Raw genomic sequence first — 113,203 nt, forward strand, 5'->3', positions numbered from 1 at the left:
TTGCCGCCTTGCCCGCCTATCGAGCCCCACCATTCCGGCCTTAAGGAGCCCTGTCATGAGATCGCATTCGAGTTCGCCACGTTTCGTGCCGACGCTCGTCTTGCGTCCGGCTGACAGCAATCCATTGAGGCCCGAAGGCCATGGCCCGTTCCATGATCCAGCGCCGGCAGGAGGCCGCGCGCGAAAGAACTGAAGCCTACGACGCCACGCTGAAGCGCGTTGTCCGCGCCGCGCGTCCGGCTCCCGATTTCAACAAGGCGCTCGCCGAGGCGAGGGGCGGTTTCGCCGGCGAGGCGATCCGCGACCCCGCCGCCTGGCGTCCGCGCATGAAGTCGCGCGATCCGGCGCGGCTGCGGCTTGCCGCCGCGCGTCATCTTTATGCCCGTTATCCGGTCTCCAGCGCGCTCGAGCGGATATGGATCGATGCCGACAGGCTCGACGTCGACGAGGTGCGGCTGCGCAAGAGCTGGTATGTGATCGCCGCGCGCGGCGGCTCGCTCTACAAGCAGGCCGCCGGCCGGTGGCTGACCCGCAAGGAGGTGCACCGGTTTCTCAATCCGCCGGGCGATCTTTCCTTCGAGGCCGCGTTCTGGCAGGCGGTGGCGCGCAGCTATACCGACGATCTCGGCCTGGCGCTCAGCATCGCCCGTTCCAAGATCGCCCATACGCCGCGCCGCCAGTTCGCCTTCTGGCGCGAGGCGGCGCAGTTTTTCTGCGCCAACCCGGCACCGCGCGCGCTGGTCGACGACCTTGTCGACTATCTGGGTGCCTGCCGTGGTCGCGACCGCCGCTACAGCCTCAAGGGCCGCACGCTTACCGCGCTCGAGCGACAGATGCACGACTGGCACCGCGACCTGGCGACGATCGCCCGCATCGAGGCCGCACGCCGCCGGGCAGGGCGGGCGGCGGCGCGCGCCGGCATGGCCGCGCCCGCGGGTGGACGCTGGGCCGGGTCCGCGCTCGCCGACTGGTCGTGGCAGCCCTCGGCGAAGGAGCCGCGCGCGCGGCGCGAGGAATATTGCGTGCGCCAGCTGCGCTCGGCATCCGAGCTGGTGGCCGAGACCCGCGCCATGCGCCATTGCGTGTCGACCTATGCGGCCAAATGCATCGCTGGTACGGCCACGATCTGGTCGCTTACCCGGCGCGTGCCGGGCAAGGTCGAGCGGCTTTTGACCATCGAGCTTGACCGCCAGGACCGGGCCGTGCAGGTGCGCGGTTTCGCCAACCGGCCGCCCCTGCCCGACGAGCAGAAGGTGCTTATACGCTGGGCCAAGGCGCGCGGCGTGGTGGTGACGTGAAGCCCTGTCGCGACCTGCTGTCGGCCTGGCCCTTTAAGGTCGGATACCGAAGCCGCAGCTCATTCTCCGGTGCGACGTCGAGAATCAGGAGTTCTCCGGTGGCCCGGCCGATTGCGTGGCGTGGCTATTCGGTCGTGACGCCGTCGAAATGCTCTTCATCCGCCGCCGCCTGCGCCTTGGTCGCGTGCACGGTCCCTTCGCGGTGCTCCGGCGGTCCGTAGACCGTGTAGAGGCGCAGCGGTTCGTTGCCGGTGCATTTGACATTGTGGCGGGCGCCGGCCGGCACGATGAAGGCATAGTCCGCTTTCACCGGGGAGCGATTGCCGTCGATCCAGGCTTCGCCTTCGCCCTGCTCGACGCGGAAGAACTGGTCTCGATCGTCATGGATTTCCTCGCCGATGTCGTCGCCCGGCTGAATGGACATCAAAACGAGTTGCAGGTTGTTGCCCGTGTAGAGCACGCGCCGGAAATCCATATTCTCCTCGGTCAGCTTTTCGATGTCGTCCACAAAGCCACGCATCTCGTCTCTCCTGCTCGTCAATCGTGCCGTATTGCTGCAGGCTGGATAGCAAAACAGCATCCGGCCCGTATTGACCTCCGTCAAGTCGCGGTCTCGCACGCCCGAAATGCGGCGCCAACGCTTCGGACCGGAGTTCACCACGTGCCGAACAACACCAGCTGGAATGCCCAGAGCGCGACGATGGCGAGGACAACGGTGGTTCCAACCGCATCGCCCGAGGCGTTCTCCGTGGCATCCGGTATCAGTTCCGAAAACACCATCCAGATCATGGCGCCGGCCGCGATGCCCAGGCCAATCGGCAGGAAGGGTTCGAACGACTGCACAAACAGGAAGGCCGGCACGGCCATCAGCGGTTGGGGCAGGCTGGTGAAAATGCTCCACAGCGAAGCCTTCCAGACGGCCGTGCCGCGCGGGATCAGCACCAGGCAGATGGCGAGCCCCTCGGGGATGTTGTGGATCGCGATCGCGGTTGTGATAAAGGCGCCGAGTTCGGGCGTGCCGGCGAAGGAGACGCCGACCCCGATGCCTTCGGCAAAGGAGTGCGCCGTCATCACGCCCAGAATGAGAAGTGCCCGTGTCGCGCTCTTGCCGTGCAGGTCGGCGATGTCGGCGGTGTCGCGCCGCCGTAACAGCCGATTGGCCGCGAGGATGGCGGCAAGACCGAGCAGGATGCCGATAAGAACCCGGTCGAGGGCGATGTCCGCGCCTTCGTCGATCAGATTGTAACTTGCCCCCAGCATCAGCCCGGCCGCCACGGCATTGGCGATGCTGAGCCGCCATCGGTCGATGCGTTTCACGAAAACGAAGGGCAGGGCGCCCAAGCCGGTCGCCACCGCCGTCGTCATTGCCGCGAGGAAAACGAGAACGACATTGGCGTCCATGGTCATCTTTCGATCCGCGTTCCGTCATTGCCGCCCGCGCGGGTGTGCGGCCGGCTCCGGCAAACTTGTCGGGCACGTGGTCCCCCTGCGGGAATTCGGCGACCGGAAACCGGAGACGGCCAGCGCTCTGCCGCGTCAGCCGCTCTCCGCCATCATCTCGCGGCCGATCAGCCATCGCCTGATCTCGCTGGTTCCCGCACCGATCTCGTAAAGCTTGGCGTCGCGCAACAGCCGTCCGGTCGGATAGTCGTTGATATAGCCGTTGCCGCCGAGGATCTGGATGGCGTCGAGCGCGCACTGGGTCGCCTTTTCGGCGGAAAACAGCACGCAGCCGGCCGAATCCTTGCGTGTCGTCTCGCCCCGGTCGCAGGCCGCCGCCACCGCGTAGACATAGGCCCGGCTGGCGTTGAGCGCGGCGTAGATGTCGGCGAGCTTGGCCTGGACGAGCTGGAACTCGCCGATTTTCTGGCCGAACTGCTTGCGTTCGTGGCAATAGGGCACGGCCACGTCGAGGCAGGCGGCCATGATGCCGACCGGCCCGGCCGCCAGCACCACGCGTTCGTAGTCGAGGCCGGACATCAGCACCTCGACGCCCTTGCCCTCCTCGTGCAGCACGTTTTCGAACGGCACCTCGACATTGTCGAACACCAGTTCGCCGGTGTTGGAGCCGCGCATGCCGAGCTTGTCGAGCTTCTGCGCGACCGAGAATCCCTTCATGGTGTTTTCCACGATGAAGGCGGTGATGCCGCGCGAATGCCGCTCGGGATCGGTCTTGGCGTAAACCACCATCGTGTCGGCGTCGGGCCCGTTGGTGATCCACATCTTGGTGCCGGTCAACACGTAGCGGTCGTTCTTCTTTTCCGCCCTGAGCCGCATCGACACGACATCCGAGCCGGCGCCCGATTCCGACATCGCCAGCGCGCCGACCTTGTCGCCCGCGCACAGGCCGGGCAGATAGGCCGCCTTCTGCGCGGCCGTGCCCCAGCGCCTGATCTGGTTGACGCACAGATTGGAATGGGCGCCGTAGGAAAGCCCGACCGAAGCCGAGGCGCGCGAAATCTCCTCGATCGCCACCACATGGGCGAGATAGCCCATGCCCGATCCGCCGTGCTCGGGATCGGCAGTGATGCCGAGCAGCCCCAGTTCGCCGAGCTCCTTCCACAACCCGGCGGGGAATTCGTTGCTCGCGTCGATCTCGGCGGCGATCGGCGCGATCCTGTCCTGGGCGAAGCGGCGCACCATGTCGCGCAGCGCCTCGATCTCCTCACCCAGTCCGAACTGCATCATGTGCGTGTACATCGTGTTCCTCCGCAAGCCCGGTCGCTGCGACCAGGCGCATTGTCATGGTGTGGTATTTGTCGGCGACCTCGCGCACCGACAGCCTTTCGTCGGGACGGAACCAGACGATTACGCCGGTGATCATCTGAATGATCGCCATCGCCGTCAGCGCCGGGTCGTCGACGGTAAACGCACCGGTCGCCGCACCGGCGCGCAGGATTCCGCGCAATTCCTTTTCGTAGGTCGCGCGCAACCGCAGCACCGCCGTCAGCCGCTCGGGCGCAAGGCTTCTCAGCTCCATATTGGAGACATGGGTGGCGTGCCGGCGCGCGACATGAAAGACGATATGATTGCGCACGAATGCGGCAAGCCGCGCGGCGCTGTCGGCCGGACCGGGATCGGCTGCTCTCCAGGCTGCGATCAACTCCTCCATGTGCTCGCGCATCAGCGTGAACAACAATTCTTCCTTGGTCGGAAAATAGCGGTAGAGAGCGGCGGCCTGAACGCCGACTTCGGCCGCCAGCCGGCGCATCGAGACCGCCTCATAGCCATGGCGCGCGATCAGGTTAACGGCCGCGCCGCGGATCGCCGCCTCCGTCTTCTCCCCGTCCGAGCCGATTGTGCGCGCCATTGCGTTCCTCCCGGTCGGAATAATAAAACGAACGTTCAATTAATTCAAGGAAGCCGTTGTTGACCGTGACGGACCCAGGGAATGTGCGACGAGGGCCGGCCGGTCGGGTGTTCGCGCCTTGCGGTCTTGGACGCCGGGCTCGGCGTGCCGAGGGCCGGTCCGGTCCCGCACGAGGCTTGACATTCCCGCTGCCCTACACCAAGTCTCGAAGCATGTATTGGACCGAGCTGCCCGTAATAAGCCTTCACAGGGTGTGTCCTATCGCGGGACACTGACCCCCGGCCTGGTCGCGTCGCGCCCCGGCTGCGGGGGCACAGGCAGGTTTCCCCGCTGGGCGGGTCGAGGCAAGCCACACAGGCGACACTTCATTTCTCAAAACAAACCGGAGCGCCGCGCATCATTTTTTGCATCGGCGGCGCCAGATTTACGAGGAAGTCCAGGAATGGCTCCCGAAACCAAGAAAAAGCGCAAGCCGGCGATTGCCATGACCCGGTCCGACCACGAGCGGCTCTCGCGGCTGGCGGAAGGTTTTGCGGAGCGGAATCCCGCCGTCGCCGACCAACTCTTCGCCGAGCTCGACCGCGCGCGCACCGTGGACGATTCAAAACTGGCCGCCGATGTGGTGCGCATGGGCTCGCGTCTGCGCTTCACCAGCGATGTCGGCGAGGATCGCACGGTCACGCTGGTGTTTCCCGGCGAGGCGGATATCGCCGAGGGCAAGGTCTCCGTGCTGACGCCGATCGGCGTTGCGCTGATCGGCCTTGCGGCCGGTCAGTCGATCGACTGGACCGCCCGCGACGGCCGCATTCATCGCCTGACCGTCGAAAGCGTGGACAATACCGGCGGCGTGGTGTCCACGCCCGGGCCGGTGCATGCAGCGGGCCCCGCCTCATGAGCGGGGCCAGGCCTTTCTGTCGCCTCACGCTGTTCGGAGGCTGTCTCCTCGCAGGATCGTAGCCCCTGTGCCGCCCACCAGCGGCCAGGGGATTCTCCATTGTCGTCAAACCGCAACCGCTCCCCGGGCGGAGCGCTGGAGAACTGCGATGTCTGAGCACAGCTGCATCCTCACCACCAAGGACCATACGATCCTCGAAGTCATGTTCGAGCGCTGCCTGGGTCAGGACGATCCGATGGCGGCGCTGCTGAAAGAAAAGCTCGACACGGCGCGTGTCGTCTTCGGCGACGACGTTCCCGCCACCGTGGCGACCCTCAACAGCCGGATCACGTTCAGCGTCGACGGCCGCGAGCCCGATACAAGGGTGATCTCGCATGATCGCATGCAGTCGCCGGTCGGTCTTTTCCTTCCGCTGACCTCGCCGCGCGGGCTGGCGCTGATCGGTCTCGGCGAAGGCCAGCTTTTCCGGTTCGCCGGACAGGACGGCGTTCACGAGACGATCGTCCTGGAAAGCGTGCTCTATCAGCCCGAGGCCGCGCGGCGCGAGAAGGAAGCGCTGACGCGCATGGCGCCGCCTGTGCATAGCCGGCCGACGCTCACGTTGATCCAGGGCAGCGCCCGAACCTCGGGCCGCCCGGCTTCGGTCGGTCCCGGCGGGTTCGACGATCCAGGCCCCTCCGCCGCCTGAAAGGACCATCCGGCTTTCGCGGTTTCCGGTCATCGGCGACGGGCCCGGCCAAGCCGCAGCCCCGGGGCACCGTCCGCCGGGCAGCGCCACCCCATTCAAACCACCGGAGAACGAGAATCATGAGAGTGCTGGTCCTCGGCGGAGGCGTCATCGGCGTGACCACCGCCTACTATCTGGCCCGGTCCGGACACGAGGTTGAACTCGTCGAACGCGGCGATGGGCCGGGCAAGGAGACCAGCTTCGCCAATGCCGGTCAGATATCGCCGGGCTACGCCTCGCCCTGGGCGGCCCCGGGCGTGCCGCTGAAGGCGTTGAAATGGCTTGCAATGCGGCACGGGCCGCTGGTGGTGCGTCCGGGTCTGGACCCGGCCCGCTGGATATGGCTCTTGAAGATGCTGCGCAACTGCACCGCGGACCGGTATGCGCGCAACAAGGCCCGCATGGTGCCGCTTGCCGAATACAGCCGCGACTGCCTGAAGCAGCTGCGTGCCGAGACCGGCATTGCCTATGACGAGCGCAGCCGCGGCACGCTGCAACTTTTCCGCACCCAAAAACAGTTCGACGGCATTGCCCGCGACGTCGAGGTGCTGCGCCAGTTCGACGTCGCCTACGAGGCGCTCGACCGCAAGGGTTGCGTGGCGGCCGAACCGGGACTGGCCGGCGCCAGGACCGATTTCGTCGGCGGTCTGCGGCTGCCCGGCGATGAGACCGGCGACTGCCATCTTTTTACCACCCTGCTGGCGCAGGCCGCCGCCGCGCACGGCGTGACGTTTTCCTACGACACCGACGTGCAGGCGCTGATAAACGACGGCCGCGCGATGACGGGCGTTGTGACGTCGCGCGGTTTCCGCGAGGCCGATGCCTATGTGGTGGCGCTCGGCAGTCACAGCCCGGCGCTGCTCGGCCCGCTGGGGCTAAAACTGCCGGTCTATCCGGTCAAGGGCTATTCGCTCACCATGCCGGTCGCCGAGGAAGACGCTGCCCCGGTCTCGACCGTGATGGACGAGACCTACAAGACCGCGATCACCCGTTTGGGCACGCGCATTCGCGTCGGTGGAACGGCCGAGATCGCCGGCTTCGACCTCGGCCCCAGGCCAAGCCGCCGGGCCGCGCTCGAGCACTCCTTCAATCAATTGTTTCCAGCGGGCGGCGATACCGCAAAGGCCACGTTCTGGTGCGGGTTGCGTCCGATGACGCCGGACGGTCCGCCCGTGGTCGGCACGACCCCGGTGGGGAGGCTTTATCTCAACACCGGCCACGGCACGCTGGGCTGGACCATGGCCTGCGGCTCGGCGCGGGTTCTGGCCGATTTGATCGGCTGCAGGACGCCCGAGGTCGATGCCGGCGATCTGAACCTGGCGCGCTACGGCTGACCCGGCCGCCCGCCGTTCAGCCGGCGGCGGCCGCCGCGAGCGCCCCGGGCAATTCGGCTGCGAAAAGCGCCAGTTCGGCCCCGGGCCCGGTCGAGACGCGGATGCAGCGGTCGAGGCCGGGCGCCATCGGTTTGCGCACGAAGATGCCGGCGCCAAGCAGCGCGTCCATCACCTTTTGCGCATAGGCGCCGTCGCGTCCGCAATCGATGGTGACGAAATTGGTCGCCGAGGGCAGGGCGGCAAGCCCGTTTTCCGCGGCGATCGCCGCGATCCGGTCGCGCCCGGCGGCGACCTTGCCGACGATGGTCTCCAGCCAAGCCTGGTCGGCAAGAGCCGCGAGTGCGGCCGCCTGCGCCATGCGGTTGACCCCGAAATGGTTGCGCACCTTGTCGAAGGCGCGGATCTGTTCGCGTTCGCCGATCGCGTAGCCGCAGCGCAGGCCGGCCAGCCCATAGGCCTTGGAGAAGGTACGCAAGCGCAGCACGTTGGGCCGTTCGACGTCGAGCGGCGGCAGCGCCCCGGCCGGCGCTGTCTCGCCATAGGCCTCGTCGAGAACCAGCATTGTGTGTTCCGGCAGCGCCTCGATGAAGCGTGTCACCGCCTCCGCGTCCCACCACGTGCCCATCGGATTGTCTGGATTGGCGAGATAACACAGGCTGGCTTTTTCGCGTCGCGCCGCCTCGGCCAGGCCGTCGAGATCCTCGTGGTCGTTGCGGTACGGCACGGTGACGAGCCGTGCGCCGAAACCGGCGACATGATAGTTGAAGGTCGGGTAGGCGCCGAGCGAAGTCACCACGGTGGCGCCGGGCGCGGCGAACAGGCGCACGACCAGGCCGAGCAGCCCGTCAATGCCTTCGCCGACCGCGATCGTGTCGGGCGCCACGCCGAGCTGTGTCGCGAGCGCCTGTTTGAGGTCGAAATTTTCCGGGTCGCAATAGCGCCAGGCCAAACCGGCCGCCCGCGCCATCGCATCGATCACGGACGGGGCCGGGCCGAACCCGCTCTCATTGGCGCCGAGACGGGCACGGAACGGCGCGCCGCGCGCGCGCTCCTGCGTTTCGGGCCCGACGAAGGGCACGGTGGCGGGCAACGACTGGGCAAGCGGGGTGAGGGCGGGGCGAAAACTCATGGGTGCGGGAAATCCGGATAGCGATGGGGAGCGCAATATAGTCGGATTTGGCGCCGGCAGGAACAGCGTCGTCGATTGGCCAACGGCGGCGCGGCACGAAAACGGCCCGGCGCGAAGGCCGGGCCGAAAAGCGGTCCGTTACAGAGGTCGAGTTCGATCAGAAGCTGCGCTTGAACGACAGGAAGCCGCCGACCGAGCCGTCGCGGGTGTCGATCTTGTCGTAGGTCACCTCGGAGCGAACCTCGAAATTGTCGATCGGCTCCCACACCATTGACAGTTCGGCGACATAACCGTTCAGCCCGGTGCTGACGCTGGAATTGCCGGCATAGAAATCGTTGAAATATTCAAAGCCGACCGAACCGCCGACCGTCGACGTGAACTGGTGGTAGTAGGAGGCGAGCGCGGCCCATTCGGCATTGCCCATGCCGCCCGAGATCGCGCCATAGGAGCTGCCGGTGCCGTAGACGTGGTCGCCATCGGCGTAATAGCCGACCAGGCGGAACGAGGAACCGGTGGTGTTGGGCACGTTGAGCTGCAGGCCGATCGACGCGCCGAAGCCGTCGAAGGACTCGTCATAACCGACCCGGCCCCAGACACCGCCCCAGCCCTGCTCGTACGACAGCACGCCGACGACGTCGGGCATGTACCCCTCGCCGGAAAGCGTGTCGTCTTCCAGCGAGATGACGCCGAACAGTCCGCCCGCGGTCGAGAAGTTGTACTGGATCAGGTGGCGCTGCTGGTCGCCGTACCACAAGGCGCCGTCGGAATGCGTGCCGGTGGTGTCGACGCCCGAAATCGTGTCGGCCCAGGCCGATTCGGTGTAACCCATGCGCAGGCCGCCGAGGCTGATCCAGGCCTGGTCGACGCTGACCGCGCCGTCGCTCGGCACGCCCCAGCTCGACTGCAGCCGCAGATAGCTGCGCAGCATGCCCCATTCGGTGTCCTGGCGGGCGTCGATATTCACCCGGGCGCGGGTTTGCTTGTTCCAGCCGTCAGGCGCGTATCCGTTGAAGTTCGGCGTATCGGTCAGCCCGTCGTCGCTGGTCGCGCCGACCCGGTAGCGCACGTAACCCGAGATGCGCAGGCAGGTTTCGGTGCCGGGGATGTAGAAGAACCCGGCGCCGAAAGCGTCGCAGACCCGTACATATTCCACCGGCTCCGGCTCGGCGATGACCACGGCGTCGGCCGCCATGGCGGCGGGCGCAAAGGCCAGCACCGCCGTTGTTCCGACAAGCAACTTATTGATCTTCATGTCATTCTCCAATGGTGAGCGGGCCCTGGGATGCCCGCCCGAAAGGCGTTTGATACGTCCGGCGCCTGAGCGAAGACGTTCGGCAATCGAATCGTAATGTTATAACAAATTATGACTCGATTGATCAGCAATAAGCAGATTGTTGCCGGGTTGGCCAGAGCGAAATTGCGTCGCAGCCGAGCTTTCCGCGCCGCTGACCGGACGCGGGCGGACAATCGTCCAACTATGTGACATCTGTGCTACAGAACCTGGGCGGTGGCCGTCACAGCGCGCGCGCGATCCGGGCCAGCATCGCGGCTTCGCGCCGTGTGGCGGGATCGTGGCTCGGCTGCGGCCGCGAGGACAGTTTGGCCAGCACCACCCGGCGCTGCGGATCGATCCACAGCCATTGCTCGTGGATGCCGATCGCGGCCAGGCTGCCATGATCGTCGCCGACCGAATACCAGCACGAGCGGTAGCGCCCCTGTGCGAACAGGTCGACGAAATCGCCGTCCGCCCAGGCGCTCCGGCTGCCGCTTGTACGCAGGTCCGAAATCCAGTCCGCCGGCACCACCTGGCGGCCCTTGGCGACCCCGCCGTCGAGCACGAGCTGGCCGATCCGGGCCAGGTCGCGCGCCGTCATCGCGATGCCGCCGGCCGCCCGCGCCGTTCCGATCCGGTCGACGGTGACAAGGGCCTCGCCCGTGGCCCCCATCGGCCGCCACAGCCTGTCGCGCAAAAAGGCATGGTAGCGCTGGCCGGCCGCGCGCTCGACGACCAGGCCGAGCATGTCGCTCACCGGCGAGGCGTAGCGAAAGCGCCGGCCATGGGGTCCGTCGGCGCGCGGCAGCGCGGCAAGCACCTGCGGCAGGGTTTGCGCCGCGTCGGGATCGTGCTCGGGGTTCCACAACATGGCGCGGCGATAGCGGTCGAAGGCGCTGTGCCGGTCGAGATAGTTTTCCTCGAAATCGAGACTGACGGTCATGTCGAGCAGGTGGCGCACCCTGGCGTCTGCAAACGCCGAACCGGGCTCGACCGCGACATGGTCGGTAACCGGTTGGTCGGGATCGAGCACTCCGTCGCCGACCGCGATGCCGGCGAGCAGGCCGGTGACGGATTTGGAGATCGAAAACACGATATGGGCGCGGGCGGGGTCGCAATGGGTCGCGTGCCATTCGGCGACCAGCGCCCCGTCGCGCATCACCACGAAGGCGTCGCCATGCGAGGCTTCCAGATGGGCCGTGGCACTGATTTTGCCGCCGTCGTCCGCCTCGATCGTCAGCGCGTCGAGCAGGCCGGACCCCGGGCCGGGCGCCGGTTTGCCGGCTGGCGCGCTGATCTGCGCGCACGGCACCAATTCGCCGACATTCTGGAACGCCCAGGTGCTGGCGGGATATGTGCGCCAGTTGCCGAGATGGATCCGGTCGCGGGCAGGGGGCAGGGACATGGGGCGCGGTCCGATGGTCGAGTTCGCACCCCATTAGGCGCCGGCGGCCGCCCATGCAAGCTGCGCGTTCCTGCCGCGTTCAGGCGGGTCGTGACGCCGGCGCGGCGAGCGTTTTCGCAGGGATTTCTGGCCGAACGCCCGCGCAAGTGCCTCAACAGTCGTTGCAGCGCTCGTGTTCCAGCACCTTGACGCAGGAATCCAGATCGTGCGTGGCGAGATGGGCGTAGCGCATCGTCATCTGCAGGGTCTGGTGGCCGAGCCACATCTGCACCCGGCGAATGTCGATGCCGCCGCGCACCAGGCGCGAGGCGCAGGTATGGCGCAGAATATGTGGCACCACGTCCTTGTCGGCGCCGAGCCCGACGCTGGCCTTGGCCTCGTTCCAGATCGCCCGGTAGCGCACCTGGGTCAGCGTCGCGAACGGGCCGTTGGCGATCCCGCGCTGGCGCTCGATCGCGTTTTTGGCCCGTCGGGTCAGCGGCACGGTGCGATAGCGGCCGGACTTGGTGACCCAGAAGGTGACGCGGCCCGAATCGATATCGTTCCAGATCAGGCCGAGCGCCTCGCCGAGGCGGCAGCCCGTATCGACCAGAAAGACGGAAAGCCGGTAGGCGTCGCCGCTGCGCGCCTTGATGGCGGCAAACAGGCGTGCCTCTTCCTGTTGTTCCAGGAAGCGGATCCGCCCGGCTCTTTCCTTTTGCCGCCGGAACTCCGGCAGGCTGTGAATCTTACCCATCTTATGCGCCTTGCGCAGCAATTTGCTCAGGGCCGCCATCTTGCGGTTGATGGTGGCGTTGCTGTTGCCGCGCTCGCGCAGGGCTCCGATCAGGTCGTCGAGCATGTCCTGGGTGAAGACGCAAAACCCCTTTCCAAGCAGGATTTCGTCGAGTTCCCCGATGAAAGCGGCGACATTGGTCTTGTGCCGTCCATCTTCCCAGATGACATCGCCGAAGCGCGCGTAAAGCTCGGCCAGGGAATGTTCCGAAACCGGGTGAATCCCGCCACGCCAGTCGAAGGAATAGATCGTGGCGTAGCCGTTGGCCGGTCTTTCCTGGCCTTTGCCGGCAAAGGAAAATCCGGCGGCGGTATTCATCTCTTTTCCCGAAATTTCTAAATTAGGATGTTTTGAATATGGTTCTTTTTCATCCTCAGGCAACGGGATTGCTCTCTTTTTATGAATTTCGCCCGGTTATGGTAAACTTCCCGCAAGGCGCTCCAACAACCTTGCTTGGATATTTGGAGTTGCTTTTCGACCTCCAGTATTTCCGCTGGCGCGGCGGGGGCTGATGAAAAATGGCCCGGCTTCGCAGCCGGGCCATCCGCGATTGCGGCCTGTTAGAAGTAGCGCGTGAAGCGCAGATAGCCCGAAACCGTGCCGTCCGGGTCGAAGGCGGACGATCCGCCAAACGCGGGAACCGTGCCAATATCGTCATAGTGGATCTCGGTGCGGACTTCGAAATCCGAAACCGGCATCCATACCAGCGACAACTCCGCTCCCCAGGCATCGATGCCCGTGCTCACGGACGAGCCTGGGAAATAGAGGTCGGCAAAATACTGCGCCGCCACCGAAACGCCGAGGGTTGACGAGAACTGATGGTTATAGGACGCCAGGATCGACCATTCCGGTTGGACGCCGAGAGCGCTGCCGGGACCGTAGCTATTGTCGCTGTCGGCGTAGAAGCCGAGAATGCGCAGCGACGAGCCGGGCATGTTCGGCACGTTGATCTGAGCGCCGAGCTGGACCGCCCAGCCGTCTGCCGTCGCCGAGGGCACTGCATAACCGGCAAACGCCGGCAGACCGGCGACGTTGCGGCCGCCGCGGCTCTCGTCATAGGCGACCTTGGCCCAGACGGCGCCCCAGCCCTGCGAGATGCCGATCTTGGCGACGACGTCGGGCATGTAGCCTTGACCGGACAGCGTGTCGTCTTCGAGCGAGATCGCGCCGAAGAAACCGTTGCCGCCGTCGAAGCGGTAACCGATCAGGTGACGCTGCTGATAGCCGTAATACATGCCGTGCCAGGAATGCGAGCCGTAGTTGGACGGTCCGCCGTTCTTGGAGTCGGCCCAGAAAGACTCGGAGTAACCCATCATCAGGCCGCCGAGCTCGATGTAAGCCTGATCGACGGAGAGCGGGCCGTCCTCTGGTGTGCCCCAGGTCGATTGCAGACGGATGCGGCTGCGCAGGGAGCCCCACTCGGTTTCCTGACGCGCATCGATGTTCACGCGGGCACGGGTCAACTTGTACCAGCCTTCGTCGCCGTCATCGTTGCGCCCGAAAGCGCCTGGCGTATCCGTGCCGCCAATGGTCGCTCCCTTAGGCGGGTCAGTTAGGCCCGTCTTGGCGTTGAGCACATAGTCGGTCTCGGGCGTGATCTTGAGCGGGCTTGCATCCGAACCTGTCCCGACCTGGTACCAGACGTAGCCCGAAATGCGCAGGCAGGTCTCGGTGCCGGGAATGTAGAAGAAGCCCGCGCCGTATGCGTCGCACACGCGCACATATTCGACGGGTTCCGGCTCGGCGATGACGACGGCGTCGGCAGCGCGTGCACCGGAGACCGCGGCCAGGGCCGCGGCGGAGCCAAGAAGCAGGCTCTTGATTTTCATTTCTGACCTCCAGTCAAGAGCCGGAGGCATGGAAGAAAAATGGTTTTAGATCAGAAGGTTTTCTATATTTCCGGTTTGGCTGAAATACCGGCGTCAGCCGTGCCGTGTCCGGGCGCCGCCGTCGGCTCGGCGCAGTCACCTGCCTATCGAAGCTGTAAACGAGGCGGGGAGGCAAAATGGCGGAGAGGATGGGATTCGAACCCACGAGGCCCTTTTGGGGCCTACTCCCTTAGCAGGGGAGCGCCTTCGACCACTCGGCCACCTCTCCGCGGCTCTCGCCGGCCCGTGAGATAGAGAAAACCGCGCCATCAATCAACACGCATGCGTCCGGGCGGTGCAAAAAAGAACATCGGCGCCCGTGGCGTCGGCCTGACGACGCGCCGCGTGTGTGCGCAACACATAAGGACAGCCATAGCCCGCCTGTCGATTCGGTCTTGAAGCTCGACGATTCGGCGCGCATTTGCGGGCTTTGTCGGGTCGCCAATTGCCGAAAATGCACAAATCCGCGTTTACGCCCCGTTAGGAATTGCCGCATTCTCGCCCGGCCGGGGACAAAAACGTGGCTTTTGTGCAACATCCCCTTCCGAACGGTCCTGCAGAACCCGCGTCGAGGCCATATCCGTGTTGAACCGGCAGGCCGGCTGAGTATGGTGAGCCTCGGAGAAGGGGCGTGACACGCATCTTTTTCATGTTTGGGGATCGGGCAGAGTTTGCTGTCCTTCAGCCAGAATAGCCCAAACCCACTTTTAAACTTTGACTGGAGGTCAGAAATGAAAATCAAGAGCCTTCTTCTTGGCTCCGCCGCGGCCCTGGCCGCGGTCTCCGGTGCACGCGCTGCCGACGCCGTCGTCATCGCCGAGCCGGAACCCGTCGAATATGTGCGCGTGTGCGACGCATACGGCGCGGGCTTCTTCTACATTCCCGGCACCGAGACCTGCCTGCGCATCTCGGGCTACGTCTGGTACCAGGTTGCAGCCAACGGTTACCGCGATGCGTCGTCGGCCGTCAGCGGCGGCGACACCACGCCTTATGCCGGCGGCACCGCCGGTGAGGGCTGGTACAAGTCGACCCGTGCCCGCGTGAACATCGATGCGCGTCAGGAGACCGAGTGGGGCTCCCTGCGCAGCCGCATCCGTCTGCAGTCGACCTGGGGCTTCCAGGGTGACGGCCCGACCACTGTCGACCAGGCTTACATCGAGCTCGGCGGCCTGATGATGGGTTACTCCGAATCGTTCTGGGCCGACTCCAAGAACGGCGGACCGTCCAACTATGGCTCGCACTCCTGGGGTGGCATGTATTACGGCTACCAGCAGCGTCACCTGATCGGTTACCGCTTCGACGGCGGCAACGGCTTCTTCGGCGCCATCTCGCTCGAAGACGACACGCTGTCCGGCGAAGGCTACATGCCCGACGTCGTTGCCAAGATCGGCATCTCGCAGGGCTGGGGCGCTGTCTGGGTGAAGGTCGCCTACGACGAGAGCTTCGACGGCACGATCCCGACCCTTTCGGGCCTGGCTCCGTTCGCCGGCACCAACAGCGGCGGCTTCGGCGCTCAGCTTGGCGCGCAGATCAACATCCCGAACATGCCGGGCTCCTCGCTCCGCGCGTTCGTGTTCTACGCTGACGGCGCGCATGCCTACAATGTCGGCTCGCCGAGCGTGATCTTTGGCCCCACCGGCGAAAGCTACTACGGTGGTGCTGAGTGGAGCGTGCTGGTTTCCTACAACCATCAGTTCTCCTCGACCCTCGGCGCCTCGGTGGCGTTCCAGTGGTGGAACGACCTGTACTACGCGGGTTCGGATCTGCTCTCCGGTGCTGATGCCTGGGGTGCTGAGTTCTCGCTGGTGTGGATGCCGGTTTCGGACTTTGAAGTCCGCGCCGAGATTCATTACGACGACGTTGGTGCCTTCAGCTTCCCGGCCACCCCGGCTCCGCTGGATCCGGACGGTACGGTTTCGGGCTACCTGCGCTTCACGCGCTACTTCTAATCGGCTGATCAGCTGATTTGAGGAAAACCCGGCGGGCGACCGCCGGGTTTTTCGCGTTTTGGTCGAAGGTTCGGCGGTGGTCGGGCATGTCCGGGGCGCCGGTCTGTCGGGCGACGGAGCACCGGCATAAATACGCAGGCGCGACCGACGGGCGGGATTGTGCGAGATCCCCAGATGCAGGACCCCCCGTCGCCTGCCTCGCCCGACCTCGGTCTTTCACGCCCTCAACCTGCGCGGCTGGCGGCGCGAACACCGCATCGCTCCGCATTCCAGGCAAGATCATGAAACCGCGGCGATCAGACGGACCCGTTTGAAGAGGCCTGCTCCAGGAGTGTCGCCGTCCGGCATCGTTTGAACAAGACAAGCGGACGCCGGGTTTTCGGCGAGAATGGCCCCGGACGGCATGCCGGATCGCGTCTGGCGATGAACCCGAACGCGGCTCCCGAACTAGCGGCGGTCGGCCTTTGCCAGAAAGGCGCCGATACGTCGTGGCAAGTCGCCGGTTTCAAGCAACGGCGCATGGCCTTGCCCGGCCACGGTGATCGTTTCGAGGTCGGGATGGCGATCCGCCATCTCACTCAGCGTAGCGGCGGAAAGCAGTTTCGAATTGGCGCCGCGAATGGCAAGCACCGGAATTGCACCGAGCCCGGCGAATTGCGGCCACAGTTCCGGCAACGGCCGATTGAGGTCGACACCGGTCACTGTTTTCAACAGTGCGGGATCGTAGGCCGGCACCGGCGGCTCGCTGTCTTCGACATAAAGCGCGTCGACCATGCGCGCCCAATCCTGGTCCGACAGAGCCTCGAACGAGGCGCCGGCCGCCGCCCGCTGGATGGCGATTGCGTCGGCGCGCGTCTTGGGCCGCGGCGCGCGTTCCAGATAGGCGCGAATCTGCGCCAGACCCGCCCCGTCGATGCGCGGTCCGATATCGTTGAGGATCGCCGCTTTCAATAGGCCGGGACGCAGCGCCGCGAGCGCATGGATAATGAGCCCGCCGCGCGAGGTGCCGACGAAAGCGCCGTGCCCGATGCCGGCCGCCACCAGGCCGGCGATAATGTCGTCTGCTTCCACCAGCACGTCGTAGCGGCGCCAGTCCTTGTCCCACGCCGACAGGCCGCGGCCGCGATAGTCGAAGGCGATGATGGTGCGGGCGCGGCCGGTTTCGCGCGTCAAGGCGAGGGCGAGCGCGTGGAAATCGCGCGCATTGCGCGTCAATCCCGGCAGACAGATCAACGGCAGGCCGTCTCCATCGCCCGGATAAAGCCGCGCATGAAGCCGCAACCCGTCCGAAGCGGTGAAGAAAAAGCTCCGATACGCGACGTCCTGCTGCACGAATGGCTCCTCTGGCTCCGGCACCGTATTTGGGCGGGGATGGATCGACAGGCCGTTTCGCCGGCTTGGCGTCGCGATCCATCTCTTCGTTGAAACGCGGTCTTTTTCGCAAAAGGCCGAGGCGCAGGTGCCCGATCACGCTCTACCGGCCGCCGTCCGCAAGGTCAAACGCGCGGCCGGTTCGCGGCCGCGCGCACAAAACGCGGTTGCCGACCGTCCCTGTCCGGCGCGGCTTAGCGTCCCCTTATCAGATCTCTTTCGATATCAACGCGGCCGGTCAACTGCATCTTGTAGACCTGATAATTCTCCATCACGCGCTGCACATAGTTGCGGGTTTCGGTGTAGGGGATGCGCTCGATCCAGTCGATCACGGTCTCGATGTCGGCGCCGCGCGGGTCGCCATAGCGCTCCGCCCATTCGGCGGCGCGGCGCGGCCCGGCATTGTAACCGGCGAAGGTCAGCACGTAGGACCCGTCGAACCGCGCGAGCTGCTCGTCGAGAAAGGCCGCGCCCAGCGTGGCGTTGTAGCCGGCGTCGCTGGTCAGCCGCGCCGCCGAATAGGCAAGTCCGGTCTTGCGCGCCATGTCCTTGGCGGTGCCGGGCAAAAGCTGCAGCAAGCCGCGCGCGCCGGCGCCCGAGATGGCGGCCACGTTGAATTCGCTTTCCTGGCGCGCCACCGCGTAGGCAAGGGCCTTGCCGGCCTCCGCGACGTCGGCGGAAGGCGGGATAGCCCCAAGCGGATAGGCGAGCGCGCCTGTATCGATGCCGCGCGCGGCGGCGATCTTGCTGATCTTCAGGGCCAGGAAATGATTGCCGCGGCCTTGCGCCCTGGCCGCCAGCAGCGCGATTTCGCCCGGGCTCGTCAACTCGCCGGCCAGGCCGCGATACAAGACATCCGCGCGCCAGCCATGGCCGGCGCGTTCCAGCCTGTCGATCGCCGCCACGATCTCGCGACCCGCAAAACGGTCGCGGTCGGCCTCGGTCGGCTCCGGATAACCGGCCGCGATCGTGTTTTGGCCGAGCCGCGCAGCGGCGAGCTGGCCGTAAAACGCAGTGCCGTAGGCAGCGGCGCGCCGAAATTCCTGCTCCGCTTCGCCCGGGCCGCCGGCCTCGGCCGCGCGACCGAGCCAGTAGTGCGCCCGCGCCAGCGAAATCGGCCCTGACGAAACCGCCGCGATACGGGCGAAATGGGCTGCGGCCCGTTTGGCGTCGCCGAGCCCGCTGAGCGCGTACCAGCCGGCGTGAAACTCGGCATCGGCGATCGCGGCCGCGCTTTCGGCGGCATGGTTGGCGGCGACCCGGTAGGCGCGCTCGGTTTCGCCGCTATCCAGCAATTCCCGTGACAACACCCGGCGCTCGACCCACCAGGCGTCGGGATCGATCCCCCGCTCGCCCTCGCGCGGCGCATCGGCGAGTGTGTCCGCGGCCTCGACGAACCGGCCCTGTCGCCTGAGAAACTTTGCTTTGGCATGATAATAGCCGGCACTGCGTTGGATTTCCGGCACGGCCTCCAGCAAGGCTCCGGCATTGTCGCGGTTGCGGATCACCGCTCCCCAGGCGGCGACCAGCGCCTCGGCGCCGGCCCTGGCGGCCACGCGCTCGGCGGAGCGGATGCGGTCTTCGTACAGCATGCGTTCGGCGCGGTAGCGGTGGTCTTCGGCCGGCAAGACCGACCCGAAAGCTCGCAGGAAGGCGGCTTCCTGACGGGCGTCGAGCTTGGTGCGGCGCCAGAACGGCGCCAGCAGGGTGCGGGCCTCCTGCGCGCGGCCGAGCGCCAGCAGCGCCTTGCCGAACACCATCGTTCCTTCGAAAGTTTGCGGCGGCGCGGCGGAAAAGGCGTTCGCCACGACCTGCGGCTCGGCGTTTGCCTCGGCGAGAGCGCGTTCGGCGTTGCGGCGCGGCGTTTCCAACCCGGGCCAATCGGGCAGGGCCTCGGCGGTCGTGGCGCTCTCGTCGCCGGCAAGCGCGATCGCCCAGGTGAGGATCTTGCGGTCGAGCGCGCCGGCCGGCAGCGCGTCGCGCCGCGTCTGCGCACCGTCGACATCGCCGCTGGAAAGGGCCTCGAGACCATCTTTGAGTCGGGCAAGGCTATTGCTGTCGGCCGCCGAGTGGCCGTCGGAAACAATTTCCCGCGACACGACCGATCCCGTCGTCAAGTGCGGGTCGACATCGGTGGCGGGGTCGGGCGCGTCCACGAAGGCCACGACCAGCAGTGCCGGCAGCGTGCTCAACAGTAGCACCGACCCGATCCTGGCTGCCGTCGTTCTCGCCTTCATTGCTGTTGTCCGCCTTTCAAGGAGCCCGTATCCGTCTGCAGGTTGCCGGCATTGTGGATCATGTCGGTGAAAACGGCGTAAACGGCGGGTTAACGCGCCGTCTGTGCTCCATACCGCGCGAATCTTGTCGGGTGCTCATGGCAAGACTATGGTGCGCGGCCGCGCAATCGGTTATTGAGCGCAGCGGGGCTGGCCCGACCGTGTCCCCATTCGTCAGGATTTTGGGAAGAGAACATGTTCAGAGGCTCGCTAACCGCGCTCGTTACCCCCTTTGCGTCCGACGGGAGTTTCGACGAGAAAGCGTTTCGTGCCTTTGTCGAGTGGCAGATCGCGGAAGGCAGCAACGGCCTGGTCCCGGTCGGTACGACTGGTGAATCGCCCACGCTCACCCATGACGAGCACCGTCAGGTGATCAAGGTCTGCGTCGAGGTCGCTGGCGGCCGCGTGCCTGTGATTGCCGGTGCCGGCTCCAACAACACCGCCGAGGCCGTCGGCCTGGTCGAATACGCCGAAAGCGTGGGTGCCGATGGCGTGCTGGTCGTGACGCCTTATTATAACAAGCCGAACCAGCGCGGGCTTTATGAGCATTTCGCCGCCGTCGCGCGCGCGACCAAGCTGCCGGTTTTCATCTACAATATCCCGCCGCGCTCGGTGATCGATATGCTGCCGGAAACCATGGGCCGGCTGGCGCGGGATTTTGCCAATATCGCCGGCGTCAAGGACGCGACCGGCAAGGTCGAGCGCGTGAGCGAGCAGCGCGCCACCTGCGGCGCCGACTTCATCCAGCTTTCGGGCGAGGACGCCTCGGCGCTCGGTTTCAACGCCCATGGCGGAGTGGGCTGCATTTCCGTCACCTCCAATGTCGCGCCGCGCCTGTGCGCGGAGTTCCAGGAAGCCGCGCTGAACGGCGACCGCGAACGGGCGATCGACCTGCAGGACCGGCTGATGCCGCTGCACCGGGCACTGTTCATCGAACCCAACCCGGCCGGCGCAAAATACGCGCTGTCGCGTCTCGGCCGCATCGGGGACGGCGTGCGCCTGCCGATGATGACGGTCGAAACCGCCACGGCTGAACGCATCGACGCGGCGATGAAACATGCCGGGCTGACAAACTGACGCGCGCCGCGCGTTGAGCGAATGATGGCCCAGGACAAGAAATCGAACAACAAAACGGTTGCCGAAAACCGCAAGGCCCGCTTCTCCTACGAAGTGCTGGACACGGTCGAGGCCGGCCTGGTTCTGACCGGCACCGAGGTCAAGTCGCTGCGCGAGGGGCATGCCAATATCGCCGAATCCTACGCCTCGTCCGAGGGCGGCGAGATCTGGCTGATCAATTCGCACGTGCCGGAATATCTGCAGGGCAACCGCTTCAATCATGAGCCGCGCCGGCGCCGCAAACTGTTGCTCAACAAGCGTGAGATGGCCAGGCTCGCCCAAGCCGTCGAGCGTGAGGGCATGACGATGGTGCCGCTGAAAATCTATTTCAACGAGCGCGGCCGCGCCAAGCTGTTGCTGGCGATCGCGCGCGGCAAGAAACTGCACGACAAGCGCGAGACGTCCAAGGAGCGCGACTGGAACCGCGAAAAGGCGCGCCTGCTGAAAGAGCGTGGCTGAGCGGCGATCTCGACCCCATGTAGGGCCGGTGCTTATTCGGCGGCTTGTCGCCGCTTGCGCAGATGCTCCGCGACCTTTGCGAACACGTCGACGAACATCTGTTCCGTCAGCCGGCCGGTATTGGTGTTGTAGCGCGAGCAGTGATAGCTCGAAAACAGCCGGAACCGGCCGGTGTCGAACGCCGCGCCATGGGCGAACGGCGCATCCTTGATCTTCAGGCCGAGCGCGCGCACCGTCGATTGATGCGCGATCGACCCCAGGGTGAGGATGGCCTCGAGCCGGGGCAGGGCGTCGATGGTCGGTACCAGGAACTGGCGGCAGGTGTTGATCTCGGCCCCGACCGGCTTGTTTTCGGGCGGCACGCAGCGCACCGCATTGGTGATCGCGGTCTCCACCAGTTCCAGACTGTCGTCGGGGCGCGCCTCGAACATGCCGCGCGCCAGCCCGAACCGTTTCAGCGTGGCGTAGAGCAGGTCGCCGGCATAGTCGCCGGTGAAGGGGCGACCGGTGCGGTTGGCGCCGCGCAGTCCCGGCGCCAGCCCGACGATCAGCAGGCGTACGGTTTCAGCACCTTGCGGCGGCAGGAAGGTTGGCACCGGCGCATTGTGCCAACCAGGCTCGCGCGCGCGCCAATCAGCAAGAAAGCCGTGAAGGCGTGGGCACAGCGCGCAGTCGCGGGGCGGTTCGACCGCTCGCACGGGGTCCGACATGGTGGCTGGCTTCAATCGTCGTCGTCCTGGTGGTCGTCGTCATTGTCCTCGTCGACATTTTCGACGCGGCGCGCCGGGCGCTCGCTGGGATCGCGGCCGACATCGCCCTTCAGCGTCATCAAATCGACGAAGTAATCGGCCTGCCGGCGCAAATCGTCCGAGATCATCGGTGGCTGCGAGGCCATGGTGGAGACCACGCTGACCTTGCGGCCGCGCCGCTGCAGCGCCTCGACAAGGGTACGGAAGTCGCCGTCGCCGGAAAAGATCACGTAATGGTCGACGACATCGGCGAGCTCGAGCGCGTCGATGGCCAGCTCGATATCCATATTGCCCTTGATCTTGCGCCGCCCGCTGGAATCGGTGAATTCCTTGGCCGGTTTGGTGACCACCTTGTAGCCATTATAGTCGAGCCAGTCGATCAGCGGCCTTATCGACGAGTATTCCTGATCTTCCACCAGCGCGGTGTAGTAATAGGCGCGCAGCAGATAGCCGCGTTTGTGAAAGCTGGCGAGCAGCTTGCGATAGTCGATGTCGAAGCCGAGCGCGCGCGACGTCGCGTAGAGGTTTGCGCCGTCTATGAACAGCGCGATCTTTTCGCGTGGATCGAACATGGCAAAGTCCTTTGTCGGTAACGGACAGGTCGAGCAATGGTCGCGACGTGCAAAATTCGGCGTCGGGCGGCAATACGGATAGAATTGCCATAAAACGATCCAAAGGGAAACAGCGCCGTATCCGATCGCGAAACGATGGCGCTGCCTACCCTGAGCCGTTGCGTCGCGCGCAGCGTCGGCGCCGTAGCCGCCTGAACCAAACGCCGGCGCCGTTCTGCTAGATTATCGACATGACCTGCCCGGCGCTTATCAGGTCGGCATATTTCTGGCCGATGTCGAACAGATTGGCCGCGTGCGGCTCCAGCGCCCGGTCGCCGACGCAGTCCGACACCACGACCGAACGGATGTTGTTGCTCATCGCGTCGATTGCGCTGGCGCGTACGCAGCCGCTGGTGGTGCAGCCTGCCATGATGAGGGAATCGATACCGCGATAGGCAAGCTGCGCCGCCAGCGTGGTGTCGAAGAAGGCTGAGGCCTGGGTCTTGCGGATGACCAGTTCGCCCGCCCGTGGCGCGAGTTCGTCGACCACCTGGCTCGCCGCGGCAGTTTCGGTGAGTTCGCGCAGCCGCGGCACCTTTTCGCACCACAAGCCGGCATCGCTGCCGTCCTGGGCATAGACGATGCGGGTGAAGATGACCGGCAGCCCGCGCGCCCTTGCATGGGCGAGCAGCGGAACGGTCGCCTTGACGGCGGCGTCGATATTGCCGCCGCCGAGGATTTCGGGATCGTTGAAGCCGTTGACGAAGTCGATGACGAGCAGGGCCGGCCTGTCGCCGAGGCCGGTCGACTGGCCGAAGCTCTGCCGCGCGTAAATGTCGGTGTTGGTCATGGTTGCGTTGTCCTGGCTTCCGGATCAGGTCGAGATCATCTTCTTCTCGATGCCGACGCCCTTTTCCATGGCGCGCTGATATTCGAGCGGCACGGTCGCCGAATCCTGCAGCGCAATGCCGGTCGAATCGAAGATGGTGATCTCGTCGTCGGACGTCCTTCCCGCCTTGCGTCCGGTGACCACCTCGCCGATTTCGCCGGCGATGTCGGCCTCGGTGATCAGGCCTTCGGAAAGCGGCATGTTGATCTCGCCGTCGGTGCGGCACTGGCGGATATCGTCGACGAAGATCCGCGCTTTGGTCAGCAGCGTGCCCTCCAGTTCCTGGTCGCCGGCCTTGTCTGCGCCGACCGCGGCGATATGGGTGCCGGGCGACACCCAATCGGCCTTGATGATCGGCGTACGCGCAGGCGTCAGCGTGACGATCACGTCGGCCCCGCGCACGACCTCTTCCGGATCGGTGGAGGTGCGGATCGTGAAACCGTCATATTTGGGCTGCTGTTCGCGTACGAACCGGTCCAGCGTCGCCTGGCTGCGGCTCCACACCCGCACCTCCGACCAGTCGAACACCTCGTTGCAGGTGGCAAGCGCGCCTTCGGCCATATGGCCGGCGCCGACGATCGCAAGCGTCTTGGAGTCCGGGCGCGCCATCCATTTGGCCGACACCGCGCCGGCCGAGCCGGTGCGCATCACCGTATGGTAGGAGCCGTCGACGATCGCCAGCGGAAAACCGGTTTCCGGCTCTGTGTAGATCAGGATCGAAAACACCGTCGGCAGATTGTAGCGCTCGCGGTTCTGCTCGCGGATCGACACCCATTTGCAGGCGGCCGCGTGCGGTTCCTCGATATAGGACGGCATCGCCTCCCATTCGCCGGCGAACCGGTCGAGCACGATATGGCCCTTGGGGTCCATGTAGAAGCGGCCTTCGCCATGCATACGATAGGCCTGTTCCACGCATTGATTGTATTCGGCCGGGCTCAAAAGCCCGATCATCTCGCTGCGGCCCAAAATCAGCGTCTTGCGGTTGGCCCAGTTTTCCATCTTCGTCTCCACGATGGTCACGATGTCACTCATGATCGCCGATGGGGCCGAAGCATCCGCGTCCGCTCCAATCAGGTCGCAAACGCGCCGCCGCGTCAATGGGCGTCGCGCTTTTTGCCCTCCGCGGGCGCGGCCCGGACGGTGTCGAGCGCGCAGTCGATGAACCGCCGCACGCTGGCTGCGCGGTCGATGCGACGCCGCACGAGCACCGTTTCAATGTGAAAGGCGGGATCGGCGATCGGCCGCGACACGATTGTCGTGCCGATCAGTCCTGTGACCACGGCCTACGAGATCACCGACCGCGACGCCCCCTTCACCGATATGGGGCTGTGGCACTGCAAGATCCCGATTGAGGTGGTGGCGATGACCGACACGGATTTGTGGGCGATCGACTCGCGCATCGCCCCGGTCGACGGCGAACACACTTTGCTCAAGAAGCGCGCCAGCGCCTTCCACGGCACGCCGCTCGCCGGTATTTTGCGGGCGGCGGGCGTCGACACCATCCTGGTCACCGGCGTCACGGCCACGGCTTGCGTGCGCACCACCATCTGCGACGGACTGGCGGAGGGGTTCCGCACCATCGCCGTGCGCGACTGCATCGGCGACCGCGTGCCCGGCGCGGTGGCATGGAACCTCTACGACATCGACGCCAAGTTCGCCGACGTCCATTCCGCCGACGAATGCGTGGCCTATCTCGAAACCGTCAATGGTGCGCGCGCGGCCGCCGAATAGATTGGGCTGCGCTGCGTCTGCCTCACACGATGCTGCGGTAATTCGCGCCGACGCGCTGGCTGGTTTCCACGAAACGCTTCATGGCCGCCGTCAGATTGGAGCGTCGCCAGGCGAGGTGGGTTTCCACCTCGGTCGGGGTGTCGGTGGCGATCGGGCGCACCGTCAGCACCTCCGGGCCGCAAAAGCTCGGCATGCCGCAAAACACGGTGATGCCGACGCCGGCGGTGACCAGACCGAGAATGCCGGTGAGGCTCGAGGCCTCCTGGCCGACCGTCAGCACCTGACCGTGATTCTGGAACATATCGACGACGATCCGCCGGAATGTCGGCCACTCGGCATTGGTGCCAAGGATCAGCGCCTCGCAGGCGAGGTCGGCGACGGTCAGCGCGTCCTTGGCGGCCAGGGGATGGCCGGGCGGCAGGAGTGCGACCAGCGAATGGCGCGCGACCGCGCGCGACTCGATCTCCGAACTCAAAAACGAGCCCTCGATGAAACCCAGATCGATTTCATCCTGCAGGATCCGGTCGCGCTGGACCGGCGAGGTCAGGTAGGTGAGTTCGAGGCGCACCTCGGGATTCTCGAGTCGGAATTCGCGGGCGATTTTCGGCACCAGAGAGTGGCCGGTAATCGTCGTGTAGCCGATGCGCAGGATCGCCTTTGTGCCGGAGGCAAGCAGCCGCACCGTACTTTCGGCAACGTCCAGGCGGTCGAGGACGTCCTGGGCCTCCTCCAGCAGATAGCGCCCCGTTTCCGTCAGCATCACCTTGCGGGTCGTGCGTTCCAGAAGCTTCACGCCAAGCCGGTCTTCCAGTTCCTGAACCATCCGGCTGACGGCTGGTTGCGCCATGCCCAAACGTTCCGCGGCACGGTGAAAATTCAGCTCTTCGGCCACGGCCACAAACGTGGACAGGTGCTTCAGGTCATAATGCACTTTGATAACGCCACCGTATCAATCATTGCAAAATCATTATTTAACATGAGGATTTCCAATGTCTACTATCCGATCAATCAACAAGAGAGCGGCCCTCAAGGCCGCCAGGGCGAACAGATGAATGGGGGCGTTTTTTCCAAAATGCCGAGAATCCGTGCCATGTCGGGCGCCGCGGAATGCGCGGTGCTCTGCCGCCGAGGCGGCGACAAGCCGTCTACGCAATCGGGTCGCGTGCGAGCGACATCGCGCTTGGTAGGTCGATCAGTCCGGCTGCGCGTGAGTGTCGGGAGACGGCAGTCATGATCCGCGTCGGTGTCGACGTCGGTGGGACCTTTACCGACATCATTTTGGAGCGCATCGGCGCCGATGGCGAGCAGTCGGTCGAGGTGACCAAGGTTTCGAGCACGCCGCACGACCAGTCCGAAGGCGTCGTGCAAGGCATTTTGAACGTTTGCAAGCTCGCCGGCGTCGAGCCGGGTGCCATCGATGCGGTGTTCCACGGCACGACCGTCGCCACCAATATCGTCATCGAACGCGGCGGCGCCAGGGTCGGCATGATCACCACCCGCGGGTTCCGCGACATCATGCATATGGGCCGCCATAAGCGCCCGCACAATTTCTCGCTCCAGTTCGACGTGCTGTGGCAGTCCAAACCCCTCGTCAAGCGGCGCGACCGTCTCGTTGTGACCGAGCGCATCCTCCCGCCCGACGGTCGCATCGAGGTGCCGCTTGCCGAGGACGAGGTCAGGCAAGCGGCCGAGCTCTTCGCCAAGCGCGGCATGGACGCCGTCATTATCGGCTTCCTGTTCTCCTTCCTCAACGACGAGCACGAGCAGCGCGCCAAGGAGATCGTGAGTTCCGTTCTGCCGGACACCTATGTGTGCTGCTCTTCTGAAGTCGTCAACTCGATCCGCGAATACGAGCGCTTCTCCTCCACGGCGATGAATGCCTATATCGGGCCCAAGACTTCGGCCTATCTGCGCAAGCTGGAAGGGCGTTTGCGCGCGGCCGGGGTTGGCGGCATCATCCGCATCATGCAGTCGAACGGCGGCATCACCACGGTCGAGAAATCGAGCGAATTGCCGATCGGCCTTTTGATGTCTGGGCCGGCGGGCGGTGTCATCGGCGGGCGCTGGACGGGCGACAATTGCGGCAAGTCCAACATCATCACCATCGATATCGGCGGCACGTCGGCCGATATCGGCGTCATCCAGGACGGCGACCTGCGGATCAAGAACCCGCGCGACACCGAAGTGGGGCTGCTGCCCGTCCTGGTTCCGATGATCGACATCGACGCGATCGGCGCCGGCGGCGGCTCGATCGCCTATCTCGATCCGGGCGGAGCGTTCCGCGTCGGGCCGCGCTCGGCCGGCGCCGTGCCGGGGCCGGCCTGCTACGGCAAGGGCGGCACCGAGCCGACGGTCACCGACGCGCAGGTCGTGCTGGGGCGGCTCGATCCCGAACAGTTTCTCGGCGGCGACATCAAGATCGACGCCGCGCTGTCTGAAACCGCGATCCGCGATCACATCGCAGAGCCGCTCGGTCTGTCGCTCGACGATGCCGCGCTCGGCATTCTGAAAATCGTCAACAACAACATGGCCCTCGCCATCAACGCCAATTCGATGGCCAAGGGTGTCGATCCGCGCAATTTCACCTTGATGGGGTTCGGCGGCGCCGGTCCGCTGCACGCCGTCTCGCTCGCCGAGGCGATCCACGCCAAGGACATCATTTCCCCGGTTCAGCCGGGCATCACCGCGGCGACCGGACTGCTGGTCACCGATCTGCAGTATGAATACACCCATCCGCTGCTGATGGTGCTCGACAACGCCAGCGATGCCGATTTCAAGACCGTCAACGATGCGTTGGACGGCCTGATGGACCAGGCGCACCGGCAACTCGACGCCGACGGCATTCCGCGCGAGGCGAGGCGTTTTCAGCGTATCGCCGAGTGCCGCTATGTCGGCCAGGGCTTTGAGCTGCGCGCCGCGATGCCCGACGGCACGGTCGATGCCGGCAATGCCAGGACGATCATCGACAGCTTCTACGACGAGCACAAGAAGATCTACGGCCACGCCTTTCGCGACCAGGCCTGCGAATTGATCACCTTGCGGCTGGTGGCGACCGTCGCGGTCGAGACGCTGGCCCTGCCGGAACTCAGCCATGGCGGCCGCGAAAACCCAGACGAGGCGCGTCTCTACAGCCGGCGCACCGTGTTCGACGACGGCCAGGCGCACGACACGCCGCGCTACCAGCGCGAGAAGCTGCGCGCCGACGACCGGGTCTCGGGGCCGGCCGTCGTGATCCAGCATAATTCCACCACCATCGTGCCGCCGGGTTATGTTGCCCAGGTCATGCGCTTCGGCGACATTCTGATCGGCCGGAACTGAGGAGGCAGGGATGACGCAAGAAGTCGATCCGATCACGCTCCAGGTTATTGGCGGCGCGCTGCACTCGATCGCCGATCAGATGGGCACGGTTCTCTACCGGATGAGTTATTCCTCCATCATCCGCGAAAGCCAGGATCTTGGCGCCGGGCTGTTCGACCGCGACTACAACACGCTGTGCGAATCCGATTCCACGCCGATGCATATCGGCTCTTTGCCGGGCTATCTGCGCGGCATCGAGAAATCGATCCCGCTCGACCAGTGGCAGCCCGGCGACGTGGTGATCCACAACCATCCCTATTTCGGCGCCAGCCATTCGCCCGACATCGCCATTGTGATGCCCGTCTTCTTCGAGGACGAACTGGTCGGCTTCTCCGCCAACACCGCCCATCACATCGACATCGGGGCGGCCACGCCCGGCCTGATCATGGACATTCCCGACGTCTATGCCGAAGGCATGCTGCTCAACGGCATCAAGCTGTTCGAGGCCGGCAAGCGCAACGACACGATGTGGAAATATATCCGCGACAACACCCGCGTGCCGAGCCAGGTGATGAACGATCTGGAGGCCCAGATCGCTTCGGCGGAACTCGGCGTGGCGCGATTCCAGCAATTGATGGAAAAATACGGCAGGGCGACCGTGCTGCGGGCCACGCGTCAGCTGATGGACTATACCGAAAACATGCTGCGGCGCGAGATCGCCAAGATCCCGGACGGCGAGTATGTCGCGGAAGGGTTTTTGGACGATGACGGCCGCAACCGCGGCGTCACCCTGCCGCTCAAGGTGACCGTGCGGGTTGCCGGCGACGCGGTCGAGGTCGATCTGACCGGCTCGTCGGCCCAGGTGCCGACGGCCTACAACGTTCCCTTCGAGGGCTCGACCAAGGTCGCCTGCTTCTTTGCCTTCCGCGCCTTGCTGCTCGATACCTACACCCATTCGGAATATATTCCTCAAAACGAGGGCTCGTTCCGTCCGGTCAAGGTGACCGCGCCGCTGGGCTCGATCTTCAACCCGATTGCGCCGGCAGCGGCCGAAGCACGCTTCGCCCAGATCCAGCGCATCGTCGACCTGATCATCAAGGCGCTGGCGCCGGTGCTGCCGGACAAATGCACGGCGGGCAACGCGGCGGTTTTGTCGTTTGCGGCCTATTCCGGCGTGCGCGAGAGCGGCGACTACTGGGTCTTCCTCGAGGTCAACGAGGCGGCGATGGGCGGGCGTCCGCAATCGGACGGCCCCGACACCATCGAAGAATTGATGCGCAACACGCGCAACAATCCGCTCGAGGATCTGGGCATGCACCTGCCGCTGATCTGCGACCGTTACGAAATCCGCGACGATGCAGCACCCGGCGCGGGCAAGTTCCGCGGCGGCGCCGGCGTGGTCAAATCGCAGCGTTTCCTCAGCCCCGGCTACATGACGCACGAGGCCGACCGCCATGAGGACGTTCCCTGGGGTGTGTTCGGCGGCAAGCCAGGCGCCGGCGGCAGGGTCGAGATTCGCAACGTCCACACAGGCGAGGTCAGCCAGGAACCGGCGAAATTCTCCGGAAAACTGACCCGGACCGGCGACGTGGTATCCTATTTCTCGCCCTGCGGCGGCGGATACGGTGATCCGCTCGAGCGCGACCCGGACAAGGTCCTCGACGACGTGCTGGACGGGTTCATCACCCGCAAACACGCGCGCGACGATTACGGCGTGGTGCTGGAAGAGGTTGACGATGGCTACGGTTGGAAGCTTGACTTGAACGAAACCCGTAAGCTGCGGGCGCGGATGAGCGCGCGGTAACCGGGTCTGGATGCGGCATGAGGCCCTGGTGAAAGGAGCGGAAAAACACATCGCATTCATGGGGCGGCGATGAGGGCTGCGTAAGCAGCGACGACGGCGGCGAAGCGACAAAAACACGGCCAATGCAAGGCTTCGCCCGTCATGCGCCATGGGAATGGCGCTGAGTATGTTTCATACTGACGAATGGGAGTAGGAAATGAAAAAATCAGCGAAAACGATCGGTAGAGGCCGCGTGTCGCGGCGCACGATCCTCAAAGGTGGCGCCGCTGTTGCCGGCACGACGCTGGTCACCGGCTTTCCGACGGTCTGGGCACAGAACCTCAAGGACATCACGATCAATCATACCGGCATGTCCTATTCGACCCTGCCGGACATCGCCCGCCAGGCGAGCAAGGATCTCGGTTTCAAGGTGGAGATGTCGGTCGTCGACCATCCCGGCCTGATCAACCGCATGATCAACGACCCCAAGTCGATCGACGTGGCCGACATGGAGATCTGGCAGACCAAGATCGCGGTTCCGCAGGGCGTCATCCAGGGCGTTGAGATCAGCAAGGTCAAGAACTGGGATCAACTCACCCCGCTCTACACGACGGGCGTGTTCAACGGAAAAGAGGTGTCGCGCGAAGGCGACGCCCCGATCGAGTACATCTATCTCGACGCGGTCGACGCCAAGGCTTTCGCCAGCGGCCAGACCGAATTCGCGACCTTCGTGCCGGGCGTCTACAATGCCGACACGCTTGGTATTCGTCCCGATCTGGTGGGACGCGAGATAACCTCCTGGGCCGACCTGATCTCGCCCGACTTCAAGGGCAAGGCGGCGATCCAGAATATCCCGACCAACGGCATCATGGACGCCATGATGGCGCTCGAGGGCGCCGGCGAAGTGACCTATGGCGACAAGGGCAACCCAACCCAGGACGAGATCCAAAAGACGATCGCGCGGCTGATCGAGCTGAAGCGAGGCGGCCACTGGCGCGCCCTGTGGAATACGTTCGACGAATCGGTCAATCTGATGGCCGGGGGCGAGGTGGTGATCCAGTCGATGTGGTCGCCCGCCGTCACCGCGGTCCAGACCCAGAACGTGCCCTGCGTCTACCAGCCGCTCAAGGAAGGCTATCGAGGCTGGGGCAATGGGCTGGCGATGATGGCTCACCTCGACGGCCTCAGGCGCGATGCAGCCTATGAATACATGACCTGGTACAATTCCGGCTGGGTCGGCGGTTTCATCGCCAAGCAGGGCTATTACAGCTCCAATCCGGAGACCGCCAAAGCGGCGCTCACCGAAAACGAGCGCGGTTTCTTCTACGAGGGCAAGGCGGCCACGGCCGACATCACCAGCCCGACCGGCCAGAAGACCAACTCGGCCGGCGACGTGCGCGACGGCGGTTCCTACGAGGACCGCTTCTCCAGCGTTGCCGTTTGGAACAACCTCATGGACGAGGCGGAGTTCCTCTATTCCAAGTGGAACGAGTTCAGCGCCGCCTGACGGCTGAACAAACCGGACGGCGGCTCAGGCCGCCGTCCGCCCCCGACATGCGGACACCTTGAAAGATGAACAGCAGATCCTCGGCCCTTCCCTATATTCAGGTTTCGCCGCTGGCGCTCGTCCTGATCCTCTTTTTCACCATCCCGGTCGCGCTGGTGCTCGTGGTGAGCTTCTTTCGTTACCAGATGCTGGTCGGCATCGTTCCCGATTTCACCTTCAAGAATTATGCCGATATCCTGACCAACCAGACCAATTGGCTGCTCTACTGGTCGACGCTCAAATTCGCCATCATCGTGCTGGCGATCACCGGCTTCATCGGTTTCTGGATTTCCTATTTCCTGGTCTTCCATATCCGCAGCCTTGTGGTCGCGATCGCGCTGTTCCTGGTGTGCACGGTGCCGTTCTGGACCTCCAACATCATCCGCATGATTTCATGGCGTCCGGTGCTCGGGCGCGAGGGCCTGGTCAACCAGGCCCTGGTCGGCAGCGGTCTGACGGACCAGCCGGTCGAATGGCTGCTATATTCGGACTTCGCCGTGGTGGTCGCCTATGTGCATCTTTTCACGCTGTTCATGATCGTGCCGATCTTCAATTCCATGGCGCGCATCGACAAGTCGCTGCTCGAGGCGGCGCTGGATGCCGGCGCCAGCCGCTGGGGCGTGATCTGGAACGTCGTACTGCCCTTGTCCAAGACCGGCATCGCGCTTGGCACGCTGTTCGTGGTGACCCTGGTGATGGGCGATTTCTCGGTGGTCACCGTAATGAGCGGCGGCCTGTCGGGGTCGGCGGCGTCGGCGATCTTCAACGACCTGCAGTTCCTCAACTATCCGCGGGCCGCCGCCAACGCGGTCATCCTGTTGATCGTCGTTCTTCTGATCGCCTCCGCCATCTTCCGCCTGGTCGATGTGCGCAAGGAACTCGTGAGGTAAAGCGATGCCATCCTCCCTGGACCGCAGACCCTGGACATTTTACGTCCTCGCCCTGCTGATGCTGTTGTTCGTGCTGTTCCTGTACGGGCCGATGATTTCCGTGCTGGTGTTGTCCTTTCAGGGGCCGTCGGCGTCGCTCAATTTCCCGCTGCGCGATCCCTCGCTGATCTGGTTCGACGAATTGTTCAACCCGACGCGCGTCGGCGACGTGCCGGGTGCGTTCTCCCGCTCGCTGCCGCTGGCCCTGGTGGTCATGGTGCTCACCGTGCTGATCTCGGTGACGGCGGGTTTCGGCTTCCGCCGTCGTTTTCGCGGCTCGGGCGCGCTGTTTTACATGGCGATCGCCAGCCTGATCATTCCCGGCCTGGTGCTGTCGATTGGCATTCTGGTCACCGCCCAGTTCCTCGGCCTGTCGGCGAGCTGGTACGGTACGGCGCTGGGCGCCCACCTGACATGGACGCTGCCGTTCGGCCTGCTGATCATGTTCGCGATCCTCGGGCGGCTGAGCCCGTCTTACGAGGAAGCCGCGTTCGACCTCGGCGCCAGCCGCTGGCAGTCGATCAAGGACGTTGTGGTGCCGATCGTGTTTCCCGGCATGATCGCGGTCGCGCTGTTCGGCTTCACGCTGTCTTACGACGAATTCCCGCGCAGCTGGCTGACAGTCGGCACCAAAAACACCCTGCCGCTGGAGATCTGGACGATGACAACCAACGTCACCTCGCCGGCGCTCTACGCACTGGGCACGGTGACGACGGTGATCTCGTTCTTCGTGATCGCCGTGGCCCTGGGCTCGATCATCCTCATTCAACGCAGACGGTCGAAATAGATGAACTTCACACCCGTTACAGCCCCGTCCGGCGCCTCGGCGACCGATACGACGAATTCCGGCGAGATCCGCCTGGTCGGTCTGACCAAGAAATTCGGCGACACCCATGCGGTCAAGGACATCAACCTGACCATTCCGCACGGATCCTATTGTTGCCTTCTCGGCCCCTCGGGCTGCGGCAAGACGACGATCCTGCGCATGATCGCCGGTCACGAGACCCCGACATCGGGTGAGATCACCATCGGCGACACCTCGGTGGTCGGTCTGCCGCCGGTGCAGCGCGGCACGGCGATGATGTTCCAGAGCTACGCGCTGTTTCCGCATCTGAGCATTCGCGACAACGTCGCCTTCTATCTGAAGATGCGCGGTGTGGGGAAGGACGAACGCCGCAGGCGCGCCGACGAGATGCTCGAACGCGTCCAGCTCGCGCATCTGCGCGACCGCATGCCCGCGCAGCTCTCGGGCGGCCAGCAGCAGCGCGTCGCCCTGGCGCGTTCGCTGATCACCAATCCGCGCGTGCTGCTTCTCGACGAACCGCTGTCGGCGCTCGACGAGTTTCTGCGCCTGCAGATGCGCGTGGAGCTCAAGACGCTACAGGCCGAACTCGGCATCACCTTCGTGCACGTCACCCACACCCAGCCCGAGGCGATCGCCCTTGCCGACATGGTGGTGGTGATGGATACCGGCCGCATCGATCAGGCCGCCAGTGCCCGCGAAATCTACAACAGCCCCGCCACGCCCTATGTGGCCCGTTTCATGGGCGCGCAAAACGTGCTCACCGGCAAGGTTGAGGGCGTCGAGGGCGGCATCGCCCGGCTGAAAAGCGCGCGCGGCGAGACGTTCGAGATTCCCCGGCAGTCTGTCGTGCCGGCGGTAGGCGAGGAGATGTCCTTTTCCGTGCGCCGCGACTACATCGCCATTCGCAAGCGCACCGACGCCGACGCCCAGGCGGCGGCCAATGCCGTTTTCGGCACGGTCGATTCCATCGAATATCAGGGTAACTTCGTGAAGGTGAGCCTGCAGGTTCCGGGCATGGACACGTTTGTCGCCAACGTTCCAGACCACGACTATTTCGTCGAGCCGATCGGACCCGGCGACGCGGTGGCGGCGCAATGGGACAAGCAACACGCGCATGTGCTCGACCGGGTCGATACCGGCGTGCCGGAGCCTTACGCGGCCCACTGACGGGCGGCGCGGCATTCAGATGCAAAACGTGACGAATACGGAAGGATAAGAACCGACTGAACAGCTGATCCAATCCGCAGAACCGCTTGGCGGTGTCATCCGACACGATGTGTCGCGCCTTTCGGCGTGCCGCACGGGATGGTCTTTGTCCGAAAACGGGCGCTTCGCCGCACCGCAAGGGCAAATTCCCGACACGCCGGGCGGGGAATGCATCGGCCGCATTGCGTCGCAGACGGCGCGATGAATGCGCGCGGGCGGGCAGCAATGTTGTGACCCTATCTCACCACGTGCGGCTTGAGAAGCCCCGGCGGGTGACGACCGCGAAGGAGCGAAACAGTGAAAGAGATCGAGGCGATTGCCCGTCGCACGGCCGGCGAGATCGGGTTGGCCTATCGCAACGGCGAGACCGACCCGGTCGCCATGACGGACTATTTTCTGGAGCGCATCGAGAATGCGAAGGCCGACCGCATCTTCATTGCGGTCATGCATGAACGGGCGCGCAAGGAAGCCCGCGCGGCGGCCGGGCGTTTTCGCGAGGGGCGGCCGCTGTCGCCGCTCGACGGGGTGCCGATCGCCTGGAAGGACCTTTTCGACACGGCCGGCGCCGCAACCACGGCAGGTTCGGCGCTCTATCGCGACTCGGCGCCCAAACGGCGCGACGCGTTTTGCGTCGCCAATGCGGTGGCGGCGGGCATGGTGACGCTCGGCAAGCTCAATTTGACGGAATTCGCCTATTCCGGGCTTGGCCTCAACCCTCATTACGGCACGCCCATCAATCCCAACGACCGCCGGGTCGCCCGTTCGCCCGGCGGGTCGTCCTCGGGGTCGGGGGCGGCAGTCGCGGCCGGGCTGGTGCCGTGTTCGATCGGGACCGACACGGGCGGTTCGGTGCGCATTCCTGCCTCGCTCAACGGGGCCGTGGGGTTGAAGACCAGCGAAGGACGGATCGACAAGACCGGCATGGTGCCGCTTTCCCGGACGCTCGATACGATCGGGCCGCTCGGCCGCAGCGTGGCCGACTGCGTTATGCTCGACATGGTCTTGCGCGGCGCGCCGGCGACGGAAGCCCGGCGCGCGGATCTGTCCGCGACCCGCTTCGTCGCCGCCACGAACATCGTTCTGGACGAGGCCGAGCAGGCGGTTTTGGATAATTACGAAGCCGCGATCGCACGACTGGAAAAGGCTGGCGCCTCGGTGGAACGACGCCCCGTCGAGGCGCTGGAGATGGCCAGCCGCATGACGGCAAGCCACGGCTCGCTGGCGGCGGCCGAAGCCTATCACGAATATCACCAACTGGTGGACGGACCCGACGGCGGCAGGATCGACCGCCGGGTAACCCACCGCATCCTGCAGGGCAAGGCGATGTCGGCCCACGATCTGCAGTCGCTGCAGTCGGAGCGCGCCGCGGCGATCGCGCATATCGAAGCGGAGCTGGAGGATGCGTTCTTGTTGATGCCGACGACGGCGACGACGGCGCCGGAAGTCGCGCCGCTGGAGGCCGACGACGAGCTCTTTCACCGTGTCAATCTGCGCACGCTGCGCAACACCATGTTCGGCAACATTCTGCGTCTGTGCGGTCTTGCATTGCCGACCGGGCGCGACGGCGACGGGCTTCCGACCAGCATCCTGATTTCGGGACTTCACGGCCACGACGTGCGGCTGATGAGCGCCGGGCTGGAGATCGAGCGGCTGTTGGGCGGCCTGTTCGAGCCGACATGGATGCGTAGCTGACAACGACGAGGCGGCAAGGACAGGGACGATGAGCGGACAAAAACCAAGATCGGAAAAGTTCGAGCGTGGGCTGAAAACCAGGCGCGCCGTGCTGGGCGCGGACTATGTGGATACGTCGCTCGAACAGGCCGACGAGTTCAACTGGGCCATGCAGCAGCTCACGACCGAATGGTGCTGGGACGAGATCTGGAACCGGCCCGGCATCGAACGGCGCGACCGCAGCATTCTCAACCTTGGCATGACGGCGGCGCTCAACCGGCCGCAGGAGTTCAAGCTGCATCTGCGCGGGGCGCTCAACAACGGTCTCACCAAGGACGAACTGAAGGAGATTTTCCTGCAGATCGGCGTCTATTGTGGTGTGCCGGCGGCGCTCGACTGCTTCCGCATCGCCAGGGACGTGTTCAAGGAGCTGGACGTGTGACGGCGACGGTGTCTGGCGATACGGGCCCTGTAGCCTTCATCGGGCTCGGCATGATGGGCCGGCCGATGGCCGCGCGCCTGGTCGCGGCCGGCTTCGATGTGCGTGGCGTGGATGTAAACGCGGAGGCCCGTCAGGCGCTCGCCGCCGCCGGGGCCCGTGTGTTCGAGAAGGCGCGCACGGCGGTCGCGGGCTGCGACATCGTCGTGACTATGTTGCCCGACGGGGAGGTGGTGCGCGACGTGCTGATGGGCGCGGGCGGCGTGGCGGGATGCCTCAAAGAAGGAACCCTCGTCGTCGACATGAGCTCGTCGGCGCCGATGGGCACGCGTCTGCTCGGCGCCGGCCTGTTGGAGAAGGGTATCGCGCTTGTGGATGCGCCGGTGTCGGGCGGGGTGGCCCGGGCGCGCGACGGATCGCTGTGCATCATGGCCGGCGGCCGCGAGGCCGATGTCGTGCGCGCCCGGCCGCTGCTCGACGCCATGGGCACGACGGTCATCCATGCCGGGCCGCTCGGCTCAGGCCACGCCGCCAAGGCGCTCAACAATTACGTGTCGGCGGCCGGCCTGGCCGCGGCCTGCGAGGCGACGCTGATCGGCGAGGCTTTCGGCGTCGATCCCGGCACGTTGGTCGACATTCTCAACGCCTCGACCGGCCGCAACAATTCCACCGAAGTGAAGCTGAAGCCGCACATCCTTTCGGGCAGCTTCGCCTCCGGTTTCGCCATGGCCCTGATGGCCAAGGACCTTCATACCGCCAGCGATCTGGCGACAGAGCTGGGCATGACCGCATGCGGGGCCGAGCAGGCGGCTGCCCTGTGGTCGGCTGCCCTGGCCGATCTCGGCCAGGGTGCCGACCACACCTTGATCCACGCATTTTTGAAGAAGCGGGCGCGTGCCCGCAAACCCGTGTGAGGCGGCGGGCCGCCGAACGAAGGAGACGCATCATGGCAAGACTGATCAACACCGCCTCGGCCCAGATGGGGCCGATCAGCCGTTCGGAGACCCGCCGCGACACGGTGCGCCGGCTGATCGAGATGATGCGCGAGGCCAAGGCGCGCGGCGCCGAGCTGGTGGTGTTTCCCGAACTCGCCTTCACCACCTTCTTTCCGCGCTGGCTGATCGAGGACGAGGCCGAACTCGACAGTTTCTACGAGACCGAGATGCCGGGCCCGGAGACCGCGCCGCTCTTCGAGGAGGCCAAGAAACTCGGCATCGGCTTTAATGTCGGTTATGCCGAACTCGTCCACGAGGACGGCAAGAAGCGCCGCTTCAACACCGCGATCCTGGCCGATCCCAGGGGCGAGATCGTCGGCAAATACCGCAAGGTGCATCTGCCCGGCCACGACGCGCCGCAGCCCGGCCGCACCCACCAGCATCTGGAAAAGCGCTATTTCGAGCCCGGCAATCTCGGCTTCGGGGTCTGGCGCGCCTATGGCGGTGTGATGGGCATGTGCATCTGCAACGACCGCCGCTGGCCCGAAACCTATCGTGTCATGGGCCTGCAGGGGGTGGAGATGGTCGTGCTCGGCTACAACACGCCCTACGACCACACCCAGCACCCCGACATCGACAGCCTGACGCAGTTCCACAACCATCTGTCGATGCAGGCCGGCGCCTATCAGAACGCGACCTGGGTGGTGGGCACGGCCAAATGCGGCGTCGAGGAAGGTTCCAACATGGTCGGCCAGAGCGTGATCGTCTCTCCGTCCGGCGAGATCGTCGCCATGGCCTCGACCATCGGCGACGAGGTCATAACCGCGCGCTGCGATCTCGATATCGGCAAGCGCTATCGCGAGACGATCTTCGATTTCGCGCGCCATCGCGAGCCGGACGCCTATCGGCTGATCGTCGAGCGCAAGGGCGCGGTGCCGCCGCCGATGTGACGAAGAAGACGCCGGCGCGGTCGTCGCGCCGGCTTGACGGACTGTGAACCAGGCAAGGAGGACACGATGTCGACCGTGATCAAGGGTGGAACCGTGGTGGCTGCCGACCGCAGCTACGAGGCCGATATATTGATCGAGGGCGAGACCATCGCCGCGATCGGGGACAATCTCGCCGGTGACAAGGTCATCGACGCCGAGGGCGCCTACATCATGCCGGGCGGCATCGATCCCCATACCCATCTGGAAATGCCCTTCATGGGCACCACCACCGCCGAGACCTGGGAAAGCGGCACCTTCGCCGCCTTGTCGGGCGGCACCACCATGGTGGTCGATTTCGTCATTCCCGGCGAGGACGGCATGGTAAAGGCGCTTGACGCCTGGGAGGAGCGCGCCGCGCGCCAGGCTTCGTCCGACTATTCCTTCCATGTCGCGGTGACCGGCTGGTCGAAGCAGATTTTCGACGATATGGCCGCCGTGGTCGGGCGCGGCGTCAACACGTTCAAGCATTTCATGGCCTATAAGGGCGCGCTGATGGTCAACGACGACGAGATGTTCGCCTCGTTCAGCCGTTGCGCCGCGCTCGGCGCCCTGCCGCTGGTGCACGCCGAGAATGGCGACCTGGTCGCCGCCCTGCAGCAGAAATGCCTCGAAATGGGGATTGCCGGACCCGAGGCGCATGCCTATTCGCGCCCGCCCGAGGTCGAGGGCGAGGCGACCAACCGCGCCATCATGATCGCCGATGCCGCCGGCGTGCCGGTCTATATCGTCCACACCTCCTGCGAGCAGGCGCACGAGGCGATCCGCCGCGCGCGTCAGAAGGGCATGCGCGTCTATGGCGAGCCGCTCATCCAGCATCTTTTGCTCGACGAGAGCGAATACGCCAATGCCGACTGGAACCACGCCGCGCGGCGGGTGATGAGCCCGCCCTTCCGCGACAGGCAGCACCAGGAATCGCTGTGGGCGGGGTTGTCGGCCGGCTCGCTGCAGGTGGTCGCCACCGACCATTGCGCCTTCACCACCGAACAGAAGCAGTTCGGACGCACCGATTTCACCAAGATTCCGAACGGCACCGGCGGGCTGGAAGACCGGCTGTCGCTGTTGTGGACGCATGGGGTGGAGACCGGTCGGCTGACCATGAACGAGTTCGTCGCCGTCACCTCCACCAATATCGCCCAGATACTCAACGTCTACCCGCGCAAGGGGGCGGTCATGGTCGGCGCCGACGCCGACATCGTGGTCTGGGATCCGAAGAAATCGAAGACGATCACCGCAGCGACCCAGAAATCGATCATCGACTATAACGTCTTCGAGGGGCACGAGGTGCGCGGCATGCCGCGCTACACGCTGTCGCGCGGCGAGGTGGTGTGGGGCGAGGAGGGATCCAACGAGCCGCGGCCGGGTCGTGGCCGCTTTGTCGAACGTCCGCCGTTTTCCGCCGTCAACCGGGCGCTGTCGACCTGGAAGGAACTGACCGCGCCGCGCGCCGTGCAGCGGTCGGCCGAGCATATGCCGATCGGGGTTTGAGCCGTTTGGTTGGCGATACAGGATTCGGATCAATTGATATCAAATTATATATCAATTGATCCGGGGTGCGAGCTAACGCTATAAAATGGAAGGAGAATTGCCAATATCGTAGCGCTTCTATAGCATCCCGGAAGATCCTCGACCAAGCCGGCCCCGTACGGGAGCGGCGCGACATCGGCTTCGGGACCGGGACCCGGCGGTGTCATCGATCGCGCGCACCGTCTTGGCGGGCGCCGCGCGGAAGAAAAGTGCGGTTTTCACCTGGAAGGAGGACTCGAAATGGCAAAAAAAGAGATTTTCTGTTCGTTCGGCACCGATATCGACTCGGTGGCCGGGTGGATCGGCTCCTATGGCGGCGGGGATTCCCCGTCCGATATCCAGCGCGGCGTGTTCGCTTCCGAGGTCGGTGTGCCGCGGCTGTTGCGGCTGTTCAAGAAATACGACCTGCGCACCAGCTTCTTCATTCCGGGTCACTCGCTGGAGACCTTTCCCGACCAGTGCCGGCAGATCGTCGACGAGGGTCATGAGATCGGCGCCCACGGCTATACGCACGAAAATCCGGTCGCCATGACGCCGACCCAGGAGGAGGCGGTGCTGGCCAGGTCGGTCGAACTGATCGAGAAGATGAGCGGCAAGGCGCCGCGCGGCTACGTCGCGCCGTGGTGGGAAATGTCGAACAGCACCGCCGCCTTGTTGCAGAAATACGGCTTCAACTACGACCACAGCCAGGGCTATCGCGATTTCCAGCCGTTTTATGCCCGTGTCGGCGACAAATGGACTTTGATCGACTACTCCAAGAAGGCGGAGGAGTGGATGAAACCGCTCGAGCACGGCAAGGAGATCGACCTGGTCGAGATCGGTGCCAACTGGTATGTCGACGACCTGCCGCCGATGATGTTCATCAAGAAGTCGCCCAACAGCCACGGCTTCGTGAACCCGCGCGACATCGAGGAATTGTGGCGCGACCAGTTCGACTGGGTCTATCGCGAGATGGATTACGCCGCATTCTGCTTTACCATCCATCCCGACGTCAGCGGCCGCCCGCAGGTGCTTTTGATGCTCGAAAGGCTGATCGACTATATTAACGGCCATGACGGCGTGCGCTGGGTGCCGTTCGAGGAGATTGCCGAGGATTTCCGCACGCGTTATCCGTTCGAGGGCAAACAGCGGCCGCCCGTCATCTGATCGGTTGGACAGCGGCGGGCGGCGTTTGGCGCCGTCCGCCGCGATCGAAGGAGCGACAAAATGTGTGCCAATTGCGGTTTTCCGTCCGTCCCGGGGCACTGGACCGAGGCCGGCGCCTCGACGCCGACCGACCGCTTGCGGGCGCGTTTCCGCCGGGCCCAATTGCTGCAATCCGTGCTGCCGGCGTTCGGCTTGAGCGTACATGACGACGGTGCCACGCCCGGCGTCACGCTGTCCGATCGCACCGGCCGGCACGAGATGGTCGGCGACGTCAACGAAGTATGGCAGGCGGCCGAACGCATGAGCGGACACGTCATCGATCCGCTCGACCCGCGTTTCCTCGCCGAAGCGTGTGACGCGGAGGGGCGCGAGGACACATGAGCGAGGCCCGCGACGGGCGCATGCGGCTGACCGTGCTCGGCGGGTTTCTCGGCTCGGGCAAGACGACCTGGCTGCGCCACCAGTTGCATCACGGGCAGATGAAGGACGCGCTGGTGATCGTCAACGAGGCGGCCGAGGTACCGGTCGACGATGCGCTGCTGGCGCGGTCGGCCGAATTGCGGGTGCTGGCGGGCGGCTGTGCCTGCTGCGACGGGCGCGAGGCGCTGGTCACGCTATTACGCGCCATCTGCGACGCGCGCGTCGGCGGCGACGACGCGCTGGCCTCGCTCGACCGTGTTGTGCTTGAAACCAGCGGGCTGGCCGATCCAGGCCCGATCGTCGACACGATCCGCACCGATCCGGTCCTGATCCACCATCTGATGGTCGACGAGATCATCATCGCCATCGATGCGCTTTACGGGCTCGACCAGATGCGCAACGAGCCGCTGACCCTGCGTCAGATCGAGACCGCCGACCGGCTGCTGGTGACCAAGGTCGACGCCGCCGCCGGGCCCGATCTCGCCCGGCTCGTCGCCACTCTGCACGCGCTCAATCCCGGCGCGGCGATAGCGGGGGCGGCCATGGGCAGCGGCGCCGGCCTGCCCGACCATGCCGGCATCGAACCGGTCGCGATCCCGCCGGCCCAAGGCGAGGGCGCGGCCGCCCCGATCGCCGCCACGCGGCTCGACCTTTCCGAGGCCACCGACTGGCCGGCCTTTTCGATCTGGCTGAGCGCGCTGCTTCACGCGCGCGGCGACGACATCATGCGGGTCAAGGGCGTGGTGCGCACGCCGGCCGGACGGCTGCTTCTGCAGAGCGTGCGCAAGGTCGTCCAGCAGCCGGAAATCGTGCCCGAAACCGGCGCGAAGCCGCCCGGCGACGACAATTCCGTGGTGGTGATCGGCCGCGGCTTTCGGGCCGAGGATTTGCGCAAATCTCTGGCCTATTTTACCGGCGAGCGGCGCTGAACGGCTGGAGGTGTCATGCGGCGCGGGCGCCGGACACCAGGTGTTCGACCAGCGCATGGCCGAAGGCCGGCAACTCGTCGAGCTTCTGCACGCAGATCTTGAGTTCGCGGACCGCCCAGCGGTTGGAAAGCGGCACGACCGCAATGGCGTGGTTGTGCTTGAGCCGGTTCGCCACCGAGCCGGGCAGCATGCCGATGCCGACGCCGGCCTCGACCATGCGGCATAGCGATTCGAAGCTGGACACCCGGATGCGGATGTCTGGCGCGACGCCCATTTCGGCAAAGATGTTCTCCATGAAGCCGTGTATGGCGCTGCCGCGCTGCAGTGAAACCAGGCTGAGTGCGGCCACCTCGGCGAAATCAACCATGTCTGCGCCGGCGAGCGCGTGGCCGGCGGGAACGGCAAGCACCAGCGTGTCTTTCTGATAGGCAAGCACGTCGAGTCCGTCGGTGCGCACGGTCCCGGCCAGGATGCCGATATCGGCGCTGCCGTCGGCAACGGCGCGGGCGATTTCCGGGCTGAGCCGCTCCTCGAGGTCTATATCGACATGCGGGTGGGCGGCCAGGAAGGAGCCGAGCGCGGCCGGCAGGATCTCGGTCATCGCGGTCGTGTTGGCGAATACGCGCACCCGTCCCCGCAGACCGCGCGAGAACGCCTGCAGGTCACCGTGCAGCCGTTCGAGGTCGCGGAAAACCCGTCGTGCATGCGTCAGCAGCGCCTCTCCGGCCGGGGTCAGGCTGACCCCCTGGCTGGTGCGCACCAACAGCGCCGCGCCGAGCGCTTCTTCCAGGTTCTTGACCCGCATCGAGGCCGCGCCGACCGACAGATGCGCGCGTTCGGCGCCTTTGGTCAGGCTGCCGGCTTCCGCGATGCTGACGAAAAGTCGCAGATCCACGAGGTCGTAACGAAGGCCGGACATCGAGCCTTTTCTCCGGGAGCGTTTGCCTGTGCTGAAGGCGTGCTTCCTGAATAACGAATTGCGCGAGGGGGCGCTACATGCAGGATGAGATGGGCCGGCCGCACCCCGTCGGCCGTGAAGGAGCGCGCCCATGCACGAGCAACTGGACGAGACACCGAGCGCCCGGCTGGCCGCCTTTGCCGCCGGGTTGCGTTATGAGGATATTCCGCAGCCGGTGGTGGAGCGCGCCGTCGATCTGTTCGTCGACTGGGCCGGTTCCGCGCTCGCGGGCAAGGGCGTGCGCCCGGTCGAGATCGTCGCCGCCTTCGCCGCGCGCATGGGGCCGGCGGACGGGCCGAGCGAACTGCTTGCAAGCCGCGGCTCCAGCTCGCCGCTGTTTGCCGCGCTGGTCAACGGCGCCGCCTCGCACGTGGCCGAGCAGGACGATGTCCACAACGGCTCGGTCTTCCATCCGGCCGCGGTGGTTTTCCCCGCAGCGCTCGCCGTCGCCCAGGCCAACCGCGCCTCGGGCCGCGATTTCATCGCCGCCGTGGTGGCCGGTTACGAAGCCGGCATCCGGATCGGCGAATTTCTCGGCCGTTCGCACTACCGTATCTTCCATACCACCGGCACCGCCGGCGCGCTGGCCGCCGCGGCGGCCGCCGGCCGGTTGCTGGGACTAAAGCCTGCCGCCATGCTCGACGCGTTCGGCTCGGCCGGCACGCAGGCCGCGGGCCTTTGGGAATTCCTGCGCGACGCGGCCGATTTAAAGCCGCTGCACACCGGCAAGGCGGCCGCCAACGGGCTGATCGCCGCCTATCTCGCCGCCGATGGCTTCACCGGCGCCAAACGCATACTGGAAGGCGCGCAGGGCATGGGCGCCGGCATGTCGAGCGACGCCGACCCGGCAAGGCTGACCGACCGGCTGGGCGTACGCTGGGCGCTGGCCGAAACCTCGTTCAAGTTCCATGCCTCCTGCCGCCACACCCATCCGGCCGCCGACGCGCTGTTGAAGGCCATGCAGGACAACGATCTCACGATCGACGACATCGGCAGCGTCACGGCGCTGGTCCACCAGGCCGCCATCGACGTGCTCGGGCCGGTGACGACGCCGGCCAGCGTGCACCAGGCGAAATTTTCCATGGGCACCACGCTCGGCCTGATCGCCGCCCATGGCCGCGCGGGCATGAGCGAGTTCCAGGACGGGTTCGACAGTCCCGAGATCGCCGCCTTCCGCGCGTGCGTCGTCATGCGGCTGGACGACGAGGTCAATGCGGCCTATCCGGCGCGCTGGATCGGCAAGGTCGCGCTGGAGACGCGCGACGGCCGCCATATCGAGGCCAGGGTCGACGATCCCAAGGGCGATCCCGGCAACACGCTCAGCCGTGAGGAGATCGACGCCAAGGTGCGAGGACTCGCCGCCTTCAGCCGGGCCGCCGACGCCGCCGAGATGGACGTGGTGCTGCCGCGCCTGTGGACGATCGAACGCGCCAACCATATCGGCGCGCTGATGCCCGCGCGCGGTGCCGGCCTCTCCTGAACACGGCCCCGCCGACACAGATCAACCAGACCAAAATCGGAAAATTTCATGACCATCAAGGATCTTCCGGAAGGCGAGGATATTGCGCAGATCAGGCAAAGCGTCAGAAGGCTGTGCGCGGACTTCGCTCCCGACTACTGGCGCCGGCTCGACCGCGACAGCGCCTATCCGAGCGACTTCGTCAAGGCATTGTCCGATGCCGGTTATCTGTCCGTGCTCATCCCGGAGGAATATGGCGGCTCCGGCCTGCCGCTGTCGGCCGCGGCCGCGATCCTGGAAGAGGTCCAGCGCGCCGGCGCCAACGGCGCGGCCTGCCACGCGCAGATGTACATCATGGGGGCGTTGCTGCGGCACGGCAGCGAGGCGCAGAAACAGAAATATCTGCCCGGCATCGCCGCCGGCGAATTGCGGCTGCAGGCTTTCGGGGTCACCGAGCCGACCAGCGGCACCGACACCACGTCCATCAAGACCTTCGCCCGGCGCGAGGGCGACCATTATGTCGTCAACGGACAGAAAGTGTGGACCTCGCGCGCCGAGCATTCCGACCTGATGCTGCTACTGGCGCGTACGACGCCGAAGGAGGAGGCAGAAAAGCGCACCGCCGGCATGTCGGTGTTCATCGTCGACATGCGTGACGCGTTGAAGGACGGCATGACGATCAAGCCGATCCGCACGATGATGAACCATGCCACCACCGAGGTGTTTTTCGCTTCCGTGCGCGTGCCGGCCGACAACCTGATCGGCGAGGAGGGCAGGGGTTTTCGCTACATCCTGTCGGGCATGAACGCCGAGCGCATCCTGATCGCGGCCGAGTGTATCGGCGACGCCAAATGGTTCATCGACAAGGCGAGCGCCTATGCCGGCGAACGGCGGGTTTTCGGCCGTCCGATCGGCCAGAACCAGGGCGTGCAGTTCCCGATCGCACGCGCCTATGCGCAGATGCGCGCGGCCGAACTGATGGTCCACCAGGCAGCCAGCCTGTTCGAGGCCGGCGAGGACTGCGGCGAACAGGCCAACATGGCCAAGATGCTGGCGGCCGAGGCCTCCTGGGCGGCGGCGGAAGCCTGCGTGCAGACCCATGGCGGATTCGGTTTCGCCGAGGAATACGACGTCGAGCGCAAGTTCCGCGAAACCCGGCTCTACCAGGTTGCGCCGATCTCAACCAATCTGATCCTGAGCTATCTGTCCGAGCACGTGCTCGGCCTGCCGCGCTCCTATTGAGGAAAGCCATGCTGCCGCTTGAAGGTCTTTTGGTCGTCTCCATCGAACAGGCCGTCGCCGCGCCGACCTGCACGCTGCGGCTGGCCGATGCCGGCGCCAGGGTTATCAAGATCGAGCGCGCGGAAGGCGAGACGGCGCGCCATTACGACAAGGCCGTTCACGGCACCAGCGCCTATTTCGCCTGGCTGAACCGGGGCAAGGAAAGCACCGTGCTCGATATCAAGCACGATGACGACCGGGCGCTGGTCGAGCGCATGGTGGCGCGCGCCGACGTCTTCGTGCAGAACCTGGCGCCGGGTGCCGCCGCCCGCCTGGGTCTCGCGGCCGCCGACGTGGTCGCGCGCTATCCCCGCCTGATCGCCGTCGACATTGTCGGCTATCGCCAGGACAGTCCCGCGCGCGCCATGCGCGCCTACGACATGCTGATCCAGGCCGAGAGCGGCGTCTGCGCGGTCACCGGCACGCCCGACACGCCGGTCAAGGTCGGCGTGTCGATCGCCGACGTCATGACCGGCATGAACGCCCATGCCGCGATTCTGGAGGCGCTGGTCGGCCGGGCCGCGACCGGACGCGGCGCGGCCATCGAGATCGCCATGTTCGACACCATGGCCGACATGATGAGCGTGCCTTTGCTGCATCACGACTATGGCGGCAAGCCGACGCCGCGCACCGGGCTCGCCCACGCCGCGATCTATCCCTATTGCTCGGTCGCCTGCAGCGACGGCGAGATTGTGATCGTGGTGCAGAACCCGGGCGAATGGCGCCGCCTGTGCGAAGGCGTTTTCGAGCGGCCGGATCTGGTCGACGATCCGCTTTACCACGACAATCCGAGCCGGGTCGAAAACCGCGAACGGCTGGGTGGGATCATGGCCGAAATCTTCGGCCGCATGAGCCGGGCGGAGGCGATCGTCAGGCTCGAGGCCAACCGGCTCGCCTGGTCGAACGTCTCCACGGTGGCCGACCTTTCCGGCCACGCGGCTCTGCGGCGCATCCCCATCGAGACGCCGGGTGGCGTCTTCGACGGGGTCGCCTCGCCGTTGCGCCGCGCCGTCAAGGGCGGGCCCGTGCCGGCGCTGGGCGCCCACACCGACGCCGTGCGGCGCGAATTCGCCGAGGCGTCGTCATGAGCGCGGTCGACATCGACGATCTCAAGCGCTGGATCGGACGCGAGCAGCAGGCAAGCGACATCGTCACGCCGGGCCTGGCCGAACGTTTCGAGGCCACGCTCGGCCGCTCGGCCTATCGCGCCGCCGCCGCCCCACTCGCCATCCATTGGTGCCTGGCGCCGCCGGCCGTGCCGCCCGGCGAATTGGGTCCGGACGGCCATCCCGCGCGCGGCGGCTTCCTGCCGCCCGTGCCGCTGCCGCGCCGGATGTGGGCCGGCGGCGCGCTTTCCTTTCATGCGCCGCTTCCGATCGGGGCCGAGGTGAGGAGGGTTTCGCGCATCGCCGACATCGTTCACAAGACCGGCCGCAGCGGCGAACTGGTCTTCGTGACGGTCGAGCACGATTTCGACTGCGACGGCCGCACCGTCATTAGCGAGCGCCAGGACATCGTTTATCGCGGCGCGCCGTCCACCGCGCCCGCCACGCCCGGGCAACCCGGATCGCCTGCGCCGCTACCGGCGGCCGAGCACACCGAGACGGTCGAGGCGACGACGACGCTTTTGTTTCGGTATTCGGCGCTGACCTTCAACGGCCATCGCATCCATTACGATGTCGACTATGCGCGCGACGAGGAGGGCTATCCGGGTCTCGTCGTGCACGGGCCGCTGCAGGCGACGCTGATGCTGCATCTCGGCGCGCGGCTCGCCGGCCGTTCGCCGCGCAGCTTTTCTTATCGCGGCCTGTCGCCGCTCTTCCACGGCGGTCCGTTCACCGTCAACGCGGTCCGTTCCGGCGATGGGCTTGACCTTTGGTGCGCCGACGGCCAGGCGGCCAGGACCATGATCGCGAGTTTCGTTTTCTGAAGCACGCCGGCGGGTCGGCTTTGCCAGAGACCGCCGCCTTCCAACACCTTCGTCTCCGACAGAACCCCGCCAAAACCCGGGGTCGCGTGACGCACCGGCTTTGACAGCCTTGCGAACGGGGTCGCCGGCAACGATCGGGCCGTGGCCGCAAGACGACCGGCCGCCCGCTACCGTCGCTGCAATAGTGGTCGTGGATTGCCGCTTGCGGCAGAAATTCAAATGATATAATGATATACCTACATGCCATATAGGCGGCGCATCGGGAGGGTGTGATGGACAGGTTGGATGAGCCGGCGGGCAGTGTCCGTGGCGACAGGCCGCGTCCGGTCCGTCAGCTCCACGACGCCTCCCGTGTTCCGCTCTACCACCAGCTTTTCGTGATCCTGCGCAGCCGCATCTATGGTGGGGGCCTGTCGGCCGGCGATCTCGTGCCGAGCGAGCAGGAACTGTGCCAGGAGTTCTGCGTCTCGCGCATCACCGCCAAGCGCGCGCTCAACGAGCTTGCCGATGCCGGCTTGGTCGTGCGCGAGCGGGGCAGGGGCACGCGCGTCGTCGCGCAGCCGCCGGCCCCGGCGGTGATGGCGTCGATTGAGGGCTGGCTGGAAAACGTTTCCTTGATGGGCATCGCCACCACCGCGCGGGTGCTGGAATTCGGCTATGTGGCCGCATCCGCCGATATCGCGTCGGCACTGGAGGTGGCCCCCGGCGACGAGGTGCAGCGCGCCGTGCGCGTGCGCAGCCTCGACGGCGAGCCGATGTCCTTTCTGGTCACCTATGTGCCGAGCCGGGTCGGGCGCCGATACGAGCGCGAGGACCTAGAAGCCCGGCCACTGCTGCATCTTCTCGAAAAGGCAGGGGTCGAGGTCGCCTCCGCCCGCCAGACCGTTTCGGCCACGCTCGCCGATGCCGACGTCGCCACCGCGCTTGGCATTCATGCCGGTGCGCCGCTGATCGAGGTCAGGCGCGTGGTGCGCGATAGCAAGGACCGGCCGGTGGAATATATCCGTGTGGTCTACCGGCCCGATCTCTACCGCTTCGAAATGTCCATGCGCCGGGTCCGCGCCAAGGACGGAGCGCATTGGGCGGCAATGCCGTCATCGCCGATTCCGGCCGGCGATGAGGAGGACAAGGGACCCTCGGGGAATCCAGGCCGGGTGACGACAGGAGGATAGTCATGAAGACCAAGACGACCGACAGGCTCGTTCGACCGCAATCCGGCATTGCACGACGCGACTTTCTGGCCGGCGCTGCCGCGCTCGGCGTGGCCTCTGCGGGCTTTCCGGCCGTGTTGCGGGCGCAAAGCGATACCGTCAAGATCGGGTTGATCCATCCGGTGACCGGGTTCATTTCCTTTTCCGGCAGCCAGTGCCGGACCGGCGCGCAGATGGCGATCGACGACATCAACGCCGCCGGCGGCATCAAGTCGATGGGCGGGGCAATGCTGGAGGCCGTGCTGGGCGACAGCCAGGGCAAGCCCGAAATCGGCGCGCAGGAAGTCAGCAAGATGGTCGAAGCCGGTGTTGCCGGTTTCGTCGCAGGCTATTCCTCCGCCATCTCGCTGGCCACGTCCCAGGAGGCGGCCAAATCGAACACGCCGCACGTGGTCGATGTCGGCGTCTCCGACCAGATCACCAGCCGCGGTCTGGCCAACACGTTCCGCTTTTCGCCCGGCTACGGCAAGGTGGCCGAGGTCGCGGTCTCCAATCTCGACACCATCAACAAGGCCGCCGGATCGCCCGCCAAGAGCGCGATGATCGTGCACGAGGAATCGCTGTTCGGGACCGGCACCGCCAACTTGTTGAGCGAGAAGCTGCCGGCAATCGGCATCGAGGTTCTGGACGTCATCAAGCACGCCAACCCGACGCGCGACTTCACCAATATCGCCCTTCAGATCAAGTCGAAGCAGCCGGACCTGATCGTTCCGGCCAATTATTACAACGAATATGTGCTGCTTGCGCGCACGCTGCAGCAGCAGAAGGTCGAAGCCAAGGGCATCTATTCGGTGCTCGGCGGCGCGGCATCCAGCTACCAGTTCGTCAACGAGTATCCGCAGGCCGCCGAACAGATCATGGACTGCAATCACTGGTTCGACCCGAAATCGGATGTCGCCATGGAGCGCAAGAAGGCGGCCGAGGCCAAGGGCGTGATCTACACCTACGAAGTGTTCCTGGCCTACAACGCCGTCGCCTTCCTGGCCGACGCCATCGAGCGCGCCGGCTCGACCGACAAGGACGCCGTGATCGCGGCGCTGGCCGGCTCGACCTGGGACAAGCACGGCATGCCCTACGGCCCCACAAAGATGGAAAACGGCCAGAACATGGGCGCCCAGCCGGTCAACACGCAAGTCCAGAACGGCGCCATCGAGGTGATCTTCCCCAAGGAGTTCGCTTCCGCCGAAGCGGTCTTCCCGATGGGCTGATCGCGGTCGCGACACGCTCCGCCGGGCCCCGGCCCGGCGGAGGCAATTGCGGCCCGGAGACCGACATGCCCGATCTCGCCATTATCATCCCCTCGGTTCTCAACGGCATCACCACCGGCGCGCTCTACGCGCTGGTGGCACTCGGCCTGACGCTGATCTACGGTGTGCTGCACATCATCAATTTCGCCCATGGCGCGCTTTTGATGCTGGGCCTCTACGCCGTCTATTATCTCAAGGCGCGCTTCGGCATCGATCCCTACGTGGCGCTGCTGATCGTGCCGCCGGCGATGTTTGCCCTCGGTTATGCGCTGCAGCGCGGCATTATCGGCCGCGCCAGCCACGGTCGCGACGAGAACATCCTGCTCGTCACGCTCGGTCTGGCGATCGTCATCGAGAACCTGTCGCTGTTTTTCTTCCGCTCCGACACCCGCATCATCGACACGCCCTATTCGTTCGAGACGGTCGATATCCTCGGCGCCTTCCTGCCGTTGCCCAAAGTTGTGGCGTTCGCCGGCGCGATTGTCACCGCGGCGCTTTTGTGGCTGGTCATGGCGCGCACCGATCTCGGCCGGGCCATCCGCGCCGTGGCCAAGGAAAAGAAGGGCGCGGCCCTGGTCGGAATCGACACCGACCACGTCTACGCGATGAGCTACGGGCTCGGCATTGCTTGTCTCGGCGTTGCCGCCTGCCTGCTTCTGCCGAGCTATTACGTCAATCCACAGGTCGGCCACGGCTTCGTGCTGATCGCGTTCACCATCGTCGTGCTGGGGGGCATGGGATCGTTCGTCGGCGCGCTGATCGGCGGCTTCGTCATCGGCGTGATCGAGGCCATGGGCGGGCTGTTCCTCGGCGAGAGCCTCGGCCAGATCGGCATTTTCGCGATCTTCATCCTGGTGCTGATCTTCCGGCCGACCGGCCTCCTGGGGCACAGGGTCTGAAGATGCGTTCGCTGCTGTTTTTGTTTGCGGTCTTCGTTGCCATCGGTGCGGCCCCGGTGCTGATCGCTTCGGAATTCTGGCTCGACGTGGTCATCATGACGCTCTATGCAGCGTTGCTCGGCCAGGCCTGGAACATTCTTGGCGGTTATGGCGGTCAGTTCTCCTTCGGCCACGCCGCCTATTTCGGCACCGGCGCCTACACGGTGGCCGTGCTGCAGGTCCAGTTCGGCGTCAATCCCTGGATCGGGCTTGTTGCCGGCGGGCTGACGGCGGGAGCGGTCGCCGCCTTCATCGGCTTTTCCACTTTCCGCTACGGCCTGCGCGGCTCCTATTTCGCCCTGGTTACGCTCGCCTTCGCCGAGGTGCTGCGCATCGTGTCGAACTCGGTCGACTTCACCGGCGCCGGCGTCGGCATTCTGATCCCGCTGGAACGCAGCCTGGCCAATCTCCAGTTCGCTTCCAAGATATCCTATTTCTGGCTGATCTGGACGATGACGCTGGCGGCCTTCCTCGTCGTGTGGTGGATCGGCAATTCGCGGTTCGGCGCCAGGCTGATGGCGGTACGCGACAATGAAGAGGCCGCCCGCGCGCTCGGCGTCGATGCGTTTCGCGTCAAGATGGGCGCGATCGTCCTGTCGGGTGTCTTTTCCGGCCTGGCCGGGGTCTTTTACGCGCAATATCTGCTCTATCTCGACCCGTCGATCGCCTACGGTCCGGCGGTGTCCATTGAAAGCCTGCTGGTGCCGATTATCGGCGGCATGGGCACGCTGTTCGGCCCCTTGCTCGGCGCAGCCGCGATCCACGCCGTCTCCGAGTTCACCAGCGAGGTGACCGGCGACGCGCCCGGCATCAGCCTGGCCGTCTATGGCGCGTTGCTGGTCGTCATGGTCACCTTCATGCCGCGCGGCCTGGCCGGCCTCGTCAGCCGTCTCGGCGCCCGGCGCGGCGCGCGCGCCCTCGCCGTGGAGCGCCGCCATGCTTGAGGTCGCCGGCCTTTCCAAGAATTTCGGCGGCGTTCAGGCCGCCCGCGACGTCGGTTTCACCGTGCCGCAGGGCGTGATCGCCTCGCTGATCGGTCCCAACGGCGCCGGCAAGACGACCCTGTTTGCGATGATCACCGGCTTTCATCGCCCCGACCGCGGCATGGTGCGGTTTTGCGGCGAGGACATCACCGGCCTTTCGCCCGAGGCGATCGCCCGGCGCGGCATGGTCCGCACCTTCCAGATCGTCCAGCCCTTCGCCGGCCAGACGGTGCGCGACAACATCGCCGTCGGCGCCCATCTTCACATCGCCTCGCGCGCCGGCGCGCTCGCCTATGCCGGCGCGGTGGCGCGCAAGGTCGGGCTCGGCGACCGGCTCGACATCGATGCGGCCGCGCTGACCGTCGCCGGGCGCAAACGGCTCGAAGTCGCCCGCGCGCTCGCCACCCGGCCGAAGCTGATCCTGCTCGACGAGGTCATGGCCGGGCTCAACCCGTCCGAGATCGAGGCGGTGATCCCGATCATCCGCGCGATCCGCGACGAGGGCGTGACCGTGCTTCTGATCGAGCACGTCATGCAGGCAGTGATGAGCCTGTCGGAACATACCTGGGTGCTCAACCAGGGCGAAATCATCGCCGAGGGCACGGCCTCCAAAGTGGTCGCCGATCCGAGCGTGATCGAAGCCTATCTGGGCAAGGGCATGGCCGAGCGCATGCGCGCCAGGGAGGCTGCCAATGCTTGAAGTGGCGGGCCTGCGTGGCGGCTACGGCGCGGTCGAGGTGCTGCGCGGTGTCGACATCGACATCGCCCGTGGCGAGATCGTCGCGCTGCTCGGCTCCAACGGCGTCGGCAAGACGACCTTCGCCGCGCTTCTGTCCGGGCTTCTGCCCTGCCGCGGCGGCAGCATCCGCTTTGCCGGCCGCGACATCACCCGGCTCGGCGCGCGGCGCATCGTCGAACTCGGCCTGATCCAGGTGCCGGAAGGCCGGCACATCTTTCCCAATCTCACGGTGCGCGAAAATCTCGAACTTGGTGCCTATCGGCGCGGCAAGCCCAACCGCGCCACCAACATCGTGCGCGTCGGCGAGACGTTTCCCCGGCTTGCCGAGCGGTTCGCCCAGAAGGCCGGCACCCTGTCGGGCGGCGAGCAGCAGATGCTCGCAATCGGACGCGGCCTGATGGCGGAACCCGAATTGCTGATCCTCGACGAGCCGTCGATCGGCCTGTCGCCGCTTTTGGTGGAAGAAATGTTTTCCCTGATCCGGCAACTCAACCAGGACGGGCTGACGATCCTGCTGGTCGAGCAGAACGTCTTGCAGTCGCTGGAGATCGCCGACCGTGCCTTCGTTATGGAAAACGGCGAAATCCGCCTGTCGGGCAGGGCCGGCGCCATGCTCGACGATCCCGAACTGCAACGCTCCTATCTCGGGCTGGTGTGATGGCGCAGACGTTGGCGCAAAAGATCATCGCAAGGGCTGCCGGCCGCGAGACGGTCGCGCCGGGAGAGATCGTCACCGCCGCGGTCGATCTCGCCATGATTCACGATTCGAGCGGCCCGCGCCGGGTCGAGCCGATCCTGCGCGAGCTGGGCGTCGGTCTGTTTGATGCGCAAAAAGTGGTGCTGATATCCGATCATTTCGTGCCTGGCGACACCGACGAGGGCGCGCGCATTCTTGAATTGACCCGGCAATGGGCGCGCGAGCGCAAGGTCGCCTTCCATGACGGCGAGGGCATCTGCCACGTCGTCCTGCCCGAACGCGGCCATCTCAGGCCCGGCATGTTCGTGGTCGGCGGCGACAGCCATTCGCCGACCGGGGGCGCCTTCGGCGCCTACATGTTCGGGGTCGGTGCGACCGAGATGGCGGGCGTGCTGGCGACCGGCGAGATCTGGCTCAAGGTTCCCGAAACGATCTTGATCGAATGGAAAAACCGGCTCGGGCCCGGGGTCGTCGCCAAGGACATGATGCTGGCGCTCTGCGGACGGCTGGGCATGGATGGCGGCCGCTACCAGGCGGTCGAATATGCCGGCGAGGCAGTCATGGCATTGTCGATGCAGGAGCGCATGACCCTATCCAACATGGCCGCCGAACTCGGCGCCCAGGCGGGACTGATCGCGCCTGACGCGAAGACGGCGGCCTGGCTTGCCGCGCATGGCGGCGAGGCCGGCGACTGGGGCTCGCTCAACACCGACCCCGATGCCGAACTGCTCGAGCATCATGTCTTCGACGCCGCGGCACTCGAGCCGCAAGTGGCCGCGCCGCATTCGCCGGCCAATGCCGCGCCGGTCGGCGCGGCGCCGCTGACGAGGATCGACGTCGCCTATATCGGCGCCTGCACCGGCGCCAAATATGACGATCTCAAAAACGCAGCGGCGATCCTGAAAGGCCGGCGCCTGGCCGCCGGCGTCGAACTGATGGTGGCGCCGTCCTCGCGCCGCGACCAGGAGCGCGCGGCCGCCGACGGCATCATGGCTGTGTTTGAACAGGCCGGCGCGCGCATCCTGCCCAATGCCTGCGGCATCTGCGCCGGCTACGGCGTCGACCGGCTCGGCGAGGACGTCACCTGCATCTCCTCGACGGCGCGCAATTTCCGTGGGCGCATGGGGGCGGCGTCGGCGAAAGTGTGGCTCGGCTCTCCCTTTACCGTGGCGGCCGCCGCGGTCGCTGGCCGCATCGTCGACCCGCGCGAGTTCCTGGCCGGCGGAGGGGCGGCATGAGCGGACGCGTCTTCCTGTTCGGCGACGACATCGATACCGACCAGCTCGCGCCGGGCGCCTATATGAAGGGCAGCATCGAGGCGCTGGCCTCCCATTGCCTGGAAACGGCGCGGCCGGATTTCGCAGCCTCCGTGCAGCCGGGCGATATCGTGGTGGCGGGCCGGAATTTCGGCATGGGCTCCTCGCGCGAGCAGGCCGCCGAGGCGTTGAAGCATCTCGGCGTCGCCGGGGTAGTGGCGCGTTCCTTCGCCGGCATTTTTTATCGCAACGCCATCAATCTCGGCCTGCCGGTCCTGGTCGGCGCGGATCTGGAGACGGTCGCCGACGGAGACCGGGCGGCTCTCGACCTGGACAAGAGCGAATTGCGGATTGTCGACCGCGATCTGTCCGTTCGTCTTGAGCCCTTGCCCGACAATCTCAGGCGCATGCTGCGTGACGGCGGCCTGGTGCCGCATCTCAAGAAGCGCTTCGCCGCGGAGCGCGCGCGGGAGACGGGCCGATGAGCCTCAGGAAACGATTGCAGACGCCGCCGATCCTGGTCGCGCCGGGCGTCTACGACGCCCTGTCGGGCCTGATCGCCGAGCAGGCGGGGGCGGAAACCGTCTACCTGTCGGGCGCCTCGATCGCCTATACGCGCTTCGGCCGTCCGGATATCGGGCTGGTCTCGATGAGCGAGGTCGCCGACACCATCGCCGCGCTGCGCGACCGAGTGGGTCTGCCGATCCTGGTCGACGCCGATAACGGCTTCGGCAACGCGCTCAACGTACAGCGCACCGTGCGCGTGTTCGAGCGCATGGGCGCCGGCGCCCTCCAGCTCGAAGATCAGACGATGCCCAAGCGCTGCGGGCATCTCGACGGCAAATCGCTGATTTCGACGGCGGAGATGGCAGGCAAGATCCGCGCCGCCTGCGATGCCCGCGCCAGCGAGGAAACCCTGATCATCGGCCGCACCGACGCGATCGCGGTCGAAGGTTTCGAGGCTGCCCTCGACCGGGCCGAGGCCTATGTCGAGGCCGGCGCCGACATGCTGTTTGTCGAGGCCCCGCAATCGCTGGCCGAGATCGGCGAGATCGTCCAGCGCTTCAAGGGGCGCGTGCCGCTGATGGCCAATATGGTGGAGGGCGGCAAGACCCCGGCGATCGATGCCGCGGGCCTGGAGGCGCTCGGCTTCGACCTGGTCATCTTCCCCGGCGGTGTGGTGCGTGCGGTCGCGGCGACGGCGCGCGCCTATTACGCCAATCTGCTCGCCACCGGCTCGAACCAGGGTTTTCGCAACCGGATGTTTGATTTCGCGGGGCTGAACGGGGTCATCGGCACGCCGGAGCTGCTTGCCGAAGGCAAGCGCTATGACGCGGAGGACGATCAATGAGCGGCACCGCGACCGTCGACGCCGTAACGCTGGCGATCCTGAAGGGGCGGCTCGAACAGATCGCCGACGAGATGGACGCGACCCTGTTCCGCTCCGCCTTCAACCCGATCATCGCCGAGGCGCACGACGCCTCGCACGGCATCTACGACGCGGCGACCGGCGAGACGCTGGTCCAGGGCAAGTCCGGCCTGCCGATCTTCGTCGGCGTGATGGCCTTCGCCGTGCAGGCGGTCATCGAGAAGGCCAGGCGCCGGGACGGCATCCACGAGGGGGATGTCTGGATCTTCAACGATCCCTACGATGGCGGCACCCATCTGTCGGACTTCCGGCTGGTCAAGCCGGTCTTCCGCGACGGCGCGGTGTTCTGCTTTCTCGCTTCGGTCGGCCATTGGCACGATGTCGGCGGCAATGTGCCGGGCAACTACAATCCCGCCGCCACTGAGTGTTTTCAGGAAGGGATGCTGATCCCGCCGGTCAAGCTCTATGACCGCGGCGTGTTTCGCCAGGACGTCGTCGATATCCTCTCGGCCAATTCGCGCCTGCCGATGTCGCTCTACGGCGACCTGAACGGCCAGATCAACGCGCTCGAACTGGGCGAAAAACGCATGCATGCGCTGATCGACGACTATGGCGCGCCGACGATTTCCGCAGCACTTGCAGCCCTGAAGGCGCGCGCGGCCGAGATGATGCGCGCCCAGATCGCAGAGCTGCCGGCCGGGGCCGTGTCGGCGGAGGATTTTCTCGACAATGACGGCATCGTCGACGAGCCGCTGAAGATCGCGCTCGACCTGACGATCGGCGACGGCCGCATGGTGATGGATTTTTCGCGCTCATCGCCGGCCTGTGCCGGCCCGGTCAACATCTCGCGCGCCACCACGGTGGCGGCCTGCTACGTCGCGCTGAAACATATTTTCGGCGACGTGCCGGCCAATGCCGGCGTGCTCGAACCGGTCGAGTTCCGCATCGATCCCGGTTCGCTGCTTTCGGTGACGGCGCCGAAGCCGGTCGGCGGCTATACCGAGACCATCCTGCGCCTGATCGACGTTATCTTCCAGGCGATCGCCAGCATCGCGCCGGGGCCGGCTATGGCCTGCGCCTACGGCACCATCAACGCGCTGTCGCTCGCCGGCCATCGCGAAGACGGCCAGCGCTGGGTGATGTTTTCTTTCTTCGGCGGCGGCCATGGCGCCCATGGCGGCGGCGACGGCCTCAACCACGGCAACGCGCCGATCTCGACCGCCACCATCCCGCCGCTCGAAATCCTCGAGGCGGCCTATCCGGTGCGCTTCACGCAATGGGCGCTGCGCCCGGATTCGGGCGGCCCCGGGCGCTATCGCGGCGGGCTCGGCGCCGTCTACGAGATCGAGCTACTGGAAAAGCAGGCCGATGTGTTCCTGTTCGGCGAACGCGGCCGCTTCGCCCCGCGCGGCGTCGTCGGCGGGGGTGACGCGGCGACCAACCGCTTTACCTACCAGCAGCACGATGGCGAGCAGCGGCCGCAGATGGTCTCCAAGATGGTCGGCATCAAGCTCGCCCGCGGCCAGCGTCTGCGGCTCGAAACGCCGGGCGGCGGCGGCTACGGTCCGGCCTTTTTACGCCCGGTCGACGAGGTCGCGCGCGATGTGCGGCGCGGTTTCGTCAGCGCCGAACAGGCGGCCGTCAGCTACGGCGTGGCATTTTCGGCGGACGGCACCGTCGACGCCGACGCCACCCGCCAACTGCGCAGCCGGGAGCCCGCCACGTGAATGACAGAGCCATTATTGTCGGTGTCGATGTCGGCGGCACCTTCACCGACGTTTTTGTGCTGGACGAGGCCGCGGGCGCCGTCATCACCACCAAGGTTCCCTCCACGCGCGGCGACCAGTCGCGCGGCTTCGTCCAGGGCATCGCCGAGATCGTCGCCGATTTCGCCGACATTCGCACGCTCGTCCACGGCACCACCGTCGGCACCAACGCGCTGTTGGAGCGCAAGGGCGCGCGCACCGGCATCATCACCACCGAGGGGTTTCGCGATGTGATCGAGATGCGTCGGCGCGACCGTCCGACCACCTGGGGCCTGAAGGGCGGCTTCACGCCGGTGGTCGAACGCGGCGACCGGCTCGAGGTCGCCGAGCGGGTGCTGGCCGACGGCTCCGTGTTCATTCGCGTCGCGGAGGACGAAGTGCGCGAACGTGCTCGCGCTCTCACCGCGGCCGGCTGCGAGGCGGTTTGTGTTTTCTTCATCAACGGCTACGCCAATGACGACAACGAGCGCCGCGCCGTCGAAGCGGTGCGCTCGGTCTGGCCCAACGCCTTCGTCACCGCAGCCACCGAGATCCTGCCGGAAATCCGCGAATTCGAGCGCGCCTCCACCGCCACGCTCAACGCCTATCTGCAGCCGGTGGTGTCGTCCTATCTGGAGCGGCTGCAACAGGGGCTGGACGGGCGCGGCTTTGCCGGCGAGCTTCTGATCGTTCAGTCGAACGGCGGGGTGATGTCGGCCGAGACCGCGCGCCGCTATCCCGTGCGCACGGCGCTGTCGGGACCGGCGGCCGGCGTGATCGCTGCAACCGCCATCGCGCGGGCGGCCGGTTTTGCCAACATCATCACCTGCGACATGGGCGGCACCTCCTTCGACGTGTCGCTGGTGGCCGACGGCAAGTCGACGCTTGCCGCTCAGACGGCGATCGATTTCGGCCTGGTGGTGCGCACCCCGATGATCGAGATCACCACGATCGGCGCCGGCGGCGGCTCGATCGCCGGGCTCGACAAGAGCGGCCTGTTGCAGGTCGGACCCGAATCGGCCGGCTCCGATCCCGGCCCTGTCTGCTACGGTCTCGGCAATAGCCGTCCGACCGTCACCGACGCCAATCTCGTGCTCGGCCGCATCAATGCCGACCGCCCGATCGGCGGCAAGCTGGACCGGCTCGACATCGAGGCCGCGCGTGCGGCGATCGAGACGGAGATCGCACGCCCGCTCGAACTTTCGGTCGAGGACGCGGCCGAGGCGATCCTGCGGCTTGCCAACGCCAAGATGGCCGGCGCCATCCGCCTGGTCTCGATCGAAAAGGGGCACGATCCGGCCGAGTTCGCGGCCATGCCCTTCGGCGGCGGCGGCGCATTGCACACCGGCGCGCTGATCAAGGAGGTCGGCCTCGGCTCGGCCCTGGTGCCGCGCTTTCCCGGCGTCACCTCCGCGCTCGGCTGCGTCGTGGCCGATATGCGTCACGACCGGGTCCAGACGGTCAACCGGCTGCTGGACGATGTCGACGCCGAAGCGCTCGGCCGCGCGATGCTGGCCGTCGCCGAGGACACCGAGACGGTGCTGGCGCGCGCCGGTGTCGCCTTCGAGCGCGTCGACCGGGTGTTCGAGCTCGACATGCTTTATCTCGGCCAGACCCATTCCGTCGCCGTGCCGATCGCGATCGGCCCCGGCGGGCTCGACGCCGAAACGGTCGCCGGCGCCTTCGACGCTGCCTACCGCGACGCCTTCGGGAGGCTGTTGGACGGTATCCCCAAGCGGGTGATGAACCACCGCGTCGCGGTGATCGGGCGCCGGCCGGCGCTCGACATGGAGGTTTTCGCCCCCGTCGACGGCAAGTCGGCCGAACACTGCCGGACCGCGACCCGGCGCGTCTACGCCGACGGCGCCTATCACGACGCCGGTGTCTACGAGCGGCTCGGCCTCGCCGTCGGCGCGGTGATCGAGGGGCCGGCGCTGCTGGAACAACCCGATACCACGATCTTCGTCGACCCGGGGCTCGTCGCCGCCGTCGACCGTTTCGGCAATCTGGTGATCACGCCGGGAAAGGGGTGAAAAATGGCGCATGCCGCAATCGATGCCGCGCGCACCGCGCTGGTCATCGTCGATCTGCAAAACGATTTCCTGCATCCCGACGGCGCTTATGCCCGCGGCGGTCAGGCCAATGACGACATCGCCGCCCTGCCGCAACGCGTGTTGCCCGTGGCCGAAGCGCTGCGCGCGCGCGGCGGCTGGATCGTCTCGACGCATTTTACGCTGGTTCCCGGCAAGCGCGGCGAGCCTTTCATCGCGCCGCATCTCAAGGCGATGCGGCCGTTTCTCGGCAAGGGCGATTTCGCTCCCGGTTCGTGGGGCCACGATCTGGTCGATCTCCTCAAACCGGCCGATCTGACGGTGGAAAAAATCGCCTATTCGGCCTTCTACATGACCCGGCTCGAATGGCTGCTGCGCAAGGCCGGCGTCGACACGCTGATCTTTTGCGGCATCGTCACCAATGGCGGCGTCGCCTCCACGGTGCGCGACGCGCACGTGCGCGACTTTGCAACCATCGTCGTGTCGGACGGCTGCGCGGCGTTCTCACGCGACACCCATGAGCGCGCCGTGGCGGATCTCGCCACGGTGGCGCGCGTCATGCGCTGCGCCGACGCGCGCGACCTTGTCGAAGGGGCTTGACGGTGACGGCGGCCCCCGTCTTGCGCGGCGCGCCCGAACGGGTCGACGCGGCGGCCGATGTCGTGGTGATCGGCGCCGGCGCCTGCGGGCTGATGGCGGCGCTGCGCGCCCGTGCGGCGGGGGCGCAGGTGCTGGTTGTCGAACGCGACGCCACGCCGTCGGGCTCGACCGCGATGTCGTCCGGTTTCGTGCCGGCGCCGGCCACCCGCTTCCAACGCGAGATCGGCGTTGCGGACGACACGCCGGCCCGCTTCGCGGACGACATCCTGGCCAAGGCGAACGGGCGTTGCGACGCGGAACTGGCGATCCTGGCCGCCGAAACCATCGGTCCGGCGCTGGAATGGCTCGCCGATCACGCCGGCGTCGACTGGCGGGTTCTCGATGATTTTCTTTACCCGGGCCACAGCCGCCACCGCATGCATTGCGTGGACGAGCGCACCGGGGCCGCGCTGCACGCGCGCCTGCTTGCCACCGCCGAGACGATGGAGATCGCAATCGCCACCCAGGCGCGCGCCACGCAGCTCTATGCTGATGCCGAGGACCGGATCACCGCGGTCGGGATCGAGCGGCCGGGCGGCGCACGCGAAGCCCTGGGCTGCGGCGCGCTGGTTCTGGCTTCGAGCGGTTTCGGCGGCGATCCGGAGCTGGTGAAAACCCACATTCCCGAACTTGGCAACGCGCTTTATTACGGCCATGCCGGCAATACCGGGGACGCCGTGCGCTGGGGCGATGCACTTGGCGCCGGGCTCGCGCGCATGTCCGGCTATCAGGGTCACGGTTCGCTGGCCCATCCGCACGCGATCCTGATTTCCTGGGCGCTGATGATGAAAGGCGCGATCCAGATCAACGGCGATGGCGACCGCTTTGCCGATGAAAGCGGCGGCTATTCCGAGCAGGCGGTCAAGGTGCTCGCCCAGCCGGGCGGTTTTGCTTGGAACGTCTACGACGAAACGGTCCACCGCTTCGGCCTCACCTTTCCCGATTATCGCCAGGCGCATGCCGCCGGCGCCGTGCGCACGGCGCCGACCGTCGGTGTGCTCGCCGCCCTGACCGGGCTGCCGCAATTGCGGCTCGCCGCAACGCTGGCGGAGGTGGCACGGTTTTGCGTCGGTGCGAAGCCCGACCCGCTCGGGCGGGATTTTGCCGGTCTGGCACCGCTCTTGCCACCGTTTTATGCGGTCAGGGTGACCGGCGCGCTGTTTCACACCCAGGGCGGGTTGCGGATTGACGACCGCGCCCGCGTCGTTGACCGGCAGGGCCGGCCGTTTGCCAATCTTTTCGCCGGCGGCGGCGCGGCCTGCGGCGTGTCGGGTCCCGAGGTTTCGGGTTATCTGTCCGGCAACGGGCTCTTGACGGCGATCGCCTTCGGCTTCCTCGCCGGTCACGAGGCGGCGCTCACGGCGCGGGAGCCGGCATAGGCCGGACAATCCGACATCAGCGTGTCAATTGCCGCAGCGAACGGCGGGCAGGATGCAACCCCTCTCGCCGGCGGCGAGCGGCCGAAATCCGCCCCCAGCCATCGGTTCGCGGCGCACTGGACCTTGGCTTGTGGTCAGGAAATCCCTGTTTCGAGCCTTCCCAATAACCCCAATAACGTCATTGCGGACAAACGGACTCGATGGCCGGAATGCACGTCGTTAGGCGTTTCCGGAAAATCGGGGTTGCCAAACGGCGAACCCCTGTTGAGCCATATGGAACACGATGAGCTTGCTCGAAAACGATCTCAAGATATCCATGCACTTCAGCAACGAGCGCCCGGTGCTCCGGGTCGGGAGGTATGTCGCGAGTTGGGCATCCCGAACAGTTCTCGGTAGCGCGTTTCCTGAAGACATCGAGCGCGTTCAGCCATGCCGGCGGTCGACGCTGCCGTCCGTAATCCGGCGCGCCACGAAAGCCCGTCTTTGTCTCGCTCTCCCATCCGTCGGTCATGCCGTATCGGATCCCCGACCACCCAGCACCACTGGCTTGGTGCTCCGCAGATGGACCGCCTCCCATGGCACCACGTGGCGGAATCCATCTGGTTCGGAAACCTGGTGATCGCAGCTTGACCGTCCCTGTCGCTCGCCGGGTGTGCGAGACGAATGCGCCCACCGATAGGGCCTGCTCCAAGGGCGGGACGGCAGTCGGTCCGAGGTGACCTGTCGCCGCCGATCCGGATGTGAGTATCGTCCGCGCGCCGTTTTCTTCCGGCCTGCTACCGGTCCGATGGTTTTAAGGAACGATATGCTCATTGGCTTCACCCATCGCTGAACCGCGCTGCGGCTGAAGATGATTCCAGGTTCTGTAAGAAGCCCGGTTGCGTCTGCCTCGCACCGGGCGAAGCGGTGGTGTGCTGAAAGCCCAGGCAATGACCCCTCGGGAAAGCGGCAACCCGTCCGACAACTCGCAAGTCGAGCCCGCCATTCCCCACCGCACTCCTGTTCGTGCGGGCAAAATCAGGTTGCAATGGTCACGCAAACATGGAATATGCATAAGCGAATATAGTTCGTAAAAGCGAATTTCTTGCAAGGAGAGGGCGATGAAGAATCCGATGAGCCTCGCGGGGCGCAACATCCTCGTTACCGGGGCTGGACAGGGCATCGGCGCGGCGATCGTCCGCCTGGCGCACGATCTTGGCGCGCAGGTCATTGCGCTCGACATCAAGGAAGACGGCATCGCCGCGCTCAAGGACGAACTGGGCGAACGCATCGACACGCTGGTTGGCTCGACCGCCGACCCGGATTTCGTCCAATCGGCCGTTGACGAGACGGTTGCGCGTCACGGCGCCTTGCACGGGCTGGTCAACAATGCCGGCATCGTTCGTGCGGCGATGATCGCCAAAATGGATCGCAAGACCTGGCAGGACGTGATCGACGTCAATCTGAGCGGCGTGTTCTACGGCCTGCAGGCAGCGGGGCGGCATATGCTCGATCGCATCGAGAACGGCGACACCTCGCCGGCGTCGATCGTCAACATCTCCTCGGACGCCGGGCGTCGCGGCACCATCGGTCAGATCAATTACGGTGCGGCCAAGTCCGGCGTCATGGGCATGACGATGAGCGCGGCCAGGGAATGGTCCTCGAAGGGCATTCGCATCAACACGGTCTGCTTCGGCGTGGTCGAGACGCCGATGACGGAGGTGATTCGCGGCGAAAAGTTCCGAGACGGGGTGATGGCCCAAATTCCGATGGGCCGCTTTTCCACGCCCGAGGAGGTCAGCCAGCCTGTCTGCTTCCTGCTCTCGGAGGCCGCCAGCTACATCACCGGCCAGCACCTTTCTGTAAACGGTGGTTATACGATCGGCGTCTGACCGGGAGCGCCTTTGCAATAGAATCGGGAGAAGCAGCGACGATGAGTTCTGGTTATGGAGAGCCGAGCGGCTACAGCGACGACCAGCGGTCGATCCGCGAGGGAATTGCCCGCGTCTGCAAGCCCTATGACGACGATTACTGGCTGCAGCGCGATACGGATGGCCGGTTTCCGGACGAATTCTGCGACGCGATCGCCGCAGCTGGCTATCTCGGCATCGCCATGCCGGAAGAGTACGGCGGCTCTGGCATGGGCATAACCGAGGCGGCGACGATGGTGCAGGCCATCACCGAGACCGGCGCGGCGAATGCCGGCTTCGCCGCCATCGCGATCAACATATTCGGGCTCAATCCGGTCGTGGTATTCGGCACCGAGGAGCAGAAGCGGCGCTGGCTGCCGCCGATCGTTTCGCGCAAGGATACGGCCTGCTTCGCCGTGACCGAGCCGAACACCGGCCTCGACACCACCCGGCTGAAAACCCGGGCTGACTGGGACGGCACGCACTGGGTGGTCAACGGCCAGAAGACATGGACGTCGACCGCGCAGAAGGCCACCAAGATGCTGTTGATCGCCCGGACCCGGCCGGAGAGCGAGACCGAGCGGCCGATCGACGGATTGTCGCTTTTTTATACCGATTTCGATCGGAGCCGCATCGAAGTGCGCCCGATCGACAAGATGGGTCGCAAATGCGTCGATTCCAACCAGGTCTATATCGACGGGCTGCGCATTCCGCCCGAGGACCTGATCGGCGAGGAAGGCAAGGGCTTCCGCTATCTGCTTCACGGTCTCAACGCCGAGCGCATCCTCATTTCCGCCTCGCTTGTCGGGATCGGCCGCTGCGCTCTCGATCGGGCGGCGCGTTACGCCAATGACCGCACCGTCTTCGGCCGGCCGATCGGCCAGAACCAGGGCGTCCAGCATCCGCTCGCCGAAAGTTGGGCGGAACTGGAGGCGGCGAGCCTGATGGCGTTCCGCGCCGCGACGCTCTACGACGGCGGGCACGAATGCGGCAAGGAGGCCAACGCGGCCAAATTTCTGGCCGGTGAAGCCGCCTTCAAGGCGTGTACCAATGCGGTCATGACGCATGGCGGCATGGGCTATGCCAAGGAATTCCACGTCGAGCGCTACATGCGCGAAGCGCTGATACACCGCATCGCCCCGATCCCGCCGCAGCTCATTCTTTGTTACCTGGCCGAAAAGGCGCTCGGTCTCCCGAAATCCTATTGAAGGCGGATCATGGCTAGACAGGCGAAAGCGTATATTGCCGGCGTCTACGAACACCCGACACGCAAGGCGGTTGACAAGACCCTGGCGCAACTCCACGCCGAAGTGGCGCGCGGAGCGCTGGCCGATGCCGGGCTCACCAAGGACGACGTCGACGGCTTCTTCTGCGACGGATCGGTTCCGGGCCTCGGCGGGATGGTCCTTGCAGAATATATGGGGCTCAATCTGTCCCATACCGACACCACCGAGACCGGCGGTTCGTCCTATCTCGTGCATGTCGGACACGCCATGGCGGCGATCGCGGCCGGCAAGTGCAAGGTTGCGCTGATCACGTTGGCCGGGCGTCCGCGCGCCGAGGGGCTGCGCGCGCTCGGCGCGCGCGCCAGAGGCGAGGATTCGCCCGAGCGGGGCTTTGAACTGCCCTATGGTCCGATGGTGACCAACCTCTATGCGATGGCGGCCATGCGGCACATGCACGAGTTCGGCACGACATCGGAGCAGCTGGCCTGGATCAAGGTCGCGGCCAGCCATCACGCCCAGCATAATCCGCATGCAATGCTGCGCGATGTGGTGAGCGTGGAAGACGTGCTGGCATCGCCGATGATCTGCGACCCGCTGCACCGGCTGGATTGCTGCGTGATCTCCGACGGCGGCGGCGCCCTCGTCGTGGTCAGCCCGGAAATCGCCGCAACGCTCGGTGATCGGTGTGTCAAGGTGCTGGGGCAGGGCGAGGCGATCAAGCACCTGAACGCCGGGCAGGTCGACCTGACCTATACCGGCGCCGCGCTGTCGGGCCCGATCGCCTTCGCCGAGGCCGGGCTGAAGCCGGCCGACATGGACTACGTGTCAATCTACGACAGTTTCACCATCACCGTCCTCGAAACGCTCGAGGATCTCGGCTTCTGCGCAAAGGGCAAGGGAGGGGCGTTCGTGTCCGACGGGAACCTCATCTCGGGTGTCGGCAAGTTGCCGTTCAACACCGATGGCGGCGGGCTGTGCAACAACCACCCGTCGAATCGCGGCGGCATGACCAAGGTGATCGAGGCCGTGCGTCAGCTTCGTCATGAAGCGCATCCGGCCGTGCAGGTGCCCGATTGCCGGCTGGCACTGGCTCATGGAACCGGCGGGCAGATTTCCCAGCGCACTGGTGCGGCGACCATCATTCTTGGGGGGAACGACGCATGAGCGAACGCATCTATCCTGATCCCGATATCAACCTGGAAAGCGAAGCCTACTGGACCGCCTGCAACGCGGGAAAGCTGCTTCTGAAACGCTGCGCCGATTGCGGCAAGACGCACTATTTTCCGCGTGCGATCTGCCCGCATTGTTTTTCCGACGCCACTGAGTGGTACGAGGCAACCGGGCGCGGGGTAATCTATTCCTATTCCGTCACGCGCCGGGCCGACCCGCCCTACGCGATCTGTTACGTGCGTCTTGAAGAGGGGGTGACGGTTCTGAGCAATCTCGTGGAGGCGGATTTCGACACGATCAGGGTCGAAATGCCGGTCGAACTGACCTTTGGCCAGTCGGAGGGGGGACAGGCGATCCCGTTGTTTCGCCCCGCCGGAGACGTTGCATGACACGCCCCCTTGACGGAATACGCGTCGTCGACCTGACCAACATGCTGATGGCGCCCTACACGACACAGATTCTCGGCGACATGGGGGCCGACGTCATCAAGGTCGAGGCGCCGGAGGGTGATCCGATTCGCAAGATCGGTCCGCACCGCCATGAAGGCATGGGCCCGATCTTCCTCAACACCAACCGCTCCAAGCGCTCGGTGGTCCTCAACCTGAAGACCGCCGACGGGCTGGCCGCGCTCAAGGCGCTGCTGCGCGAGGCGGATGTTCTGGTCTACAACCGCCGTCCGCAGGTGATGGAACGGCTGGGGCTGAGTTATGAGACGGTGCGGCAGGTCAATCCGCGCATCATCTATGCCGGGCTCTATGGTTACGGGCAGACCGGCCCCTACGCCAAGAAGCCGGCCTTCGACGACCTGATTCAGGGAGCGGTGGCGATTCCATCGCTGGCGCGCATCGCCGCCGGCGGCGGACAACCCGCTTATTCGCCTGCCGCCATTGTCGACCGCTGTGTCGGCCTTTGGGCGGTCGGACAGATCAACGGCGCGCTGCTGCATCAGGCGCGCACCGGCGAAGGCCAGCGCATCGACATGCCGATGTTCGAAATGATGACGACATTCGTGCTCGGCGAGCATTTTGCCGGCCAGACGTTCGACCCGCCGATCGGACCGCCGGGCTATGCCAGGCTGCTGTCGCCCGACCGGCGGCCCTACCCGACCAGGGACGGCTATATCTGCGCGATGATTTATACAGACAGGCACTGGCGGGCCTGGTTCGAGGCGTTGGGTACGCCTGAAAGCTACGAAACCGATCCGCGCTTCGCCTCCATGACGACGCGGACCGAGAATATCGATTCCATTTATGCCGAACTGGCCGACATTCTGGCGACGCGAACAACGGCCGCATGGGTCGATATCTTTGACAAGGCCGATATCCCGGCAATGCCGCTGGTCACCCCCGACGAACTGATCGCCGACCCGCATCTGGCCGCGGTCGGCTTTTTCCGCGACGTGGAGCACCCGAGCGAGGGGGCGATCCGCGACATGGCGTTTCCCGCCACATGGTCGCGAACCCAGCCCGAACCGCAGCGACTGGCCCCGCGGCTGGGCGAACATTCCATCGAGATCCTGCGCGAGATCGGATTTGCCCCCTCGCGCATCGAAGCCATGCTCCAGGCGGGCGCCACGGCGACCGCCGAGCGGCAATAGGAGGAGCGGATGCGCGTGTTACGATCCTGGCTGTTCGTGCCGGCCGACAGTGACCGAAAGCTGGAAAAGGCACGCGCCAACCCTGCCGACGCTCTGATCCTCGATCTCGAGGACGCGGTGGCCGACGACCGCCAGGACATCGCCCGCGACATGGCGCGGACGTTTCTCCAGGACAACCCCGATCGCAGCCGACAGCAATTGTGGGTGCGCATCAATCCGCTCGATCACGCGTTCTCGGCGACCGATCTCGCAGCCGTCATGCCGGGCGCGCCGGACGGGATCGTGCTGCCCAAGGTTGACGGCGGACAGGACATCGACCGCCTTGCTGAACGGCTGGCTGCACTGGAAGCGGCCTTCGGGATCACGGCCGGCAGCACCAAAATACTGTCGGTTGCCACCGAGACGGCCGCCTCGCTGCTGCAGTTCCAGAGCTATCTGGAGGGCGTCAGCGACAGGCTGGCCGCACTGACCTGGGGCGGCGAGGACCTTGCCGCGGCGCTTGGCGCGTCCAGCAATCGCGACCCACGCAGCGGCGAATACGATCATGTCTACGAGTTTGCCCGGGCGATGTGCTTGGCCGCCTCGCGCGCCATCGACGCTCAGCCGGTGGGCTGCGTGGTGGTTGATTTCCGCGACCTGGAAGCGTTGCGCATCGACTGCGAGAAGGATCGTCAGGCGGGCTTCGTCGGCAAGATCGCCATCCATCCCGCCCAAAGCGCGGTGATCAATGCCGCCTTCACGCCCACCGCCGCCGAAGTCGACTGGGCGCACAGGGTGGTCGATGTGTTCAGCCGCAACCCGGGTCTCGGTACGGTCGGGCTTGAGGGCAAGATGCTCGACATGCCCCACCTCAAGCAGGCGCGCAACCTGCTCGCGCTGTACGAGCAGATCAAGATGGCGGAGCAATAGCGATGGCTGGAGTGCTGGACGGTGTGCGCGTGGTCGATCTGTCGACGGTGATTCTCGGCCCCTGGGCCACGCAGCAACTGGGTGACATGGGCGCCGACGTGATCAAGGTGGAGACGCCGAGCGGCGACACGACCCGGGAGATCGGCGAAGCGCGCAATCCGGGCATGGCCTCGTTTTTTCTGGGCACCAATCGCAACAAGCGCTCGGTGGTCATCGACATCCGCAGGCCGCAGGGGCGCGAGGCGTTGTTCCGGCTGGTGGGAACGGCCGATGTTCTGGTCCACAATATGCGCCCGAGCATCGCCGCCAAGCTCGGCATGGACGAGGCGGCGTTCGCCACGGCCTATCCGCGCCTGATCTTCGTCAAGACCTATGGTTTCCGCGGCGACGGGCCGCTGGCCAACAAGCCGGCCTATGACGACGTGATCCAGGCGGCGAGCGGCATCGCCGACCTGCAGCGGGTGACGTCGGAAGGCGGAGAGCCGCGTTACGTTCCCTCGATCATGGCAGACAAGATCAGCTCGTTTTACGTCGTCTCGGCGGTGCTGGGAGCGCTGTTTCATCGCGAGCGGACCGGTGAGGGCCAGGTGATCGAGGTTCCGATGTTCGAATCGCTGGTTGATTTCCTCATGGTCGAGCACGTCAACGGCGCCGCCTTCGACCCGCCGCTGGGGCCGATGGGGTATGCCCGGCTGTTAAACAAGATGCGCCGGCCCTATCGCACCAAGGACGGCTTTATGGCGGTGCTGCCCTATTCGACCCAGAATTGGCAGGACATGTTCCGCATCGCGGGCCGCGAAGATCTCAAGGACGATCCTCGTTTCGTCGACCTGGCAACGCGCACCCGCCATTCCGAGGAGATCTACGGGGTCTTGGCAGAGATCGTCGCCAACCGCACGTGCGAAGAGTGGCAGCGCGACCTCGATGCCGCCGCAATCCCCGTGCAGCGGGTCAACAGCAAGGAAGATCTGCTCAACGACGAACAACTCGCCGCCACCGGCTTCTGGCACTTGGTCGATCACCCGAGTGAAGGGCGCATCCGCATGACCGATCCGCCGGTACGTTTCTCCAAGACTCCGAACGCCATCCACCGGCCGCAGCCGCGGCTCGGCCAGCACAGCCGGGAATTGCTGGCCGAAGCCGGCTATACGCGGGCCGAGATAGACCGGCTGATCGCTGAGGGCGTTTCCGGCGAGCCGGGGTAAGGCGCTCAAATGGGCGGGTGCCGTCGCCACAACAATTCGTGGACATAGACACTGCCCGAGCGTGACGTCTCGGGGGCGGTGCTGAGAGCCAGCGCGTCGCCCTCCATGCGCATGCGGCGCACCAGCGGACGCCCGATCCAGTGCGCAGCCGAGGCGAAGCGCACGTGATGGGTGATCTCGTCGTCGACGACCGTCCAGCTGCCGGCATAGGACAGAAAACTGTCGGTGGTCGGCCCGTCCCGGGAGACGGCGAAATCGGCGCGCATCAGGAAGGCGCTCATTTCCCCGTCCTGACCGTAAAGCAGTTGTCCCAGGGCGTCCTCGCCCATCGGGTAGCCGTCGGGCACGCCGTTTTTGAGCGAATGCCAGCGGTGCAGGTGCCAGGTACCGGTCGGGTCGGTCATCGGTGTCTCCTCAGCTGATGACGAAAAGGACGCCGGTCGCCGCAAGACCGATCCACAAGGTGTAGGGCCCGTTCCAGGACAGGCCGATCCTGATGGGAGGACGGCTGATGCAGCGCGCCATGATGCGGATCGTGGCGCCGAGCGGCGACATTCCGCTTGCCATGCACCAGGCGACGGTGGCGGCTAGGGCGAGCGCCGGCGCCGGCAGGTCGACGCCCGGCAGGTTGACCACGATTTCCAGACAGGCGGCGACCGAAACGATCGGGTTCAGCCCGAACGGCGCGGCGGCCGCCAGAAGCCACAGCATGGGGACCAGAAGCATCGCCCCGGCAAGATGATGATCCCCGATCAGGGCGGCGAGCGCGACCGTGTCGACCTGGCGCGGCAACAGGACGGCGATGAAACCCGCCGACGTCAGAATGGCCACCTCCGAGCGCAGCGTCGCCAGTTCGGGAAGAACCTGCCTTTGCAGCACGCGCGCCCAGAGCCGCGGCACGGTCACAAGGCCGGCGCCGCGCTTTTGCATGGCCAGCCATGCCAGACCAAAACAGGGTACCACGCACAAAAGGCCTGCGATCGGCCGCAGTCCGGATACCGCCGTGAGACCGCTCGCGACCAAGAGCATGCCAATGGTCAGCATCACCAGAGGCACCAGCTTGGCGAGCGTGGAAGCGAGCGTGTGCGCGAAGGCTCCCGGCGGACGTATCGGATGATCCAGCCGGTCGATCAGCCAACCGAGTCCCATGAAAGCGATTGCCGTGGCAGCGCCCTGGGCTGCAAGGTCGTGCCATTGGAAGTCGGGAATCGTGGTGACGACGACCTGCACGGTGATGGAGGTGGGCAGCCACAGCGTGCCGGCAGCGAAGCCGCGCACGATGGCGACGCTCATCCGCTGCAGGCGGATTTCGGCAACCCGTGCATCCCTTGCACCTTCGGTGGCCGCGCGCGTCACCGTACCGAGCAAGGTGACGGCGCCGAGATTCATCAGCAGCGCGAAAAAATGGCTGCCGAGCGTCAGCATCAGATAGCGGCGCCCGGGCGGCTGCTCGACGAGAACGCGACCGGTCTCCCGCACCATGCGCGATCGTTGCGCGGCTGCCCGCAACAGGTCCATCGACAGGATGAACCATGTGAAGAAGGCGGCGCGGCCGACGGCCTTGACCAGGATATCCCCATCCAGCGTGCCGTTGGCCCAGCTCAGGGCGGCGAGGAGCAGGGCGGCGGCGGCGGTAACCTGTGCCACCAGCGCCATTTTCGAGAATTCCAGCAGCAGCCAGACCAGCATGGCCGTACCGATGAAAGGGGCGAGGGCCGGCTGCGGGGCGATTTCGTTGGACAGGGCATAGGCAAAGATGAACGCCAGGAGCAGCGCGCGCATTGCGCCCGCAATCCGTTGCTGGAAGATCAAGCCGGAGGTCCCTCCACCCGTGCCGCCCGTTCAAGCGCATCGCGAAACTCGGGCGCGGAAGTCGCGATCAATGCACGGGTGCGGGCGGCAAGGTCAAGCCCGCGCAGGTCGGCCAAGCCATGTTCGGTCACCACAATGTCTACATCATAGCGGGCCGTGGTGACCGTGCGGTCGATCCGGGCAACGATCCGAGACCGCCTTGCCTCGCCACGCCCGGCGGTCGCCGGAAGAGCAATGACGGAGAGCCCGTTCGGCGCAGCTGTCGCGGCCTGCATGAAGTCGGGTTGCCCGCCGATGGCGCCGACATAATGAGGCCCGGCCTGCTCGGCATTGACCTGACCGAAAAGGTCCACTTCCAGCGCGGAATTGATGGCGACCAGATTGTCGAGGGCGCTGAGCGCTCTCGCGCCATGGGTGTAGTCGGCGCCGCACAGCATGAAGCCGGGATTATCGGCAACATACCTGGTAACCTTGTCACCGCCCAGGACAACGGTCCCCACACCGATACCTGGGAGAAGGGGTTTGCGTGCATTGGTGAGCGCGCCACACGATGCAAGATCGGCAATGCCGTCGGTCACGAGGCCTGAGTGAAGGCCGAGATCGCGGTGATGGCGCAGCCCGCCCAGTACGGCAGAGGGGATTGCGCCCACTCCGATCTGGAGCGTTGCCCCTTCGGGAATGCGAGGAGTGAGCCGGTCGGCAATGGCTTCCTCTGTTGCGCCGGGCAGCGGGGCGGAGAATCCGGGCAGGGGAATCCGGCTTTCGATGGCAACCGCAATTCGATTGAGGTCCAAAGGGCGGTCCATGCGCACCCATGGCACGGCCGGATTGATCTCAGCAATCACCGCGCGGGCATGTTTCATAGCCACCGGCAGAATATCGCTGCACCAGCCAAGCGAATGAGACCCGTCCGGACCAGGCGGGCTGAGTTGCACCAGGACGATATCCGGCCGGAATCGCGCTGTAGTGATGAGACCGGGAAGTGCGGAATAGCGGCAGGGGAGGAGTTGCAGCCTGCCGGCACGAGCGAGCGCGCGCACGCTGCCCAGCGCGCCGTAGCTCACCGGCGAGATGAAGTCGGTGTGGATTTCCGCGATCCCGTCGCTCAACTGCAGGCCCAGAAGCGCCCGGGTCGGCCCGATCCGGTGGCGGGCTGCGGTGTAGAGATCGACCAGGGCGCGTGGTTCGCCCATCGCCTGGCCCCAGGTGACCAGATCGTCTTCACGAATATGGTCGGCGAGGTCGAGCGCGGCGACGGGGATCGTGGCGAGCGGCATGGTCAGGCCGTTTCCGGCTGTTTGCCGAAAACGCCGGCGCTGTCCAGGTCGGCGATTTCGCTCGCCGCGAGGCCAAGGCGGGTCAGGATCGCGTCCCTGTCCTGGCCGAGGCCCGGTGCGGGACCGGTTTCGGCCACGGTTCTGCCGTCTGCAAAGGCGGGGAACGGCACCACCGGGCCTTGCGGCGTGTCGCGGCAAAGCTTGCGCGCACGCGCCTGCGGCGCAGCGCACGCCTCGGCATTGGTGACGCAGATCGCGGCCGGAACGTCGGCGGGGTCGAACAGGTCGATCCAGTGTTGCGCGGGATGTCGCGCGAACATCGCGTCGAGTTCGGCCATCAGGGCCTCGGCGTTGCGAGCGCGCGCGTCTTCCGTGGCGAAGCGCTGGTCGCCGAGTGCCGGCGCCACGTCGCGCGTGGCGGCGACCAGATTGTCCCAGAACTTGCGCTCGATCACCGTCAGCGCGAGCTGGCGACCGTCCGCGCACACGAAGAGATCGTTGGCCGGATAAAGATGGTCGACGGTGTCGGCGGGGGCGTCGTGACCAAAACGCAGCAGGCTGGAATAGAGCACGGCTTCGTAGAGGCTGATATCCAGCGTGCGTCCGCGCCCTTCGCGCAATGCTGCCAGTATCGCGATCGCGGCGAACGCGCCTCCGGCGATGTCGGCAATCGGCAGGGCGGCGCGGCCGGGCGGACGGCGCAATTGGCCGCGATAGGCCAGGCTGCCGCCCATCGCCAAATAGGCGAGGTCGTGGCCGGCCTTGGTCGCCGCGGGGCCGGTCTGCCCGAAACCGGACAGCGAGCAGTAGACGAGCGCCGGATTGAAGGCGTGCATCTGGTCGGGGCCAAAGCCCAGCCTGGCGGCCACACCCGGGCGGAACCCTTCGATGACGACGTCGGCGCGTGCGGCCAGGCGAGCAACAATGCCGGAGGCGCCGGGCGCCTTCATGTCCAGGACCATGCTCGACTTTCCCCGATTGGCACCCGCGAACATGGCGCTTTTCATATGGCGGGCATAGTCGCCGCCCGGCGGCTCGATCTTGATGATATCGGCTCCGAGATCGGCAAGGATCAGCGTTGTGAGCGGGCCGGGCAGCAACATCGAAAAGTCGATGACGGTGAGTCCCTCAAGCGGTTTCCAGCCGGTGTCTGCATTCATGTCTTGCGTCGTCTCCTGTCGTGCTGGCTTGCGCCGGCATTGGCGCGCAGCGCCCGGTTGATGCGATTTTCATCGGGTTTTTGGACGGTGCGATTTTTCCTTGCAATCACAATAGTTCTGATATTAGAAAATAATTCGCAAATACGCAAACATTGATGGGCCGGCCGAATGCCGATTGCCTGTCGCGACGCGGGGAAAATTTCATGGCCGGTTTGTGGTTTGAAGAGTTCGAAGAAGGGCAGGTTTTCGAGCATGCGCTGTCGCGCACGGTGACCGAGTACGACAACATGCAATTCTGCAACGCGACGCTGAACACCCAGCCGCTGCATATCGATTTTCACTTCGCCGCCGAGACCGAATACGGCCAGCCTCTGGTCAACTCGCTGTTCACGCTCGGCCTTGTTATCGGCATGACGGTGACGGAGACGACGCTGGGGACCACCGTCGGAAACCTAGCGATGACCGACATCAACTTTCCGCGGCCGGTATTTCACGGCGATACGATCAGGACGCGCACGACAATCACATCCAAGCGCGAAAGCAAGTCGCGTCCCAATGACGGCATCGTGGTGTTTTACCATGAAGGCCTCAATCAGCGCGGTGAGGTCGTCGCGACCTGTACGCGCACCGCGCTGATGCGCAAGCGCCCCGCGGCGGCATAGGGAGGGGCACTGTGGATCTGCAATTCAGTCCCGACGACCGGGCGTTTCAGGTCGAAGTCAGACAGTTCCTGGTCGACAATCTGCCCGCCAGTGTTCGCGAACGCTCCGAGCGCGGGCTCCATCCGGCCAAGAACGAGATCGTCGCCTGGCAGAAGAAGCTCTGGCGCAAGGGCTGGATCGCACCGAACTGGCCGAAGGAGTATGGCGGCACCGGCTGGTCGCTGACACGCAAATATATCTACAATCGGGAATATTTCCTTGCCGGTGCGCCGCAGGTGATTCCGTTTGGCATCGGCATGGTCGGACCGGTGATCTACACGTTTGGCTCGCCTGAGCAGAAGGCGCGCTATCTCGACGACATCCTTCAGTCGAACACCTGGTGGTGCCAAGGTTATTCGGAGCCGAATGCGGGCTCCGATCTCGCCAGCCTGAAGACCCGAGCGGTTCGCGACGGCGACCATTATGTGGTGACCGGCCAGAAGATCTGGACCAGTTTCGCCCATCTCGCCGACATGATCTTCTGTCTTGTGCGTACCGATCCGGCCGCCAAGCCGCAGGAAGGCATCAGCTTTCTGCTGATCGACATGCAAAGCCCCGGCATCGAGGTGCGACCGATCATCGGGCTCGACGGTGAGCACACGCTCAACGAGGTGTTCTTCGACGAGGTGCGGGTGCCGGTCGAGAACCGGGTCGGCGAGGAAAACAAGGGCTGGACTTACGCCAAATACCTGCTCGGACACGAGCGCAACATGGTCGCGCGCGTCGCCCGATCCCAATTCCAGCTCAACCGGCTGAAGCGGATCGCGGCCGACCAGGCCTGCGACGGCGGCGACATCCGTCGGCGCATCGCTCAGATCGAAACCGAACTGATGGCGCTTGAGGCGCTGGAGTTGAGATACCTGTCGCAGGAGATCGCCGGCGACATGCCGGGAGCGGGTCCCTCGCTGCTGAAGCTGCGGGGGGCGGAAATCGCCCAGGCAATCAAGACCCTGACCGTCGAGGTGCTCGGCCCTTACGGAGCCGTCTTCTTGACCGACGACGCCGCGCGAGGCCGCAATGACGGGCCGGTCGGGCCGGACTACGCGCACGGTGCGCTAGGCGATCATCTCTATCAGCGGGCGGCCACCATCTACGGCGGCTCCAACGAGATCCAGCGCAATATCATCGCCAAGCAGTTGCTGAGGTAGGTCCATGGATTTCCAACTCTCTGCCGAGCAAGCGATGCTGTGCGAAAGCGTGGAGCGTTTCGTTCAGGATCATTACGACTTTTCCGCACGCCGCGCGCTCGCAGACCAACCGCGGGGCTATAGCCGCGATCACTGGCGCGTCTTTGCCGAGATGGGTTGGCTGGCTTTGCCGATTGCCGAGAGAAACGGCGGGCTGGGTGGCAGCGTCGTCGACAGCGCTCTTCTGTCCCGGCATTTCGGCAAGGGGCTGGTGCTCGAACCCTTTCTCTCGTCCGTGCTCCTTGGCGCAAGGCTTATCGAGGAGATCGGCACGGAGGACCAGAAGGCGTGGCTCCTTTCCGACAGCGTCAGTGGTGAAGCCGTCATTGCCGTCGCCCATGGAGAACCGGGCTCGCGCCACGATCTGCGGCAGGTGTCGTTAAAGGCCGCCCGCGAGGGCGACGGCTACCGGCTGACCGGCAGGAAAACTGTCGTCACCCATGCTGCTAGCGCCGATCAGATTCTGGTCGTGGCTCGGACGGGGGGTGAAGCCGGCGATCTGGACGGGCTGTCGGTCTTTCTGGTCTCGCCCGACGCGCAGGGATTGCGCCGGCAGGATTTTCACCTCGCCGACGGGCAGCCGGCATCCGACCTGTGGCTGGACGACGTTGCCGGCGCGTTGCTTGGCGATGCCGAAGGCGCCGCCGCACCTGCGCTCGACAGGGTGTTCGACGAGGTGCTTTGCGCGGTCTGCGGCGATGCCGTGGGGGCGATGGAAGCCGTGCTCACGCTTACCCGCGACTATGTGGGGACCCGCCGTCAGTTCGGTCGCTCCATTGTCGAGAACCAGGTGGTCCAGCACCGTCTGGCCGACATGTTCGGTGCGCTTGAGGAAGCCTCTGCCCTCACCGAGATGACCGCTATGCGGCTTGCGGAAGGCGAGGAAGGAGTCGCCCGAACGGTGGCGGGAACGGCTGCCCGGGTGTTCGCGCTGATGCGATTCGTCGGCGAACAGGGAATTCAGCTCCATGGCGGCATCGGCATGACCGACGAGTACCCGGTCGGGCACTACTACAAGCGCCTGCTCACCATCGAGGCGCTGTTCGGCAGCGCGGCGCACCATCTTCAGCGCTTTGCCACGGCACTCTGAAAGGGCGAAAGAGGCATGAACGACGATCTCAAGGCGATCCGCGACGGCGTTCAGGCGGTGTGCGACCGTTTCGGCGACGCGTACTGGTTGGCGCGCGACGAGGATGGCGCATTCCCGCACGATTTCCATGCCGCTCTCGCCGAAGGCGGCTGGCTGGGCTTGACCATGCCCACCGAGCACGGCGGCGCCGGGCTGGGGGTCACTGAGGCAGCCATCATGATGCATACAATCGCCGGCGCGGGCGCGATGACAGCGGCCTCCACGGTTCATATCAACATGTTCGGGCCGCATCCGATCGTCGTCTACGGTACGCCCGAACAGAAAGCGCGCTGGATCCCGCCTCTGGTACGCGGGGAGCACAAGGTCAGTTTCGGCGTTACCGAGCCCAATGCCGGGCTCGATACCACCTCGATCACCACCTTCGCCGAAAGGGTCGAGGGTGGCTGGCGGGTCAAAGGCCGCAAGATCTGGAACACGACCGCCCAGGTTGCCGATCGCATCATGTTGCTGGCGCGCACACAAAAGCGCGACCAGGTTGCGCGCAAGACCGACGGCATCTCGCTGTTTTACACCGCCTTCGACCGCGAGCGGATCGAGGTGCGTCGTATCCCCAAGATGGGTCGCAAGGCGGTCGATTCGAACATGATCTTCTTCGACGACCTGTTCATCCCCGAGGACGACCTGATCGGAGAGGAAGGCAGGGGGTTTCATCAGATCCTCGATGCGATGAACCCCGAACGGATACTGATCGGCATCGAGGCTGTCGGCATCGGGCAGGATGCGCTGCGCCGTGCGTCGGGTTATGCGCTGGAGCGCCAGGTCTTCGGCCGTCCGATCGGACAGAACCAGGGAATCCAGCATCCGCTGGCGATTAACTGGATGGAACTGGAGGCCGCCTATCTGACGGCGATGAACGCGGCCGGTCTCTATGACAGCGGCCAACCCTGCGGGGCGGAGGCGAACGCCGCCAAATTTCTCGGCGCACGCGCCGGTTACGACGCGGCGTTGCAAGCCGTTCTGACCCATGGCGGCATGGGATACGCCAAGGAATATCACGTTGAGCGCCTGCTGCGCGAAGTGCTGATCACCCGAATTGCGCCAGTGAGCGAGCAACTGATTGCTTCCTTCATCGGCGAGCGCGTGCTCGGACTGCCGAAATCCTACTGACGGGAGGGCTTGATGAACGTCGACAAGGTTCTGAACTACCATTTCGAAGACATGCAGCCGGCATACACGGAACGCGACGTGATGCTTTACGCGCTTGGCGTCAATGTCGCGCTCGATCCTCTGAACGAAGCGGAGCTGCGCTACGTCTTCGAAGACGGTCTTGTCGCGCTGCCGTCTTACGCAATGGTGTTGGGGCATCCCGGCTTCTGGCTGCGCGATCCCGAACTGGAGATCGACTGGGTCAAGATTCTGCACGCCGAGCAGTTTCTGACCATGGCGCGGCCGCTCCCGCCCCGGGGGCAGGTGGCCGCCTCCTATCGCGTGACAGGGATCACCGACAAGGGACCCAAGAGGGGTTGTATCCTCTACTATGAGAAGACGCTGCGCGAGATCGAGGGCGGCGCGGAGATCGGTCGGGTGACGTCGGGCGTCTTCTGCCGCGGCGACGGCGGCACAGGCAACCACGGCAGCGTTCCGGAGGCGTTGCAGCCGCTTCCTCCAACCGAGCCGGACATGTCGGTGACCCGCAAGGCGGACCCGCGCTCGGCGCTGATCTACCGTTTGAGCGGCGACTACAATCCGATTCATGCCTCGCCGCCGGTGGCCGCCAAGGCCGGCTACGACCGCCCGATCCTGCATGGGCTGTGCACGATGGGTATCGCCGGCCAGCTTCTGTTCGAGGAGATGGCGGGTGGTGAGCCCGCACGGTTCGGCGGCTTTGCCTGCCGGTTCAGCCGTCCGGTTTTCCCTGGTGACACATTGCGTACCGACATCTGGAAGACCGGGGACGGCGCCCGCTTCCGGGTCACGGTCGAAGATCGCAACGAGGTGGTGCTCGACCGTGGGCAGGCCAGCCTCGTCGGCTGAGAAAAAACAGGGAGGACAGCGCCATGGGCGTACTGGACGGAAAAACGATCATCGTGACCGGCGCCGGCCGCGGTGTCGGCAAATATATCGCCCTGATGGCGGCGCGTGAGGGCGCCAATGTGGTCGTCAACGATCTGGGCGCCGGGGTCGGCGACCAGCAGGCCGATGGCGGCCCCGCGGAACAGGTCGTGCAGGAAATCCACTCTGCCGGTGGAAGCGCGGTCGCCGACACGCATTCGGTGGCCGACTGGGACCAGGCCCATACCATCGTGGAACGAGCGCTCGATACGTTCGGCGGACTGCACGGCGTGGTCAACAATGCGGGCCTCCTGCGCGACGGCATCTTTCACAAGATGAGCCGTGAGGACTGGGAAACCGTGATCCAGGTCCATTTGAACGGGTCGTTTTTCGTCTCACGCGCGGCGGCCCGGCATTTCAAGGAGAACGCCGGCGGCGCGTTCGTGCATATGACGTCGACATCGGGGCTGGTCGGCAATCTCGGCCAGGCGAACTACGCCGCCGCAAAAATGGGCATCGTCGGGCTGTCGCGCTCGATCTCCATCGACATGGCGCGCTTCAACGTGCGGTCGAACTGCATCGCGCCATGGGCATTCACCCGCATGACCGGCTCGATTCCCGAAGCCAACCCGCTTTACGCCGAGCGCATGAAGATGCTCGACAAGCTCAGTCACGGGCAGAAAGTGGCGCCGCTGGCCGTGGCGCTGCTGAGCGATGCCGCGCGCACGGTCACCGGCCAGATCGTCGGCGCGCGCGCCAACGAACTCTACCTGTTCAGCCAGCCGCGCCCGGTCCACACCATGCACGACGCCCAGGGATGGACCCCCTCGGCGATCCTGGAAAATGCGCTCCCGGCGATGGCGCGCGCGATGACGGCGGCGGATACTTCACCCAGCTATTTTTGCTGGGACCCGGTCTGAGGAGACGGACATGAGCGACCAACTGCTTGTCGACACTCAGGGCGGCATCACCTTCCTGACGATGAACCGGCCCAAAGCGATGAACGCGCTGTCGGTAGAGATGCGCATGGCCATCTACGACGCGCTCGACGAGGCCGCGGCCGATCCGCAGGTGCGCTGCGTGGTGTTGCGCGGCGCGGGCGGCAATTTCATGGCCGGCGGGGACGTGAAGAGCTTCGCCAGCGATTTTGCGCCGCTTGTGCCGGAAAAGCGGCGCGCTACGTTCGAGCGGCGGGTCCATGCGGTCAATCCTGTCATGGTGCGGATGAGTCGGATGCCGAAGCCGGTCATCGCCTCCGTGGCGGGAGCGGCCGCCGGCGCGGGCATGTCCTTTGTGGCGGCCTGCGATCTCGCCATCGCCGCCAGCGATGCGATTTTCCGGTTAAGCTACAGCGCCATCGGTGCCACGCCTGACGCGGGCGGCAGCTATTTCCTGCCGCGGCTGGCCGGGACGCGCCGGGCAATGGAACTGGCGCTGCTGGGCGACAGGATCGACGCGGCCACGGCCGAACGCTACGACCTCGTCAATTTCGTCGTACCTCCCGAGCGCCTCGAGGCCGAGACGCTGGCGCTTGCAGAGCGGCTGGCTAACGGGCCGACCGTCGCCTATGGCTGCATCAAGGAACAGATCAACGCTTCGCACAGCAACAGCCTGGAAGAGCAGCTGGTGCTGGAGGCGAGGAATTTCGGCCGCTGCGCGGCTAGCGACGACTGGGTGGAAGGGGTCACGGCCTTCGCGTCAAAGCGCAAACCTGTCTTCAGGGGGCGCTAGCGGATGTTTGATTTCAGCAACAAATCGGTACTGGTTGCGGGTGGCACCAGCGGAATCAATCTCGGTATCGCGGAAAGCTTCGCCGCCGCCGGCGCAGGAGTCTTCGTGTTTTCGCGCGATTCCGCCAAGGTCGACCGGGCGGTGGACCGGCTGCGATCGCACGGGGCGCAGGCCGATGGCTGCGTCGCCGATGTGCGCGAATACGGAGCCGTCGAGACCGCGGTGGCGCGCGCGGTCGCGGCGCACGGTCCGCTCGACGTCGTCATCTCCGGTGCTGCGGGAAATTTCCCTTGCCTGATGAAGAACATGTCATCGAACGCCTTTCGCGCGGTCATGGAAATCGACGTCCTGGGAACCCATCATGTGATGCATGCCTGCTATCGGCATCTGAACAAGCCGGGCGCCTCGCTGATCAACATCTCGTCGGGCCATTCCGGCACCGCGCTCGTCGGGCAGGGTCATGTCTGTGCGGCCAAGGCAGGGGTCGATCAGATCACCCGCACGCTGGCGCTCGAATGGGGCCCGGAAGGTATTCGCGTGAATTCGGTCCTGCCGGGCCCTATCGAAGGGTCGGGCGGCATGGCCAAGCTGTTCCCGACCGAGGCATTGATGGAGGCGCGGCTCAAGGCGGTTCCCCTGCGCCGGCTCGGTCGCGCGCAGGAGATCGGCGATCTGTGTCTCTTCCTTTGTTCCGAGATGGCCGGCTACATCACCGGCGCCACGATTGCCTGCGACGGCGGCAGCGGGCTCAACCTGCAGCCGACCCGGTATGAGGACTATCTTGCCCAGGCAGCGCGTCCGTGACAGAGGTGATTCCACGAATTGACAATGTTACGGATTTTCGGATAGGATTTCCGATATGGGAAATACACCCGATGAGTGACTCTGAGGACATGGCAAGCAAGACGGGGGCACGCAGCGACGGGCCAATGGTTCTGCCGCGTGCCTTTGCGCTTTTGCGTCTGCTGGCGGAGTTTCCGGACGGGCGTAACCTTTCCGCTATCTCGGCCAGTCTCGACGTTCCCAAGAGTTCGCTGTCGTCGACCTTGAAGGCGCTTACGGAGCAGGGATTCCTCGACCGCAAGGGAACGCTCTATTTTCTGGGTTCGGAAGCCTATGCGCTCGCCTCGACGATCCTGGCGCGGCGTAGCATTCGCCAGATTGCCCGCCCGTTCTTGGAAAAGACACTGGCGGAAACGGGCGAGACGGTGCTGCTGGCCGAGTTGGAGCCGGACAAGAAATACTCGGCCTATATCGATTTCGTGGAATCCGAGCAGTCGGTGCGGTTCGCCGTCGCGATCGGCACCCGGCGACCGCTCTATGCATCGGCCGCGGGCAAAGTGTTTCTGGCTTTCATGAACGAGGCCGAACGCGAGGCCTATTTCGCCTCGGTCGATCTCGATCAGCTGACCGAACGCACGATCTGCGACCGGGCGAAGCTGGAGGCCGATCTGAAGAACGTCCGCACGCGCGGCATCGCGATCACGATCGGCGAATACTCGGCCGACGCGGCCGGATTCGCCGCGCCGGTGCGCAATTCGGATGGCGCGGTGATTGGAGCGGTAAGCATCGGCGTTCCGGTGTCGCGCGGCCGGAGGGAACGGGACAGATACATCAAGGCGGCGGTGGAAGCCGGCGCCGCGATCTCCAAGGTGATGGGGTATAGCCGGGAGGGCTAAATCGTTCGAATTGCTGGCAGTCGAAAATGCGTCCTTGGCGGGATGCATAACGGCTTCGTGCGGCCATTCGATGTCTGCAAAACATAGACCGAAATCCGTTCAAGGGAGGAAGTACGACATGCATTCAAACATGCTCAAGGCGCTTGGCGGCGCGGCATTGATGATGGCGGCGCTTGCGTGGCCCGCAAAGGCGGAAACGACGTTGTCGTTTTCAGACAACAGCGCCAACCGAGGCAGTCGCGCGGAAGCGATGAACTGGTTCGCCGACGAACTGGCCAAGCGGACCAATGGCGAACTCAAGCTGGAGATCCATTGGGGTCAGGCGCTGTTGAAAGGTCCCGCGGTGGTCAAGGGAGTGGGCGATGGTGTCGCCGACATGGGGCTGGTCATCGCAGTCTACAATCCGGCGCTGAATCCGGTCATGCTGCTGGCCGACCTACCGCTGGAGAACAACGATCCCTGGGCCGCGACAGCTGAATGGCTGCCCCCGAACGTGAGGCAGTGTCCCGACCCGGGGCACTGCACGTCATCGAGCGCGGGGCGCTTGTGTTGGCGATGGCGTGCATCCTGGCAATCTGCGCGCTTGTCGTCACCGGCGTCATAACCCGCGCCATTTTCAACTGGTCGCTACCGGATATGGAAATCGTGGTGCGCAACTTGATGATCGGCGCGGTCATCCTGCCGCTGGCCTATGTCTCGGCGCAGAAGGCCCATATCGCGGTGGACGTCTTTGTGGCGCTGCTGCCGGATCGCTACTTGCCGGCTATCAGCCTGCTCGGGTCGGTCGTCGGATTTCTCGTGCTGGTTCCGATCACCTATGGCGGCTGGCTGGCCTTTCATGCGGCCTGGACGGAAGGCGCCTACTCTTTCGGGACCTACAACCTTCCCGAATGGCCGGTGCGGCTGACCTTCTGGCTGGGATATCTCATCTTCGCCATTCGGCTGGCCGTGATGGTGGCTGGCGACTTCCTGTCCGTCTTGCGCGGTGGCGCCATGGACGGCGCATCGCGCAACGAAGGGTAGACGATATGGACCCCGTTACGATCGGCATGATCGGCTTCGCCCTGGCGATGCTACTCATCGCGCTTCGCGTTCCGGTTGGATTCGCGCTGGCCGGTTTGGCCGTCGTCTGCACGTTCCTCTTCTACGGTTACAAGTTCGGCGACGAGTTCCAGGCGATGCGCGCCGTACGGCCGACCATGTCGCTGATTTCGTCGAATGTCTTCCAGTTTCTGCATTCCTATGAACTCAGCATGGTGCCGATGTTCATCGCGCTCGGCCATATCGCATTTCACGCGCGCATCACGACCGAAATCTATTACGCGGTCCGGGTCTGGCTTTCGCGCGTATCGGGCGGTCTGGCGATGGCATCGGTACTGGGATGCGGCGGGTTTTCCGCCATCACCGGTTCCTCCGTTGCCTGTGCGGCCGCCATGGGCCGCATCTGCATCCCCGAAATGCGCCGCTACGGCTACTCCATGCAACTGGCCAGTTCGACGGTGGCGATGGGCGGCACACTGGGCGCGCTGATCCCTCCCTCGGTCCTGTTCATTCTCTATGGCCTGTTCACCGAGCAATCCGTCAACAAGCTCTTTCTGGCCGGCGTGTTGCCGGGACTGCTGTCGTTGCTGGGCATGATCGTCGTGATCTTCATCTGGACGCGCTTTCGTCCGCAGGATGCGCCGGTGCCCGAACAGGAATTCTCGACAGGCGAGCGCTGGATGGCCTTGTTGCGGGCCTGGCCGGCCTGCGCGCTGTTCACGCTCATCATCGGCGGTATTTATGGCGGCATCTTTACCGCCACCGAGGCTGCGGCCGTCAGCCTGACATTCGCTATCGTCTATGGGGTGCTCTCGCGCAAGCTCAGCTGGGACGCCTTCGTCAGCTCGCTGAAGGAAACGGCGGTGCAGACCGCCGCGATCTTTTTCATATCGGCCGGCGCCAAGATGTTTGTCGCCTTTGTCTCGCTGACCGGGCTTACGCGCGAAGTCGTCGCCCTGACCGAATTTTACATGATGTCGGACTGGAGCGTGTTGCTGATCATCGTGTTGCTGTATCTCGTGATGGGCATGTTCCTCGACCCGCTTGGCATCATGCTTTTGACGCTGCCCTTCGTCATTCCGCTGGTCGAGGGAATGGGGCTGGACCTGATCTGGTTCGGCGTGGTCGTCATCAAGCTGCTTGAGATCGGGTTGATCACGCCGCCGGTCGGCATGAACGTCTTCATCATCAATTCGGTGGTTGGCCGGGCCGCGCCCGTGCATACGATCTTCAGGGGGGTAATCAACTTTCTGACGATCGACATTGTCGTCTTCGCGCTGATCTTCCTGTTTCCGGTGATCTCGCTGCTGCTGCCCAACACGCAATGGTGAACGGGCGCGTCTTGGCGGGGACGGAGACAGGGCAAAGGGGAGTGAGGTTGCAGACCCAAAGCTCGGCCACGATACTGACGAGCGGCCTGCACTGGCAGGAGATGGCGGTGGGCGCGCGGTTCCTCACCGGCGGACGCACGATCCTGACCTCGGAGATCCGCGCCTTCGTCAACCTCGCCGGCATGATCGAGCCGCTGTTCACGAATCGGGATCGCGCCCAGGACGACGCGCTGCATGGCGACGTATGTCCGGGCGCCTATGTGTTGTCGGTTGCCGAAGGGCTGGTACTGAACGCTACAGTGCGCGACACCGGCCTTGCGCTGCTTTCGCTCGACAGCCGGTTTCGCGCGCCGACCCGTGCCGGCGATACGATCGCGGTCGAGATCGAAGTCACGGCCTGCCGCGGCGAAAGCAACGGTTCTCGCGGCATCGTCACGACACGCAATACGGTGCGCAAGACGAATGGCGTCGTCGTGCTCGATTACGATGTGACGCGCATGGTCGCCGGACGATAGAAGGCGCCCGGCAGGCTCGGCCTCAATCTGCGCCCGGCGCGGCGACGCGCTCGCGCAACGTCGTCTTCAGCACCTTGCCGTAGCTGTTCTTCGGCAATTTTTCCACGAAGACATAATGCTTCGGCTTCTTAAACGAGGCGATCCGGCCGCGGCACCAGGCATCGAGTTCGTCCCTGCCGCAGAGGCGCTCGTCGCGCAGTACGACAAAGGCCATCACGTCCTCGCCCCACTCGATGCTGGGAACGCCGATCACCGAAACCTCGAAAACCGCCTCGTGCGCCAGCAGCGCTTCCTCGACCTCGCGCGGATATATATTGCTGCCGCCCGAAATGATCACGTCCTTGGAGCGATCCGTCAGGGTCACAAACCCGTCCTCATCAACGGTGCCGAGATCGCCGGTTCTCAACCAGCCGTCGACCAGCGTCGCGGCGGTGGCCTCCTCATTGCGCCAGTAACCCTTCATCACCGTTTCTCCGGCGACGGCGATTTCGCCGACCTCGCCCGTCGGCAGGTCGACCATCGCCTCGTCGACGATGCGGACCGACACGTTGGCATGGGCGAAGCCGACCGATGCGCGACGGCGCTCGGCATTGGGATGGGTGACGTCGGCCACCAGGTCGCGTGGCAGGACGGTGATCGTCATCGGACTTTCGCCCTGGCCGTAGATCTGCACGAATCTGGGCCCGTAGAGGGCGAGCGCCTGATTGATGTCGGCGGCGTACATCGGCCCGCCGCCATAGATGATGGTCCTGATGCCGTCGCCGCGATAGCCGCTGGCCTCGGAGTCGGCGATGAGCCGTTTGACCATGGTCGGCGCGGCGAAAAACACCAGTTCGCCGAGATTTTGGCCAAGCGCGCGGATCTCGGCTGGCGCGAAGCCTCGCGAGGGCGGGATCACATGACAGGCACCCGCGCGTATGAATTGCAGATGGTAAAGGCCGGCGCCATGCGACATCGGCGCGGCGTAGAGTGCGTTATCGCTGCCGTGCACGGTGTCGACATCGAGCGCGTAGCATAACGCCATGGCGGCCAGATTGCCGTGCGTGAGCATGACGCCCTTCGGCCTCCCGGTCGTGCCGGAAGTATAGAACAGCCACGCGACCTCGTCCCCAGCAACGTCGGCCGGAGCTGTTACGGCGCCGTTCGGGGCGCCGGAAAACGCCAGGATGTTCGTGATATCCCGAAGCCCGATTTCGGGACAGCCGATCTCGGCCGGGTCTAAGCTTTCCCCAGTTTCCGTCAGCACCAGTCCGGCGGCGGAATCGGCGAGGATCCACGCGACCTCACGCGGGTGAAGCTTGAAGTTGATTGGCACGGCGATCGCGCCGAGCCAGAAGATCGCCTGGAGGAGAGGGATGTATTCCACGCAGTTGGCGCAGAATATCGCAACCCGGTCGCCACGCTTGATGGCGTGGCGCTCGCGGAGGTAACCGGCGAGCGCGCAGGTGCCGTGCACGAACTGCGCATAGGTCGCGACCTGTTCGGTTCCCAGGCGGATGGCCGGCGCGTTGGGCCGCGCCAGCGCGGTTTGATGGAGCCATCTGGCAATGTTCATCTCAGTGTCGGCCCCTTCCTTCGGCAATGTCTCACTTGTGCCAAGCCTACGGCGTTTGCCGGCGCGGCGCGATCCGGCCGCTCAGACCTAACGCAGCGCTTCCTGAAAAGCCTCGAAGGTCCGAGCGCCCGCGAGGCCGCGCTTGTCCATGTCGACGACCCATGTTTCGGCAACCGACGCGCTCTTTCGGCGTATGTCGGCCTTGTCGGCGGACAGGTCGGCGATTGCCGTGCCCTGAGCGGCGATCTCCTCGAAGTCTGAGGCCGTGCTGTCGTCGGCGAACCGACAGATATGCCGGGTGGTTTCCTCGCCGGCCCTGGTCATGACGGCGCGCACGTTCTCGGGTAGGCGCTGCCAGCGCTCTTCGGAAATCATCACGCTCAGCACCGCGGTGCCGAAATTCTCGCCGCGCGTGACCGATTTGGCCAGACCGGCCACGTCGTAGGCGAGCGCGCTGGCGGTCGGAAAGACCATGCCGTCCACCGTGCCGCGCGCCAGGGCGTCGTAGAGTTCCGGCGCGGTAATGCGCACCGGCACGGCGCCGAGCGCCTCGGAGATCGCGTCCTGGCCGGGACTGCTGGTGCGCAGCTTGCGGCCCTTGAGATCGGCCACTGAGCCGAGCGGCTCGCGCAGGAATATCTGGTAGGGCGGCATGACGACGGCGAAAAGCACGCGCACGCCGGCGCGCCTGTAGTCGCTCTCTGCCAGGAACCCGTCACCGGTCGCCAGTTGCCAGTAGGCGAGGGTCCCTTCGCAGGAGGTGGCGAACTGGCCGGGTAGTTCGGCCACCGAACTCAGCGGCAGCTTGTCCGAAACATAGGACGGTACGACGTAGGCTATGTCGACGGTCTGCGTCTGCACCAGGCCGAGCATGTCCTTGGCCTTGCCGAGCTGCTGGGCCGGGTAGTGCTCGAAATCCACCGCGCCGTCGGTTTCTTCCTCGACTAGCTTCATCCAGTATTTGCTGGCCTGCTCCGTGAAGAAATGGTCGGCGGGCAGGGAGTCTGCAAAGCGCAGCGTCTCGGCTGCCGCGCCGGTGGCGAACAATGCGGCGCATGCCGCGGCGATCGTGGCTATTCTCATTGCATTGCGTCCTTGAATGCTTCCAGGACCTTGCTGCCGGCGAGACCGCGCCCGTCCTGTTGTTGTGCCCAGTCCCTGGCGATCCTGTCCGAGATCGCGTCGATGCGGGCCCGGTCGTCCTGCGACAGGGCCAGTTGCGAAACGCCTGCTTGTTCCAGTTCGGCGATCACGCCGGCCGTGTTCGCGGCGATGGTGGCGCAGGCCTGCTCGGTGATCTCGCTGCCCGCCTGTTCAAGCCAGCCACGTTCCTGCGCCGACAGATCCTGCCAGCGCGCCTCGGTCATGGCGTAGGTGATGGTGAAGCCACCTAGATTCTGGTCGTAGGTGGCGCTCTTGGCGATTGTATGCAGGTCATAAGGCGGCAGCGAGGTCAGCGGGATCAGCAGACCGTCGATGGTTCCGCGCGAGAACGCCTCGTAGAGTTCGGTCGCGGTCGTGTGGATCGGTGCCGCGCCCAGTTCGTTCACGAACTGGTCCTTGGTGCCGCCGGAGGTTCTGATTTTCGTGCCGGCTATGTCGTCAAGCCCCTCGATCGGATCTGCCGTGACGAGTTGGTTGGGCGGCAGCATGGTCGCGAACAGAATGCGGATGCCGAGCTGCTTCAACTCGGCATCGTGCAGCGCGGCACCTGGCCGGCTGACGGCCCAGAACGCCCTGGTGCCCACGCAAGGATCCGAATAGCCGAGCGGCAACTCTCCGACGGCGGCAAGCGGCAACTTGTCGGATATATAGGACGGGGCCACATAGGCGACGTCGGCGACCTGGCCGTTGATCAGTTCGAGCATTTCCTTGGCCTTGCCGAGTTGCTGGGCCGGATAGTATTCGAAGCCCAGCCTGCCGTCGGACAGTTCGCTCACCCGGTCCATGAAGGGCTGTGTCGCGGCCGTGTAGACATAATGACCGCTCGGAAAACTGTCGGCCACGCGCAGCGTCGTTTCCTGCGCGAGCGCCGGCGCCGCGAGGCCCGCGCCGAGCGCGGCCAGCAAGAACCGCGCGCCATGAAATGCGTTGGGTGTCACCTTGTTCTCCTCCTGCCTGTGTTGATCACCGTTGCATGGTCGCCGGAAGCCACAGCGTGAGTGCGGGCACCAGCACCAGAATGGCGATGATGACGACATGCGCGAGGACATGCGGCAGCACGCCCTGAAATACCTCGCCGATGGAGCGCTCCGTATAACGGGCGACGATGAAGGCGTTGAGGCCGATCGGCGGTGTGACCAGTCCGACCTCTGCGGTCACGACCATGATGACGCCGAACCAGATCGGGTCGTAGCCGAGCGCGGTGATGATCGGCAGCAGGATCGGCACGGTCAGAACGATGATCGCCGCCTGATCCATGAAGGCTCCGAGCACCAGCAGGCCGGCCAGAATGATGGCCAGCACGGTCAGCGGCGACACCGGCAGCGCGGCGACCCAGGCCACGAGGTTCTGCGTGACCTGGGTAAGGACGATGAAGTAGCCGAAGACATGCGCGCCCAGAATGATCATCAGGATCATGCAGGTCGAGCGGATCGCGTTGGAGATCGCCGCGGCGATCGCGCGCGCCTCGAATTTGCGTTCCCAGCACACCAGCACGAAGGCGCCGGTCGCGCCGATGGCGGACGCCTCCGTGGGGGTGACGACACCGGTATAGATCAGCCCTGTGACCGCGGCGAACAGGACCACCAGCGGCAGGACCGGCGGCAGTGACGCAAGTTTCTCACGCATGGAGTAGGCGCGGGCGTTGGGGGCGCTCTCGGGATTGATCGTCACCAGCACAAACACAGTCAGCGCGATAACGATGGTGACGAGAATGCCCGGCACAATGCCGGCCATCAGCAGCTTGCCGATCGAGACGTCGGCGACGATGCCGTAGAGGATCAGCGCGATGCTGGGCGGGATAAGCATGGCCAGCGTGCCGGAGATCGCCACTACGCCGCAGGCCAGCTTGGGCTCATAGCCTTGGCGCAGCATGCCTGGCACGGTGGTGCTGGCCAGCGTGGCGGCCGAGGCCGTGCTCGAGCCGGAGATCGCCGCGAAGCCGGCGCCGGCCAGGGTGGTGGCGATGCCGAGTCCGCCCGGCAGGCGCCCGACCCAGGTCGCGGCGCTGGCGAACAGGCGCATCGCGGCGCCGCTCAGGATGACCAGTTCGGCCATGAACAGAAACATCGGGATGGTGATCAACTCGTAGCCGGTGGCCGCCGAGGCGGGACTGGAGGCCAGAATGCCGGCCATCATCGGCCAGCCGCCCTTCAGCCACAGGCCGACGGTGCCGGCGCCGAGCAGCGCGAAGGCGACCGGCGTCCCGAGCGCCAGCAGGACGAGCAGCAGGACGGTGACAGCGCCCGCCAGCATTACAGGTCACCGTTGCGGCCGGCCAGCGGCGGCAGCGCGATGACATCGTGGCCGGCAAGGGCCGAGAGCAGGTGTCCGATGGTGCGATGGGCAAGCCTCAGCCCGGTCAGCCCCAATCCCAGCGTCACCATCGCGCCGGCGATCCAGGTCGGCCACAGAAGCGAACCGACGATGGCTTCGTCGTTGCTATAGGCCTCGACGGCGCGCTCGGCCACGGCCCTCGTCATGATGGCGAAGGCAAACAGCGCGAGCGCGTATCCGCCGACCAGCGATGCGTGACGCATGCGCGCGGACATGCGGTTGTGAAGGATGTCGACGCTGATATGGCCGTCCACGCGCAGCGTGTTCGACAGCCCGAGATAGAAGACTCCGGTCAGGAGATAGAGCGAGATCAGGTCGTAGGACCAGGTGAGCGGCGCGTTGACGGCGTAGCGCAGCGCCGCATCGGTCGTGGCGACCAGGGTCATGACGACGAGCAGCGCACCCGCACCGGCCATCGCCGCGGTCTCGAGTGCGGCCAGCGGGCCCGCGACACGCTTTGCAAACGCCATGGTTCCTCCCCTCCCAACGAACTTCGCGCCCCGCACGCCGCCCCCCCCCTTCCGGATTTCGGAAGATCGAATGTGCCGGACAGCTCCTCAATCAGATAAATTCGTATAAAGGCACAATGTTCGTATATTTGAATATATGATCGCATTATATTCGCGTCAATGACAAATATTTCCGGGACCGGGTGCAGGCGCTCATTGTCCGAGATGGCTGTGCGCCGCGCTGTCACACGCTTGGGCGTCGCTCTTGGCGGGGCTTCGTGGACAAAGGGTGTCCATGGTTTGACAGAGGCGAGCGCGACCAAGCCAGGCCACGATCCCGCGGGGTGTCGTGGCGGGTGAGCGAAGTGCTCCTGAAGCGCCGCATGCAGCACGGCGGAATTCCGGTGCCGAGGCGGTGCTTCGAAAACAGCGCCATGACGAAGTCCGACAGGAACGGCAATCGGCTGGTTTCGAAAGCCGCCATCCGCGACCGGATCGACGGTGCCAGCGGCCGCGCTTATGGCAATCCAGCGGGCATCAATGGGCGAAGTGAGCGGGACGTTCTATCGCCGGCCTATGGCCGCTGATCCGAGATGGCATTCGTTCGGGTGAGTTTGAATGAATGCAGGGGGCAGTCATTAGATGCGCCGTCTCCGCCGGCGACCGTGGTCCATGCTCGTGCGGGTCGTTGGCTGTCTTGGGCCGTCGCGGACAATACATGCGGCTAGATAGCCGTCGTTCGCTCGATACCCTCGTGGGTCTTGGCTTCAAGTTCTGCGAGCTCTCCGCCGAAGGTGGCGGCGGATTCGGCGATCCGTGCGAGCGGGCGCCCGACCGGGTGCTGCGCGACGTGATGGACGAACTGCTGAGCCGGGAGGCCGCCGAGACGATCTACGGGATGAAGATCGACGAAGGCCGGATCGACAGCGCCGCCACGCAGCGGTTGCGGACGGCGCTGTAACGGGCGCGACCAGCAGCCACGATCCTTGGAAGGCCGGGCTCGGGAAGCCGGAAGCGGGCATGACCGCCCTGGAGCATCCGCGCCAAACCAGCGATTTCAGGATGGCTATCGGCCGGTCCCGCGCTGCGAAAGCCGGTTGGCAGGCATGTCTTGAGGAAGAGCCGTCACCCATGCCTTGTGTGCGTTCTGTAACCCGTGTCTCCGGGGCGTACAGGCTCGGCATCAAGGACGTCGACGACGGCATTTGGCTCGTCAGCTTCATGCACTATGATCTGGGATATATCGACCTGGAGCAGAAAACACTGCAGACCATCGACAACCCGTTCGGCTCGAGATTGTCACCCATGTCTTAGGTACAATCTGTTACCCATGTCTCCGGGTCGTACCATTAAATTTTGGTAGCGGAGGACCGCTACCGCCAATCCCCACACCTGCCGGAAATACGCTACAGGCTCCGATTGTTCTCTCGGCTGATGGCGGCATAGGATGGCATCATCGCCGGGGCTCGGTGGCATGCGCTTGGGGGAGGCGAACAAGATGAAGGATGTGTGGGAGGACTGGAGACTTTACGAGCTCTTGGTCGCCCGGTTGATGGCGGACCAACTGTCGACGGAGCTTTGCGTGACTCCAAATGCTTCGATCCTGGGTGCCATCACGGGTGTCAGGCGACAGATCGACGTTCTGATCGAAGCGCGACATGACACCGACAACACTCGGCGGATCATTGTCGACGCGAAACGGCGGAAGCGTAAGATCGACGTAAAGGACGTCGAGACCTTCCGGGGTATGATGGAAGACGTAGGTGCCACCCATGGGTATCTCGTATGTCCTTACGGACATACAGCAGCGGCGGAGAAGCGAGCCCAGACTGCCGTGAGCATCCGCTTGTTGCCGCTTGACCGTCTTGAGGATTTCGATCCGAGAACTTGGCCACGATGTTCGCGTCCCAAGTGCAAGAACGGACGCGTTTTTTGGGACGGCTATCCGGAAGTCTCGCTTGGCCTTCTCACGCTCGACGGTATCGGAGCCCGGACGCGACACGCGTTCGTCCATAACGTTGGCAAGTGCGATCGATGCGGGGTCTTTCACGTGTCCTGTGCGACCTGCCATCAAATTCTCTGCATTCCCGAAGACAACGAAACCGACATAGGCCATCAGTGCGAGTGCGGATTGCCCTGGTTCTGGCTTGCTTCGATCGAAGAGGATGAGCGGGGGGCGCGGTCAGCCGAACTTCATCTCGTTATAGGTACCGGCGAGGTCCGGACGGTGAACCGACGATCTCTATCAACAGCGTGATTGCGCACGATGTGGTGTGACGCTCGGACGGCAAATACGTCAGCTTTCCAGAAGGTGCAGCGAGAGGTTTTGTCCGATATTCGCGGCGTGATGCTGATGCTGAATATCGGGTGTTGCAGCGAGCAACCCCGTCGAGGCGTGACTGTGAAATAGCGTGCAATATTCCGAGTTCGCAGTGATCGGCTTCCAAATAGGACCCATCACTGTTGTGTGTCAGGTAGGGGTTTTGTCATGCGGTCGTTTGTACGGCAGATAGATAGCGCCTTCTGTGAAGGGGATTCACAAAACGCATACGGTGTGATAGATTTTCACGGAGGGTGAAGGAAATGCACAGCATGGCCTCGACCCGGTGAAACCATTTCGCAGAGGATGTAATGGGTGAATGGCCCTCGCAAACGGTGACGCATTTTCGCGGCCGACCCTTGCCAGAGGCTGGTGTGCCCGTCGGATATGCCGCACTGATGGAGCGCTATGGCCTCATCCTGCCGCTTCCGCCCCGCCTCTCTGCGATTGCCGTGCGCCACCACCCAGTATCGAACGAAATCTGGCTTATGCAGACGCCCCGGCATCAACCGGATGCGAGCCTTGCCAGCCAGCTCACCTATGCCCTCAGGTACGAGGGAATCGACCTTGCTGTCCTATGGCAGCTCTTTTCGATAATCGATGGTCGCGAGCTTGAGGCATTCGTGCGCGAAACGCCAACGGGCACATTTGCACGCCGCACATGGTTCCTCTTTGAATGGTTGACGGGCCGGAGGCTTGACCTGCCGGACGCTGGAAAAGTTCGCTTAGCTCCGGTCGTGGACCCGCAGTTGCAATTCGCGCTCTCGAAGGGTGAACCCTCGCCCCGGCACAAGGTGGCGAATAACCTTCCGGGAACGGCAGCCTTCTGCCCCCTCGTGCGTCGGACGCCGGCGATGATCGCATTTGAAGGCAAGGCACTCGCGCAGCGCGCACACGAGGCGATCGGTAGGATTCGGCCGGATCTTGTTGCACGGGCCGCGGCATTCATGCTGCTCAATGATTCAAAATCATCCTTTGAGATCGAGGGCGAGCGGCCGTCGGGGAACAGGACGGCTCGCTGGGGACAGGCGATCGCGCAGGCTGGGAGCCGGGAGTTGACGGTCGCGGAGCTTGATCGTCTCCAGCGGATCGTCATTGGTGATGCTCGCTTCGTGCGCCTGGGGCTGCGCCAAGAGGGTGGCTTTGTCGGCGTACACGACCGGGAAAGCAACATACCGATACCCGAGCATATCAGCGCTCGGCACGAGGATATTCACTCGCTGTTGGAGGGGCTGATTCAGTTCGCCCGCTCGTCGGCGGAAGGTGGATTGGACCCGGTCGTGGCCGCAGCGAGCCTTGCCTTCGGCTTCGTCTACATCCATCCCTATGTAGATGGGAACGGACGGCTCCATCGCTGGCTTGTCCACCATGCATTGGCGGCCGCCCACTTTAATCCGCCCGGATTGGTCTTCCCCGTCAGCGCGGCAATCCTGCGACAGCTCGACCGCTACCGTACTGTGCTGGAATCCTATTCTCAGGCCTTGCTACCGCTCATCGACTGGCGGCCAACGCCGGACGGCAACGTCGAGGTCCTTAACGATACTTCAGCTTATTACCGCTATTTCGATGCGACAGCCCATGCTGAGTTTCTCAACGGCTGCGTCGAACAAACCATCGAGCAGGACCTGCCTTCCGAAGTCCATTTCCTTGAGGCCTTCGACAAGTTCTCGAAGGACGTCCAGGAGATTGTCGATATGCCGATGGCGAAGGTCGAGCTGCTCCAGAAGTTCTTGGCACAGGGAAACGGCAAGCTGTCCCAACGTGGGCGGAACAAGGAATTCGCGGCCCTAGAAGAGGCCGAGGTCACGCAGGCCGAGCGTGCGTTTGCGGCCGCCTTTGGTGCGCCGCGGGAGGAGGGGTAAGGTGGCATGGAAGTTGGGCTAGACATTCGAAGGAAGCAGCGTGCGGAACCGGTCGCGGAGTGCGGCGGGATCATTGACATCGCACTCCCATATCGTAATGACGCGCCAGCCCAGCGCCTCAAGCGCCTTGGCCGAGGCGGCGTCGCGCTCAACATTGTGAGCCAGCTTTGGAATCCAATAGTCGCGGCGCGTTCGCGGTACATTCGCCAGCTTGCAGCCCGCGTGCTGGTGCCAAAAGCATCCGTGCACCTGGATAACCGTGTGGTGCCTCGGCAAGACAATGTCCGGATTGCCCGGCAAGTCGCGCCGGTGGAGGCGAAAGCGGTAACCCATGGCATGCAAGCATCGACGCACGACGAGCTCCGGCTTCGTGTCCTTCTGCCGGTTACCTCGCATGATCCTCGATCGTGCCGCCGAAACGGCGGGCTCTTCCGTCTTCATCCTGTGCCCTACGATTACGCCGCAAGACGCCGAGCGTGCACCCGCGTGGCTACGCTAAGGAAGGGATCTAGGCTCAGCCAAACGCGGACCATGAGGTATGCCAGTGTATCGTGATGGGGCCGACTTGGAAGGGGTCGGAGGGCCATCACGGCCCGCGCCCACCTTTATCGACGCGTTTGCGGGATGCGGCGGTCTCAGCCTGGGGCTAAAGCGCGCGGGCTGGCGCGGGCTGTTCGCCATTGAAAAGGACGCCTTCGCATTCGAGACTCTCAACACTAACTTCCCCCCAAACGCCGAGCGCCTAGGCTACGATTGGCCCGAGACAATCGAGCGACAGGCGTGGGATATTCGCCAGTTGATCGATATGCGGGTCGAGGCGCTCCACGGCCTTGCCGGCCGTGTTGACCTGATTGCCGGGGGCCCCCCATGCCAAGGCTTTTCCCATGCTGGCCGTCGGCGCGCCGATGACCCTCGCAACCGGCTGTTCGAGGCATATCTGGAGCTTGTCGCCATAGTCAGGCCTCGCTTGGTCCTAATTGAGAACGTGCGCGGCTTCACGTCTGACTTCCAACGGAAGGATGGCGAGATCGAGAACTTCGCCGAAACGCTGCAAGCTCGCCTAGGCACTACCTATTCGACGACAAACCGCATGCTTAAGGCGAGCGACCTGGGCGTTCCCCAGGCGCGACCGCGCTTCTTCCTCATCGGAATCCGGAAAGACTTGGGCGACAGCGAGCGCCTCGGTGGATTCTTCGACAGGCTCGTTCGCGATAGCGGGGCCTTCTTGCAAGCGCATGGCTTGGACAAGGTGGCGACGGCGCGCGATGCGATCAGCGACCTTGAGGTAGGGTTCGCTGGCAAGTGTGCTCTGATCCCCACAAACTGGATCGCTTTTGGTTAGATTTTTCCGCTTAGTTTTCCCTGGCTGGAATGGAGCGGAGAGCGATGAAGGCATCGAAGTTTTCGGACGCGCAGAAGGCGTTCATTCTGAAGCAGGGCGATGACGGCGTGCCCGTGGCAGAGATCTGCCGCAAGGCCGGGATCAGCCAGGCGACCTATTTCAACTGGAAGAAGAAGTATGCTGGACTGTTGCCAGATGAGATGCGCCGGCTGAAGGCCCTTGAGGACGAGAACGGTCGGCTGAAGAAGATCGTCGCTGACCTGACGCTTGATCGCGAGATGCTGCAGGACGTCATTCGCCGAAAGCTCTGAGGCCTGCCCGGAAGCGCAAGCTGGTCGACGGGATGCTGGTGGACTGGGGGATATCGATCAGACGGGCCTGCAAGGCACTGAAGTTCGAGACCTCCACCTACCACTACAAGTCCCGTCGCACCGGTCAGGCCGCGCTCGAACGAAGGATCAAGGAAATTTGCGAGACGCGGGTTCGCTACGGCTACCGGCGTGTCCACGTGCTGTTGCGTCGTGAGGGATGGACGATCAACATGAAGAAGACCCGTAGGATTTACAATGAGTTGGGACTACAGCTCAGGAACAAGCACCCCAAGCGACGGGTGAAGGCCAAGCTCAGGGAGGATCGCCAGGAGGCCATCGGACCGAACGATGTGTGGGCCATGGATTTTGTCCATGACCAGATCGCGACCGGCAAGAAGCTCCGTGTCCTGACCATTGTCGACACTCATTCCCGCTATTGCCCAGCGGTCGATCCGCGCTTCTCCTATCGCGGCGAGGATGTCGTCCAGACGCTCGAGCGAGTATGTGGCCGTATCGGCTATCCGAAGACGATCAGGGTCGATAATGGCAGCGAGTTCATCTCCCGGGACCTCGATCTGTGGGCCTATGCGAACGATGTCACCCTCGACTTCTCACGGCCGGGCAAGCCTACGGACAACGGCTTCATCGAAGCCTTTAACAGCAAGCTGCGGGCCGAGTGTTTGAACGCACACTGGTTCCTGAGTCTTGCGGATGCCCGCGAAAAGTTGGAGGATTGGCGTAGATACTACAATGAGGTTCGGCCTCACTCGGCGATCGGATACAACGTCCCGATCGCATTACAAAATCCCGGTGGCGAAGCCAGCCCGTCACCGTGAAGAAAGCCGGAAAACTCCAGCCACCGGCGCTCCAAAGTTCGGTCTCAGAGCACAGACGCTCGAGCGAGTATGTGGCCGTATCGGCTATCCGAAGACGATCAGGGTCGATAATGGCAGCGAGTTCATCTCCCGGGACCTCGATCTGTGGGCCTATGCGAACGATGTCACCCTCGACTTCTCACGGCCGGGCAAGCCTACGGACAACGGCTTCATCGAAGCCTTTAACAGCAAGCTGCGGGCCGAGTGTTTGAACGCACACTGGTTCCTGAGTCTTGCGGATGCCCGCGAAAAGTTGGAGGATTGGCGTAGATACTACAATGAGGTTCGGCCTCACTCGGCGATCGGATACAACGTCCCGATCGCATTACAAAATCCCGGTGGCGAAGCCAGCCCGTCACCGTGAAGAAAGCCGGAAAACTCCAGCCACCGGCGCTCCAAAGTTCGGTCTCAGAGCATAACCGGAAAGAAAAGACACCCATCCAACCCAGAGCTGGGTGACCAATGTGGAAACCGCAAGTCACCAAACGCATTACGCGAGAAATGCCGCAATTCGCCTTCGAGTGGCGTCCACATCTTTTAGCTCACACTCCCAGACCACCAGTGTCTTCCATCCCTTTTCAGCGAGCTCTCTCAGGTTGTCACGATCGCGCTCCACGTTCCGCTTTAGCTTGGGCAGCCAATAATCAGTCCTAGACTTAGGAACGCTGTGCCTACACGATGTCGCATCGTGCTGATGCCAAAAGCAACCGTGCACAAAGATTACCTTGCGTCGAGGTCCAAAAACCAGGTCGGGTTTTCCAGGAAGATCAGACTTATGAAGTCTGTAACGAAATCCCATAGCATGCACCAGACGACGGACCGACATTTCAGGGCCTGTGTCTTTGCCCTTTATCCGGGCCATGTGCCTACTTCGGCCTTCTATGGTAAGATGATCCATACCTTTAATTGACTGCAGACTATTGGGCCGCAATCTCCACAGGAGCCCGTTGGTCCACCGAATGGCTCTCAACGGTCGAACTGATTTGAACGCGCTCGTCTAAATTAGCGTTCAGCAGTGGCTCAAAAATCATATCTCGCAAATAGCTCACGACAGGCACCGCCACGCCGTCACCTGTAAGATGGTATGCCTGTCTATCGTTACTGGGCAAAACATAGTCATCACCCAAGCCCATTAAACGCGCGCTCTCCCTCGGCGATAAAGTCCTTGATTTGACCTCATTACCATGAACAAAAAGCAATGTTTGCTTACTAGAGCCGCCGATCGGTACGCGCAGACAACCTGCAACCCCATCAAACCTGACCTCCGCCCGTTGCACATTTTGCACACCCTTGCTAGGGCGCATCCTTTTGTAGATTGTTCCAACCGAAGGCTGGCCCGCTGTCATCACCTCCACAACTTTTGCCTTATTGTTCTCGTCCATTAATGAGAGCAAATACTGCGTCTTCTCAATGGGATGCCACGGCCCAGCTTCGCTCTCTTCGACCAACACGCTTATAAGATCGGGCCGGATGACGTTTGGCTCACACGCTTTCCACCAAACCCAGCGCTTTGTGGCGTTCTCTGACAATCTCGAATGTGCGGCAATAATCGACTGAGTTGTCGAAAAAGCCACGGGGGCACCGCTGACAATCTCGTCCGGGATACGTAGGGCATTTTTCACCCCAATTATGAAGAGGCGCTTCCGCGACTGAGGCAAAAAGTGAGCAGCGTCGAGGCATAATGCACCAAGCCTATATCCTTCTGCAACTAAAGCGTTGCACAGTGCTTGAAAGTCTCTTCCCCCATGCGAAGTGACGGCGCCCATAACGTTTTCAAGCGCGATGATATTGGGTGCCTGTCCGATCTCATTCAACTGCTGAACGATTTTCCAGAATTTCCAGAAGGCTCCGGACTTCGAGCCCGTTAGCCCCGCTCCATTTCCCGCCAACGACAAATCTTGACAGGGGAAAGATGCCCAAATCAGGTCCGCTTGACCTTTGAGATCGGTAAGCGATACGTCACCTACATCTTTCGTGGATATCGTTCCTTCACCCCAGTTGGAGACGTAAGTCGCCGCCTTGATTGGGTCGCTATCGTTAGCGAAAAGGCACTGCCAATCCGAGCCAAGACCGGCCTTGGCCATACCCCCACCCGCGAAGAACTCATAAAAATTGAACACTGCACACCACCAAATTTGCCCTTGTTTATAGGTGGAAAGCAGGGAACTATCGATCACATAGTTGCGGAATTAATAACTTTTTGGGGGATGCCTGTGGCTGACAAACTCGGCACGAAGCCAGCATTAAAATTTTCGCACAACGTAATAGAACATCTGGGCATCAAGCTCTACCGAAATAAGGCAGGTAATGTCTTAGCAGAACTCGTCGCGAATAGTTGGGACGCCGACGCCAAAAAGGTTTCGATCGAGATAGACGACGGAGCAGGCGGGGATGGAACCCGACGCATCTTCATAAATGACAATGGTCATGGGATGTCGTTTGAAACAATCCGCGATCAGTACCTGCACGTCGGAAAGCCTAAGAGGAAAAGCGCCAAGGAAAAGTCGCCCGGTGGCAGAGCCCCGATGGGCAGGAAGGGCTTGGGCAAGCTTGCGCCATTTGGCATTGCAAGAACCGTGGACGTCGTTAGCGTGCAGGGCGAAAAAGTCAATTGGTTCTCGCTGGACCTAGACAGCATTCTCGACGTGGGGCCGTCTGGAGATTACCCTCCTGACTTCCATATTCAAGACGGTGCCCTTAGCGAACCCATTTCTACCGGAAACAACTATCTCGATAACAAGGTCACAGCCTTTGTCGATGGGCTAAAAGCAGACAGTCCAGAAGACCCCCATGGTACGATGATTTGCCTTAGCCGCATCGTTTCCAACCAAGTCCCAGACGATAGTTTCATCACTCGCGAGCTCGGCTCTAGGTTCACCGTGATCCTTCTGCGTCCTGATTTCAACGTTTCAGTAAATGGAAAGGAAATAGTCGAAGCGGACGCTCTGCCGACGTTTGAATTCAAAATTCCAAACGATACGAAAGACCTCACGGAAGAGGTTGGAGGCATGCCTGTAAAATATTGGGTTGGTTTTGTTGGCACAGCCGAATGGCCCGCGGATGAAGCTGGCGTAGGCATCTTCGCGCATGGCAAAATTGCGCAAACTCGGCCTTACTTTTTCAACCGAAAGGGTAAAGAAGTATTCCAGCGATACCTCTATGCTGTTGTTGAAGCCGACTGGATTGATGAGCAAGACGAAGACCTAATCTCAACCGACCGAACCGCTATTGACTGGAGCTCGGACAAGATGAAGGAGCTGCACGAATGGGGTAACAAGAAGGTAGGCAGTTGGATTTCTCAATATGAGCAGTTCCGGAAAGCAAAACAAGACAAGCAAGTCGAGGAGCAGGCTGCTGCTCTCAGGGCCGAAAGAAAGGTGAATACTTATTCCAAGGCGGAAAATGATCAAATCGTCGGCCTTGTTTCTGACGCAACCCGAGAGATAGGAAAAACCAAAGAAGCGGAAAAAACTCGGGAGGAACTTCTGATCGCCGTTTCCAAGGCATGGATTAACCAGCCTACCCGGATTTTCCTTGGAGAACTTTGGAACAGTCTTTTATCAAACAGCGCCACCCCTGCGCAGCTTTCAGAAATCGTTCAGAAACTTTCGCTGCACTCCGTGCCGGAAAAAATGGGACTCGCCCTTACTTTCTCCCAGCGCGCGTTCGCCTTGTCGGTCCTGTACGAACTGGTGCACCAACGTTCGGAAACTGACCTGCAAAAGCTTGTGACTGAGTTTCCGTGGATACTGCAGCCACGGGGAGACCTTTTGACTGCCGACAAGACGCTAAAGACTACAATTGATGCGGCCGCGGATGCAGTGGGTGATGAGGGCCGCTACGATCCGGCAATGCTCATCAAGGGAATGAACGCCAATCAACGTGCAGACTTTGTCTTTCTCACCTCGCCCGATGACAAGACGATAAAAGTCGTTGAAATAAAAAAGCCCGATCTTCCGCTGGGGGTTGAACAAGAGCGTCAGCTAGTTGCCTATCTCGATTTTATAAAGGCTCAAAGATCCGAAGCCCAAGTAACCGGGATATTGGTCGGAAACAAAAATAACTTCGATGTTAACGACCGGAGAATAACACTCAAAAGCTGGAGCGAGATATTTCTGGAGTGCCGGGCAGTCTATGTCGAGCTTCTGGCAAGCATGCTGGAGATTGCCGACATTGATGGGGGCGATACGCGGATGCAAATCATCAAAGATGTGGGTGGAGATAAAACATGGGAGTTGCTTCGGAAACTTGCGGAAACAGACGAGAATTTGGAGATTTTGTTTAAGCAGTTCGACGCCCAAGTTACTCTTTCTACTGCCGAATAATGCGGGCGCTAGGATAGAAAAACCTCCTGTCGATGATAGTCTAGATACCCCTGCTGTTGCGGCAGGAAATTGCCCACACCCCAAACGGCTGGCGCTTCGGCAAACCCAAATCGTTCAATAGCGAGTTGTTCAAATCCAAGGCGCCGTAAGTCGTTGCTGTCAATTCGGGGCGACACAATAACCTCGCCCTTCTCATGGAAGGAAATATAGCCGCGGTCGAACAATCGGTCAGCATCAGGTGTCAGAAGCAACCCGTTCATACCGTCCAGACGTTCCGCAGCTGTCTTACATGTACGCCAAGGCTTGACATGGCTAGCGATCAGCAACGATGGATTGGTGATCCCAGTCAGGCGGCAAGCGCTTTCAATTCGTTCTAGATTTTTACGGAATAGTCCTTGTCCCCTACGGGCTGCAACGACGGCCTTTCTGGTCGTGTCGTCAAGGCTGAGGTCAGCCAACACCGATTGCTCGACTTCGCCCTCAAGCAAGTCCACCACCACGTCATATTTGAGGCTGTTCGCACCTCCCCTCGCCAGATTGATTGCATCAAACGATGACCCAGCAGTGACTAATGCAAATATTTCCTCGGGAATTGCGGCCAGATAAGCCTTCTGATTGCCACCTCCGGTTTCAGGATTAATAGGCGAGTACTTTTGGGGAAGGTGCGGGCGAAGTTGGCCGATCATTACCCTAGGTCGCACAGGTTCGGAAAGCGGAACCCAAAACACCGGCAGGAGCCAGCCTTCGCTGTTCCAATACTCGCCCGCATTGCCAAACTCTTCAGGTTTTGGCGCAGTGAATGCGAATTCCGCGACCCTACCAACGTACCTGACTTGTTGGTCAGCATAGGAAAGAACAATGTCACCGGGCGACGCGCGACGCATGTTGTTGTAGAATTCGCTGCGGGCACCACCGGCCTCAACTTTGGGAGACCACAGGTATTGGCCCGCGATCTCCTGGCGAGCTGTCTGTTTGTGATTTACCCACCAGTACTGAACCATTCGGCAACATCGCCTCTACGTATGCCCTTTAGCAATACCACTGCATGCGCCGCCCTTCCAAACTAACTCACCCCATCGCATTCAAGTCCACGCCTGTTGCAACCCAGAATGCAACCCCGGGTGCTCCACGCGTGAGAACGCCCACAGAGCTTCAGACCTAACCACCTGCAATATAAAAGAAATTTTGGTAGCGGAGGAGGGACTCGAACCCCCGACACAAGGATTATGATTCCTCTGCTCTAACCGGCTGAGCTACTCCGCCCCGTTCACGCCGCGAGGCGGCGCGGTGTCCGGGCAGGCCCGAACCGCAAGGTTGGGCGGATATAGGGTCGCCGCGGCAAGCCTGTCAAGCAAGCTTTCGCCCGCGACGGCGACCGCGGGCGAATTTTTGTGGCCAGGGCGGGCGGCGGCACGTGGGCTGCGTCTTCGAACCGCTTGTCCGGCCCCTTGTCCGGCTCGGCCGGCGGCGCTCGCGCGGGCAGGGCGGCCTTGCTGCGCCGCGCGCGGCGGCAGTGGACGTGGCCGCGATCGACGACATCGCAAGCGAACCGGCCGGCGGCGGGCGGTTTGCGGGAAGCGGGAGAGGGCACGGGCGGGCGAGATCCCAAGCGGGGGATGAGCACAATTTCAAACTTGACTAGTCAACTAGTCTATTTTACCGTGCTGACATGAAGCCGATCGCCGCCAGCACGCCCCGCTATCTCGTCCTCGCCGAGGAGCTGCGCGCGCGCATCGAGGGCGGCGTCTTGAAGCCGGGCGACCGGCTGCCGAGCGAGACGCAGCTTTGCGCGGCCAACGGCGTCAGTCGCGGCACCGTCGTGCGCGCCATCGAGCAGCTTGTCTCGCAGGGTTTTGTCACCCGCCGCCAGGGTGCGGGCAGTTTCGTCGCCAACCGCTCGCTACACCGCAAGGCCGGCCATCTGTTGAGCTTTTCCCAGACCGCGCGCCAGGACGGGCACCGCTCACAGCAGCGCCTGCTCGCCTTTCGCAATGCTGACGACGCCGAGGCGCAGCAATTCGGCGTTGCGGCGCCGGCGCGCCGGCTCGAGCGCGTGCGCCTGATCGATGGCGAGCCCTGCGCGGTCCATGGCTCGGTGATCCCGGCCGCCGTGTGCGAGCGCATCGGCCTTGCCGGCGACGGCGCGGCCGCGCTGCTTAAGGATCCGGAGTTTTCGCTCTACGCCCGTTTCGAGGCCGCCGGCCTGGCGGTGCGCGAGGCGCGTGAGCGCGTCACCGCGCGGCTGGCGACGGCGGCGGAGTGTGCCGTGCTCGCCGTGACCGCGCCGAGTCCGGTCATGGTCGTGTTCCGGACCAGCTACGCGGCCGACAATCTTTTGGTCGAGGCCGTCGAGGCGGTCTATCGCGCCGATTTCTACACCTACGACACCCATCTGGTCCGCGGCGAACGCCATGCCGGCTCCGGCCTGCGCATCGTCGCTGCGGGGGCGGATTTCTGAACCAAAGGTTGGAGCCAATGGAAAAGGGGAGTTTTATGAAAAACCTGACGAAACTGCTTGCCGTATCGACCGTTCTGTGTGCCGTCGCCGCCCCGCAGGCGGGGGCCGCAGACGTGGCGCCGGCCGCGCTGATCATCGCCCAGGGCGGACTTGGCGACGGCTCGTGGAACGACACCGCCTATGCCGGCTTCAAGGCCGGGCTCGAAAAGACCGGCGTAGAGGGCCGTCCGATCGAATCCAAGGATGTCGTGGCCCAGGGCGAGGAGATCATGCGCCGCGCCGCCGATGGCGGCTTCGGATTGGTGGTCAGCCTGGAATGGATCCACGGCGAGCCGATGCAGAAGATCGCGCCCGACTATCCCGACACCAATTTCGTCATCATGAACCAGACCCGCGAGGGCGGCAATCTCGCCTCGGTGGTGTTTGCCGAGCACCAGGGCTCCTATCTGGCCGGCGCGCTCGCCGCCCAGGTCACCACCGACACGTCGATCGAGGGCATCAACGCCGATCCGGTGATCGGCGTCATCGGCGGGGTCAAGTCGCCGGGCATCGACAAGTTCATCGTCGGCTATATCCAGGGCGCCAAGGCGGTCAATCCGGATATCGACGTCAAGGTCGCCTATGCCGAATCCTTCGGCGATCCGGCCAAGGGCGAACAACTCGCCAAGGCGATGTTCGCCGAGGGCGCCGACATCGTCTATCAGGTCGCCGGCGGCACCGGCATCGGCATTATCGAGGCGGCCAAGGCAGAGGGCCGCTACGCGATCGGCGTCGACACCGACCAGGATTCCATGGCGCCCGGCCATGTGCTGACCAGCATGGTCAAGCGCGTCGACGTGGCGGTCGAAAAGATTCTCGAGGACTATGCCGGCGGGGCGTTTCCCGGCGGCCAGGTGCTGACCTTCGGGCTGAAGGAGAACGGCGTGGCCTTGTCCGACATGGAGCACACCAAGGACCGCATTCCCGCCGCCTATCTGGCCAAGGTCGAGGAATTGAAGGCCGGCATCGTCGACGGTTCGGTCGAGGTCTGGGACGTGACCGAGAAGGGCTATCCCGACTTCTACAACTGATCGATCGCCGCTTGGGCCGGGCGCGTGGCGCCCGGCTTTCTTCCCTTTGCAAAAAGCCCGGTAAACCGTTTTGGCCGACACCCGAAATCATGGCGCCGCGCCGGTCGCCGTGCGGCTGGGCGCGCGCGACGTCGCCAAGAGCTACGGCGCCGTACAGGCCAATAGCGGCGTCACGCTGGAGGTCGCGCCGGCCGAGATTCATGCGATCGTCGGCGAAAACGGCGCCGGCAAATCGACCCTGATGCGGCTTTTGCAGGGGCTCGAACAGCCCGATGCCGGCAGCATCGTCTTCAACGACCGGCCGATCCGTCTGCGCGACCCCGAGCAGGCGCTCGGCCTCGGCATCGGCATGGTGCACCAGGAATTCATGCTGGCGCCGGAACTGACCCTTTTGGAGAATTTCGTCCTCGGCCATGAACCGGTGACGGCCGCGCTGCCGCTTGGCCGCCGCATCGACTGGCGCGCGGCACGTGCGGCCGGCGACGCCCTGGCGGCCAAGACCGACCTGGCGATCGACTGGGACCGCCGCGCCGGCACCGCGCCGGTCCACATCCAGCAATATACCGAAATCCTGCGGCTCCTGCAGCGCGGCATGAAAGTGCTGATCCTCGACGAGCCGACGGCGGTGCTGGCCCCGCAGCAGGCCGACGACCTGTTCACGCTTTTGCGTCAATTGCGCGATCAGGGCACGTCGATTGTCTTCATCAGCCACAAGCTGCGCGAGGTGATCGCGCTCGCCGACCGGGTGACCATCATGCGCCGCGGCCGGGTTGTGGCCTCCTCCCGCATCGACGAGACCGACATCGACACGATGACGCGCCACATCGTCGGCGAGACCGCGGTTGCGGCGCCGCCGGCGGCGCACACCGTCGAAGCCGGCGAGCCGGTGCTCGAGGTGTCGGGTCTGAGCGCGCCCGCTCTTGCCGGCTCGCACCCGGTACGGGCGGTCGATCTTCGGGTGCGCGCGGGGGAGATTGTCGGCATGGCCGGCATCGCCGGCAACGGCCAGGACGAGCTCATCCAGTGCGTCGTCGGCCTGCGCCAGCCGTCTTCGGGCGCGGTGGGCCTTAACGGGCGCGCGCTCGCCGGCTGCGACAATGCCGATTTCCGCGCCGCGGGCCTCGGCTATATCAGCCCCGACCGCGCGCATGAGGGGCTCGCCAAGGCCGCGTCGATCGAGGACAACGTGATGGCGGCGAGCCAGCGCGCGCCGGCCTTCCGGCGCGGTCCGTTCCGCCGCCTGGGCGCCGTGCGGAGCGAGGCCTTCCGGCGCCTGGCGCAGCTCAAGGTGCGTTTCGGCCGCCTGTCCGATCCGGTCGCCAGCCTGTCGGGTGGCAATCAGCAGCGCCTCGTCTTCGCCCGGGAAATCGCGACCGAGCCGGCGCTGCTCGTTGTTGCCCAGCCGACGCGCGGCGTCGATCTCGGCGGCATCGCTGCCATTCATGCCATCCTGCGCGAATTCGCGGCGCGCGGCGGCGCCGTGCTTCTGGTGTCGGAGGAACTCGACGAGCTGATCGCGCTGTCCGACCGCATCGTGGTGATGGCCGAAGGCGGCATCGTCGGCGAGATCGCCGACGAAACCGCGACGCCGGAGGCGATCGGGCGGCTGATGCTGCAGCAGGACAGTCACAAGGAGGCGGCCGATGGCTGAGGCGACCACGGAGCCGGGCTCCGGCCGGCCGAGCCTGATGCCGGCGCTCGAACGCATGGCGGCAGACATCTTGCGCTTCGCGCTGCCGGTCCTGTTTGCGTTTTTCGTCGGCGCGGTCGTGCTGGCCTTCATCGGCGAGAACCCGCTCGACACCTATGCGCTGATGCTCTCGGAGGGTTTCGGGTCGTCGCGGCGCGTCGCGGCAACCCTATCGGCCGCGACCCCGCTTCTGTTCACCGCCGTTGCCACGGCGATCTGCTTCCGCTCCGGGGTATTCAATGTCGGCGTTGACGGCGCCTTCGTGCTCGGCGGGCTGGCGGCGGCGGCCGCCGGCGCCCTTTTGCCGGTGGCGTTCGGCTGGTCGATCGCGCCGCTCGCCATGGTGGCGGCGATGGCGGTTGCCGGGGTCTGGCTCTATGTGCCGGGCCTGTTGCTGGCGCGGCTCGATGTCGACGAGGTGGTGTCGACGCTGATGCTTAATTTCATCGCACTGGGCCTGTCCGGCTTCCTGGTCAACACGCTGCTTTTGTCGGAAACCTCCGGCAACAACACCACCGACACCATTCATGCCGTGGCCGAACTTTCCAGGCTGATGCCGCCCTCGACGCTTCACAGCGGCTTTCTGATCGGGCTTGCCTGCGTTTTCGCCTATTGGGTATGGGCGCGCTGGACACCGGCCGGCTACGAGGCCAAGCTGGTCGGCCTCAACCAGCGTTTCGCGCGTGCCGTCGGCATTGCGATCCCCGCCTCGATCGTCCTGGTCATGGCGATTTCGGGTATCGTCGCCGGCCTTGGCGGCGCCAGTCACGCGCTTGGCCAGGTGCACAAATTCTCCGACGGATTTTCCGCCGGCTACGGTTTCACCGGCATGGCGGTGGCGCTGCTTGCCCGCAATTCTGCCTTCGGCATCGTGTTCGGGGCCGTCTTGTTCGGTGCGCTGGCCTCGGCCGGCACCACCATTCAGCTGTTTTCCGACGTGCCGCTCGACATCGTCAACGTGATCGAGGGCACGGTGATGATCTTCGCTGTGATGGAACTGGGCCGCCTGTCGCTGCGGCGGGGACGGGCGTCATGATGCAGATTGCCGAACAGGTTCTGGCCGCCTCGGTCGTGCTCGCCACGCCGATCCTGCTTGCCGCCATCGGCGGGCTGGTCAACCGCCAGGGTGGTATCGTCAACATCGCGCTGGAAGCAAAAATGCTCGCCGGCGCCTTCGTCGCCGTCGTCGTCTCCTCGGCGACCGGCTCGTGGCTCGTCGCGGTCCTGGCCGCGGCCATCGTGTCGGCGGCGATCGGCTATCTGTTCTCGCTGACGATCACCCGCGCCCGCGCCAACATGATCATCGCCGGTCTCGGCCTCAACGTGCTGGTCGCCGGCTTCGTCGGTTTCATCATGAATGTCGGCTTCGACGCCAGCGGCACCCTGCGCATGCCCGACATCGAATTGCTGCCCAAATTGCTGCCCGGTTCCGTCGCCGCGCTGCCGCTTGTCGGTGAGGCGCTTGCCGATCTCGACCCGCTCACCGTCTTCGCCTGGCTGAGCGTCGCCGCGCTGCCGTTCCTGCTTGCCAATACGCGCCTCGGCCTGCGGCTGCGCGCGGCCGGCAACGCGGCGCATGTCGCCCGCGCCGTTGGGCTGCGCGAAAAGTCGCTGCAGGATTTCGGCACGGCCTTTGCCGGGTTTTATTCGGGCCTTGCCGGGGCGCATCTGGCGCTGGCCTCGATCGGCCTTTTCAACGAGGGGCTGACGGCCGGCCGCGGTTTCATCGCGCTTGCCGCCTTCTACTTCGCCCGCAACCGGCCGGTCGGCACGGCGCTGGTGTGCCTGTTTTTCGGTTTTCTCGACGCGACCCAGATCCGCCTGCAAACGGTGGGCCTGCCGCCGCAACTGATCGGCACCTTGCCATACGCGATGGTCATTCTCGGCCTGTGCCTGACGGCCTGGAACCTGAAAAGAAAGGCGCAAGCATGAGCGAGCCCGCACTGATCGTCATCGATATGCAGAATTCCTTCCTGCATCCGAAAGGGGAAAACTACTATCCGGCCGCGGGCGAGACCATTGAGCCGGTCCGCCGGCTTCTGGACGCCGCCCGCACCGGCAAACGCCTGATCGTCCACACGCTCGACCGCCATCGCCGTGGGCTCGTCGACTTCGAGCAGAAGCGCCTGCCCGAGCATTGCCTCGAAGGTGGTTTCGACGCCGCCTATTTCGAGGGTTTCGGTCCGCTCGCCGACGCGCCGCGCGAGGTCGAGATCGTCAAGCGCCGCTACAGCGCGTTCTTTGCCACCGATCTCGGCCTGATGCTGCGCGAAAACGGCGTCGAGACCGCGATCATCTGCGGTGTGAAGACCAATGTGTGCGTGCGCGCAACCTCCCAGGACGCCTTCGCCAACGGTTTTAAGGTGGTGGTGCCGCGCCAGGCCACCAACTCCAACCGCGCCAATCTCCAGGCAGCCTCGCTGGAAGACATCGACCGCTATCTCGGTCATGTCGTCGAACTCGACGAGGCACTGTCCCAGCTTGCCGGCGGTTCCGATGGCTGAGGTGGTCATCTCCGGCTATGCCAGCCTCGACTACCCCGCGCTCCTCGACGGCACGGTGGCGGGCGACAGCACGACGCAGATCCGCTTTCGCGATCCCGGTGCCTGGCCGCGGCTCGGCGGCTCGCCAGCCTATGCCGGCGCGGCGCTGGCGCGCGGCGGCCATCGGGCGACCCCGATAAGCTGGGTCGCCTCCGACCAGGCCGGCGATACCTATGTACGCATGACCGGAGAGGCGGGCATGGCGACCGACGCGCTTGCCAGGATCGACGCGCCGCGCTCGCCGATCTCGCTGATGCTCTACCAAGCGGACGGGACCTCGATCTGCCTCTACGATCCCGGTTTTGCCGGCCGCGAGGCTTTGACCCCGGTGCAGCGCCAGCGCCTCGCCGAGGCAGCGCATGTGTGTGTCACCGTCGGGCCGGGGCACTTGCTTGCCGAAATTCTCGACCTCGTCAGGCCGGACGCGGCACTCTACTGGGTGGCCAAGAACGACCCGACCTGCTTCACGCCGGCCCTGTGTGCACGGCTTTCGGCGCGGGCGCAGGTGATCTTCTGCAATCACGCGGAGCGCGCGCTGATCGCGGCCGGTGCCAGCGAGGGTCAGGTCGTGATCGAGACGATGGGTCGGCGCGGCTATCAGGTCGGCGTCGATGGGCAAAGCCGTTTCGTCGCCGCCGATCCGGTTTCCGTCTCCGACCCGACCGGCGCCGGGGACACCTTCGCCGGCGCCTTCATCGGCGCATATTTGAAAGACGGCGATCCGCACGCCGCCGCGCAGGTCGCGGCGGCGGCGACCCGGCAGATGCTTGAGGTCCGCGGTCGCGCAGAAAGGAGCCTTTCATGAAATCGGCCTGGTATTTGGGCTATTCGCAAGCCGATGTCGGCGATAGCGCGTTGCTGGCCGGCGATCCCGACCGGGTCGACCGCATCGCGCTGCTGCTCGACGACGCCCGGCCGATGCCAGTCAAGCGTGGTCTCAAATCGGTGACCGGAACCTATGCCGGCAAAAAGGTGACGGCGGTCGCCTTCGGCATGGGCGCGCCGATCGCCACCGTCGTGCTGCACGAACTGGCCGATCTCGGCGTCAAAAGCTTCATGCGCATCGGCACGGCGATGTATTTTGCGCCGGTCGCGCCCGGCGATTTCGTGCTCAGCGACCGCATCGCCTGTTTCGAAGGGACATCCCGGTCCTATGTCGACGATGTCGAGGCGCAGCGCGCCGACGCAGGCCTCAACCGCGCGGTGGCCACGGCGGTCGCAGCCGGCGACGCTCAACTCCACACCGGCACCTTCGCCACCTTCGACGCGTTTTATCGCGACATGTTCGCGCTCGATGCACCGACCCAGGCGCGGGTCGATGCCAATCGCGCCATGCTCGCCGAGCGCGGTGTCGTCGCCGCCGACATGGAGACTTCGGCGCTGGTCAATGCCGCGGCCGCGCTCGACGTCCGCTTCACCAGCCTCTGCGTTGGCACGGTCGACGGCGTGACACGCGCCAAGCTGGAGCCGGAGGCGATGGCCGCCGCCGAGCACCGGCTGTTCACGACGGCGCTCAGCGCCATCACATCCCTTTAAAAGCGCCCGGCCCGCCGGCCCGCAATTCGATCCAACGGAGCTTCGCATGACCACGATTGCCCAAAACTATTTCGCGCTCGTCATCGAGCGGCTAAACACCGTGATGGAAACCCAGGCCGAGGCCATCGAGGAGGCCGCCGAAATCTGCGCCGAGGCGATTGCCCGCGACAAGCTCGTTTTCACCTTCGGCACCGGCCACGGCTCGTTTGCAGCCATGGAGATGTTTCCGCGCACCGGTACCGTCACCGGCTTCCGGCCGATCGTGGAAAGCACGATGATCTCCTTCCACCGCGTGCTCGGCGACGGCGGCGCGCGCCAGTATCGCTTCATTCACAGCCGCGAAGGCTATGGCGACGCGATCCTGGCCTCGCACCAGCTCGACGGGCAGGACGCCATGTTGATCTTTTCCCATTCCGGCCTCAACGCCGTGACGCTCGACATCGCCGTCGGTGCCCAGGCACGTGGCATGAAGGTAATCGGTGTAACCTCGGTGCCGCACTCCTCCAGCACGCCCTCGCGGCATAGTTGCGGCAAGCGGCTGTTCGAGCTCGCCGACGTTGTCATCGACACCGGCGTGCCGAAGGGCGACGCATCGATCCGCATCGACGGCGTGGACGGTGCGGTGGGCGCGACCTCGACCTCGATCGCGATCGCCGTCGGCCAGGCGATCAACGCCGCCACCGCCGAAAAACTGGCCGGGCGTGGCGTCAAGCCATTTGTCATGGTTTCGCCCAACACCACCGAAAAGGCCGCCGCGGACGCCCAGAACGACCGCAACTACGCCGAATTGTGGCGCCGCCTGAAGGCGCGCTGAACCGGCGACAGCAACCAATCGGGATAATGACCATGCAACGTGGATTCTTCATCGCCGGGCAATGGCGGTACTTCGACGATGCCGAGCGTTTCGACATTACCGAGCCCGCAACCGGCAAACCGGTCGGCACGACGCTGCTGGCCGCCGAGACCCATATCGACCAGGCCGTCGAGGCAGCCGTTGCCGTTGCGCCGGTGATGGCGGAAATGGCTGCGCGTGAGCGCGCGGCGATCCTCGAGCGCACGGCCGCGCTGATGATCGAGCGCGAACACGATATGGCCGTGCTCCTGACCCGCGAGCAGGGCAAGCCGGTCGCCGACAATATCAAGGAGATCCGCTTCGGCGCCGAGGTGCTGCGCTATTACGCCGGCGAGGCG

General features: G+C 64.6%; 108 protein-coding genes, 2 tRNA genes and 2 pseudogenes (1 of these 112 cut by a window edge). 79 read left to right on the plus strand and 33 right to left on the minus strand.

Going from position 1 to position 113,203, the window contains the following annotated elements; genetic code table 11:
• The first annotated feature begins 140 nt into the window (after window positions 1-140).
• Window positions 141-1,298: a PcfJ domain-containing protein gene (locus ACT2B0_RS04895; protein ID WP_473462025.1), complete on the plus strand. Its 1,158-nt coding sequence runs from the start codon at window positions 141-143 to the stop codon at window positions 1,296-1,298.
• Between the two features lie 124 nt (window positions 1,299-1,422).
• Here ACT2B0_RS04895 and ACT2B0_RS04900 read toward each other — a convergent pair whose 3' ends face one another.
• The 4 genes from ACT2B0_RS04900 to ACT2B0_RS04915 form a co-directional block, all read right to left on the minus strand.
• Complete coding sequence (locus ACT2B0_RS04900; protein ID WP_473462028.1) at window positions 1,423-1,818, minus strand: cupin domain-containing protein; 396 nt, start codon at window positions 1,816-1,818, stop codon at window positions 1,423-1,425.
• Between the two features lie 134 nt (window positions 1,819-1,952).
• Window positions 1,953-2,705: a ZIP family metal transporter gene (locus tag ACT2B0_RS04905; RefSeq protein WP_348289021.1), complete on the minus strand. Its 753-nt coding sequence runs from the start codon at window positions 2,703-2,705 to the stop codon at window positions 1,953-1,955.
• A 129-nt stretch (window positions 2,706-2,834) separates the two neighbouring features.
• The gene (locus tag ACT2B0_RS04910) at window positions 2,835-3,998 is read right to left on the minus strand and encodes an isovaleryl-CoA dehydrogenase (RefSeq protein ID WP_348289018.1); all 1,164 of its coding nucleotides are present in this window, start codon (window positions 3,996-3,998) and stop codon (window positions 2,835-2,837) included.
• Window positions 3,964-4,608 (minus strand): TetR/AcrR family transcriptional regulator, encoded by a 645-nt coding sequence (locus tag ACT2B0_RS04915; RefSeq protein WP_348289016.1) that lies wholly within the window; start codon window positions 4,606-4,608, stop codon window positions 3,964-3,966. The genes ACT2B0_RS04910 and ACT2B0_RS04915 overlap by 35 nt, the downstream gene beginning before the upstream one ends.
• Window positions 4,609-5,050: 442 nt before the next feature.
• Here ACT2B0_RS04915 and rnk point away from each other — a divergent pair, with 442 nt between their 5' ends.
• The 3 genes from rnk (at window position 5,051) to ACT2B0_RS04930 (ending at window position 7,564) form a co-directional block, all read left to right on the plus strand.
• On the plus strand, window positions 5,051-5,503 hold the full coding sequence (gene rnk, locus ACT2B0_RS04920) for a nucleoside diphosphate kinase regulator (protein WP_348289013.1): 453 nt from the start codon (window positions 5,051-5,053) through the stop codon (window positions 5,501-5,503).
• A 148-nt stretch (window positions 5,504-5,651) separates the two neighbouring features.
• Complete coding sequence (locus ACT2B0_RS04925; RefSeq protein WP_348289011.1) at window positions 5,652-6,191, plus strand: GreA/GreB family elongation factor; 540 nt, start codon at window positions 5,652-5,654, stop codon at window positions 6,189-6,191.
• Between the two features lie 116 nt (window positions 6,192-6,307).
• Window positions 6,308-7,564, plus strand: coding sequence for a D-amino acid dehydrogenase (locus ACT2B0_RS04930; RefSeq protein WP_473465793.1), 1,257 nt, complete (start codon window positions 6,308-6,310; stop codon window positions 7,562-7,564).
• 16 nt (window positions 7,565-7,580) lie between these two features.
• Here ACT2B0_RS04930 and ACT2B0_RS04935 read toward each other — a convergent pair whose 3' ends face one another.
• From ACT2B0_RS04935 to ACT2B0_RS04950, 4 genes are all read right to left on the minus strand, one after another.
• Window positions 7,581-8,693 carry a pyridoxal phosphate-dependent aminotransferase gene (locus tag ACT2B0_RS04935; RefSeq protein ID WP_473462031.1) on the minus strand — a complete coding sequence of 371 codons (1,113 nt, stop codon included), beginning with the start codon at window positions 8,691-8,693 and terminating at the stop codon, window positions 7,581-7,583.
• 157 nt (window positions 8,694-8,850) lie between these two features.
• A complete protein-coding gene (locus ACT2B0_RS04940; protein ID WP_348289005.1) occupies window positions 8,851-9,945 on the minus strand; it encodes a porin in 1,095 nt (364 codons plus the stop codon).
• Window positions 9,946-10,207: 262 nt separating this feature from the next.
• Window positions 10,208-11,371 (minus strand): serine hydrolase domain-containing protein, encoded by a 1,164-nt coding sequence (locus ACT2B0_RS04945; protein ID WP_473462034.1) that lies wholly within the window; start codon window positions 11,369-11,371, stop codon window positions 10,208-10,210.
• A gap of 151 nt (window positions 11,372-11,522) precedes the next feature.
• Complete coding sequence (locus tag ACT2B0_RS04950; RefSeq protein WP_473462036.1) at window positions 11,523-12,464, minus strand: tyrosine-type recombinase/integrase; 942 nt, start codon at window positions 12,462-12,464, stop codon at window positions 11,523-11,525.
• Between the two features lie 38 nt (window positions 12,465-12,502).
• On the opposite strand from ACT2B0_RS04950, the gene ACT2B0_RS04955 reads away from it, so the two are divergent.
• Window positions 12,503-12,658 (plus strand): hypothetical protein, encoded by a 156-nt coding sequence (locus tag ACT2B0_RS04955; protein ID WP_473462039.1) that lies wholly within the window; start codon window positions 12,503-12,505, stop codon window positions 12,656-12,658.
• Window positions 12,659-12,706: 48 nt separating this feature from the next.
• Here ACT2B0_RS04955 and ACT2B0_RS04960 read toward each other — a convergent pair whose 3' ends face one another.
• Together ACT2B0_RS04960 and ACT2B0_RS04965 are read right to left on the minus strand one after the other, a co-directional pair.
• Complete coding sequence (locus ACT2B0_RS04960) at window positions 12,707-13,975, minus strand: porin (RefSeq protein WP_473462041.1); 1,269 nt, start codon at window positions 13,973-13,975, stop codon at window positions 12,707-12,709.
• Window positions 13,976-14,152: 177 nt separating this feature from the next.
• Window positions 14,153-14,243 (minus strand) — tRNA-Ser (locus ACT2B0_RS04965).
• Between the two features lie 502 nt (window positions 14,244-14,745).
• On the opposite strand from ACT2B0_RS04965, the gene ACT2B0_RS04970 reads away from it, so the two are divergent.
• The gene (locus tag ACT2B0_RS04970) at window positions 14,746-15,963 is read left to right on the plus strand and encodes a porin (RefSeq protein WP_473462044.1); all 1,218 of its coding nucleotides are present in this window, start codon (window positions 14,746-14,748) and stop codon (window positions 15,961-15,963) included.
• A 447-nt stretch (window positions 15,964-16,410) separates the two neighbouring features.
• Here the strand turns inward: ACT2B0_RS04970 and ACT2B0_RS04975 are convergent, their stop codons facing one another.
• Both ACT2B0_RS04975 and ACT2B0_RS04980 read right to left on the minus strand, forming a co-directional pair.
• Window positions 16,411-17,295 carry an alpha/beta fold hydrolase gene (locus ACT2B0_RS04975; RefSeq protein WP_473462046.1) on the minus strand — a complete coding sequence of 295 codons (885 nt, stop codon included), beginning with the start codon at window positions 17,293-17,295 and terminating at the stop codon, window positions 16,411-16,413.
• A gap of 233 nt (window positions 17,296-17,528) precedes the next feature.
• Complete coding sequence (locus ACT2B0_RS04980; RefSeq protein ID WP_473462048.1) at window positions 17,529-19,571, minus strand: lytic transglycosylase domain-containing protein; 2,043 nt, start codon at window positions 19,569-19,571, stop codon at window positions 17,529-17,531.
• A gap of 234 nt (window positions 19,572-19,805) precedes the next feature.
• Between ACT2B0_RS04980 and dapA the strand changes: the two genes are divergently transcribed.
• Together dapA and smpB are read left to right on the plus strand one after the other, a co-directional pair.
• Window positions 19,806-20,687 (plus strand): 4-hydroxy-tetrahydrodipicolinate synthase, encoded by an 882-nt coding sequence (gene dapA / locus ACT2B0_RS04985; RefSeq protein WP_473462051.1) that lies wholly within the window; start codon window positions 19,806-19,808, stop codon window positions 20,685-20,687.
• Between the two features lie 24 nt (window positions 20,688-20,711).
• Window positions 20,712-21,185, plus strand: coding sequence for an SsrA-binding protein SmpB (smpB, locus tag ACT2B0_RS04990; RefSeq protein WP_156715328.1), 474 nt, complete (start codon window positions 20,712-20,714; stop codon window positions 21,183-21,185).
• A gap of 32 nt (window positions 21,186-21,217) precedes the next feature.
• Here smpB and ACT2B0_RS04995 read toward each other — a convergent pair whose 3' ends face one another.
• The 5 genes from ACT2B0_RS04995 to ACT2B0_RS05015 all read right to left on the minus strand — a co-directional run bounded on the left by ACT2B0_RS04995 (window position 21,218) and on the right by ACT2B0_RS05015 (window position 24,654).
• Window positions 21,218-21,895: a uracil-DNA glycosylase gene (locus ACT2B0_RS04995; RefSeq protein WP_473462053.1), complete on the minus strand. Its 678-nt coding sequence runs from the start codon at window positions 21,893-21,895 to the stop codon at window positions 21,218-21,220.
• A gap of 11 nt (window positions 21,896-21,906) precedes the next feature.
• Window positions 21,907-22,506 (minus strand): LabA-like NYN domain-containing protein, encoded by a 600-nt coding sequence (locus ACT2B0_RS05000; protein WP_473462055.1) that lies wholly within the window; start codon window positions 22,504-22,506, stop codon window positions 21,907-21,909.
• A gap of 217 nt (window positions 22,507-22,723) precedes the next feature.
• Complete coding sequence (locus ACT2B0_RS05005; RefSeq protein WP_473462058.1) at window positions 22,724-23,335, minus strand: isochorismatase family protein; 612 nt, start codon at window positions 23,333-23,335, stop codon at window positions 22,724-22,726.
• Window positions 23,336-23,359: 24 nt separating this feature from the next.
• Window positions 23,360-24,406 (minus strand): ornithine cyclodeaminase family protein, encoded by a 1,047-nt coding sequence (locus ACT2B0_RS05010; protein WP_473462060.1) that lies wholly within the window; start codon window positions 24,404-24,406, stop codon window positions 23,360-23,362.
• A gap of 62 nt (window positions 24,407-24,468) precedes the next feature.
• Window positions 24,469-24,654, minus strand: coding sequence for a hypothetical protein (locus ACT2B0_RS05015; protein ID WP_473462062.1), 186 nt, complete (start codon window positions 24,652-24,654; stop codon window positions 24,469-24,471).
• Between ACT2B0_RS05015 and ACT2B0_RS05020 the strand changes: the two genes are divergently transcribed.
• On the plus strand, window positions 24,647-25,105 hold the full coding sequence (locus ACT2B0_RS05020; RefSeq protein ID WP_473462065.1) for an isochorismatase family protein: 459 nt from the start codon (window positions 24,647-24,649) through the stop codon (window positions 25,103-25,105). The genes ACT2B0_RS05015 and ACT2B0_RS05020 overlap by 8 nt on opposite strands.
• Window positions 25,106-25,127: 22 nt before the next feature.
• Here ACT2B0_RS05020 and ACT2B0_RS05025 read toward each other — a convergent pair whose 3' ends face one another.
• Window positions 25,128-26,036, minus strand: coding sequence for a LysR family transcriptional regulator (locus ACT2B0_RS05025; protein ID WP_473462066.1), 909 nt, complete (start codon window positions 26,034-26,036; stop codon window positions 25,128-25,130).
• A 299-nt stretch (window positions 26,037-26,335) separates the two neighbouring features.
• Between ACT2B0_RS05025 and ACT2B0_RS05030 the strand changes: the two genes are divergently transcribed.
• From ACT2B0_RS05030 to ACT2B0_RS05095, 14 genes are all read left to right on the plus strand, one after another.
• Entirely contained in the window at window positions 26,336-28,423 is a 2,088-nt protein-coding gene (locus ACT2B0_RS05030) for a hydantoinase/oxoprolinase family protein (protein WP_473462069.1), read from the plus strand.
• Window positions 28,424-28,433: 10 nt separating this feature from the next.
• A complete protein-coding gene (locus tag ACT2B0_RS05035) occupies window positions 28,434-30,206 on the plus strand; it encodes a hydantoinase B/oxoprolinase family protein (protein ID WP_473462071.1) in 1,773 nt (590 codons plus the stop codon).
• Window positions 30,207-30,402: 196 nt separating this feature from the next.
• A complete protein-coding gene (locus ACT2B0_RS05040) occupies window positions 30,403-31,692 on the plus strand; it encodes an ABC transporter substrate-binding protein (protein ID WP_473462074.1) in 1,290 nt (429 codons plus the stop codon).
• 65 nt (window positions 31,693-31,757) lie between these two features.
• On the plus strand, window positions 31,758-32,621 hold the full coding sequence (locus ACT2B0_RS05045) for an ABC transporter permease (RefSeq protein WP_473462077.1): 864 nt from the start codon (window positions 31,758-31,760) through the stop codon (window positions 32,619-32,621).
• 4 nt (window positions 32,622-32,625) lie between these two features.
• Entirely contained in the window at window positions 32,626-33,447 is an 822-nt protein-coding gene (locus tag ACT2B0_RS05050; RefSeq protein WP_473462079.1) for an ABC transporter permease, read from the plus strand.
• Window positions 33,448-34,632, plus strand: a complete 1,185-nt coding sequence (locus ACT2B0_RS05055; protein WP_473462081.1) for an ABC transporter ATP-binding protein — start codon at window positions 33,448-33,450, stop codon at window positions 34,630-34,632.
• A 336-nt stretch (window positions 34,633-34,968) separates the two neighbouring features.
• The gene (locus ACT2B0_RS05060; protein WP_473462084.1) at window positions 34,969-36,363 is read left to right on the plus strand and encodes an amidase family protein; all 1,395 of its coding nucleotides are present in this window, start codon (window positions 34,969-34,971) and stop codon (window positions 36,361-36,363) included.
• 28 nt (window positions 36,364-36,391) lie between these two features.
• A complete protein-coding gene (locus tag ACT2B0_RS05065; RefSeq protein WP_473462086.1) occupies window positions 36,392-36,784 on the plus strand; it encodes a carboxymuconolactone decarboxylase family protein in 393 nt (130 codons plus the stop codon).
• Window positions 36,781-37,695, plus strand: a complete 915-nt coding sequence (locus ACT2B0_RS05070) for an NAD(P)-dependent oxidoreductase (protein WP_473462089.1) — start codon at window positions 36,781-36,783, stop codon at window positions 37,693-37,695. The genes ACT2B0_RS05065 and ACT2B0_RS05070 overlap by 4 nt, the downstream gene beginning before the upstream one ends.
• 32 nt (window positions 37,696-37,727) lie before the next feature.
• On the plus strand, window positions 37,728-38,666 hold the full coding sequence (locus tag ACT2B0_RS05075; protein ID WP_473462091.1) for an N-carbamoyl-D-amino-acid hydrolase: 939 nt from the start codon (window positions 37,728-37,730) through the stop codon (window positions 38,664-38,666).
• Between the two features lie 66 nt (window positions 38,667-38,732).
• The gene (gene hydA / locus ACT2B0_RS05080) at window positions 38,733-40,190 is read left to right on the plus strand and encodes a dihydropyrimidinase (protein WP_473462093.1); all 1,458 of its coding nucleotides are present in this window, start codon (window positions 38,733-38,735) and stop codon (window positions 40,188-40,190) included.
• Between the two features lie 279 nt (window positions 40,191-40,469).
• Window positions 40,470-41,375, plus strand: a complete 906-nt coding sequence (locus ACT2B0_RS05085; protein WP_473462095.1) for a polysaccharide deacetylase family protein — start codon at window positions 40,470-40,472, stop codon at window positions 41,373-41,375.
• 60 nt (window positions 41,376-41,435) lie between these two features.
• Entirely contained in the window at window positions 41,436-41,756 is a 321-nt protein-coding gene (locus ACT2B0_RS05090) for a hypothetical protein (protein ID WP_473462098.1), read from the plus strand.
• A complete protein-coding gene (locus tag ACT2B0_RS05095) occupies window positions 41,753-42,724 on the plus strand; it encodes a CobW family GTP-binding protein (RefSeq protein WP_473462099.1) in 972 nt (323 codons plus the stop codon). The genes ACT2B0_RS05090 and ACT2B0_RS05095 overlap by 4 nt, the downstream gene beginning before the upstream one ends.
• 13 nt (window positions 42,725-42,737) lie before the next feature.
• Here the strand turns inward: ACT2B0_RS05095 and ACT2B0_RS05100 are convergent, their stop codons facing one another.
• A complete protein-coding gene (locus tag ACT2B0_RS05100; protein ID WP_473462102.1) occupies window positions 42,738-43,643 on the minus strand; it encodes a LysR family transcriptional regulator in 906 nt (301 codons plus the stop codon).
• Between the two features lie 130 nt (window positions 43,644-43,773).
• Between ACT2B0_RS05100 and ACT2B0_RS05105 the strand changes: the two genes are divergently transcribed.
• The 24 genes from ACT2B0_RS05105 to ACT2B0_RS05220 all read left to right on the plus strand — a co-directional run bounded on the left by ACT2B0_RS05105 (window position 43,774) and on the right by ACT2B0_RS05220 (window position 70,602).
• The gene (locus ACT2B0_RS05105; protein ID WP_481658456.1) at window positions 43,774-45,162 is read left to right on the plus strand and encodes an MmgE/PrpD family protein; all 1,389 of its coding nucleotides are present in this window, start codon (window positions 43,774-43,776) and stop codon (window positions 45,160-45,162) included.
• Between the two features lie 48 nt (window positions 45,163-45,210).
• Window positions 45,211-46,383, plus strand: a complete 1,173-nt coding sequence (locus ACT2B0_RS05110) for an acyl-CoA dehydrogenase family protein (RefSeq protein WP_473462105.1) — start codon at window positions 45,211-45,213, stop codon at window positions 46,381-46,383.
• A gap of 8 nt (window positions 46,384-46,391) precedes the next feature.
• Window positions 46,392-47,510, plus strand: coding sequence for a CaiB/BaiF CoA transferase family protein (locus ACT2B0_RS05115; protein WP_473462107.1), 1,119 nt, complete (start codon window positions 46,392-46,394; stop codon window positions 47,508-47,510).
• On the plus strand, window positions 47,507-48,352 hold the full coding sequence (locus ACT2B0_RS05120) for an HTD2 family dehydratase (RefSeq protein WP_473462109.1): 846 nt from the start codon (window positions 47,507-47,509) through the stop codon (window positions 48,350-48,352). Before ACT2B0_RS05115 ends, ACT2B0_RS05120 begins: the two co-directional genes overlap by 4 nt.
• Before the next feature lie 272 nt (window positions 48,353-48,624).
• On the plus strand, window positions 48,625-49,524 hold the full coding sequence (locus ACT2B0_RS05125; RefSeq protein ID WP_473462112.1) for a GntR family transcriptional regulator: 900 nt from the start codon (window positions 48,625-48,627) through the stop codon (window positions 49,522-49,524).
• A 2-nt stretch (window positions 49,525-49,526) separates the two neighbouring features.
• The gene (locus ACT2B0_RS05130; protein WP_473462113.1) at window positions 49,527-50,771 is read left to right on the plus strand and encodes an ABC transporter substrate-binding protein; all 1,245 of its coding nucleotides are present in this window, start codon (window positions 49,527-49,529) and stop codon (window positions 50,769-50,771) included.
• A gap of 65 nt (window positions 50,772-50,836) precedes the next feature.
• Window positions 50,837-51,709 (plus strand): branched-chain amino acid ABC transporter permease, encoded by an 873-nt coding sequence (locus ACT2B0_RS05135; RefSeq protein ID WP_350155420.1) that lies wholly within the window; start codon window positions 50,837-50,839, stop codon window positions 51,707-51,709.
• A gap of 2 nt (window positions 51,710-51,711) precedes the next feature.
• On the plus strand, window positions 51,712-52,692 hold the full coding sequence (locus ACT2B0_RS05140) for a branched-chain amino acid ABC transporter permease (protein WP_473462116.1): 981 nt from the start codon (window positions 51,712-51,714) through the stop codon (window positions 52,690-52,692).
• On the plus strand, window positions 52,685-53,431 hold the full coding sequence (locus ACT2B0_RS05145; protein WP_473462117.1) for an ABC transporter ATP-binding protein: 747 nt from the start codon (window positions 52,685-52,687) through the stop codon (window positions 53,429-53,431). The genes ACT2B0_RS05140 and ACT2B0_RS05145 overlap by 8 nt, the downstream gene beginning before the upstream one ends.
• The gene (locus tag ACT2B0_RS05150) at window positions 53,424-54,128 is read left to right on the plus strand and encodes an ABC transporter ATP-binding protein (RefSeq protein ID WP_473462120.1); all 705 of its coding nucleotides are present in this window, start codon (window positions 53,424-53,426) and stop codon (window positions 54,126-54,128) included. Before ACT2B0_RS05145 ends, ACT2B0_RS05150 begins: the two co-directional genes overlap by 8 nt.
• Entirely contained in the window at window positions 54,128-55,405 is a 1,278-nt protein-coding gene (locus tag ACT2B0_RS05155) for a 3-isopropylmalate dehydratase large subunit (RefSeq protein ID WP_473462122.1), read from the plus strand. The genes ACT2B0_RS05150 and ACT2B0_RS05155 overlap by 1 nt, the downstream gene beginning before the upstream one ends.
• Window positions 55,402-55,908, plus strand: coding sequence for a LeuD/DmdB family oxidoreductase small subunit (locus tag ACT2B0_RS05160; protein ID WP_473462124.1), 507 nt, complete (start codon window positions 55,402-55,404; stop codon window positions 55,906-55,908). Before ACT2B0_RS05155 ends, ACT2B0_RS05160 begins: the two co-directional genes overlap by 4 nt.
• Window positions 55,905-56,774, plus strand: a complete 870-nt coding sequence (locus ACT2B0_RS05165) for an isocitrate lyase/PEP mutase family protein (protein WP_473462126.1) — start codon at window positions 55,905-55,907, stop codon at window positions 56,772-56,774. Before ACT2B0_RS05160 ends, ACT2B0_RS05165 begins: the two co-directional genes overlap by 4 nt.
• Window positions 56,771-58,519 (plus strand): hydantoinase B/oxoprolinase family protein, encoded by a 1,749-nt coding sequence (locus ACT2B0_RS05170; RefSeq protein WP_473462129.1) that lies wholly within the window; start codon window positions 56,771-56,773, stop codon window positions 58,517-58,519. The genes ACT2B0_RS05165 and ACT2B0_RS05170 overlap by 4 nt, the downstream gene beginning before the upstream one ends.
• On the plus strand, window positions 58,516-60,570 hold the full coding sequence (locus ACT2B0_RS05175) for a hydantoinase/oxoprolinase family protein (RefSeq protein WP_473462130.1): 2,055 nt from the start codon (window positions 58,516-58,518) through the stop codon (window positions 60,568-60,570). The genes ACT2B0_RS05170 and ACT2B0_RS05175 overlap by 4 nt, the downstream gene beginning before the upstream one ends.
• A gap of 3 nt (window positions 60,571-60,573) precedes the next feature.
• Window positions 60,574-61,188 (plus strand): cysteine hydrolase family protein, encoded by a 615-nt coding sequence (locus ACT2B0_RS05180; RefSeq protein ID WP_473462132.1) that lies wholly within the window; start codon window positions 60,574-60,576, stop codon window positions 61,186-61,188.
• Between the two features lie 2 nt (window positions 61,189-61,190).
• Entirely contained in the window at window positions 61,191-62,606 is a 1,416-nt protein-coding gene (locus ACT2B0_RS05185) for an FAD-dependent oxidoreductase (protein ID WP_473462135.1), read from the plus strand.
• Window positions 62,607-63,706: 1,100 nt separating this feature from the next.
• The gene (locus ACT2B0_RS05190; RefSeq protein WP_473462137.1) at window positions 63,707-64,477 is read left to right on the plus strand and encodes an SDR family NAD(P)-dependent oxidoreductase; all 771 of its coding nucleotides are present in this window, start codon (window positions 63,707-63,709) and stop codon (window positions 64,475-64,477) included.
• Window positions 64,478-64,518: 41 nt separating this feature from the next.
• Entirely contained in the window at window positions 64,519-65,703 is a 1,185-nt protein-coding gene (locus ACT2B0_RS05195) for an acyl-CoA dehydrogenase family protein (protein WP_473462139.1), read from the plus strand.
• Window positions 65,704-65,712: 9 nt separating this feature from the next.
• Window positions 65,713-66,885 (plus strand): thiolase domain-containing protein, encoded by a 1,173-nt coding sequence (locus tag ACT2B0_RS05200; protein WP_473462142.1) that lies wholly within the window; start codon window positions 65,713-65,715, stop codon window positions 66,883-66,885.
• Window positions 66,882-67,280 (plus strand): Zn-ribbon domain-containing OB-fold protein, encoded by a 399-nt coding sequence (locus ACT2B0_RS05205; RefSeq protein WP_473462144.1) that lies wholly within the window; start codon window positions 66,882-66,884, stop codon window positions 67,278-67,280. Before ACT2B0_RS05200 ends, ACT2B0_RS05205 begins: the two co-directional genes overlap by 4 nt.
• The gene (locus tag ACT2B0_RS05210; RefSeq protein ID WP_473462146.1) at window positions 67,277-68,488 is read left to right on the plus strand and encodes a CaiB/BaiF CoA transferase family protein; all 1,212 of its coding nucleotides are present in this window, start codon (window positions 67,277-67,279) and stop codon (window positions 68,486-68,488) included. The genes ACT2B0_RS05205 and ACT2B0_RS05210 overlap by 4 nt, the downstream gene beginning before the upstream one ends.
• Window positions 68,489-68,497: 9 nt before the next feature.
• Window positions 68,498-69,397: an HpcH/HpaI aldolase/citrate lyase family protein gene (locus tag ACT2B0_RS05215; RefSeq protein ID WP_473462148.1), complete on the plus strand. Its 900-nt coding sequence runs from the start codon at window positions 68,498-68,500 to the stop codon at window positions 69,395-69,397.
• Between the two features lie 2 nt (window positions 69,398-69,399).
• On the plus strand, window positions 69,400-70,602 hold the full coding sequence (locus ACT2B0_RS05220; protein WP_473462151.1) for a CaiB/BaiF CoA transferase family protein: 1,203 nt from the start codon (window positions 69,400-69,402) through the stop codon (window positions 70,600-70,602).
• A gap of 5 nt (window positions 70,603-70,607) precedes the next feature.
• Here the strand turns inward: ACT2B0_RS05220 and ACT2B0_RS05225 are convergent, their stop codons facing one another.
• Genes ACT2B0_RS05225 through ACT2B0_RS05240 form a run of 4 tightly spaced genes read right to left on the minus strand, consistent with a single transcriptional unit; the run spans window position 70,608 to window position 74,851 of the window.
• Entirely contained in the window at window positions 70,608-71,006 is a 399-nt protein-coding gene (locus tag ACT2B0_RS05225) for a lipocalin-like domain-containing protein (protein WP_473462153.1), read from the minus strand.
• Between the two features lie 10 nt (window positions 71,007-71,016).
• Window positions 71,017-72,384 carry a hypothetical protein gene (locus tag ACT2B0_RS05230; RefSeq protein WP_473462156.1) on the minus strand — a complete coding sequence of 456 codons (1,368 nt, stop codon included), beginning with the start codon at window positions 72,382-72,384 and terminating at the stop codon, window positions 71,017-71,019.
• Window positions 72,385-72,410: 26 nt separating this feature from the next.
• Complete coding sequence (locus ACT2B0_RS05235; RefSeq protein WP_473462158.1) at window positions 72,411-73,691, minus strand: acetyl-CoA hydrolase/transferase family protein; 1,281 nt, start codon at window positions 73,689-73,691, stop codon at window positions 72,411-72,413.
• 2 nt (window positions 73,692-73,693) lie between these two features.
• Complete coding sequence (locus tag ACT2B0_RS05240; protein WP_473462161.1) at window positions 73,694-74,851, minus strand: CaiB/BaiF CoA transferase family protein; 1,158 nt, start codon at window positions 74,849-74,851, stop codon at window positions 73,694-73,696.
• 155 nt (window positions 74,852-75,006) lie between these two features.
• Here ACT2B0_RS05240 and ACT2B0_RS05245 point away from each other — a divergent pair, with 155 nt between their 5' ends.
• From ACT2B0_RS05245 to ACT2B0_RS05305, 13 genes are all read left to right on the plus strand, one after another.
• The gene (locus ACT2B0_RS05245) at window positions 75,007-75,513 is read left to right on the plus strand and encodes a MaoC family dehydratase (RefSeq protein ID WP_473462162.1); all 507 of its coding nucleotides are present in this window, start codon (window positions 75,007-75,009) and stop codon (window positions 75,511-75,513) included.
• Window positions 75,514-75,524: 11 nt separating this feature from the next.
• Window positions 75,525-76,700 (plus strand): acyl-CoA dehydrogenase family protein, encoded by a 1,176-nt coding sequence (locus ACT2B0_RS05250; protein WP_473462165.1) that lies wholly within the window; start codon window positions 75,525-75,527, stop codon window positions 76,698-76,700.
• 4 nt (window positions 76,701-76,704) lie between these two features.
• Window positions 76,705-77,829 carry an acyl-CoA dehydrogenase family protein gene (locus tag ACT2B0_RS05255; protein WP_473462167.1) on the plus strand — a complete coding sequence of 375 codons (1,125 nt, stop codon included), beginning with the start codon at window positions 76,705-76,707 and terminating at the stop codon, window positions 77,827-77,829.
• A 15-nt stretch (window positions 77,830-77,844) separates the two neighbouring features.
• On the plus strand, window positions 77,845-78,996 hold the full coding sequence (locus tag ACT2B0_RS05260) for an acyl-CoA dehydrogenase family protein (RefSeq protein ID WP_473462170.1): 1,152 nt from the start codon (window positions 77,845-77,847) through the stop codon (window positions 78,994-78,996).
• A 12-nt stretch (window positions 78,997-79,008) separates the two neighbouring features.
• Entirely contained in the window at window positions 79,009-79,863 is an 855-nt protein-coding gene (locus tag ACT2B0_RS05265; protein WP_473462171.1) for a MaoC/PaaZ C-terminal domain-containing protein, read from the plus strand.
• A gap of 23 nt (window positions 79,864-79,886) precedes the next feature.
• Window positions 79,887-80,801 (plus strand): SDR family oxidoreductase, encoded by a 915-nt coding sequence (locus ACT2B0_RS05270; RefSeq protein WP_473462172.1) that lies wholly within the window; start codon window positions 79,887-79,889, stop codon window positions 80,799-80,801.
• 10 nt (window positions 80,802-80,811) lie between these two features.
• On the plus strand, window positions 80,812-81,612 hold the full coding sequence (locus tag ACT2B0_RS05275; RefSeq protein ID WP_473462175.1) for an enoyl-CoA hydratase/isomerase family protein: 801 nt from the start codon (window positions 80,812-80,814) through the stop codon (window positions 81,610-81,612).
• Window positions 81,613-81,615: 3 nt separating this feature from the next.
• The gene (locus tag ACT2B0_RS05280; RefSeq protein WP_348488719.1) at window positions 81,616-82,416 is read left to right on the plus strand and encodes an SDR family oxidoreductase; all 801 of its coding nucleotides are present in this window, start codon (window positions 81,616-81,618) and stop codon (window positions 82,414-82,416) included.
• A 71-nt stretch (window positions 82,417-82,487) separates the two neighbouring features.
• Window positions 82,488-83,291: an IclR family transcriptional regulator gene (locus ACT2B0_RS05285; protein ID WP_348488721.1), complete on the plus strand. Its 804-nt coding sequence runs from the start codon at window positions 82,488-82,490 to the stop codon at window positions 83,289-83,291.
• Between the two features lie 118 nt (window positions 83,292-83,409).
• A complete protein-coding gene (locus ACT2B0_RS05290) occupies window positions 83,410-83,895 on the plus strand; it encodes a type 2 periplasmic-binding domain-containing protein (RefSeq protein WP_473462177.1) in 486 nt (161 codons plus the stop codon).
• On the plus strand, window positions 83,847-84,314 hold the full coding sequence (locus ACT2B0_RS05295; RefSeq protein ID WP_473465795.1) for a TRAP transporter small permease: 468 nt from the start codon (window positions 83,847-83,849) through the stop codon (window positions 84,312-84,314). The genes ACT2B0_RS05290 and ACT2B0_RS05295 overlap by 49 nt, the downstream gene beginning before the upstream one ends.
• 5 nt (window positions 84,315-84,319) lie before the next feature.
• A complete protein-coding gene (locus tag ACT2B0_RS05300) occupies window positions 84,320-85,663 on the plus strand; it encodes a TRAP transporter large permease (RefSeq protein WP_473462181.1) in 1,344 nt (447 codons plus the stop codon).
• Between the two features lie 47 nt (window positions 85,664-85,710).
• Entirely contained in the window at window positions 85,711-86,178 is a 468-nt protein-coding gene (locus ACT2B0_RS05305) for a MaoC family dehydratase (protein ID WP_473462183.1), read from the plus strand.
• Between the two features lie 22 nt (window positions 86,179-86,200).
• Here ACT2B0_RS05305 and ACT2B0_RS05310 read toward each other — a convergent pair whose 3' ends face one another.
• The 5 genes from ACT2B0_RS05310 to ACT2B0_RS05330 form a co-directional block, all read right to left on the minus strand.
• Complete coding sequence (locus tag ACT2B0_RS05310; RefSeq protein WP_473462185.1) at window positions 86,201-87,733, minus strand: class I adenylate-forming enzyme family protein; 1,533 nt, start codon at window positions 87,731-87,733, stop codon at window positions 86,201-86,203.
• Between the two features lie 87 nt (window positions 87,734-87,820).
• Window positions 87,821-88,816: a TRAP transporter substrate-binding protein gene (locus ACT2B0_RS05315; protein WP_348488727.1), complete on the minus strand. Its 996-nt coding sequence runs from the start codon at window positions 88,814-88,816 to the stop codon at window positions 87,821-87,823.
• Window positions 88,813-89,835: a TRAP transporter substrate-binding protein gene (locus tag ACT2B0_RS05320; RefSeq protein ID WP_473462188.1), complete on the minus strand. Its 1,023-nt coding sequence runs from the start codon at window positions 89,833-89,835 to the stop codon at window positions 88,813-88,815. Before ACT2B0_RS05320 ends, ACT2B0_RS05315 begins: the two co-directional genes overlap by 4 nt.
• Window positions 89,836-89,860: 25 nt before the next feature.
• Window positions 89,861-91,150 carry a TRAP transporter large permease gene (locus ACT2B0_RS05325; protein WP_473462191.1) on the minus strand — a complete coding sequence of 430 codons (1,290 nt, stop codon included), beginning with the start codon at window positions 91,148-91,150 and terminating at the stop codon, window positions 89,861-89,863.
• Window positions 91,150-91,701, minus strand: a complete 552-nt coding sequence (locus tag ACT2B0_RS05330) for a TRAP transporter small permease subunit (RefSeq protein ID WP_473462193.1) — start codon at window positions 91,699-91,701, stop codon at window positions 91,150-91,152. The genes ACT2B0_RS05325 and ACT2B0_RS05330 overlap by 1 nt, the downstream gene beginning before the upstream one ends.
• A gap of 413 nt (window positions 91,702-92,114) precedes the next feature.
• On the opposite strand from ACT2B0_RS05330, the gene ACT2B0_RS05335 reads away from it, so the two are divergent.
• From ACT2B0_RS05335 to ACT2B0_RS05355, 5 genes and pseudogenes are all read left to right on the plus strand, one after another.
• A complete protein-coding gene (locus tag ACT2B0_RS05335) occupies window positions 92,115-92,267 on the plus strand; it encodes a hypothetical protein (RefSeq protein WP_481658457.1) in 153 nt (50 codons plus the stop codon).
• Between the two features lie 131 nt (window positions 92,268-92,398).
• Window positions 92,399-92,641 (plus strand): hypothetical protein, encoded by a 243-nt coding sequence (locus ACT2B0_RS05340; RefSeq protein ID WP_473462197.1) that lies wholly within the window; start codon window positions 92,399-92,401, stop codon window positions 92,639-92,641.
• Between the two features lie 212 nt (window positions 92,642-92,853).
• Window positions 92,854-92,994, plus strand: a pseudogene (locus tag ACT2B0_RS05345) (IS481 family transposase); the annotation flags it as partial.
• Between the two features lie 184 nt (window positions 92,995-93,178).
• Entirely contained in the window at window positions 93,179-93,937 is a 759-nt protein-coding gene (locus ACT2B0_RS05350) for a restriction endonuclease (RefSeq protein ID WP_348393728.1), read from the plus strand.
• A gap of 374 nt (window positions 93,938-94,311) precedes the next feature.
• Window positions 94,312-95,862 carry a Fic family protein gene (locus ACT2B0_RS05355; protein ID WP_473462199.1) on the plus strand — a complete coding sequence of 517 codons (1,551 nt, stop codon included), beginning with the start codon at window positions 94,312-94,314 and terminating at the stop codon, window positions 95,860-95,862.
• Between the two features lie 18 nt (window positions 95,863-95,880).
• Here ACT2B0_RS05355 and ACT2B0_RS05360 read toward each other — a convergent pair whose 3' ends face one another.
• Complete coding sequence (locus ACT2B0_RS05360; RefSeq protein ID WP_473462202.1) at window positions 95,881-96,303, minus strand: very short patch repair endonuclease; 423 nt, start codon at window positions 96,301-96,303, stop codon at window positions 95,881-95,883.
• Window positions 96,304-96,400: 97 nt separating this feature from the next.
• On the opposite strand from ACT2B0_RS05360, the gene ACT2B0_RS05365 reads away from it, so the two are divergent.
• From ACT2B0_RS05365 to ACT2B0_RS05375, 3 genes and pseudogenes are all read left to right on the plus strand, one after another.
• Entirely contained in the window at window positions 96,401-97,204 is an 804-nt protein-coding gene (locus ACT2B0_RS05365; protein WP_473462204.1) for a DNA cytosine methyltransferase, read from the plus strand.
• A 44-nt stretch (window positions 97,205-97,248) separates the two neighbouring features.
• Window positions 97,249-98,351 (plus strand): IS3 family transposase gene (locus tag ACT2B0_RS05370; RefSeq protein WP_473458804.1). Its coding sequence is split into 2 segments (ribosomal slippage): window positions 97,249-97,510 and window positions 97,510-98,351, totalling 1,104 coding nucleotides; the frame shifts between segments, so codons are not numbered across the junction.
• A 52-nt stretch (window positions 98,352-98,403) separates the two neighbouring features.
• Window positions 98,404-98,754, plus strand: a pseudogene (locus ACT2B0_RS05375) (integrase core domain-containing protein); the annotation flags it as partial.
• Window positions 98,755-98,880: 126 nt separating this feature from the next.
• Here the strand turns inward: ACT2B0_RS05375 and ACT2B0_RS05380 are convergent.
• Both ACT2B0_RS05380 and ACT2B0_RS05385 read right to left on the minus strand, forming a co-directional pair.
• Window positions 98,881-99,288 (minus strand): very short patch repair endonuclease, encoded by a 408-nt coding sequence (locus ACT2B0_RS05380; RefSeq protein ID WP_473462206.1) that lies wholly within the window; start codon window positions 99,286-99,288, stop codon window positions 98,881-98,883.
• 19 nt (window positions 99,289-99,307) lie between these two features.
• A complete protein-coding gene (locus ACT2B0_RS05385) occupies window positions 99,308-100,510 on the minus strand; it encodes a DNA cytosine methyltransferase (RefSeq protein ID WP_473462209.1) in 1,203 nt (400 codons plus the stop codon).
• Between the two features lie 93 nt (window positions 100,511-100,603).
• Between ACT2B0_RS05385 and ACT2B0_RS05390 the strand changes: the two genes are divergently transcribed.
• On the plus strand, window positions 100,604-102,715 hold the full coding sequence (locus tag ACT2B0_RS05390; RefSeq protein WP_473462211.1) for an ATP-binding protein: 2,112 nt from the start codon (window positions 100,604-100,606) through the stop codon (window positions 102,713-102,715).
• Window positions 102,716-102,723: 8 nt separating this feature from the next.
• Here ACT2B0_RS05390 and ACT2B0_RS05395 read toward each other — a convergent pair whose 3' ends face one another.
• Window positions 102,724-103,716 carry an HNH endonuclease gene (locus ACT2B0_RS05395; RefSeq protein ID WP_473462212.1) on the minus strand — a complete coding sequence of 331 codons (993 nt, stop codon included), beginning with the start codon at window positions 103,714-103,716 and terminating at the stop codon, window positions 102,724-102,726.
• Window positions 103,717-103,901: 185 nt separating this feature from the next.
• Window positions 103,902-103,978, minus strand: a tRNA-Met gene (locus ACT2B0_RS05400).
• Window positions 103,979-104,384: 406 nt separating this feature from the next.
• On the opposite strand from ACT2B0_RS05400, the gene ACT2B0_RS05405 reads away from it, so the two are divergent.
• From ACT2B0_RS05405 to ACT2B0_RS05450, 10 genes are all read left to right on the plus strand, one after another.
• Complete coding sequence (locus tag ACT2B0_RS05405) at window positions 104,385-105,173, plus strand: GntR family transcriptional regulator (protein WP_473462215.1); 789 nt, start codon at window positions 104,385-104,387, stop codon at window positions 105,171-105,173.
• 35 nt (window positions 105,174-105,208) lie between these two features.
• Window positions 105,209-106,243, plus strand: a complete 1,035-nt coding sequence (locus tag ACT2B0_RS05410) for a BMP family lipoprotein (RefSeq protein ID WP_473462217.1) — start codon at window positions 105,209-105,211, stop codon at window positions 106,241-106,243.
• Window positions 106,244-106,313: 70 nt separating this feature from the next.
• A complete protein-coding gene (locus ACT2B0_RS05415; protein ID WP_473462219.1) occupies window positions 106,314-107,894 on the plus strand; it encodes an ABC transporter ATP-binding protein in 1,581 nt (526 codons plus the stop codon).
• Window positions 107,887-108,969, plus strand: a complete 1,083-nt coding sequence (locus tag ACT2B0_RS05420; protein ID WP_473462222.1) for an ABC transporter permease — start codon at window positions 107,887-107,889, stop codon at window positions 108,967-108,969. Before ACT2B0_RS05415 ends, ACT2B0_RS05420 begins: the two co-directional genes overlap by 8 nt.
• A complete protein-coding gene (locus ACT2B0_RS05425) occupies window positions 108,966-109,865 on the plus strand; it encodes an ABC transporter permease (protein WP_473462224.1) in 900 nt (299 codons plus the stop codon). Before ACT2B0_RS05420 ends, ACT2B0_RS05425 begins: the two co-directional genes overlap by 4 nt.
• The gene (locus tag ACT2B0_RS05430; RefSeq protein ID WP_473462227.1) at window positions 109,862-110,437 is read left to right on the plus strand and encodes a cysteine hydrolase family protein; all 576 of its coding nucleotides are present in this window, start codon (window positions 109,862-109,864) and stop codon (window positions 110,435-110,437) included. Before ACT2B0_RS05425 ends, ACT2B0_RS05430 begins: the two co-directional genes overlap by 4 nt.
• Window positions 110,430-111,281, plus strand: coding sequence for a carbohydrate kinase family protein (locus tag ACT2B0_RS05435; protein ID WP_473462229.1), 852 nt, complete (start codon window positions 110,430-110,432; stop codon window positions 111,279-111,281). The genes ACT2B0_RS05430 and ACT2B0_RS05435 overlap by 8 nt, the downstream gene beginning before the upstream one ends.
• A complete protein-coding gene (locus ACT2B0_RS05440) occupies window positions 111,278-112,012 on the plus strand; it encodes a phosphorylase family protein (protein ID WP_473462232.1) in 735 nt (244 codons plus the stop codon). Before ACT2B0_RS05435 ends, ACT2B0_RS05440 begins: the two co-directional genes overlap by 4 nt.
• A gap of 46 nt (window positions 112,013-112,058) precedes the next feature.
• Window positions 112,059-112,826 (plus strand): sugar isomerase domain-containing protein, encoded by a 768-nt coding sequence (locus ACT2B0_RS05445; RefSeq protein WP_473462234.1) that lies wholly within the window; start codon window positions 112,059-112,061, stop codon window positions 112,824-112,826.
• A 32-nt stretch (window positions 112,827-112,858) separates the two neighbouring features.
• Window positions 112,859-113,203, plus strand: the 5' portion of a protein-coding gene (locus ACT2B0_RS05450; protein ID WP_473462237.1) for an aldehyde dehydrogenase family protein. 1,104 nt of this gene lie beyond the right edge of the window; 345 of the gene's 1,449 nt are visible here — the first part of the coding sequence; it begins with the start codon at window positions 112,859-112,861; the stop codon falls past the right edge of the window.

It is taken from the genome of Nitratireductor sp. J20-h4, assembly GCF_056780505.1.

Coding starts and splice junctions, on each gene's coding strand:
- ACT2B0_RS04895 (WP_473462025.1), top strand. CDS start 141: ATGGCCCGTTCCATGATCCAGCGCCGGCAGGAGGCCGCGCGCGAAAGA.
- ACT2B0_RS04900 (WP_473462028.1), bottom strand. CDS start 1,818: ATGCGTGGCTTTGTGGACGACATCGAAAAGCTGACCGAGGAGAATATG.
- ACT2B0_RS04905 (WP_348289021.1), bottom strand. CDS start 2,705: ATGACCATGGACGCCAATGTCGTTCTCGTTTTCCTCGCGGCAATGACG.
- ACT2B0_RS04910 (WP_348289018.1), bottom strand. CDS start 3,998: ATGTACACGCACATGATGCAGTTCGGACTGGGTGAGGAGATCGAGGCG.
- ACT2B0_RS04915 (WP_348289016.1), bottom strand. CDS start 4,608: ATGGCGCGCACAATCGGCTCGGACGGGGAGAAGACGGAGGCGGCGATC.
- rnk (WP_348289013.1), top strand. CDS start 5,051: ATGGCTCCCGAAACCAAGAAAAAGCGCAAGCCGGCGATTGCCATGACC.
- ACT2B0_RS04925 (WP_348289011.1), top strand. CDS start 5,652: ATGTCTGAGCACAGCTGCATCCTCACCACCAAGGACCATACGATCCTC.
- ACT2B0_RS04935 (WP_473462031.1), bottom strand. CDS start 8,693: ATGAGTTTTCGCCCCGCCCTCACCCCGCTTGCCCAGTCGTTGCCCGCC.
- ACT2B0_RS04940 (WP_348289005.1), bottom strand. CDS start 9,945: ATGAAGATCAATAAGTTGCTTGTCGGAACAACGGCGGTGCTGGCCTTT.
- ACT2B0_RS04945 (WP_473462034.1), bottom strand. CDS start 11,371: ATGTCCCTGCCCCCTGCCCGCGACCGGATCCATCTCGGCAACTGGCGC.
- ACT2B0_RS04950 (WP_473462036.1), bottom strand. CDS start 12,464: ATGAATACCGCCGCCGGATTTTCCTTTGCCGGCAAAGGCCAGGAAAGA.
- ACT2B0_RS04955 (WP_473462039.1), top strand. CDS start 12,503: ATGGTTCTTTTTCATCCTCAGGCAACGGGATTGCTCTCTTTTTATGAA.
- ACT2B0_RS04960 (WP_473462041.1), bottom strand. CDS start 13,975: ATGAAAATCAAGAGCCTGCTTCTTGGCTCCGCCGCGGCCCTGGCCGCG.
- ACT2B0_RS04970 (WP_473462044.1), top strand. CDS start 14,746: ATGAAAATCAAGAGCCTTCTTCTTGGCTCCGCCGCGGCCCTGGCCGCG.
- ACT2B0_RS04980 (WP_473462048.1), bottom strand. CDS start 19,571: ATGAAGGCGAGAACGACGGCAGCCAGGATCGGGTCGGTGCTACTGTTG.
- dapA (WP_473462051.1), top strand. CDS start 19,806: ATGTTCAGAGGCTCGCTAACCGCGCTCGTTACCCCCTTTGCGTCCGAC.
- smpB (WP_156715328.1), top strand. CDS start 20,712: ATGGCCCAGGACAAGAAATCGAACAACAAAACGGTTGCCGAAAACCGC.
- ACT2B0_RS04995 (WP_473462053.1), bottom strand. CDS start 21,895: ATGTCGGACCCCGTGCGAGCGGTCGAACCGCCCCGCGACTGCGCGCTG.
- ACT2B0_RS05000 (WP_473462055.1), bottom strand. CDS start 22,506: ATGTTCGATCCACGCGAAAAGATCGCGCTGTTCATAGACGGCGCAAAC.
- ACT2B0_RS05005 (WP_473462058.1), bottom strand. CDS start 23,335: ATGACCAACACCGACATTTACGCGCGGCAGAGCTTCGGCCAGTCGACC.
- ACT2B0_RS05010 (WP_473462060.1), bottom strand. CDS start 24,406: ATGAGTGACATCGTGACCATCGTGGAGACGAAGATGGAAAACTGGGCC.
- ACT2B0_RS05030 (WP_473462069.1), top strand. CDS start 26,336: ATGATCCGCGTCGGTGTCGACGTCGGTGGGACCTTTACCGACATCATT.
- ACT2B0_RS05035 (WP_473462071.1), top strand. CDS start 28,434: ATGACGCAAGAAGTCGATCCGATCACGCTCCAGGTTATTGGCGGCGCG.
- ACT2B0_RS05040 (WP_473462074.1), top strand. CDS start 30,403: ATGAAAAAATCAGCGAAAACGATCGGTAGAGGCCGCGTGTCGCGGCGC.
- ACT2B0_RS05045 (WP_473462077.1), top strand. CDS start 31,758: ATGAACAGCAGATCCTCGGCCCTTCCCTATATTCAGGTTTCGCCGCTG.
- ACT2B0_RS05050 (WP_473462079.1), top strand. CDS start 32,626: ATGCCATCCTCCCTGGACCGCAGACCCTGGACATTTTACGTCCTCGCC.
- ACT2B0_RS05055 (WP_473462081.1), top strand. CDS start 33,448: ATGAACTTCACACCCGTTACAGCCCCGTCCGGCGCCTCGGCGACCGAT.
- ACT2B0_RS05065 (WP_473462086.1), top strand. CDS start 36,392: ATGAGCGGACAAAAACCAAGATCGGAAAAGTTCGAGCGTGGGCTGAAA.
- ACT2B0_RS05075 (WP_473462091.1), top strand. CDS start 37,728: ATGGCAAGACTGATCAACACCGCCTCGGCCCAGATGGGGCCGATCAGC.
- hydA (WP_473462093.1), top strand. CDS start 38,733: ATGTCGACCGTGATCAAGGGTGGAACCGTGGTGGCTGCCGACCGCAGC.
- ACT2B0_RS05085 (WP_473462095.1), top strand. CDS start 40,470: ATGGCAAAAAAAGAGATTTTCTGTTCGTTCGGCACCGATATCGACTCG.
- ACT2B0_RS05090 (WP_473462098.1), top strand. CDS start 41,436: ATGTGTGCCAATTGCGGTTTTCCGTCCGTCCCGGGGCACTGGACCGAG.
- ACT2B0_RS05095 (WP_473462099.1), top strand. CDS start 41,753: ATGAGCGAGGCCCGCGACGGGCGCATGCGGCTGACCGTGCTCGGCGGG.
- ACT2B0_RS05100 (WP_473462102.1), bottom strand. CDS start 43,643: ATGTCCGGCCTTCGTTACGACCTCGTGGATCTGCGACTTTTCGTCAGC.
- ACT2B0_RS05105 (WP_481658456.1), top strand. CDS start 43,774: ATGCACGAGCAACTGGACGAGACACCGAGCGCCCGGCTGGCCGCCTTT.
- ACT2B0_RS05110 (WP_473462105.1), top strand. CDS start 45,211: ATGACCATCAAGGATCTTCCGGAAGGCGAGGATATTGCGCAGATCAGG.
- ACT2B0_RS05115 (WP_473462107.1), top strand. CDS start 46,392: ATGCTGCCGCTTGAAGGTCTTTTGGTCGTCTCCATCGAACAGGCCGTC.
- ACT2B0_RS05120 (WP_473462109.1), top strand. CDS start 47,507: ATGAGCGCGGTCGACATCGACGATCTCAAGCGCTGGATCGGACGCGAG.
- ACT2B0_RS05125 (WP_473462112.1), top strand. CDS start 48,625: ATGGACAGGTTGGATGAGCCGGCGGGCAGTGTCCGTGGCGACAGGCCG.
- ACT2B0_RS05130 (WP_473462113.1), top strand. CDS start 49,527: ATGAAGACCAAGACGACCGACAGGCTCGTTCGACCGCAATCCGGCATT.
- ACT2B0_RS05135 (WP_350155420.1), top strand. CDS start 50,837: ATGCCCGATCTCGCCATTATCATCCCCTCGGTTCTCAACGGCATCACC.
- ACT2B0_RS05140 (WP_473462116.1), top strand. CDS start 51,712: ATGCGTTCGCTGCTGTTTTTGTTTGCGGTCTTCGTTGCCATCGGTGCG.
- ACT2B0_RS05145 (WP_473462117.1), top strand. CDS start 52,685: ATGCTTGAGGTCGCCGGCCTTTCCAAGAATTTCGGCGGCGTTCAGGCC.
- ACT2B0_RS05150 (WP_473462120.1), top strand. CDS start 53,424: ATGCTTGAAGTGGCGGGCCTGCGTGGCGGCTACGGCGCGGTCGAGGTG.
- ACT2B0_RS05155 (WP_473462122.1), top strand. CDS start 54,128: ATGGCGCAGACGTTGGCGCAAAAGATCATCGCAAGGGCTGCCGGCCGC.
- ACT2B0_RS05160 (WP_473462124.1), top strand. CDS start 55,402: ATGAGCGGACGCGTCTTCCTGTTCGGCGACGACATCGATACCGACCAG.
- ACT2B0_RS05165 (WP_473462126.1), top strand. CDS start 55,905: ATGAGCCTCAGGAAACGATTGCAGACGCCGCCGATCCTGGTCGCGCCG.
- ACT2B0_RS05170 (WP_473462129.1), top strand. CDS start 56,771: ATGAGCGGCACCGCGACCGTCGACGCCGTAACGCTGGCGATCCTGAAG.
- ACT2B0_RS05180 (WP_473462132.1), top strand. CDS start 60,574: ATGGCGCATGCCGCAATCGATGCCGCGCGCACCGCGCTGGTCATCGTC.
- ACT2B0_RS05190 (WP_473462137.1), top strand. CDS start 63,707: ATGAAGAATCCGATGAGCCTCGCGGGGCGCAACATCCTCGTTACCGGG.
- ACT2B0_RS05195 (WP_473462139.1), top strand. CDS start 64,519: ATGAGTTCTGGTTATGGAGAGCCGAGCGGCTACAGCGACGACCAGCGG.
- ACT2B0_RS05200 (WP_473462142.1), top strand. CDS start 65,713: ATGGCTAGACAGGCGAAAGCGTATATTGCCGGCGTCTACGAACACCCG.
- ACT2B0_RS05205 (WP_473462144.1), top strand. CDS start 66,882: ATGAGCGAACGCATCTATCCTGATCCCGATATCAACCTGGAAAGCGAA.
- ACT2B0_RS05210 (WP_473462146.1), top strand. CDS start 67,277: ATGACACGCCCCCTTGACGGAATACGCGTCGTCGACCTGACCAACATG.
- ACT2B0_RS05215 (WP_473462148.1), top strand. CDS start 68,498: ATGCGCGTGTTACGATCCTGGCTGTTCGTGCCGGCCGACAGTGACCGA.
- ACT2B0_RS05220 (WP_473462151.1), top strand. CDS start 69,400: ATGGCTGGAGTGCTGGACGGTGTGCGCGTGGTCGATCTGTCGACGGTG.
- ACT2B0_RS05225 (WP_473462153.1), bottom strand. CDS start 71,006: ATGACCGACCCGACCGGTACCTGGCACCTGCACCGCTGGCATTCGCTC.
- ACT2B0_RS05230 (WP_473462156.1), bottom strand. CDS start 72,384: ATGCGCGCGCTGCTCCTGGCGTTCATCTTTGCCTATGCCCTGTCCAAC.
- ACT2B0_RS05235 (WP_473462158.1), bottom strand. CDS start 73,691: ATGCCGCTCGCCACGATCCCCGTCGCCGCGCTCGACCTCGCCGACCAT.
- ACT2B0_RS05240 (WP_473462161.1), bottom strand. CDS start 74,851: ATGAATGCAGACACCGGCTGGAAACCGCTTGAGGGACTCACCGTCATC.
- ACT2B0_RS05245 (WP_473462162.1), top strand. CDS start 75,007: ATGGGCCGGCCGAATGCCGATTGCCTGTCGCGACGCGGGGAAAATTTC.
- ACT2B0_RS05255 (WP_473462167.1), top strand. CDS start 76,705: ATGGATTTCCAACTCTCTGCCGAGCAAGCGATGCTGTGCGAAAGCGTG.
- ACT2B0_RS05260 (WP_473462170.1), top strand. CDS start 77,845: ATGAACGACGATCTCAAGGCGATCCGCGACGGCGTTCAGGCGGTGTGC.
- ACT2B0_RS05265 (WP_473462171.1), top strand. CDS start 79,009: ATGAACGTCGACAAGGTTCTGAACTACCATTTCGAAGACATGCAGCCG.
- ACT2B0_RS05270 (WP_473462172.1), top strand. CDS start 79,887: ATGGGCGTACTGGACGGAAAAACGATCATCGTGACCGGCGCCGGCCGC.
- ACT2B0_RS05275 (WP_473462175.1), top strand. CDS start 80,812: ATGAGCGACCAACTGCTTGTCGACACTCAGGGCGGCATCACCTTCCTG.
- ACT2B0_RS05280 (WP_348488719.1), top strand. CDS start 81,616: ATGTTTGATTTCAGCAACAAATCGGTACTGGTTGCGGGTGGCACCAGC.
- ACT2B0_RS05285 (WP_348488721.1), top strand. CDS start 82,488: ATGAGTGACTCTGAGGACATGGCAAGCAAGACGGGGGCACGCAGCGAC.
- ACT2B0_RS05290 (WP_473462177.1), top strand. CDS start 83,410: ATGCATTCAAACATGCTCAAGGCGCTTGGCGGCGCGGCATTGATGATG.
- ACT2B0_RS05295 (WP_473465795.1), top strand. CDS start 83,847: ATGGCGTGCATCCTGGCAATCTGCGCGCTTGTCGTCACCGGCGTCATA.
- ACT2B0_RS05300 (WP_473462181.1), top strand. CDS start 84,320: ATGGACCCCGTTACGATCGGCATGATCGGCTTCGCCCTGGCGATGCTA.
- ACT2B0_RS05310 (WP_473462185.1), bottom strand. CDS start 87,733: ATGAACATTGCCAGATGGCTCCATCAAACCGCGCTGGCGCGGCCCAAC.
- ACT2B0_RS05315 (WP_348488727.1), bottom strand. CDS start 88,816: ATGAGAATAGCCACGATCGCCGCGGCATGCGCCGCATTGTTCGCCACC.
- ACT2B0_RS05325 (WP_473462191.1), bottom strand. CDS start 91,150: ATGCTGGCGGGCGCTGTCACCGTCCTGCTGCTCGTCCTGCTGGCGCTC.
- ACT2B0_RS05330 (WP_473462193.1), bottom strand. CDS start 91,701: ATGGCGTTTGCAAAGCGTGTCGCGGGCCCGCTGGCCGCACTCGAGACC.
- ACT2B0_RS05335 (WP_481658457.1), top strand. CDS start 92,115: ATGACGAAGTCCGACAGGAACGGCAATCGGCTGGTTTCGAAAGCCGCC.
- ACT2B0_RS05340 (WP_473462197.1), top strand. CDS start 92,399: ATGCGGCTAGATAGCCGTCGTTCGCTCGATACCCTCGTGGGTCTTGGC.
- ACT2B0_RS05350 (WP_348393728.1), top strand. CDS start 93,179: ATGAAGGATGTGTGGGAGGACTGGAGACTTTACGAGCTCTTGGTCGCC.
- ACT2B0_RS05355 (WP_473462199.1), top strand. CDS start 94,312: ATGGGTGAATGGCCCTCGCAAACGGTGACGCATTTTCGCGGCCGACCC.
- ACT2B0_RS05360 (WP_473462202.1), bottom strand. CDS start 96,303: ATGAAGACGGAAGAGCCCGCCGTTTCGGCGGCACGATCGAGGATCATG.
- ACT2B0_RS05365 (WP_473462204.1), top strand. CDS start 96,401: ATGCCAGTGTATCGTGATGGGGCCGACTTGGAAGGGGTCGGAGGGCCA.
- ACT2B0_RS05380 (WP_473462206.1), bottom strand. CDS start 99,288: ATGGATCATCTTACCATAGAAGGCCGAAGTAGGCACATGGCCCGGATA.
- ACT2B0_RS05395 (WP_473462212.1), bottom strand. CDS start 103,716: ATGGTTCAGTACTGGTGGGTAAATCACAAACAGACAGCTCGCCAGGAG.
- ACT2B0_RS05405 (WP_473462215.1), top strand. CDS start 104,385: ATGAAGCCGATCGCCGCCAGCACGCCCCGCTATCTCGTCCTCGCCGAG.
- ACT2B0_RS05410 (WP_473462217.1), top strand. CDS start 105,209: ATGAAAAACCTGACGAAACTGCTTGCCGTATCGACCGTTCTGTGTGCC.
- ACT2B0_RS05420 (WP_473462222.1), top strand. CDS start 107,887: ATGGCTGAGGCGACCACGGAGCCGGGCTCCGGCCGGCCGAGCCTGATG.
- ACT2B0_RS05425 (WP_473462224.1), top strand. CDS start 108,966: ATGATGCAGATTGCCGAACAGGTTCTGGCCGCCTCGGTCGTGCTCGCC.
- ACT2B0_RS05430 (WP_473462227.1), top strand. CDS start 109,862: ATGAGCGAGCCCGCACTGATCGTCATCGATATGCAGAATTCCTTCCTG.
- ACT2B0_RS05435 (WP_473462229.1), top strand. CDS start 110,430: ATGGCTGAGGTGGTCATCTCCGGCTATGCCAGCCTCGACTACCCCGCG.
- ACT2B0_RS05440 (WP_473462232.1), top strand. CDS start 111,278: ATGAAATCGGCCTGGTATTTGGGCTATTCGCAAGCCGATGTCGGCGAT.
- ACT2B0_RS05445 (WP_473462234.1), top strand. CDS start 112,059: ATGACCACGATTGCCCAAAACTATTTCGCGCTCGTCATCGAGCGGCTA.